This window comes from Arthrobacter sp. 8AJ (assembly GCF_902506025.1).
GTDB lineage: Bacteria > Actinomycetota > Actinomycetes > Actinomycetales > Micrococcaceae > Arthrobacter.
This window is the reverse complement of the sequence record NZ_LR733289.1, coordinates 2,831,611-2,946,953: the sequence shown is the minus strand read 5'-3', so window position 1 is coordinate 2,946,953 and position 115,343 is coordinate 2,831,611. Positions and strand designations below refer to the sequence as shown.

The 115,343-nt window shown below is 67.3% G+C and carries 98 protein-coding genes, 2 tRNA genes and 1 pseudogene (1 of these 101 running past the window's edge); 65 read left to right on the top strand and 36 right to left on the bottom strand.

Features of this window, described 5'->3' with window-relative positions; translation table 11 throughout:
- The 21 genes and pseudogenes from BACI349Y_RS13635 to BACI349Y_RS13535 all read left to right on the top strand — a co-directional run.
- Window positions 1-1,013, top strand: partial view of an ABC transporter permease gene (locus BACI349Y_RS13635; RefSeq protein WP_159632560.1) — the 3' portion only. It extends 382 nt beyond the left edge of the window; only the last 1,013 of its 1,395 coding nucleotides appear in the window; its start codon lies beyond the left edge, outside the window; it ends in the stop codon at window positions 1,011-1,013.
- A complete protein-coding gene (locus tag BACI349Y_RS13630) occupies window positions 1,010-2,530 on the top strand; it encodes an ABC transporter permease (protein ID WP_159632559.1) in 1,521 nt (506 codons plus the stop codon). Before BACI349Y_RS13635 ends, BACI349Y_RS13630 begins: the two co-directional genes overlap by 4 nt.
- Window positions 2,527-2,943: a cytidine deaminase gene (locus tag BACI349Y_RS13625; RefSeq protein WP_159632558.1), complete on the top strand. Its 417-nt coding sequence runs from the start codon at window positions 2,527-2,529 to the stop codon at window positions 2,941-2,943. Before BACI349Y_RS13630 ends, BACI349Y_RS13625 begins: the two co-directional genes overlap by 4 nt.
- Window positions 2,940-4,256 (top strand): thymidine phosphorylase, encoded by a 1,317-nt coding sequence (locus BACI349Y_RS13620; RefSeq protein WP_159632557.1) that lies wholly within the window; start codon window positions 2,940-2,942, stop codon window positions 4,254-4,256. Before BACI349Y_RS13625 ends, BACI349Y_RS13620 begins: the two co-directional genes overlap by 4 nt.
- 6 nt (window positions 4,257-4,262) lie before the next feature.
- Window positions 4,263-4,892, top strand: coding sequence for a DedA family protein (locus BACI349Y_RS13615; RefSeq protein WP_159632556.1), 630 nt, complete (start codon window positions 4,263-4,265; stop codon window positions 4,890-4,892).
- Window positions 4,893-5,025: 133 nt separating this feature from the next.
- Window positions 5,026-5,751: a DedA family protein gene (locus tag BACI349Y_RS13610; protein WP_159632555.1), complete on the top strand. Its 726-nt coding sequence runs from the start codon at window positions 5,026-5,028 to the stop codon at window positions 5,749-5,751.
- 39 nt (window positions 5,752-5,790) lie between these two features.
- Entirely contained in the window at window positions 5,791-6,927 is a 1,137-nt protein-coding gene (locus tag BACI349Y_RS13605; RefSeq protein ID WP_159632554.1) for an adenosine deaminase, read from the top strand.
- A 79-nt stretch (window positions 6,928-7,006) separates the two neighbouring features.
- Entirely contained in the window at window positions 7,007-7,597 is a 591-nt protein-coding gene (locus BACI349Y_RS13600) for a MazG nucleotide pyrophosphohydrolase domain-containing protein (protein WP_159635675.1), read from the top strand.
- A gap of 118 nt (window positions 7,598-7,715) precedes the next feature.
- Window positions 7,716-8,996, top strand: a complete 1,281-nt coding sequence (eno, locus tag BACI349Y_RS13595; RefSeq protein WP_110542781.1) for a phosphopyruvate hydratase — start codon at window positions 7,716-7,718, stop codon at window positions 8,994-8,996.
- Window positions 8,997-9,132: 136 nt separating this feature from the next.
- Window positions 9,133-9,813 (top strand): FtsB family cell division protein, encoded by a 681-nt coding sequence (locus BACI349Y_RS13590; protein ID WP_159632553.1) that lies wholly within the window; start codon window positions 9,133-9,135, stop codon window positions 9,811-9,813.
- A 27-nt stretch (window positions 9,814-9,840) separates the two neighbouring features.
- A complete protein-coding gene (locus BACI349Y_RS13585; protein WP_159632552.1) occupies window positions 9,841-10,512 on the top strand; it encodes a DUF501 domain-containing protein in 672 nt (223 codons plus the stop codon).
- Window positions 10,509-11,456: a Ppx/GppA phosphatase family protein gene (locus BACI349Y_RS13580; protein ID WP_159632551.1), complete on the top strand. Its 948-nt coding sequence runs from the start codon at window positions 10,509-10,511 to the stop codon at window positions 11,454-11,456. Before BACI349Y_RS13585 ends, BACI349Y_RS13580 begins: the two co-directional genes overlap by 4 nt.
- Before the next feature lie 3 nt (window positions 11,457-11,459).
- Window positions 11,460-12,739, top strand: a pseudogene (locus BACI349Y_RS13575) (S8 family peptidase).
- 58 nt (window positions 12,740-12,797) lie between these two features.
- Window positions 12,798-14,261: an NAD(P)/FAD-dependent oxidoreductase gene (locus BACI349Y_RS13570; RefSeq protein WP_159632550.1), complete on the top strand. Its 1,464-nt coding sequence runs from the start codon at window positions 12,798-12,800 to the stop codon at window positions 14,259-14,261.
- Between the two features lie 113 nt (window positions 14,262-14,374).
- Window positions 14,375-14,448: transfer RNA gene (locus tag BACI349Y_RS13565), tRNA-Leu, on the top strand.
- Window positions 14,449-14,695: 247 nt separating this feature from the next.
- Window positions 14,696-15,928: a branched-chain amino acid ABC transporter substrate-binding protein gene (locus BACI349Y_RS13560; RefSeq protein ID WP_159632549.1), complete on the top strand. Its 1,233-nt coding sequence runs from the start codon at window positions 14,696-14,698 to the stop codon at window positions 15,926-15,928.
- Between the two features lie 152 nt (window positions 15,929-16,080).
- Complete coding sequence (locus tag BACI349Y_RS13555) at window positions 16,081-17,088, top strand: branched-chain amino acid ABC transporter permease (RefSeq protein ID WP_159632548.1); 1,008 nt, start codon at window positions 16,081-16,083, stop codon at window positions 17,086-17,088.
- Window positions 17,085-18,332 carry a branched-chain amino acid ABC transporter permease gene (locus BACI349Y_RS13550; RefSeq protein ID WP_159632547.1) on the top strand — a complete coding sequence of 416 codons (1,248 nt, stop codon included), beginning with the start codon at window positions 17,085-17,087 and terminating at the stop codon, window positions 18,330-18,332. Before BACI349Y_RS13555 ends, BACI349Y_RS13550 begins: the two co-directional genes overlap by 4 nt.
- Window positions 18,329-19,309, top strand: coding sequence for an ABC transporter ATP-binding protein (locus BACI349Y_RS13545; RefSeq protein ID WP_159632546.1), 981 nt, complete (start codon window positions 18,329-18,331; stop codon window positions 19,307-19,309). The genes BACI349Y_RS13550 and BACI349Y_RS13545 overlap by 4 nt, the downstream gene beginning before the upstream one ends.
- Window positions 19,296-20,009 (top strand): ABC transporter ATP-binding protein, encoded by a 714-nt coding sequence (locus tag BACI349Y_RS13540; RefSeq protein WP_159632545.1) that lies wholly within the window; start codon window positions 19,296-19,298, stop codon window positions 20,007-20,009. The genes BACI349Y_RS13545 and BACI349Y_RS13540 overlap by 14 nt, the downstream gene beginning before the upstream one ends.
- A gap of 151 nt (window positions 20,010-20,160) precedes the next feature.
- Complete coding sequence (locus BACI349Y_RS13535) at window positions 20,161-21,075, top strand: Bax inhibitor-1/YccA family protein (RefSeq protein ID WP_159632544.1); 915 nt, start codon at window positions 20,161-20,163, stop codon at window positions 21,073-21,075.
- A 102-nt stretch (window positions 21,076-21,177) separates the two neighbouring features.
- Here the strand turns inward: BACI349Y_RS13535 and galK are convergent, their stop codons facing one another.
- Both galK and galT read right to left on the bottom strand, forming a co-directional pair.
- On the bottom strand, window positions 21,178-22,365 hold the full coding sequence (galK, locus tag BACI349Y_RS13530; protein ID WP_159632543.1) for a galactokinase: 1,188 nt from the start codon (window positions 22,363-22,365) through the stop codon (window positions 21,178-21,180).
- Complete coding sequence (gene galT, locus BACI349Y_RS13525; protein ID WP_159632542.1) at window positions 22,362-23,519, bottom strand: galactose-1-phosphate uridylyltransferase; 1,158 nt, start codon at window positions 23,517-23,519, stop codon at window positions 22,362-22,364. The genes galK and galT overlap by 4 nt, the downstream gene beginning before the upstream one ends.
- 101 nt (window positions 23,520-23,620) lie before the next feature.
- Between galT and BACI349Y_RS13520 the strand changes: the two genes are divergently transcribed.
- From BACI349Y_RS13520 to BACI349Y_RS13505, 4 genes are read left to right on the top strand one after another with little or no spacing between them, the layout of a single operon-like run.
- A complete protein-coding gene (locus BACI349Y_RS13520; protein WP_159632541.1) occupies window positions 23,621-24,577 on the top strand; it encodes an aldose 1-epimerase family protein in 957 nt (318 codons plus the stop codon).
- Between the two features lie 35 nt (window positions 24,578-24,612).
- Window positions 24,613-25,959, top strand: coding sequence for an AI-2E family transporter (locus BACI349Y_RS13515; RefSeq protein WP_236560832.1), 1,347 nt, complete (start codon window positions 24,613-24,615; stop codon window positions 25,957-25,959).
- A gap of 3 nt (window positions 25,960-25,962) precedes the next feature.
- Window positions 25,963-27,201, top strand: coding sequence for a threonine ammonia-lyase (ilvA, locus tag BACI349Y_RS13510; RefSeq protein WP_159632540.1), 1,239 nt, complete (start codon window positions 25,963-25,965; stop codon window positions 27,199-27,201).
- An 8-nt stretch (window positions 27,202-27,209) separates the two neighbouring features.
- On the top strand, window positions 27,210-27,839 hold the full coding sequence (locus BACI349Y_RS13505) for a rhomboid family intramembrane serine protease (protein ID WP_159632539.1): 630 nt from the start codon (window positions 27,210-27,212) through the stop codon (window positions 27,837-27,839).
- A 120-nt stretch (window positions 27,840-27,959) separates the two neighbouring features.
- Here BACI349Y_RS13505 and greA read toward each other — a convergent pair whose 3' ends face one another.
- Both greA and BACI349Y_RS13495 read right to left on the bottom strand, forming a co-directional pair.
- Window positions 27,960-28,454, bottom strand: a complete 495-nt coding sequence (greA, locus tag BACI349Y_RS13500; protein WP_159632538.1) for a transcription elongation factor GreA — start codon at window positions 28,452-28,454, stop codon at window positions 27,960-27,962.
- 151 nt (window positions 28,455-28,605) lie between these two features.
- Window positions 28,606-29,064 (bottom strand): DUF4307 domain-containing protein, encoded by a 459-nt coding sequence (locus BACI349Y_RS13495; RefSeq protein WP_159632537.1) that lies wholly within the window; start codon window positions 29,062-29,064, stop codon window positions 28,606-28,608.
- Window positions 29,065-29,196: 132 nt separating this feature from the next.
- Here BACI349Y_RS13495 and mca point away from each other — a divergent pair, with 132 nt between their 5' ends.
- Window positions 29,197-30,102, top strand: coding sequence for a mycothiol conjugate amidase Mca (mca, locus tag BACI349Y_RS13490; RefSeq protein ID WP_159632536.1), 906 nt, complete (start codon window positions 29,197-29,199; stop codon window positions 30,100-30,102).
- Window positions 30,103-30,199: 97 nt separating this feature from the next.
- Window positions 30,200-30,541 (top strand): hypothetical protein, encoded by a 342-nt coding sequence (locus tag BACI349Y_RS13485; RefSeq protein ID WP_159632535.1) that lies wholly within the window; start codon window positions 30,200-30,202, stop codon window positions 30,539-30,541.
- Window positions 30,542-30,565: 24 nt separating this feature from the next.
- Here the strand turns inward: BACI349Y_RS13485 and trhA are convergent, their stop codons facing one another.
- Window positions 30,566-31,309: a PAQR family membrane homeostasis protein TrhA gene (trhA, locus tag BACI349Y_RS13480; RefSeq protein ID WP_414703694.1), complete on the bottom strand. Its 744-nt coding sequence runs from the start codon at window positions 31,307-31,309 to the stop codon at window positions 30,566-30,568.
- Between the two features lie 148 nt (window positions 31,310-31,457).
- Between trhA and BACI349Y_RS13475 the strand changes: the two genes are divergently transcribed.
- Window positions 31,458-32,219, top strand: a complete 762-nt coding sequence (locus BACI349Y_RS13475; protein ID WP_159635666.1) for an isoprenyl transferase — start codon at window positions 31,458-31,460, stop codon at window positions 32,217-32,219.
- Between the two features lie 239 nt (window positions 32,220-32,458).
- The gene (locus tag BACI349Y_RS13470) at window positions 32,459-33,877 is read left to right on the top strand and encodes a PhoH family protein (RefSeq protein WP_159632534.1); all 1,419 of its coding nucleotides are present in this window, start codon (window positions 32,459-32,461) and stop codon (window positions 33,875-33,877) included.
- 200 nt (window positions 33,878-34,077) lie between these two features.
- Here BACI349Y_RS13470 and BACI349Y_RS13465 read toward each other — a convergent pair whose 3' ends face one another.
- A complete protein-coding gene (locus BACI349Y_RS13465; protein ID WP_159632533.1) occupies window positions 34,078-34,725 on the bottom strand; it encodes a GNAT family N-acetyltransferase in 648 nt (215 codons plus the stop codon).
- A 42-nt stretch (window positions 34,726-34,767) separates the two neighbouring features.
- Window positions 34,768-35,562 (bottom strand): hypothetical protein, encoded by a 795-nt coding sequence (locus BACI349Y_RS13460; RefSeq protein ID WP_159632532.1) that lies wholly within the window; start codon window positions 35,560-35,562, stop codon window positions 34,768-34,770.
- Between the two features lie 60 nt (window positions 35,563-35,622).
- Here BACI349Y_RS13460 and BACI349Y_RS13455 point away from each other — a divergent pair, with 60 nt between their 5' ends.
- Window positions 35,623-36,168 carry a prepilin peptidase gene (locus BACI349Y_RS13455; RefSeq protein WP_159632531.1) on the top strand — a complete coding sequence of 182 codons (546 nt, stop codon included), beginning with the start codon at window positions 35,623-35,625 and terminating at the stop codon, window positions 36,166-36,168.
- Window positions 36,169-36,208: 40 nt separating this feature from the next.
- Window positions 36,209-36,679, top strand: coding sequence for an NUDIX hydrolase (locus BACI349Y_RS13450; protein WP_159632530.1), 471 nt, complete (start codon window positions 36,209-36,211; stop codon window positions 36,677-36,679).
- Between the two features lie 18 nt (window positions 36,680-36,697).
- Here BACI349Y_RS13450 and BACI349Y_RS13445 read toward each other — a convergent pair whose 3' ends face one another.
- The 5 genes from BACI349Y_RS13445 to BACI349Y_RS13425 form a co-directional block, all read right to left on the bottom strand.
- Window positions 36,698-38,386 carry an MDR family MFS transporter gene (locus tag BACI349Y_RS13445; protein ID WP_159632529.1) on the bottom strand — a complete coding sequence of 563 codons (1,689 nt, stop codon included), beginning with the start codon at window positions 38,384-38,386 and terminating at the stop codon, window positions 36,698-36,700.
- Window positions 38,383-39,051, bottom strand: a complete 669-nt coding sequence (locus BACI349Y_RS13440) for a TetR/AcrR family transcriptional regulator (RefSeq protein WP_159632528.1) — start codon at window positions 39,049-39,051, stop codon at window positions 38,383-38,385. The genes BACI349Y_RS13445 and BACI349Y_RS13440 overlap by 4 nt, the downstream gene beginning before the upstream one ends.
- A gap of 149 nt (window positions 39,052-39,200) precedes the next feature.
- The gene (locus tag BACI349Y_RS13435; RefSeq protein ID WP_159632527.1) at window positions 39,201-40,628 is read right to left on the bottom strand and encodes a class II fumarate hydratase; all 1,428 of its coding nucleotides are present in this window, start codon (window positions 40,626-40,628) and stop codon (window positions 39,201-39,203) included.
- A gap of 87 nt (window positions 40,629-40,715) precedes the next feature.
- Window positions 40,716-41,330: a carbonic anhydrase gene (locus tag BACI349Y_RS13430; protein WP_159632526.1), complete on the bottom strand. Its 615-nt coding sequence runs from the start codon at window positions 41,328-41,330 to the stop codon at window positions 40,716-40,718.
- A 10-nt stretch (window positions 41,331-41,340) separates the two neighbouring features.
- Window positions 41,341-42,021 carry a DUF4245 domain-containing protein gene (locus tag BACI349Y_RS13425; RefSeq protein WP_236561047.1) on the bottom strand — a complete coding sequence of 227 codons (681 nt, stop codon included), beginning with the start codon at window positions 42,019-42,021 and terminating at the stop codon, window positions 41,341-41,343.
- 224 nt (window positions 42,022-42,245) lie between these two features.
- On the opposite strand from BACI349Y_RS13425, the gene glpX reads away from it, so the two are divergent.
- Both glpX and BACI349Y_RS13415 read left to right on the top strand, forming a co-directional pair.
- Window positions 42,246-43,268 (top strand): class II fructose-bisphosphatase, encoded by a 1,023-nt coding sequence (gene glpX, locus BACI349Y_RS13420; protein WP_200830737.1) that lies wholly within the window; start codon window positions 42,246-42,248, stop codon window positions 43,266-43,268.
- Window positions 43,269-43,357: 89 nt separating this feature from the next.
- The gene (locus BACI349Y_RS13415; RefSeq protein WP_159632524.1) at window positions 43,358-44,413 is read left to right on the top strand and encodes a lipid II:glycine glycyltransferase FemX; all 1,056 of its coding nucleotides are present in this window, start codon (window positions 43,358-43,360) and stop codon (window positions 44,411-44,413) included.
- Between the two features lie 95 nt (window positions 44,414-44,508).
- Here the strand turns inward: BACI349Y_RS13415 and manA are convergent, their stop codons facing one another.
- From manA to BACI349Y_RS13395, 4 genes are read right to left on the bottom strand one after another with little or no spacing between them, the layout of a single operon-like run.
- The gene (gene manA, locus BACI349Y_RS13410; protein WP_159632523.1) at window positions 44,509-45,753 is read right to left on the bottom strand and encodes a mannose-6-phosphate isomerase, class I; all 1,245 of its coding nucleotides are present in this window, start codon (window positions 45,751-45,753) and stop codon (window positions 44,509-44,511) included.
- A 42-nt stretch (window positions 45,754-45,795) separates the two neighbouring features.
- Window positions 45,796-47,442 (bottom strand): LCP family protein, encoded by a 1,647-nt coding sequence (locus tag BACI349Y_RS13405; RefSeq protein ID WP_159632522.1) that lies wholly within the window; start codon window positions 47,440-47,442, stop codon window positions 45,796-45,798.
- A gap of 10 nt (window positions 47,443-47,452) precedes the next feature.
- On the bottom strand, window positions 47,453-48,037 hold the full coding sequence (purE, locus tag BACI349Y_RS13400) for a 5-(carboxyamino)imidazole ribonucleotide mutase (protein ID WP_159632521.1): 585 nt from the start codon (window positions 48,035-48,037) through the stop codon (window positions 47,453-47,455).
- On the bottom strand, window positions 48,034-49,230 hold the full coding sequence (locus tag BACI349Y_RS13395; protein ID WP_159632520.1) for a 5-(carboxyamino)imidazole ribonucleotide synthase: 1,197 nt from the start codon (window positions 49,228-49,230) through the stop codon (window positions 48,034-48,036). The genes purE and BACI349Y_RS13395 overlap by 4 nt, the downstream gene beginning before the upstream one ends.
- A gap of 174 nt (window positions 49,231-49,404) precedes the next feature.
- On the opposite strand from BACI349Y_RS13395, the gene BACI349Y_RS13390 reads away from it, so the two are divergent.
- The gene (locus tag BACI349Y_RS13390; RefSeq protein WP_159632519.1) at window positions 49,405-49,965 is read left to right on the top strand and encodes a GtrA family protein; all 561 of its coding nucleotides are present in this window, start codon (window positions 49,405-49,407) and stop codon (window positions 49,963-49,965) included.
- A gap of 12 nt (window positions 49,966-49,977) precedes the next feature.
- Here BACI349Y_RS13390 and BACI349Y_RS13385 read toward each other — a convergent pair whose 3' ends face one another.
- A complete protein-coding gene (locus BACI349Y_RS13385) occupies window positions 49,978-50,679 on the bottom strand; it encodes a TIGR03089 family protein (RefSeq protein WP_159632518.1) in 702 nt (233 codons plus the stop codon).
- A 389-nt stretch (window positions 50,680-51,068) separates the two neighbouring features.
- Here BACI349Y_RS13385 and BACI349Y_RS13380 point away from each other — a divergent pair, with 389 nt between their 5' ends.
- The 3 genes from BACI349Y_RS13380 to BACI349Y_RS13370 are packed head-to-tail and all read left to right on the top strand — an operon-like array spanning window position 51,069 to window position 56,753.
- Entirely contained in the window at window positions 51,069-51,602 is a 534-nt protein-coding gene (locus tag BACI349Y_RS13380) for a WhiB family transcriptional regulator (RefSeq protein WP_159632517.1), read from the top strand.
- Window positions 51,603-51,631: 29 nt separating this feature from the next.
- Entirely contained in the window at window positions 51,632-54,997 is a 3,366-nt protein-coding gene (locus BACI349Y_RS13375; RefSeq protein ID WP_159632516.1) for a glycosyltransferase family 2 protein, read from the top strand.
- Complete coding sequence (locus tag BACI349Y_RS13370; RefSeq protein WP_159632515.1) at window positions 54,990-56,753, top strand: DUF5719 family protein; 1,764 nt, start codon at window positions 54,990-54,992, stop codon at window positions 56,751-56,753. Before BACI349Y_RS13375 ends, BACI349Y_RS13370 begins: the two co-directional genes overlap by 8 nt.
- A gap of 55 nt (window positions 56,754-56,808) precedes the next feature.
- Here the strand turns inward: BACI349Y_RS13370 and BACI349Y_RS13365 are convergent, their stop codons facing one another.
- Window positions 56,809-57,321, bottom strand: coding sequence for a metallopeptidase family protein (locus BACI349Y_RS13365; RefSeq protein WP_159632514.1), 513 nt, complete (start codon window positions 57,319-57,321; stop codon window positions 56,809-56,811).
- Between the two features lie 118 nt (window positions 57,322-57,439).
- Here BACI349Y_RS13365 and BACI349Y_RS13360 point away from each other — a divergent pair, with 118 nt between their 5' ends.
- The 4 genes from BACI349Y_RS13360 (at window position 57,440) to BACI349Y_RS13345 (ending at window position 60,978) form a co-directional block, all read left to right on the top strand.
- A complete protein-coding gene (locus BACI349Y_RS13360; protein WP_159632513.1) occupies window positions 57,440-57,826 on the top strand; it encodes a DUF3499 domain-containing protein in 387 nt (128 codons plus the stop codon).
- Between the two features lie 79 nt (window positions 57,827-57,905).
- Window positions 57,906-58,133, top strand: coding sequence for a Trm112 family protein (locus BACI349Y_RS13355; RefSeq protein WP_159632512.1), 228 nt, complete (start codon window positions 57,906-57,908; stop codon window positions 58,131-58,133).
- A 75-nt stretch (window positions 58,134-58,208) separates the two neighbouring features.
- Window positions 58,209-59,675 carry an adenosylhomocysteinase gene (ahcY, locus tag BACI349Y_RS13350; protein WP_159632511.1) on the top strand — a complete coding sequence of 489 codons (1,467 nt, stop codon included), beginning with the start codon at window positions 58,209-58,211 and terminating at the stop codon, window positions 59,673-59,675.
- Between the two features lie 64 nt (window positions 59,676-59,739).
- The gene (locus BACI349Y_RS13345; RefSeq protein ID WP_159632510.1) at window positions 59,740-60,978 is read left to right on the top strand and encodes a L,D-transpeptidase; all 1,239 of its coding nucleotides are present in this window, start codon (window positions 59,740-59,742) and stop codon (window positions 60,976-60,978) included.
- 1 nt (window position 60,979) lies between these two features.
- On the opposite strand, the gene BACI349Y_RS13340 is transcribed toward BACI349Y_RS13345, so the two are convergent.
- Window positions 60,980-61,780, bottom strand: a complete 801-nt coding sequence (locus BACI349Y_RS13340; RefSeq protein ID WP_159632509.1) for an RDD family protein — start codon at window positions 61,778-61,780, stop codon at window positions 60,980-60,982.
- Between the two features lie 88 nt (window positions 61,781-61,868).
- Here BACI349Y_RS13340 and BACI349Y_RS13335 point away from each other — a divergent pair, with 88 nt between their 5' ends.
- Both BACI349Y_RS13335 and BACI349Y_RS13330 read left to right on the top strand, forming a co-directional pair.
- On the top strand, window positions 61,869-62,861 hold the full coding sequence (locus BACI349Y_RS13335) for a stage II sporulation protein M (protein ID WP_201302444.1): 993 nt from the start codon (window positions 61,869-61,871) through the stop codon (window positions 62,859-62,861).
- Window positions 62,862-62,985: 124 nt separating this feature from the next.
- Window positions 62,986-64,218, top strand: coding sequence for a TIGR01906 family membrane protein (locus BACI349Y_RS13330; protein ID WP_159632508.1), 1,233 nt, complete (start codon window positions 62,986-62,988; stop codon window positions 64,216-64,218).
- Here BACI349Y_RS13330 and BACI349Y_RS13325 read toward each other — a convergent pair.
- Together BACI349Y_RS13325 and BACI349Y_RS13320 are read right to left on the bottom strand one after the other, a co-directional pair.
- The gene (locus BACI349Y_RS13325) at window positions 64,209-66,038 is read right to left on the bottom strand and encodes an AMP-dependent synthetase/ligase (RefSeq protein ID WP_159632507.1); all 1,830 of its coding nucleotides are present in this window, start codon (window positions 66,036-66,038) and stop codon (window positions 64,209-64,211) included. The two genes, BACI349Y_RS13330 and BACI349Y_RS13325, sit on opposite strands and share 10 nt — an antisense overlap.
- A gap of 67 nt (window positions 66,039-66,105) precedes the next feature.
- On the bottom strand, window positions 66,106-67,833 hold the full coding sequence (locus tag BACI349Y_RS13320; RefSeq protein ID WP_159632506.1) for a dolichyl-phosphate-mannose--protein mannosyltransferase: 1,728 nt from the start codon (window positions 67,831-67,833) through the stop codon (window positions 66,106-66,108).
- 45 nt (window positions 67,834-67,878) lie between these two features.
- On the opposite strand from BACI349Y_RS13320, the gene rsmI reads away from it, so the two are divergent.
- Together rsmI and BACI349Y_RS13310 are read left to right on the top strand one after the other, a co-directional pair.
- Window positions 67,879-68,754: a 16S rRNA (cytidine(1402)-2'-O)-methyltransferase gene (gene rsmI / locus BACI349Y_RS13315; RefSeq protein ID WP_159632505.1), complete on the top strand. Its 876-nt coding sequence runs from the start codon at window positions 67,879-67,881 to the stop codon at window positions 68,752-68,754.
- A 193-nt stretch (window positions 68,755-68,947) separates the two neighbouring features.
- Window positions 68,948-70,447: an NAD-dependent succinate-semialdehyde dehydrogenase gene (locus BACI349Y_RS13310; RefSeq protein WP_159632504.1), complete on the top strand. Its 1,500-nt coding sequence runs from the start codon at window positions 68,948-68,950 to the stop codon at window positions 70,445-70,447.
- A 61-nt stretch (window positions 70,448-70,508) separates the two neighbouring features.
- Here the strand turns inward: BACI349Y_RS13310 and BACI349Y_RS13305 are convergent, their stop codons facing one another.
- Genes BACI349Y_RS13305 through BACI349Y_RS13295 form a run of 3 tightly spaced genes read right to left on the bottom strand, consistent with a single transcriptional unit; the run spans window position 70,509 to window position 75,559 of the window.
- Window positions 70,509-72,986 (bottom strand): transglutaminase TgpA family protein, encoded by a 2,478-nt coding sequence (locus tag BACI349Y_RS13305; protein WP_159632503.1) that lies wholly within the window; start codon window positions 72,984-72,986, stop codon window positions 70,509-70,511.
- On the bottom strand, window positions 72,983-74,449 hold the full coding sequence (locus BACI349Y_RS13300; protein ID WP_159632502.1) for a DUF58 domain-containing protein: 1,467 nt from the start codon (window positions 74,447-74,449) through the stop codon (window positions 72,983-72,985). The genes BACI349Y_RS13305 and BACI349Y_RS13300 overlap by 4 nt, the downstream gene beginning before the upstream one ends.
- Window positions 74,450-74,458: 9 nt before the next feature.
- The gene (locus BACI349Y_RS13295; RefSeq protein WP_159632501.1) at window positions 74,459-75,559 is read right to left on the bottom strand and encodes an AAA family ATPase; all 1,101 of its coding nucleotides are present in this window, start codon (window positions 75,557-75,559) and stop codon (window positions 74,459-74,461) included.
- A 163-nt stretch (window positions 75,560-75,722) separates the two neighbouring features.
- On the opposite strand from BACI349Y_RS13295, the gene BACI349Y_RS13290 reads away from it, so the two are divergent.
- The 5 genes from BACI349Y_RS13290 (at window position 75,723) to BACI349Y_RS13270 (ending at window position 81,899) form a co-directional block, all read left to right on the top strand.
- Window positions 75,723-76,628, top strand: coding sequence for a TatD family hydrolase (locus BACI349Y_RS13290; protein WP_159632500.1), 906 nt, complete (start codon window positions 75,723-75,725; stop codon window positions 76,626-76,628).
- 256 nt (window positions 76,629-76,884) lie between these two features.
- Window positions 76,885-78,075: a resuscitation-promoting factor gene (locus BACI349Y_RS13285; protein ID WP_224025473.1), complete on the top strand. Its 1,191-nt coding sequence runs from the start codon at window positions 76,885-76,887 to the stop codon at window positions 78,073-78,075.
- A 111-nt stretch (window positions 78,076-78,186) separates the two neighbouring features.
- Window positions 78,187-79,059: a 16S rRNA (adenine(1518)-N(6)/adenine(1519)-N(6))-dimethyltransferase RsmA gene (rsmA, locus tag BACI349Y_RS13280; protein WP_159632499.1), complete on the top strand. Its 873-nt coding sequence runs from the start codon at window positions 78,187-78,189 to the stop codon at window positions 79,057-79,059.
- Entirely contained in the window at window positions 79,056-80,033 is a 978-nt protein-coding gene (locus BACI349Y_RS13275) for a 4-(cytidine 5'-diphospho)-2-C-methyl-D-erythritol kinase (protein WP_159632498.1), read from the top strand. The genes rsmA and BACI349Y_RS13275 overlap by 4 nt, the downstream gene beginning before the upstream one ends.
- A gap of 33 nt (window positions 80,034-80,066) precedes the next feature.
- A complete protein-coding gene (locus tag BACI349Y_RS13270; RefSeq protein ID WP_159632497.1) occupies window positions 80,067-81,899 on the top strand; it encodes an ABC-F family ATP-binding cassette domain-containing protein in 1,833 nt (610 codons plus the stop codon).
- A gap of 33 nt (window positions 81,900-81,932) precedes the next feature.
- Here the strand turns inward: BACI349Y_RS13270 and BACI349Y_RS13265 are convergent, their stop codons facing one another.
- Entirely contained in the window at window positions 81,933-82,559 is a 627-nt protein-coding gene (locus BACI349Y_RS13265) for a TetR/AcrR family transcriptional regulator (RefSeq protein ID WP_159632496.1), read from the bottom strand.
- A 134-nt stretch (window positions 82,560-82,693) separates the two neighbouring features.
- On the opposite strand from BACI349Y_RS13265, the gene BACI349Y_RS13260 reads away from it, so the two are divergent.
- The 9 genes from BACI349Y_RS13260 to sufU all read left to right on the top strand — a co-directional run bounded on the left by BACI349Y_RS13260 (window position 82,694) and on the right by sufU (window position 94,780).
- Window positions 82,694-82,765: transfer RNA gene (locus BACI349Y_RS13260), tRNA-Gln, on the top strand.
- A gap of 103 nt (window positions 82,766-82,868) precedes the next feature.
- Entirely contained in the window at window positions 82,869-84,347 is a 1,479-nt protein-coding gene (glmU, locus tag BACI349Y_RS13255) for a bifunctional UDP-N-acetylglucosamine diphosphorylase/glucosamine-1-phosphate N-acetyltransferase GlmU (RefSeq protein WP_159632495.1), read from the top strand.
- A 2-nt stretch (window positions 84,348-84,349) separates the two neighbouring features.
- A complete protein-coding gene (locus tag BACI349Y_RS13250; RefSeq protein ID WP_159632494.1) occupies window positions 84,350-85,330 on the top strand; it encodes a ribose-phosphate diphosphokinase in 981 nt (326 codons plus the stop codon).
- 291 nt (window positions 85,331-85,621) lie between these two features.
- Window positions 85,622-86,245, top strand: coding sequence for a 50S ribosomal protein L25/general stress protein Ctc (locus BACI349Y_RS13245; protein ID WP_159632493.1), 624 nt, complete (start codon window positions 85,622-85,624; stop codon window positions 86,243-86,245).
- 120 nt (window positions 86,246-86,365) lie between these two features.
- Entirely contained in the window at window positions 86,366-86,971 is a 606-nt protein-coding gene (pth, locus tag BACI349Y_RS13240; RefSeq protein ID WP_159632492.1) for an aminoacyl-tRNA hydrolase, read from the top strand.
- A gap of 208 nt (window positions 86,972-87,179) precedes the next feature.
- Window positions 87,180-89,816: a helix-turn-helix transcriptional regulator gene (locus tag BACI349Y_RS13235; protein ID WP_236560831.1), complete on the top strand. Its 2,637-nt coding sequence runs from the start codon at window positions 87,180-87,182 to the stop codon at window positions 89,814-89,816.
- A 70-nt stretch (window positions 89,817-89,886) separates the two neighbouring features.
- A complete protein-coding gene (locus BACI349Y_RS13230; RefSeq protein WP_236560830.1) occupies window positions 89,887-92,457 on the top strand; it encodes a LuxR family transcriptional regulator in 2,571 nt (856 codons plus the stop codon).
- A 524-nt stretch (window positions 92,458-92,981) separates the two neighbouring features.
- Window positions 92,982-94,307: a SufS family cysteine desulfurase gene (locus BACI349Y_RS13225; protein ID WP_159632489.1), complete on the top strand. Its 1,326-nt coding sequence runs from the start codon at window positions 92,982-92,984 to the stop codon at window positions 94,305-94,307.
- Between the two features lie 23 nt (window positions 94,308-94,330).
- Window positions 94,331-94,780 carry a Fe-S cluster assembly sulfur transfer protein SufU gene (sufU, locus tag BACI349Y_RS13220; RefSeq protein ID WP_159632488.1) on the top strand — a complete coding sequence of 150 codons (450 nt, stop codon included), beginning with the start codon at window positions 94,331-94,333 and terminating at the stop codon, window positions 94,778-94,780.
- An 87-nt stretch (window positions 94,781-94,867) separates the two neighbouring features.
- Here sufU and BACI349Y_RS13215 read toward each other — a convergent pair whose 3' ends face one another.
- From BACI349Y_RS13215 to BACI349Y_RS13205, 3 genes are read right to left on the bottom strand one after another with little or no spacing between them, the layout of a single operon-like run.
- Window positions 94,868-95,089, bottom strand: a complete 222-nt coding sequence (locus tag BACI349Y_RS13215; protein ID WP_159632487.1) for an SCO4848 family membrane protein — start codon at window positions 95,087-95,089, stop codon at window positions 94,868-94,870.
- A gap of 4 nt (window positions 95,090-95,093) precedes the next feature.
- Window positions 95,094-95,591: a DUF2505 domain-containing protein gene (locus tag BACI349Y_RS13210; RefSeq protein WP_159632486.1), complete on the bottom strand. Its 498-nt coding sequence runs from the start codon at window positions 95,589-95,591 to the stop codon at window positions 95,094-95,096.
- 44 nt (window positions 95,592-95,635) lie between these two features.
- Entirely contained in the window at window positions 95,636-97,141 is a 1,506-nt protein-coding gene (locus BACI349Y_RS13205; RefSeq protein ID WP_159632485.1) for an SDR family oxidoreductase, read from the bottom strand.
- A 234-nt stretch (window positions 97,142-97,375) separates the two neighbouring features.
- Between BACI349Y_RS13205 and mfd the strand changes: the two genes are divergently transcribed.
- Window positions 97,376-101,062: a transcription-repair coupling factor gene (gene mfd, locus BACI349Y_RS13200; RefSeq protein ID WP_201302443.1), complete on the top strand. Its 3,687-nt coding sequence runs from the start codon at window positions 97,376-97,378 to the stop codon at window positions 101,060-101,062.
- A gap of 6 nt (window positions 101,063-101,068) precedes the next feature.
- Entirely contained in the window at window positions 101,069-101,881 is an 813-nt protein-coding gene (locus BACI349Y_RS13195; RefSeq protein WP_159632484.1) for a metal-dependent hydrolase, read from the top strand.
- An 80-nt stretch (window positions 101,882-101,961) separates the two neighbouring features.
- Here the strand turns inward: BACI349Y_RS13195 and BACI349Y_RS13190 are convergent, their stop codons facing one another.
- From BACI349Y_RS13190 to nirB, 6 genes are all read right to left on the bottom strand, one after another.
- Entirely contained in the window at window positions 101,962-102,225 is a 264-nt protein-coding gene (locus BACI349Y_RS13190; protein ID WP_159632483.1) for a hypothetical protein, read from the bottom strand.
- A 52-nt stretch (window positions 102,226-102,277) separates the two neighbouring features.
- Window positions 102,278-102,997, bottom strand: coding sequence for a deoxyribose-phosphate aldolase (gene deoC / locus BACI349Y_RS13185; RefSeq protein WP_159632482.1), 720 nt, complete (start codon window positions 102,995-102,997; stop codon window positions 102,278-102,280).
- A 148-nt stretch (window positions 102,998-103,145) separates the two neighbouring features.
- A complete protein-coding gene (locus BACI349Y_RS13180; protein ID WP_159632481.1) occupies window positions 103,146-104,015 on the bottom strand; it encodes an FAD-dependent oxidoreductase in 870 nt (289 codons plus the stop codon).
- 224 nt (window positions 104,016-104,239) lie between these two features.
- Window positions 104,240-105,388: a uroporphyrinogen-III synthase gene (locus BACI349Y_RS13175; RefSeq protein ID WP_159632480.1), complete on the bottom strand. Its 1,149-nt coding sequence runs from the start codon at window positions 105,386-105,388 to the stop codon at window positions 104,240-104,242.
- A 14-nt stretch (window positions 105,389-105,402) separates the two neighbouring features.
- The gene (gene cobA, locus BACI349Y_RS13170; RefSeq protein WP_159632479.1) at window positions 105,403-106,434 is read right to left on the bottom strand and encodes a uroporphyrinogen-III C-methyltransferase; all 1,032 of its coding nucleotides are present in this window, start codon (window positions 106,432-106,434) and stop codon (window positions 105,403-105,405) included.
- Between the two features lie 2 nt (window positions 106,435-106,436).
- Complete coding sequence (gene nirB / locus BACI349Y_RS13165) at window positions 106,437-109,076, bottom strand: nitrite reductase large subunit NirB (protein WP_159632478.1); 2,640 nt, start codon at window positions 109,074-109,076, stop codon at window positions 106,437-106,439.
- Window positions 109,077-109,335: 259 nt separating this feature from the next.
- On the opposite strand from nirB, the gene nirD reads away from it, so the two are divergent.
- Window positions 109,336-109,716 (top strand): nitrite reductase small subunit NirD, encoded by a 381-nt coding sequence (gene nirD / locus BACI349Y_RS13160; protein ID WP_159632477.1) that lies wholly within the window; start codon window positions 109,336-109,338, stop codon window positions 109,714-109,716.
- A 49-nt stretch (window positions 109,717-109,765) separates the two neighbouring features.
- On the opposite strand, the gene BACI349Y_RS13155 is transcribed toward nirD, so the two are convergent.
- Both BACI349Y_RS13155 and BACI349Y_RS13150 read right to left on the bottom strand, forming a co-directional pair.
- Complete coding sequence (locus BACI349Y_RS13155; RefSeq protein WP_201302442.1) at window positions 109,766-111,514, bottom strand: phospho-sugar mutase; 1,749 nt, start codon at window positions 111,512-111,514, stop codon at window positions 109,766-109,768.
- A gap of 57 nt (window positions 111,515-111,571) precedes the next feature.
- Complete coding sequence (locus BACI349Y_RS13150) at window positions 111,572-112,390, bottom strand: purine-nucleoside phosphorylase (protein ID WP_159632475.1); 819 nt, start codon at window positions 112,388-112,390, stop codon at window positions 111,572-111,574.
- Window positions 112,391-112,494: 104 nt separating this feature from the next.
- Here BACI349Y_RS13150 and BACI349Y_RS13145 point away from each other — a divergent pair, with 104 nt between their 5' ends.
- The 3 genes from BACI349Y_RS13145 to BACI349Y_RS13135 are packed head-to-tail and all read left to right on the top strand — an operon-like array spanning window position 112,495 to window position 115,065.
- Complete coding sequence (locus tag BACI349Y_RS13145; protein WP_159632474.1) at window positions 112,495-113,910, top strand: NAD(P)H-quinone dehydrogenase; 1,416 nt, start codon at window positions 112,495-112,497, stop codon at window positions 113,908-113,910.
- Between the two features lie 49 nt (window positions 113,911-113,959).
- Complete coding sequence (locus BACI349Y_RS13140; RefSeq protein ID WP_159632473.1) at window positions 113,960-114,718, top strand: prolipoprotein diacylglyceryl transferase; 759 nt, start codon at window positions 113,960-113,962, stop codon at window positions 114,716-114,718.
- Window positions 114,715-115,065, top strand: a complete 351-nt coding sequence (locus tag BACI349Y_RS13135; protein WP_159632472.1) for a hypothetical protein — start codon at window positions 114,715-114,717, stop codon at window positions 115,063-115,065. Before BACI349Y_RS13140 ends, BACI349Y_RS13135 begins: the two co-directional genes overlap by 4 nt.
- The last annotated feature ends 278 nt before the right edge of the window (window positions 115,066-115,343 follow it).

Genomic DNA, 115,343 nt, shown 5'->3' with positions numbered 1-115,343 from the left:
CCCTGGTACAGGGGTCCATCTTCAACTGGGCCGGCGCCGACCTGGCAGCCCAGCTGTACCCGATCACCGAGACCCTCACCGTCGCAACCCCGCTGATCTGCGCGGGGCTCGGCGTCGCGCTGGCGTTCCGCGCCGGCCTGTTCAACATCGGCGCCCAAGGCCAGATCATCTTCGGCGCGCTCTTCGGCGCCTACGTAGGGTTTGCTTGGCACCTGCCCATCGGCCTGCACCTGCTGGTCGTTATCCTGGCCGGCCTCGTCGGCGGCGCGGTCTGGGGCAGCGTCGTGGGCCTGCTGAAGGCACGGACCGGGGCGCACGAGGTGATCGTGACCATCATGCTCAATTACATCGCCAACTTCCTGCTGCTGTTCCTACTCACCACCCCGGCTTTCCAGCGCAAGGGTTCCACGAACCCGATCTCGCCTTTCCTTGATTCCACCGCGTTGTTCCCCGAACTGCTCGGACCGCAATTCCGCCTGCACGCCGGCTTCCTGGCCGCGATAGCGGCCACCGCCTTCGTGTGGTGGCTGCTGAACCGCTCAACGATCGGTTTTGAGTTCCGCGCCGTCGGTGCGAACCCCAGCGCGGCCCGCACCGCTGGCATCAACGTGGCCCGCAGCACCATCCTGGTGATGGCGATCGCCGGTGCTCTGGCCGGCTTGGCCGGCGTGGCCCAGGTGTCCGGGACGGAAAAGTACCTCTCCGGCGGTGTCGCTGCCTCCATCGGTTTTGATGCCATCACGGTGGCGCTGCTGGGACGCTCGACGCCGTGGGGAACCTTCTTCGCCGGCCTGCTGTTCGGCGCCTTCCGCGCCGGCGGCGTGGCAATGCAGGCCCAGACGCAGACGCCGATCGACATTGTGCTCGTCATCCAGTCCCTGATTGTGCTGTTCATCGCAGCACCGCCGCTGGTCCGTGCGATATTCGGACTCAACCCCCGTAAGAAAAAGACCACTACGAGTGGGACCGCAGGTTCGCGTGCCGGCGGCGTCAAGAGCGGAGCGGCAGCATGAGCGCCACCACACAATCTCCCACCGGCAAACAGCCGGGCACCGGTAAGGGAACCAGCAGCACCAGCGGAGCCACCCGCGCCGGAGGCCGGACAGGCACAACCGAACTGGTGAGCTGGAAAGCCGGCGTTGGCCTTGGCCTGCTCGCCATCCTGGGAACCGTGCTGTTCGGTTTCCTGGCCAACCCAAAATCTGCCGGCTTCCGGATTGCCGAGGCCCGCGATCCGAACGCCTCCTCTACGGCGGCGTGGGTCACCCTGGCCGTGGCGCTGGCCGCCGCGGCCTACGTCGGTTACCGCTGGGTCAGCCAGCGGCGGGAGGGCGGGGGAGTAGACCGCTGGATACCCGCCACCACCATCGCTGCCGTCGCCGTCCTGGGCCTGGCCGCCCTCGGCGTCGCCCGGGTTGAAAAGATTACCGTGCCTTCGATGGCGCTGGGCTGGATCTGCTCCGTCGTGCTGCTCGCACTGGCAGGGTCCGCCTGTTTCCTGACCGTGCAGCGGCGGCGCACTCCCGGATGGCTGGGCGGCATTTTCGCAGTGGTCTTCCTCGTCGGCTTCATGATCTGGATCGTCGCCGGCGGCCGTGACCCCGAACCCTCCATCTCCCTCGGCGGCCTCATGGCCGGTGCCGTGACCCTGGCCGTACCGCTGGTGTTTGGCTCACTCTCCGGTGTGCTGTGCGAACGGGCCGGCGTGGTTAATATCGCCATCGAAGGCCAACTGCTGCTCGGGGCGTTCTCCGCCGCCGTCGTTGCCACCGTGACCGGCAACGTCTACGTTGGGCTCATCTCGGCCGCAGTCGCCGGTGCGCTCGTGTCCCTGGTCCTGGCCATCGTGAGCATCAAGTACCTCGTCAACCAGATCATCGTCGGCGTGGTCCTCAATGTCCTGATCAGCGGCCTCACCAGCTTCCTCTTCTCCACCCTGCTCACGGCGGACCCCGAACACCTCAACAAGCCCGGCCGGCTGCAGGCCGTGGATATTCCGTTCCTCGCCGACATCCCGATCATCGGCCCCATTCTGTTCCGCCAGTCCCTGGTGGGCTACCTCATGTACGTCGCCGTGATCGTGGTCTACGTGGGCCTTTTCCACACCAAGTGGGGCCTGCGCGTGCGCGCCGTCGGCGAACACCCCCAGGCGGCCGACACGGTGGGCATCAACGTCAACCGGACCCGCTTCATCAACGTCCTCATGGGCGGGGCCATCGCAGGAATCGGCGGCTCCTTCTTCACCCTGGTGTCGGTGGATGCGTTCAGCAAGGACATGTCCGGCGGCCGCGGCTACATTGCCCTGGCAGCCATGATCTTCGGGCGGTGGAATCCGATCGGCGCGTTCCTGGCGGCGTTGCTGTTTGGCTTCGCCGACAACCTGCAAAGCATCATCACCATCATCGGTTCTCCCGTCCCCAGCCAGTTCATGGCGATGCTCCCCTACGCCCTGACCGTCGTCGCGGTGGCGGGCCTGGTAGGACGGTCCAGGCCGCCCGCGGCCGACGGCATACCGTACGTCAAGGGATGACCGCCGTGGACAACACACAACAGGTGGACTGGGCAGCCCTGGAAGCTGCCGCCGCAGCCGCCATGAAGAATGCGTACGCCCCGTATTCAAAGTTTCCGGTGGGAGCCGCTGCCCTGACGGTGGACGGCCGGATCGTCAGCGGCTGCAACGTGGAAAATGCCAGTTACGGACTGACCCTCTGCGCGGAGTGCGTCCTGGTGGGGGAACTGCAGATGACCGGCGGGGGACTGCTGCGGGCGTTCTACTGCGTGGACGGTGAGGGCACCGTCCTCATGCCCTGCGGCCGCTGCCGGCAGCTGCTGTACGAATTCAGCGCCCCCGGCATGCAGCTCATGACCAACCGCGGCATCAAGACTATGGACCAGGTGCTGCCTGACGCCTTTGGTCCCGAACACCTGGAGGAGACCCGGTGACCGACAGCAAAGCAGAGGCGTTCGACGCCGTAGACATCATCCGCACCAAGCGTGACAAGGGGACGCTGAGCCCCGAACAGATCGACTGGACCATCGACGCGTACACGCGTGGGGCCATCGCGGACGAACAGATGGCTGCCCTGAACATGGCCATCCTACTCAACGGCATGGACCGCGCCGAAATCGCCCGGTGGACCGCCGCCATGATCGCCTCGGGGGAGCGGATGGATTTCTCCAGCCTCCGTCGACCAGACGGCGGCCTGAAATACACCTCCGACAAACATTCCACCGGTGGCGTGGGGGACAAGATCACCCTGCCGCTGGCCCCGCTGGTGGCGGTGTTCGGCGTGGCCGTCCCGCAGCTGTCCGGCCGCGGGCTGGGGCACACCGGGGGCACCCTGGACAAGCTGGAGTCCATTCCGGGATGGCGGGCCAACCTGGCAAACGACGAAATCCTGGCCCAGCTCCAGGACGTCGGGGCGGTCATCTGCGCCGCCGGTGCCGGCCTGGCCCCGGCCGACAAGAAGCTCTATGCGCTGCGCGACGTCACGGGAACGGTTGAGGCCATCCCGCTGATCGCCTCCTCCATCATGAGCAAGAAGATCGCCGAGGGCACCGGCTCCCTGGTCCTGGACGTCAAGGTGGGCAGCGGAGCCTTCATGAAGGATGAAGCCAAAGCCCGCGAACTGGCGGAGACCATGGTGGCGCTCGGCAAGGACGCGGGGGTCAACACCGTTGCGTTGCTGACCAACATGAACACCCCCCTGGGCCTCACCGCCGGCAATGCCATCGAAGTCGAGGAATCGGTGGAGGTGCTGGCGGGCGGCGGCCCGGAGGACGTGGTGGAACTGACCGTCCGGCTCGCCGAGGAGATGCTCGCCTGTGCAGGGGTCCACGACGCCGACCCCGCCGCCGCCCTCAAGGACGGCCGGGCCATGGACGTCTGGAACCGGATGATCACCGCCCAGGGCGGCGACCCCCGCGCGGCGCTCCCGGAGGCCCGGGAATCCGACGTCGTCTATGCCCCTGCCGACGGGGTGCTGGTGGAACTGGACGCGCTCGCTGTCGGTGTGGCTGCATGGCGGCTGGGTGCCGGCCGCGCCCGCAAGGAGGACGCCGTACAGGCGGGGGCCGGGGTGCGCATGCACGCCAAGCCCGGCGCCACCGTGCGGGCAGGGGAGCCCCTGATGACGCTGCTCACCGACACTCCGGAGCGGTTCGCCCGTGCCCGGGAAGCCCTGGAACACGCAGTGGTCATCGCTCCGGAAGGTTCGCGGCCAGCCCAGCAGCTCATCATCGACCGCATAGCATAGGGACCCATGCAGGCCATCAATGACTTCATCCTCGCCGCAGCCGGCCAGCCGTGGGTGCTGGTCCTGGTGCTGGCGTGCTGCATCATTGACGGCTTCTTCCCGCCCGTTCCCAGTGAGTCCGTGGTGGTGGGCCTCGCCGCCGTGGCCTCCACCGCGGATGTTCCCAACCCGCTGCTCCTGGTCCTTGTCGCGGCGGCGGGTGCATTCCTCGGGGACAACATCGCGTACCTGCTGGGCCGCCGGGTGGGCACCAGGCGCTGGGCGTGGATGCGCGGGCCGCGCATGCAAAGTGCGTTCCGCTGGGCGGGCCGGGAGCTGCACAAGCGGCCGGCATCGCTGATCCTGGTGGCCCGCTTCGTCCCGATCGGCCGGGTGGCGGTGAACCTGACCGCCGGGGTCACGCACTACCCGCACCTGCGGTTCGTGGGCCTGACCATCCTTTCGGCCAGCCTGTGGGCCGGCTACTCGGTGGCGATCGGGCTGTTTTTCGGCCAGTGGTTCGAGAACAACCACGTCCTGGGCGCAGCGATTGCCATTGTCTGCGCGGTAGCGCTGGGCATCGTGGTGGACCTGGTCATCAACAAATTCCGGGGCAAACCCAACGTGGTGGAACGGATCCGGGAACCCGGCGCCTGACCAGCGCGTTTAAGGGGTAATTCCGGGCATTGGGGCGTAGCGGACAGGGCCCGGAGCGTGGGACACTTAGGAACGATTTCCGCTTTGGCTGCGGCACTTTGGCTGTGTCATTTTTATACAGGAGCAACACCGCGTGGAGTTTATTAATGAGGCCGTGCTCCATGCAGCGGGCCAGTGGTGGATTTACCCGGTTCTGCTGGCGTTCTTCTTCGTGGACGGCTTCGCCATGGTGGTCCCCAGCGAGACCCTCATCGTGGCGCTCGCAGCCTTCTCGCGGCACAGCGGCGAACCCAATCTCTGGCTCCTGGGGCTCACTGCACTGGTCGGCGCCATTGCCGGTGACAACATGGCCTACATGCTCGGCCGCAAAATCGGCCTGGAGCGGTGGGGATGGATGCGCCGGCCCAAGGTCCGGAAAGTCTTCGCCTGGGCCCGCTATGAACTTGAGAAACGCGGCGCGGTACTGATCTTCACCGCCCGCTACATCCCGTGGGGCCGGGTGGCGGTCAACTACGTGGCCGGAAGCACCGGCTTCTCGCACCGCAGGTTCTTCGTCTTCGACGCCTTTGCCTGTGTGACCTGGGTGGGCTACTCCCTTGGCATCGGCCTGCTGGCCAGCTCGTTCCCGTGGCTGCACCACAACCCGCTGCTGAGCGCCGGCATCGCCGTCGTCTTCGCCATTGTCCTGGGTGTGCTCATCGACCACCTGCTCCGCTGGTGGCACAAACGGCTGGGCCGGCATGACGCCCCCGAGGCGGACGAGTGGGCCGAAGGGTCCTCCGGTTCCGGGCAGGAAGACCGGCCCGGCATGCAGGCCCTTGTGGTGCCCTCGGCAGAGGCCGGACCCGCGGCCAAGTAGCGGCTGGCTTTGAACTGCGGCCCACCCTAAGGTGGGAACGTGACTGAGCCCATTGTTGACGCTGCCCCTGCCATCGATTTTGACCTGAAGAGCCTGCCCAAGGTTTCCCTCCACGACCACCTGGACGGAGGACTCCGTCCGGCCACCATCATCGAACTGGCGGAGGCCGTTGGCCACACGCTTCCCTCAACGGACCCCGTGGCCCTGGGACAGTGGTTCCGCGAATCAGCCGACTCCGGATCCCTGGTCCGCTACCTGGAAACATTCGACCACACGGTCGCCGTCATGCAGACCTACGACGGCCTGTTCCGCGTGGCCAAGGAGTTCGTCGAGGACCTCGCGGACGACGGCGTGGTGTACGGCGAAGTGCGCTGGGCGCCGGAACAGCACCTCCAGAAGGGACTCAGCCTTGACGAAGCCGTGGAGGCAGTCCAGGACGGACTGGAAGCCGGCGTCGAGGCCGTCTCCGAGACCGGACGCGAGATCCAGGTGGGCCAGCTGATCACCGCCATGCGCCACGCCGACCGCGGCCAGGAGATCGCCGAACTCGCCGTCCGACACCGCAACCAGGGTGCAGTGGGCTTCGACATTGCCGGTGCCGAGGACGGATTCCTGCCCAGCCGCTTCAGGGATGCCTTCACGTATCTCGCCCAGCACAATTTCCCCGCCACCGTGCACGCAGGCGAGGCTGCCGGGCTGGAGAGCATCCAGTCCGCGCTGGTGGACGGCCGCGCCCTCCGGCTGGGACACGGCGTCCGCATCGCCGAGGACATCATGGTGGAATTCGACGACGACGAGGAAGCCGGGGACACCGTTGGCCTGGTCACCCTGGGCGACCTCTCCAGCTGGGTCCGCGACCGCGGCATCGCCCTGGAAATCTGCCCTTCCTCCAACCTGCAGACCGGCGCCATCGCGGAGTTCGGCGAAGGCATCGAAAGCCACCCCCTGGACATGCTCTACCAGCTGGGCTTCAACGTCACCATCAACACCGATAACCGCCTGATGAGCGGCGTTACCCTCACCGACGAGTTCAACCTGCTGGTGGAAACCTTCGACTATGACCTCGATGACCTGCTGGAGCTGACCCTCAACGCCGCCGAGGCATCCTTCCTGCCCCTGGAGGAAAAGGAAGCGCTGGTGGAGTACATCAACGACGCCTACGCCAACCTTGGCTGATCCGGAATCCCGGCCCGGCAGTTCTGCAACAGCGGAACTGCTGGGCCTGATCGCCCAGCTGCGCGTGCACTGCCCCTGGATGGGCGCCCTGACGCACGCGTCGCTGGTGGAATACCTCCTGGAAGAGGCCTACGAAGTGGCCGAGACCATCGAGGAAGGCCACCCCGACGCCGAGCTGCAGGGCGAGCTCGGTGACGTGCTGCTCCAAGTGGTACTGCATGCCCGCCTGGCTGAGGAGCGCGGCGCCTTCACGTTCGACGACGTGGCGCGCGGGCTGGGTGCCAAAATGATCCGCCGGAATCCCCACGTCTTCCGGCCTGACGGCTCCCTGCAGGACAGCTTCCCGGCCACCGTGGCGGAGATCGAGCAGAAGTGGGATGCCGTCAAGCGGGCCGAAAAGCCGGAACGGCAGGACCCCTTCGACGGCATACCGCAGGCCCTCCCGGCGCTGGCCAGGGCACAGAAGTCCCTGGCCCGTGCAGCACGTGCGGGCCTTGGGCTCCCCGCGGGCTCTCCCGTCCCCGACAGCGAGGAGGAGCTCGGGAACCTGCTGCTCGCCGTCGTCCGTTCTGCGCGGGACAACGGCATGGACGCAGAGCGCGCCCTGCATGCCGCCGTCCGCCGCTACCAGCGTGACCAGAGTGACCAAAGCGACCAAGCGCCATCATGACGTCCGGGCCTTGACCGGTTTGAGTAACCCGGAGCACTCTCGACTAGGCTGGACCGTGACGAGTACGTCGAGTTTTCTGCCTGATCCCCCCCGTTAATCGCCCATAAGGAGCAAATTCATGGCGCTTATCGATGCCATCCACGCCCGCGAGATCCTCGATTCCCGCGGCAACCCCACCGTTGAAGTTGAAGTCCTGCTGTCGGACGGCCAGATTGGCCGCGCCGCGGTTCCCTCCGGCGCCTCCACCGGTGAGCACGAGGCCGTTGAACTGCGTGACGGCGACAAGGGCCGCTACCTGGGCAAGGGCGTGCAGAAGGCCGTCGACGCCGTGATCGACCAGATCGCCCCCGCCCTGACCGGGTTCGACGCCACCGACCAGCGCAGCATCGACCAGGCCATGCTGGACCTGGACGGCACCCCCAACAAGGGCAAGCTGGGCGCCAACGCCATCCTGGGCGTCTCCCTGGCCGTCGCCAACGCAGCCGCAGCCTCCGCCGACCTGCCGCTCTACAAGTACCTGGGCGGCCCGAACGCCCACGTCCTGCCCGTGCCGCTGATGAACATCCTCAACGGTGGCTCCCACGCCGACTCCGACGTCGACATCCAGGAATTCATGATCGCCCCCATCGGCGCAGAGACCTTCTCCGAAGGCCTGCGCTGGGGCGTTGAGGTCTACCACAACCTCAAGTCCGTGCTGCAGCAGAAGGGCCTCTCCACTGGCCTCGGCGACGAAGGCGGCTTCGCGCCCAACCTGCCGTCCAACCGCGCAGCCCTGGACCTCATCACCGAAGCCATCAAGAACGCCGGCTACACCCCGGGCAAGGACATCGCCCTGGCCCTGGACGTTGCCTCCTCCGAGTTCTACAAGGACGGCGCCTACCAGTTCGAAGGCAAGTCCCTGTCCGCCAGCGACATGAGCGCCTACTACGGCGAACTCGTTGCCGACTACCCGCTGGTCTCCATCGAGGACCCGCTGGACGAGAACGACTGGGACGGCTGGAAGACCCTCACCGACGCCATCGGCGACAAGGTCCAGCTGGTGGGTGACGACCTCTTCGTCACCAACCCCTCCATCCTGCAGCGTGGCATCGACACCAGGACCGCCAACTCCCTGCTGGTCAAGGTCAACCAGATCGGTTCGCTGACTGAGACCCTGGACGCCGTCAGCCTGGCCCAGCGTGCCGGCTACACCACCATCACCTCGCACCGCTCCGGCGAAACCGAGGACACCACCATCGCCGACATCGCCGTGGCCACCAACGCCGGCCAGATCAAGACCGGTGCACCGGCCCGCTCCGAGCGCGTAGCCAAGTACAACCAGCTGCTGCGCATCGAAGAAGAACTGGACGACGCCGCACGCTACGCCGGCCGCAGCGCCTTCCCGCGTTTCAAGGGCTAGTAACCGCCCAAACCCATCCGCGGTGGCTATGGTTGAAAGACCATAGCCACCGCTGTTGTTTCCAGCAGCATTTGTTCAGCAGTGAACGTCCAGCACAGATAGTGGCGGCCCCGGCAGGCTGCGTTTCAGGAGTGTCATGGCTACCCGCCGCCCCAAAGTTCCCAAGGTCGCCCCCGCCCGTCCAGCCAAGGCAACGGACGACGACGGATCCTCCGGCGGTGCCGAGGTCATCCGGGCGGATTTCCGGCCGGCCAAGGGCGGGCCCGCGGCGGGCGCCGCACCTGCGAAGGACAACCACGCGGGCGGAACTGCTCCGGGCCGGCCCGGGAAAGCGGGGGAGGCCAAGGCGGTCAGGCCAACCGCCGGGCGCAAAGGAAGCAGCCCCGTTGACGGCAAGGACGCCCGCAGCCCCGAAGAGGAGCAGCATCCTGTCCCCGCCAAGGCCTTTTCCGGCCGCATGCTCGCGCTGGCCGTGGTGATGATCGCCATCACCGTCATGCTGGCCCCCACGGTCAAGATCTTCTTCGACAAGAAGGCCGAAATAGACGCCCTGAACGCGGATATCGCCGCACGCCAGGCCGAAGGCGACGCCCTCCGCCAGCAGGTGTCGCGCTGGCAGGACCCCAACTACGTCAAGCAGCAGGCCCGCGACCGCATTAACATGGTTATGCCGGGCGAAACCGGCTACTGGGTTTTTGGCAGCGATGAGCCGGCCGGAGAAAGCAGTAGCCCCGCCGGCGCAGCAGCACAAGACCCCGCCGATCTGCCGTGGGTGGATTCCCTGTGGGAGTCCATCAGGCGCGCGGCCACAGACTGAACCGCACAGGAAGGACGGCCCGCGACAGTGGAATACAACACGGCAGCCGCCCGGGACGAATCCCGCCAACCAACAGCACACGACCTTGAAGTACTGAGCAGGCAGCTGGGACGACCCGTCCGCGACGTCGTGGAGATTCCGGCCCGCTGCGTCTGTGGCAACCCCCTCGTGGCCGCCACCGCGCCCCGGCTGAGCAACGGTACCCCGTTTCCCACCACCTTCTACCTGACGCACCCGGTGATCACGTCCGCGGTTTCCAGGCTTGAAGCCGCCGGGGTCATGAACAACATGAACGAGCAGCTGGCCGCGGACGCCCGGCTTGCCGCTGCCTACCGGGCGGCCCACGGGGAGTACCTTGCCGCCCGCGACGCCATCGGCCAGCGTTCCGGAATCGGTCCGGTCCCCGAAATTGACGGCGTGTCCGCGGGCGGGATGCCCACCCGCGTCAAATGCCTGCATGTCCTGGTGGGCCACTCCCTTGCAGCGGGCAGCGGCGTCAACCCCCTGGGTGACCAGGCCCTGGACATGATCAGCGAATGGTGGACTGCTGACAAGTGCTACTGCGACGGCGCCTGGGACACCACCGGTGAGGCACCATCCCGGGACCTCAGCCGGCACGGGCCCCAAGGGCTCCCGGACATTGTGGGCCGCCCCGCCCCGGTCCGGAAATCCGCCGGAACCACAGAGGCGTCCGAATGACCCGCGTCGCCGCCATCGACTGCGGCACCAACTCCATCCGGCTCCTCATCGCCGACATCGACCGCAGTAACGGCGGCACAAAGCTCACCGACGTGGTCCGGGAGATGCGCGTGGTCCGGCTGGGCCAGGGCGTGGACGCCACCGGCGAACTGGCTCCGGAGGCGCTGGAACGCACGCTTGGCGCCACGGCCGATTACGCCCGCCTGATCAAGGAGCATGGCGCGGAGCGGATCCGGTTTGTTGCCACCTCCGCGAGCCGCGATGCACGCAACCGGGACGTCTTCGTGGACGGCGTCAGGGAGCTGCTGGGAGTGGAACCTGAGGTCATCTCCGGGGACGAAGAAGCGGCGTTGTCCTTTGCCGGGGCCAGCAGCGTGCTGCCCGTCCTCGACGGCCAGCAGGTGCTCGTGGTGGACCTCGGCGGGGGAAGCACCGAATTCGTCCTGGGCACCGCGGCCGGCGTGACCGCTGCCAAGTCCGTGGACATCGGCTGCGTCCGGCTGACTGAACGCCACCTGCGCAACGATCCGCCCACTGCCGAACAGATTGCCGCCGCGGAAGCCGACGTGGACGAAGCCATGGCCCGCGCCGGACGCGACGTGCCCCTGGAACGCGCCACCGCCGTCGTCGGTGTTGCCGGGTCCGTCACCACCATCACCGCGCACGCGCTCCACCTGCCCGAATACTCGCCCCACGCCATCCACGGGGCCTCGCTGCCCATCGGGGACATCCGCGACGCCGCCACCGACCTGCTGGGGATGACCCGGGCCGGGCGGGCTGCGCTGCCGTACATGCATCCAGGCCGCGTGGATGTCATCGGCGCCGGGGGACTGGTGTGGCGCCGCATCCTGGAACGGATGGGGGAGCTGACCGGCGGGAAAGTCACCGCGGCCACCGCAAGCGAGCACGACATCCTTGACGGCATCGCGCTGAGCATCGGGTAGCCCATGCATCCCACCCCAGCTTCAACCCCGCTCGTGTCCCGCGCCGCGGCCGCCGCAATGGCCGTCCTGCTGGCCGCGTGCTGCCTGTTCGCCGGCCTGTTCACGGCTCCCGCCGCACACGCCGACGAGTGGCGCGACAAGGAATACTGGCTCGCGGACTCGGGCATCACCAAGGCCTGGGAAGTGTCAAAGGGCGCCGGCGTCAAGGTGGCCGTCATCGACAGCGGCATTGATGCCCAGCACCCGGACCTCAAGGGCGCCGTTGTCGGCGGTTACGATGCCTCCGGCTCAGGCCCCCCAGCCCCGGGCCGGCTGTTCCCCCGGACGGCATCATCGGCGTCGCGCCCGAAGCGCAGCTCCTCTCCGTCTCCACCTGGCTGGGCTCGGCCAATCCGTCGGGCAAAAGCGACCAGGACCAGATTCCCGAGGCGGTCCGCTGGGCGGTGGACAACGGCGCCAAGGTCATCAACATCTCGCTCGGCAGCACCACGCCGCAGTGGCCGCAGAGCTGGGACGCCGCCTTCCTGTACGCCGAACAGAAGGACGTGGTCATCGTCGCCGCCGCCGGGAACCGGGTGGGAGGCAATACCCAGGTGGGCGCCCCTGCCACCATCCCGGGCGTGCTCACCGTCGCCGGCCTGGACCGCAAGAACGTGGCCAGCGTGGACGCTTCCTCGCAGGGCATCAGCATTGGGGTGGCTGCACCGGCCGAGAACCTCCTGGGCGGCCTTCCGGCCGGAGGCTATGCCGAATGGGCCGGAACCTCCGGGTCCACGCCCATCGTCGCAGGCGTTGCTGCCCTGATCCGGTCCAAGTGGCCGGACATGAGCGCCGAACAGGTGATCAACAGGATCGTCTCCACGGCGAAGGACGCAGGAGCCCCGGGCAAGGATCCGCTGTACGGCTACGGCATCCTCAACGCTGAGGCAGCGCTCAAGGCTGACGTCCCGGAGGTTTCAGTCAATCCGCTGGGCACCATCGCCGAGTGGATCCGCGTGCACAGGCGCGGCAATGCCGCCCCGGCAACGCCGCTGCCCACCGCAACCTCAGTGCCAAGTGCGGCACCCACGCTGCCCGAAGCCACCGTTCCTGCCGCGAAGGCGCCGTCCCAGCGCGACAGTGCCATCGGCGCCGCCGTCGTCATCGGTTTTGCCGCCCTGTTCGTGGCCATCATCGCCGCCGCTGCCGTCCAGCTCCGACGGGCTGCCCGCAACCCTTCCCTTGCCGTGGAAGAACCCGACACGGGCGTGATGGAAAGCGTCAAATCCCGCCCGGATTCCTAGGTTACGGGGGCTCCGTACGGCTAGTGAAGATTTTCACAAACTCCTGTATCCTTGAACAATGGCAACCACCCCACAGCTCCAGGACCGTCCCAGGGTACTCGTCGTCGGCGGCGGGTACGTCGGCCTGTACGTAGCACTGAAACTGCAGAAGAAGATCGCGAATGCCGGTGGCATCGTCACCGTCGTCGATCCCCTGCCCTACATGACTTACCAGCCCTTCCTCCCCGAGGTGGCAGGTGGCAACATCGAAGCCCGCCACGCAGTGGTCTCCCACCGCCAGCACCTCAAGCAGACGGAACTCATCCAGGGCCGCGTCACGTCGATCGACCACGTCAACCGGACGGCCGTGGTGGCTCCTGCCGACGGCGGCGAGAACTTTGAGGTTCCCTACTTCGACGTCGTGCTCGCAGCCGGCGCCATCACCCGCACCTTCCCCATCAAGGGGCTGGCGGACAAGGGCATCGGCCTGAAGACCATCGAGGAAGCCGTTGCCCTGCGCAACAAGCTCCTGGAGCGCATTGAGGTTGCCTCCACCATGACGGACCCCGCAGCCCGCGCCAAGGCCCTCACCTTCGTGGTGGTCGGCGGCGGCTTCGCCGGCATCGAGTGCATTACCGAAATGGAAGACCTCGCCCGCGCCGCCGTGCGCAACAACCCCCGCATCAAGCAGGAGGAAGTCCGCTTCGTCCTGGTCGAAGCCATGGGCCGCATCATGCCCGAGGTCACGGCCAAGCAGGCTGACTGGGTGGTTGAGCACCTGCGCAGCCGCGGCATCGAGGTCCTGCTGAACACCTCGCTGGACAGCGCCGAAGGCACCCTGAAGCTCATCAACCTCCCGGACAAGACCCCTGCCCAGGAGTTCGAGGCAGACACCCTGGTGTGGACGGCCGGCGTGCAGGCGAACCCGATGGTCCGCTCCACCGACTTCCCGCTCGAACCCCGTGGCCGCGTCCGCGTCCTGCCGGACCTGCGCATCGCAGGCGACGAAGGCATTGTGGAGAACGCTTGGGCCGCCGGCGACATCGCCGCTGTTCCGGACCTCACCGGCAAGGGCCTACCGGACGGCACCTGCGTCCCCAATGCCCAGCACGCCCTGCGCCAGGCCAAGCGCCTCGCCAAGAACCTGTGGGCTTCCCGCTGGGACAAGCCGCTGGCCGACTACAAGCACAAGAACCTTGGTGCCGTAGCAGGCTTCGGCGAATGGAAGGGCGTTGCCAACATCAACCTCCTGGGCCGCATCGGCCTCAAGGGCGGACTCGCCTGGCTGGCCCACCGCGGCTACCACGGCATGGCCATGCCCACGGTGGAGCGCAAGTTCCGCGTCATCCTGAACTGGATCATCGGCTTCTTCGCCGGACGCGACACCACGCAGCTGATGGACCTGGACAACCCCCGCGGCGCCTTCGTCTCAGCAGCCACCCCGGCACCGAAGCCTGCCGCTGCCCCCGCAGCGGTGCCGGCCGCCGGCTCCAGCGCCACCGCCGCCGCTCCCAAGGAAACGGTAGCGGCCAACGCCAAGTAGCGCGCCTGTTCCACCACGCTTCACAGCGTCCGACGGCGGCTGTCCCCTTTGCGGGGGCGGCCGCCGTCGGCGTTTCCAGCCAACGCGTCCCGGGCAGGTACCATTGACCCGGCGCCCCAGTAGCCCAATTGGCAGAGGCAGCGGACTTAAAATCCGCGTGTTGTGGGTTCGAGTCCCACCTGGGGTACAACTGTCCCTTCCGGCGCCCGCCGGTGCCTGGACACCAGGAAGCCGCCTGCACAGCAGGCGGCTTCCGGCGTTTAATTCCGCATATGCAACGACTGTTATAAGGCTGTGACCTCAGTCACTTAGTTTCGCTGCTGTCTATGCACTAGCTTGAACCTAAATCAGGAATACCTGGTCCCATTCCGGGCGCCGAAGCGCCCCATTGATCCGCACGCGCATCGCATGGCCCTGTTTCGGAAGGCAGACAAATGTACCGAAAGAAAGTCCTCACCTCGTTGGCAGCGGCAGCCACATTCAGCATGCTGCTGTCGGCCTGTGCCAACCAGGCAGGCCCCGGCACCACCGAAAGCTCGGGATCGTCCAGCAAGGTGAACATCCCCGCCATTTCGAAAGTCGACGTCCCTGCCGGCGCGGTAAAGCCCGCCGGCGACGGCAAGGCGACCTGCCCCGCGACCACCACGCTCGCCTACGCAGGCGCGCAGACCGGCCCCAACGCCCAGCTTGGCGTCAACATCTTCAACGGCATCCAGCTGGCCATTGACCAGCACAACAAGTCCAACCCGGGCTGCCAGGTCCAGTTCAAGAAGTTCGACACTGAAGGCGACCCCAACAAGGCCACCGGCCCCGTCACCCAGCTGGTGAGCGAGTCGGACATCGTGGGCGTGATCGGCCTGCCGTTCTCCGGCGAATCCAAGGCCACGGGCAACATCTTCGAGCAGAAGGGCCTGGTCCACATCACCCCGTCGGCCACCAACCCCACGCTGACCGAAAACGGCTGGACCACCTTCTTCCGCGGCCTCGGCAATGACGCCGTCCAGGGCCCCGCAGCCGCCAAGTTCCTCACCGGCAAGCTCGGCGCCAAGAAGGTGTACCTGGTCCAGGATGACTCCGACTACGGCATTGGCCTGGGAACCTCCACCTCCGCGGGCCTGGGCAGTGCCCTGGCCGGAACGGAGAAGGTGACCACAGGGCAGAAGGACTTCTCCGCCGTGATCTCCAAGATCATGAACGCCAAGGCCGACGCCGTGTTCTACGCCGGCTACTACGCCGAAGGCGCACCGTTCGACCAGCAGCTGGTTGGCAAGGGATTCACCGGAACGTTCGTGGCACCTGACGGTGTCAAGGACGACCAGTTCATCAAGCAGGCAGGCGACGCTTCCAACAACGCCTACTTCACGTGCCCCTGCCTGCCGGGCGAGCTCATCCCCGACTTCGCCTCGGCCTACAAGGACGTCTCCAAGGGAGCGGAACCCGGAACGTACTCCATCGAGGGCTACGACGCCGCAACCGTACTCCTCTCCGGCATTGACGCAGGCAAGCAGAGCCGTGCGGACCTGCTGGCCTGGGTCAAGGCCTACGACAAGGACGGCCTGAGCAAGCACTACAAGTGGGATGCCAAGGGCGAGCTCCAGGCCCCGACCGTCTACGGCTACAAGGTGGAAAACGGAAAGATCGTTCCCATCGGCCCCATCGGGGAGTAGCAACCAGCACGAACCGGCTGTGGGGGCCAGCATCAGCGGGCCCCCACAGCCTTTTCTTCGCTTGGCAGCAGCCCAGGACCAAGCAACGTCAATAGACACAAGTCCCACGGCCGGGCCCACAAGGCCGCGTGCAACTGGATCAGGATGTTCCCATGCTTCCCTCTCTTGTCCCACTACTCCCGATGGAAAACGACTGGATCACCTTCGACATACCGTCCCTGGCCCAGAACTTCTGGAGTGCCACGTTTGACGGCCTCACGTTCGGGGCCATCTATGCGCTCGTAGCGCTGGGCTACACCCTGGTTTACGGCGTCCTGAACCTGATCAACTTCGCCCACTCGGAAGTGTTCATCGTTGGCTGCTACGCAGTCTTCTTTACCCTCAGCAGCCTTGGCTTCGGCCCCTCAGCTCCCCGGCTCGACATCTGGGCCATCATCCTGAACCTGCTGCTGGCGCTGGTCCTGGCCATGGTGGCGTCAGCCGTGACAGCGTTCCTGCTGGAGCGGATCGCCTACAAACCCCTGCGGCAACGGAACGCGCCCCGCCTGGTCTTCCTGATCACCGCCATTGGTGCTTCCTTCACCATCCAGTACCTCATTTACCTGTGGCGCGGTCCCAGCCCCGAACTGGCCCTGACCATGTTCCGGCCCACCCCCATTTTCGACGTCTTCGGCACCATCATCGATTCGCAGCAGCTGGTGATCATCATCGCCGCCGTGATCATGATGGTGGGCATCGACAGGTTCATCAGCAAGTCGCGCACCGGCCGCGGCATCCGGGCGGTCGCCCAGGATCCCGACACCGCCACGTTGATGGGCGTCAACAAAGAGCGCATCATTATTACCACCTTCGTCATCGGAGGCCTGCTCGCAGGAGCCGCCGCCTTGTTCTACGTCATGAAAATCCCGTCCGGTGTCCAGTACAGCGGTGGCTTCGTCCTGGGCATCAAGGCGTTCGCTGCCGCGGTGCTTGGCGGCATCGGCAACGTGCGCGGAGCACTGCTGGGCGGACTGCTCCTTGGCCTGATCGGCAACTACGGCCAGATCCTGCTGGGCAATTCGCAGTGGACGGACGTCGTGGCGTTCGTGGTGCTGGTGCTCGTGCTGCTGCTGCGGCCCGAGGGCATCCTGGGAACCTCCCTTGGAAGGAGCAAAGCATGAGTATGACGGACGGCCCCACGCCGCTGCAGACAGCGGCCGCCGAGCAGGCAGCTGAGGAACGCGAAGCTTCCGAGAAAGCCGCGGGAAAGAGCGACCTTCGCCAGCGGGGCAAACGCAAGCCCGGCTACTTCTCCGACCGCTGGCACGCCCTGTCCCGCCAACAGCAGTGGGCCTTCCTGGTCATCGTGGTGGTCCTGGCCTACCTGCTGCCGCTGCTCAACCCGCCGATCATCACCACCGAACCCGGCAACAACTTCGCCCTGGCATGTTTCGACATGGCACGCTTTGCGCTGATCGCCGTTGGCCTCAACATCGTGGTGGGGTACGCCGGCCTGCTGGACCTTGGCTACGTCGCCTTCTTTGCGGTGGGTTCGTACGTTGCCGCCATGCTGACCAGCCCGGATTCGCCCTACCTGCACATCCCTTACCTGTGGACGCTTCCGGTGGCCATGGCAGTCACCATGTTCTTCGGCGTCATGCTGGGCGTGCCCACACTCCGGCTCCGGGGCGACTATCTCGCCATCGTGACGCTCGGCTTCGGCGAGATCATCCGCATCCTGGCCACCATCATTCCTGCCATGAAGGGCCAGGTGGGCTTCCAGAACGTCGGCCACCCGCCGGGTGACGGGGCTGACGGGACGCCGATCTTCTCCAACTCAAACGGTGTGCCCTGGTACTGGCTGACCCTGACCATCATCATCATCGTCACCCTCCTGGTGGGCAACCTGGAACGCAGCCGGGTGGGCCGCGCCTGGATTGCCATCCGCGAAGATGAGGACGCCGCGGAAATCATGGGTGTTCCCACCTTCAAGTACAAGGTGTGGGCCTTCGCCATCGGCGCTGCCGTCGGCGGGCTTTCCGGTGCACTCTTCGCCGGGCAGGTGGGGTTCGTCAACAACCAGAAGTTCGACGTCACCACATCCATCCTGTTCCTCGCCGCAGTGGTGCTGGGAGGTGCCGGCAACAAAGTGGGCGCCATCCTGGGTGGGGCCCTGGTCAGCTACATCCCGTTGAGGTTCACGGCCATCGCCGAATACAAGTACCTGATCTTCGGGATTGCGCTGGTGCTGATCATGATCTTCCGTTCCCAGGGACTCCTTCCCGCACGGCAGCGGCTGCTGGCGTACGGCAGGACGGCACTCAACAAGGTCACCAGCCGCGATGGCACGGAGCCGAAAGACTCGAACAATCCACCAGCCGGCCCCGGGACGCATGCGGCCGGACAGAGAGGAGCGGAGGCATGAGCTCCGAGGAAAGGCACGCGGGCTCCAGCAGTGTGGAGGAGCAGCCGGCCCAGGACAGCACTGCCCAGGACAGCACGGTCCAGGACGGCTCGGCGGCTCCCGTCGCGCCGGAGCTGGACATGGAGGCCCTCGCTGAAGCTGGAGTGGACCAGGAACTGGCCGAGAAGGTGGCCCCGGACCGCGATATTGCGGTCAAGGTGGGCGACAACATTGTCGAGGTGCAAAACCTGACCATTAAGTTCGGCGGCCTGGTGGCACTGGACAACATCAGCTTCAACATCAAGCGCGGCGAGATCCTTGGCCTCATCGGGCCCAACGGCGCCGGGAAGACCACGTGCTTCAATGCGATGACCGGCGTGTACAAGCCCACCAGCGGAAAAGTGGTGCTGGAGGGGCAGGTCCTGAACGGCATCAAGCAGCACAAGATCACCCGGCTGGGCCTGTCCCGCACGTTCCAGAACATCCGCCTGTTCGGTGAGATGACCGCCCTGGAGAACGTGGTGGTGGGCCTGGACGCGCGGCACCGGACCAGCGTCGGCGGGGCGCTGCTGCGCCTGCCCACCCATATCAAGGAGGAAAAGTCGGCCATCGAGCGCGGCATGGCCCTGCTGGACTTCGTGGGGATCGGCAGCCATGCCCATGTCCTGTCCCGGCAGCTGCCGTACGGCTACCAGCGCCGGCTCGAGATAGCGCGCGCCTTGGCCACTGATCCAAAGGTCCTCTGCCTGGACGAACCGGCAGCCGGCTTCAACCCGGCCGAAAAGGAGGAACTGATGGCGCTGATCCGCACCATCAGGGATGAGGGCTACACCGTGCTGCTGATCGAGCACGACATGAAGCTGGTCATGGGTGTGACAGACCGGATTGTCGTACTGGAATTCGGTAAGAAGATCGCGGACGGACTGCCGCGGGAGATCCGCGAAGACCCGCGTGTTATTGCTGCTTACCTAGGGGAGCCTGAAGATGACGTTGCTTGAACTTGAGGGAGTGTCCGTCCACTACGGCCGAATCCAGGCCCTGCGGGACATCTCCTTTACCGTGGACGAAGGCGAAGTGGTGGCGCTGATCGGGGCCAACGGTGCCGGCAAGACCACCACCATGCGGACCATCTCCGGCCTGCTGAACTGCTCCGAGGGCAGGATTACCTTCGAGGGCCAGGACATCACCAAGATGAAGGCCCACATCCGCGTGGTGCACGGAATCTCCCAGGCCCCCGAAGGGCGCGGCATCTTCCCTGGCATGACCGTGATGGAGAACCTCGACATGGGAACGTTCGGGCGCAAGGACAGAAGCGGTGTGGGCAAGGACCTGGACCGCGTCTTTGACTTGTTTCCCCGGTTGAAGGAGCGGGAAAAGCAGTTTGGGGGAACCATGTCTGGCGGTGAGCAGCAGATGCTGGCGATCGGACGTGCGCTGATGTCCAATCCGAGACTGCTGCTGCTCGACGAGCCCTCCATGGGCCTCGCCCCACAGTTCATCCGCCAGATTTTCAAGATCATCAAGGAAATCAACAACCAGGGCACCACGGTCCTGGTGGTGGAGCAGAACGCCAACCAGGCCCTGGCCGGAGCGCACCGCGCCTTCGTTCTGGAGACGGGGGCGATCACCCACAGCGGCACCGGCAAGCAGCTGCTGGAAGATCCCTCGATCAAGGAGGCCTACCTGGGCGTGGGCTAATTCGCCTGATGGGGCCCGGTGCCGGACCGGCGGCAACGGTCACGGTTCGGTTGCAACCGGGCCCCTTGGGAACTTTCGCGGCGGCCCCCACGTGGGAATTGGTAGCGTAACCACAAGCTCATCACCCACACCCACATGGAGGAATCCCGCAATGGCACTTGGCGGCAACCCGATCTTCAACGGAAAGAATTTCCGTGGAGCCACCCAGGCACCGCCTGTCCCGCAGGCTCCCTACGGCGCTCCCTACGGCCAGGCGTCGTACGGTCAGCAGCCTTACGGCCAGCAACCGTACGGTCAGCAGGGCTGGGGCACGCAGCCCCAGAGCATGACCGACGAACAGCTGCGGCAGATGTACAGCCAGCCCTCGGCGGGCCCCGCGGATACTGGCCGGATGACGTTCGACGACGTCATCATGAAGACCGCTGCCTGCCTCGCCGCGGTGATTGCCGGCGCAGCAGTCACCTTGGTGGTGGCGCAGGGCCTGGCTTCCATGCTGATGATCGTCGGCGCCCTGGGCGGCTTTGTCCTGGCATTGGTGAACACCTTCAAGAAGCAGCCGTCGCCGGCGCTGATCCTGGCCTACGCCGCATTGGAAGGTCTCTTCCTCGGCGGCCTGACCCGGATCCTGGATGGCATGTTCCCCGGCGTCGGGCTGCAGGCAGTTGTCGGCACGCTTTCGGTGTTCGCCGTGACCCTGCTGCTGTTCAAGAGCGGGAAGGTCCGCGCCACCCCGAAGGCCATGCGGTTCTTTATGATCGCCATCATCGGCTATGCCGTGTTCTCCCTGGTCAACATGGTGATGATGTGGACAGGCGTCCTGCAGCAACCCTTCGGCATGCGCAGCATTGAGATCTTCGGCATCCCGCTGGGCGTCTTCATCGGACTGCTCGCCATCGGCCTCGCAGCCTTCTCGCTGATCATGGACTTCACCAGCATCGAAGAGGGCGTCCGCAACGGTGCCCCGCAGCGCTTCTCCTGGACGGCGGCCTTCGGCCTGACCGTCACGCTGGTCTGGCTGTACGTGGAGATCATCCGCCTGCTGGCCATCCTGCGCGGCGACGACTAGGCACTCCGGCAACCTCCCGCCGTCGTACGTTAACCAACTGTGGGCCCCACCAAACTGGTGGGGCCCACAGCCGTTAAAGCGCTCCAGACGGACCGCGCCCGCTTAGGCGATCCGCATGGCGCCGGCGGCGGGGGAGACGGTGAAGATGTCCGGCGCCGCGAAGCCGGCGTCTGCGAAAGCCTTGACGACGGCGTCACGCACCTTCTGTTCGGCGTCCAGCGGCGTCAGGGCAATAGCCGCCCCGCCGAAGCCGCCGCCCGTCATGCGTGCGCCGATGGCCCCGTTGGCACGGGAGGTGTCCACGGCAAGGTCCAGCTCCGGGCACGAGATTTCGAAGTCGTCGCGCATGGAGGCGTGGCTGGCGTCCAGCAGGGGGCCGATGGCGTCGGGGCCCGGGCCGTCCAGCAGATCCACGGTCTGGAGCACCCGGTCGTTCTCGGTGACGACGTGCCGGACGCGACGGAACGTGACCTCGTCCAGCAGCCCGCTGGCTTCCTCAAGGTCCGCCACCTCCAGGTCCCGCAAGGCCTTCACCCCCATGACCTCCGCGCCCAGCTCGCAGGATGCGCGCCGCGAGGCGTAGCCCCCGTCGGCGTGGGAGTGCGACACCTTGGTGTCGATCACCAGGAGCACCAGGCCGGCGGGCCCGGTCTCAAACGGGACCAGGCGCGCCGTCTGGTCCCGGCAGTCCAGGAAAACTGCGTGGCCTTGTGAACCGCGCAGGGACGCGGACTGGTCCATGATGCCGGTGGGTGCCCCGACGAAGTCATTTTCGGCCCGCTGGGTGGCCAGCACCATGTCCTCGGCCTCCAGTCCGGCGCCCGTGAGGTCGTTCAGTGCGGTGATGACGGCACATTCAATGGCGTGCGACGATGACAGGCCGGCGCCGAGCGGAACGTTTGAGTCCAGGAGCAGGTCCAGTCCGGGGACGTCGATGCCCTGTTGCCGCAGCGCCCACACGACGCCCAGGGGGTACTTGGTCCAGCCCTTTGCCGTTCCCGGCTGCAGGGTCTCGAGATTGGTGCTGACCACCCCCTGGTCGCCATACGTGGACAGCAGCCGCATGGTGGCGTCCTGGCGCACGGCGACGGCCACCCGCGCGGTGCGGTCGATGGCGAAGGGCAGAACGAAGCCTTCGTTGTAGTCCGTGTGTTCGCCGATGAGGTTGACCCGCCCGGGCGCCTGCCACACGCCGTCGGGAGCGCGGCCGAATTCCTGCTCAAAGCGGGCGCCAAGGTCCTGCGGTGTGGCACCTGCGGCCTGGCTGTTGTCCTGGTTCCGGGTGCTCACGCGGAGGCTCCTTCCGGGTTGGCCGCGAGGGCGGCAGCAGGCGTGGACGACGGTGGGACGGCAACATTGCGGAGCCGTTCCGCCACGCTTTCGGGAGTGGTGTCATTGATGAAAGCGCCCATGGCTGCCTCCGACCCTGCCAGGTACTTCAGCTTGTCGGCTGCCCTGCGCGGGGAGGTCAGCTGCAGGTGGAGGTATCCCGCCGGCCGCAGGACGTCATCCAGCGGGGCCTGGTGCCACGCGGAGATGTAGGGAGTGGGCGTGGGGTACAGGGCGTCAACCCGCTTGAGCAGGTCCAGGTAGACATGCGCCAACTCATCCTTCTCCTCCCCGTCCAAGGCCGCGAGGTCGGCGACCTGGCGGTGCGGCACCAGGTGGATTTCCAGGGGCCACCGGGCTGCGAAGGGCACGTAGGCGCTGAAGTGCGTTCCTTCCAACACCATCCTGCTGCCGTCCTCCCGCTCGGCCCGCAGCAGCGAACCGGTCAGGGTTTCCCTGCCGTCCGTTGCGTCGTAATACTTCCGGGCCGCCGCACCCAGGACGCCGGCGCGGGGCGTGACGTAGGGGTAGGCGTAGATCTGGCCGTGCGGGTGGTGCAGCGTGACGCCGATGTCGGCGCCGCGGTTTTCGAACGGGAAGACCTGCTTGATCCCCGTCATGGCACTGAGGGCAGCCGTGCGGTGCGACCAGGCTTCGATCACGGTCCGGGACCGCTCCTGGCTCAGCCCGCTGAAGGATCCCGTGTGGTCCGGGGTGAACGACACCACCTCGCAGCGGCCGTATGCGGGTCCCTTCGTTCCCCAACCGGCATGCTCGGGAACCGGCCCGAGCGCCGGTCCCAGGGAGGGGAACCGGTTCTCGAAGACCACCACGTCATAGTCCGCGGCAGGAATCTCCGAAGCATTCCCGGGAGTGGTGGGACAGATGGGGCACTGGTCTGCCGGCGGAAGGTGGGTACGGGCCTGGCGGTGCGCGGCAACGGCCACCCATTCATCCGTCAGCGCATCGAAGCGGACCTCGCCCGGTTCGCCCCGCGGCGGCAGGCCCCGATGATCGGTGGTGAGGTGCCCGGCGCGGGAGGTGCTGGTGCCGGCGTCGTCGAAATACATCAGCTCCCGGCCGTCGGAGAGTCTGGTGCTGGTAATCCCTGTCATGCAAAAAGTTTGGCACAACCGATCAGAAAAGAATAGTTAACAACAAAAAGTAACAAGGTTCGGGATGGAGGTGAGGCGCCGCCCGTTGTACGGTAATCCTCATGACTGCCTCTTCCCCACAGGAAACCTCCGTTGCATCCACCCGGACCTGCACCACCGGCCGGCAATACGAACTGCGCCGGGGCGATGCCGTGGCCGTAGTCACCGAGCTCGCCGCGGGGCTGCGCTCGTTCAGCCGTGGCGGGGTCCTGCTGACCGAGACTTATGGGGACGACGAGATCTCCCCGGGCGGCGCCGGCATCACGCTGGCCCCCTGGGCCAACAGGGTGGAGGACGGGCAATGGTTCCTCGACGGCAGGAAACAGCAGCTGGACATCACCGAAGTGTCCCGCAACAACGCCAGCCACGGCCTGCTTCGAAACGCCGGCTATGCCCTGGTGGGGGAGTCCCCGCACGCCGTGGCGCTGGAAGCGGTCGTCTTCCCGCAGCACGGCTATCCCTTTCTGGTGCGGCACCGGGTGGACTACCAGCTTTCCGAGGACCTCGGGCTGCGCGTCCGGCAGACCCTCACCAATGACGGTACGGCGGCAGCGCCTTTCGTCCTCGGCGCGCACCCCTACCTGCGGGTCGGTGACACTCCGGTCGAGGAACTGAAGCTGACCGTTGCCGCCGACACCCGTCTGGTGACCGATGAGCGCTTGATTCCGCGCAGTCCGGCCCCGGTCGACGGGGACGTTGACTTCCGTTCCGGCCGGCACGTCGCGGACCTGGCAGTGGACGTGGCCCTGACGGACCTCCGGTTTGAGGGCGGCGTGGCCCGGCACACCCTTGCAGCCGGTGACGGCAGCGCGGTGTCGCTCTGGCAGGACGAATCCTGCCGGTACGTCCACATCTTCGTGAGCACCGTGTATCCAGGCCGGACCCGGGCCGTGGCGGTGGAGCCAATGACGGGGCCGGCCAATGCGTTCAACTCCGGTGACGGCCTCCGGTGGCTGCCTGCAGGGGAGTCCTTCAGCATGGAATGGGGGATCGACTACGCACCCGGCGCGGCACGGTAGTTTGCATTGGGCCACCGCTGGGGAAGTATGGGGATATGACGCCAAAAGAGGACGACGTTACCCTTGCCCACCCAGCACCGGTCCAACCGGCTCCCGCGCCGGCAGCGGCCGCGGCCGCACCCCTGAGGGTCCTGACGGACCGTGAGCTGGACAAGGACATCCCGTACGGCATCCGCATCGCAGCTTCCTGGTCATGGCGGCTCGGCCTGATCCTCCTGATGGCGGGAACGCTGGTGTGGCTGCTTAGCCACATCACCCTCCTGATCATTCCGATCATGGTGGCCGCGCTCCTCGCCGGACTGCTCAGCCCGGTCACGGCATGGCTGAAGAGGCGGGGGCTTCCCCCGGGACTGGCCGTCGCAGTGACAGTCCTTGGCTTCATCGGCGTCATCGCCGGTGCCCTGGCCCTGGTGGGCAGGCAACTGGTGGTCGGTTTCGGCGAACTGTATTCCCAGGCGCTTGAGGGCGTCCGGCAGGTCCAGGACTGGCTGTCCGCCGGGCCCCTGCACCTGACCGCCACCCAGATTGACCAGTACGTCAAGGAAGCCACCGACGCCCTCCAGAACAACAGCAGCAGCATCCTCAGCGGCGCCCTGTCCTTCGGGAGCACCGCCGGACACTTCGCAGCCGGGATGCTCCTCTCGCTGTTCATCCTCATCTTCTTCCTCCTGGAGGGAGACCGGATCTGGGCTTTCCTGGTCAGGATGCTTCCCCGCAAAGCCCGGGCCGCCACGTTCGGCGCCGGCCACAAAGGCTGGGCATCAATGGTCAGCTACGCGCGCATCCAGATGTTTGTCGCCGCTGTCGATGCGCTGGGCATCGGCGTCGGCGCGGCCATCATTGGGGTACCGCTCGCGCTTCCCCTGGGCGTGCTGGTCTTCCTCGGCTCCTTCATCCCGGTAGTGGGCGCCCTGGTGACCGGCGTCGTTGCCGTCCTGCTGGCACTGGTGGCCAACGGTCCCGTGAACGCCCTGATCATGCTGGGCATCGTCCTGCTGGTCCAGCAGCTCGAGGGCCACATCCTGCAGCCCCTGGTCATGGGCAAGGCAGTCTCGCTCCACCCGGTGGCAGTAATCCTCAGCGTTGCGGCCGGATCCTACCTCGCCGGCATCCCCGGGGCGCTGTTCTCGGTACCCATCCTGGCCGTAGCAAACTCGGCCGTTCGCTACATTGCGGCCAGAACGTGGGAACATGAACAGGTGCCGGTTATTGCCGGAAGGCCCATCACAGCCGGAGCGGGCGGGGACAACACCATCGAGGACGTTGAGCCGCCGTCTGCATCCGACGCCGGGAACGGCCGGGCGGCAGGCACTTCATCCGAACACCGTGATGCCCGCACCGCCTCTCCGGAGGGCGCCGGGGCAGAACCCAAAGGAGAGTAGTCCGTGAAGATCCTTGAAACCCTTCCCGTCACACTGGACGATGTCCTTGAGGCGCAGAAGCTGCTTGACGGGATCATTGCGCGCACGCCCGTGGAATCGTCCCGGGCGCTGGGGGGCATGGTGGGCGGCGACGTCCATTTCAAATGCGAAAACCTGCAGCGCGCCGGCTCGTTCAAGGTCCGCGGTGCCTACGTACGGATGGCCCGGCTCTCGCCGGAAGAGAAAAAGCGGGGCGTGGTGGCGGCGTCGGCCGGCAACCACGCACAGGGCGTTGCCGTTGCCGCCAAAAGTCTTGGCATCAAGGCCCGGATCTACATGCCGCTGGGCGTAGCACTGCCCAAGCTTGCCGCCACCCGCAGCCACGGTGCCGAAGTCATCCTGCACGGGCACAACGTGGACGAGGCGCTCGCTGAAGCCCAGCGCTACAGCGATGAAACCGGCATGGTCTTCGTCCATCCGTTCGACAATGTGGACGTGGTGGCAGGCCAGGGGACCGTAGGCCTGGAAATCCTTGAGCAGGTCCCCAACGTCGACACCGTCCTCATGGGCGTGGGCGGCGGCGGGCTCCTGGCGGGAGTCGCCGTCGCCATCAAGGCCCGCGCACGGGAACTCGGCCGGGAGATCCGCATCATCGGCGTCCAGGCGGAGAACGCCGCCGCGTACCCGCCCTCGCTTGCCGCTGACGCCCTGGTACCGCTGAAGCGGGTCTCCACCATGGCGGACGGCATTGCCGTGGGACGCCCGGGACAGCTGCCTTTCAGCATCATCCGCGAGCTGGTGGATGACGTGGTCACCGTCAGCGAGGACTCGCTGGCCCGCGCGCTGATCTTCCTGCTCGAGCGGGCCAAGATGGTGGTGGAACCCGCCGGCGCAGTGGGCGTGGCCGCCCTCATGGACGGCAAGATCGAGAACCCGGGCTCCACGGTGGTGGTCCTCTCCGGCGGAAACATCGACCCCATGCTGATGCTCAAGGTCATCCAGCGCGGCCTCTCCGCCGCAGGGCGCTACATGACCGTTCGGATGATGCTTGATGACCGCCCCGGCTCCCTGGCAACCATTGCCCGCATCATCGCCGAAAATGATGCCAACGTCACCGGCCTGGACCACACCCGGGTGGGTGGATCCATCAGCATGGGCGATGTCTCGATCACCGTGAACCTGGAGACCAAGGGCCACCAGCACGGTGAACAGGTCCTCAGCGCCCTCCGTGCCGAGGGCTTCCAGCCCATCGTTGTGCACTAGGAGCGGCCATGGCCGGACTGGGCAGCGGACTGACGGGTAACGGAGGCGGCCCGGCGCGGCAAACCATCGCCGCGCGCGCCAAGGGCGGCCTGGTGGTTCTGGGCGGCTTCGTGGCCCTGCTGTTCGCCATCGAGGTGGTCAACACGCTGATGATGGGCGCCCTCACGCGGACCTTCGGCCTGCGGCCCAGGAGCGCCGACGGGCTGCTGGACATCTTCACCTTCCCGCTCCTGCATGCCAACCTGAACCATCTGCTGTCCAACAGCCTGCCCCTGGTCATCTTCGGCTTCCTCGTGTTCCTCTCGGGGCTCCGCGTGTTCCTCACCGCGCTGGCCTTCAGTTGGCTCGGCAGCGGGGTCACCGTCTGGCTTATCGGCAACGGCGTCACGGTGGGCGCGTCCGGCCTGGTCTTCGGGCTCTTCGCGTTCCTTCTGGTGCGTGGCTTCTTCAACCGCAGCTGGCGGCAGATCCTGCTCGCGGTGGTCCTCTTCATGGGGTACGGGAGCATCCTGCTCGGTGCCTTGCCCTTTGTGGCAGGCTACGTGAGCTGGCAGGCGCACCTGGGCGGCGCCGCGGGCGGGGTAGTGGCGGCCCTGCTGCTTCGTCCGCGCCTCCCTGCGCTCCCGCGCCAGTCCTGACCGCCGGTCCTCCCCGGCGGCGCGCCCGGGCAGTTCTTGCGGCGCAGACAGAAAAGCGGCGGCCGTCCCCGTGGGGACGGCCGCCGCTTTTGCCGGACCGGCCTGCTGCTTGTCCTGGCGTTACCCGGCGTAGGGCTTGGCGGAGAGGATCTCCACCTTGATGTCCTTGCCGTTCGGCGCAACGTAGCTGAGGGTCTCGCCCTCCTTGTGCCCCAGGATGGCCGCACCCAGGGGCGACTTCTCGCTGAAGACATCCAGGTCCGAGTCGCCGGCGATTTCGCGCGATCCCAGCAGGAAGGTCTCCTCATCCCCGGCGATCCTGGCAACCACGAGCATGCCGGGCTCAACGATGCCGTCATCGGCAGGCGCTTCACCCACATGGGCGTCCCGGAGCAGGACGGTCAGCTGGCGGATGCGGGCTTCAATCTTGCCCTGCTCCTCCTTGGCCGCGTGGTAGCCCCCGTTTTCTTTGAGGTCCCCCTCTTGCCGCGCTGCTTCAATCTTCTGGACGATCTCCGCCCGGCCTGCGCCGGAAAGGTGGTCCAGCTCTGCCTTCAGGCGGTCAAAAGCTTCCTGGGTAAGCCAGGCTGCAGATGCGCTGTTGGTGGTAGACACGGACTTCTCCTCTAGTGGTCTTACATGCAAAAGACCCCGCCACGGTGGCCACTTGTGGAACAGTAACCAGCTCAGCGGGGTAAAGGTATCTCTCCATTGTAGTCAATCCCTTGGAGATAACCCAACAATCAAGCGTCGCGCATCACATCCCTTAGGACTCCCCGCCGGGAATCCAGCAGCTGTCCACCACTCCGGACACGGACGCCGACTCCGTGCGCAACGTGACGCGCTGGGCAACTGTCCTGCCGCCGTCGGGCGTTGAGTCCGCCGCCGACGGCGGGATGTCCACCACCTTCCAGCCCACCACGGCAAACTTGGCGTCCAGCGCCTTCACGGCGCACTTGACGGGCTTGGCCGGTTCCCGGGTCACCTGGAAATCGACCTCGGCGAGGGTGGCATCGGTGGTGCTGTAACCCACGTCCTTGAACGTCACCCCGGAGAGCGAATTGGACGTGGTCACCCAGGCCAGGAACCCGATCCCCACGGCCAGCGCGACGCCGATGGCCAGCCGGGCGGCCCTGGGGGAGAGCCGGCGCTTTTTAGCACCATACCGATTGGCTAGGCTAGTGTCTGCGGGCGCGGATTGGGCCGGCTGGTCCGGGGAAGTCACCAGACCAGTTTAGTGCCCTTTCCGCCGGCGCTTTCGCGGTGGCACCAGCTGCCGGCAAGGCGCTGCGCCCGCCGCATCACCCGTATGCTGCCCCAGAGCCGCGAAAGACAAAATTAAGGAGCCGTCCCCTCCATGACAGCGCCCAGCAAATCCCAGGTGCCGCTCCGGCTGCTCGCGGTCCACGCCCACCCGGATGACGAATCCAGCAAGGGTGCTGCGACCATGGCCATGTATGCATCCACCGGCGTGGACGTCCTGGTGGCAACCTGCACGGACGGCTCCCGCGGTGACATCCAGAACCCGGCAGTTGAAGGTGAGCCGCATCCCAAGCGGGACATGGCCGGCGCGCGAAGGCTGGAGATGCAGCGGGCCGCCGCCATCCTGGGCATCCGCCAGCGCTGGCTGGGCTTTGTGGACTCCGGCCTCCCCGAGGGTGACCCGCTCCCGCCCCTTCCGGCCGGCTCCTTCGCCACCCTGCCCCTGCAGCAGGCGGCCGCGCCCCTGGTCCGGCTGGTCCGGTCCTTTAAGCCGCATGTCATCCTCAGTTATGACGAGAACGGCGGCTACCCCCACCCGGACCACATCATGGCCCACCGGGTAGCCGTGGAAGCGTTCGAGGCAGCGGGGGATCCGGAACGGTACCCGGACGCGGGGGACGCCTGGGAGCCCAGCAAGCTCTATTACGACCGTGCCTTCAGCCCGGAGAGGTTCCGGGCACTGCACTTTGCGCTCGAAGAGGCGGGTCTGCAGTCCCCGTATGCCGAGCGCCTGGCCGCGTGGCTGGAGTCCGATGCGGAGGGGCACACGCCACCTCCTGCCGCGCACCCCACCACCACCCAGGTGGACTGCGGCGACTTCTTCGAAATGCGCGACGACGCACTGCGCGCCCACCGCACGCAGGTGGACCCGCTGGGGTTCTTCTTCGCGGTTTCCCCGGACATGCAGCGCCGGGTCTGGCCCTGGGAAGACTACTCCCTGATCCACTCCCGGGTGCCGTCCGAGCTCCCCGAGAAGGACCTGTTCGCCGGGCTAAGATAGACAGGCAGGCCATTTCTATCTTGCGTAGAAGACAGGTGCGGTGACGGGCCGTTCCGTCCGCATCCTGCTGCATCCGTTCCACCAGAAGGTATTAACCGTGCATTCTCTGCTCCTCAGCCTCGCCACCACGCCGAGCCCGCTGCCCACTCCGACGCTCCGGGACGGAATATCCGAGGACCAGGTAACACCGGGCCTTCTGGGGTTCATCATGACGGCCTTCTTTGTTGTGGCCACCGCCCTGCTCATTGTGGACATGGTGCGGCGGATCCGCAGGGTCCGCTACCGCGCCCAGGTGGAGGAGGAACGCCTGGCCGCCGCTGCCGCGGCTGACGTGGACGCCGCAGACGCCCAGGACGGGCTCGACGACGGCACCCGCCAGGCAGCGCCGGACGCCAACGGAAACGGCCCGGCAAACGGGCTTCCGCGGCCCCGCGAATAAGAGGGTCCCGCCGCCGGGGCGGCTTTAGGCAAGGACCGCCAGCGCGATCGCCACGAAGTGGGCCGCGAAGGCAAACACGGTGAACGCGTGGAACAGTTCGTGGAAACCGAAGTGGTAGTAGCTGAAGTTCGGCTTCTTGAGGGCGTAGAAGACAGCGCCCGTGATGTAGAGGACGCCGCCCACGCAGATCAGCACTGCTGCTGGAATGCTGGCCTGGAAGAACTGCGGCAGGTAGAACAGCGCGCCGCAGCCCAGCGCGATGTAGATCGGCACGTAGAGCCAGCGTGGCGCATCAGTCCAGAGCAGCCGGAATAGTACTCCGAGGATGGCCCCGGCCCAGATGACCCACAGGAGCACCACTGCCTGCTGGCGTTCCAGCAGGGTCCATGCCAGTGGCGTGTACGTGCCGGCGATCACCAGCATGATGTTGGTATGGTCCAGCCGCTTCAGGATGAGCTTGACCCGCGGGGACCAGTTGCCGCGATGGTAGACGGCGCTGACACCGAACAGCAGAACGCCGGTGGCAGCGTAGATGGCAGAGGTGACCCGGCGGTCAACCGTGGGTGCGAGGACAACCAGGATGATCCCTGCGGCCAGGGCCAGCGGGGCCGTGACTGTGTGGATCCAGCCGCGCCATTTGGGCTTGATCATCAGTAGTTCCGCCAGGCGTACCGCGGCATCATCCACCGCGCTGGGCTCCGGATCCGGGCCGGGGTTCCGGTCCTCGGGCCGGGGTGCCGGGGAGGCCTGCGGGGAGTCGCTGTTCATGGCACCAGAATAACTTACGGGCCGGTAAGTTACCGCTCAGTAACATCCCTTTGGGTCCGGTCCTGAGGTCCTGCCCGTCCCGGGGCGTCCCGGGCGGTAGCCTAGGATGTGGATGTACGTACGGCAGGAAAGTCAGGTGAGTGGACGCGTGGAGTTGCCCGGGTTCCTCTATGGCTATTACGAGCGCCGGCTGCTCAAGGACCTCCCGCGCGACCGCATTCCCCGGCACATAGGTGTCATGGTGGACGGAAACCGGCGCTGGGCCAAGCAGTTCAATGCCCCCACTGCCCAGGGCCACCAGGCGGGAGCGGACAAGATCCACGAATTCCTGGGCTGGTGCCAGGAGCTCGGGGTCAAGGTGGTGACGCTGTACATGCTCTCCACGGACAACATGAACCGCTCCAGCGAGGAACTGGACCTCCTGATGGGGATCATCGCCAACACCCTGGACCGGCTGGATGAAGACGCGAACATCTCCGTGCATGCCATGGGTGCCCCTGAACTGCTTCCGGACTACCTGGCTGAGCGGCTGAACAAACTCACGGCCAGGACTCCTGTGCGGGAAAAAATCCACGTCAATGTGGCGGTGGGGTACGGGGGCCGCAGGGAGATTGTCGACGCCGTCCGTGAACTCCTGCATGACGCCGTCGCCAAGGGCATGGATATTTCCAAGCTTGCCGATGACCTGTGCGTCGACGACATCTCCCGGTACCTGTACACGCGGGGCCAGCCGGATCCGGACCTGGTGATCAGGACGTCGGGGGAGCAGCGCCTCTCCGGCTTCCTGATGTGGCAGAGCGCCTACAGCGAGTTCTACTTTTGCGAGGCCCTGTGGCCCGCCTTCCGGAAGGTCGACTTCCTCCGCGCCCTGCGGGACTACGCCGGGCGGCAGCGGCGCTTCGGCACCTGAAACCCGCGGTTCATCACGAGTTCATACATCCGCCGGAGAAATCGCCGCTAAATAGTTGCGGAAATCACCCGGAGTGGATTTACGTTATATCCATCAGCAGGCAAAACCGCCGGCTGATCGGGGAGGCCAGTACATGGAGCGAAACATCGCACCGGGTGTATGGGAGGCCGGATCCGGCCTCGTGGCCGAGCCGCCTCACCACTAACAATTCCGGGCTGGCGCCCGGGGCTGGAGTCGATGTGGCTACTTCTGAACAACTGCCCGAGGTCCTGGTTGGACAGGGCGGAAAAGCTACCTCTCGCGCCGAGCGAGCCACCTCTGTGACCGGCGCAGCAACTGATGCTGCGGCCGGTTTTGCTGTCTCCGGAAGGGAAGCCGACATCCACACCTTCGTCATCGACACCTCCGTCCTGCTCTCCGACCCGCGGGCACTCCTGCGGTTCGCCGAACATGAGGTGGTAGTCCCCGTCGTGGTCATCACCGAACTCGAAGCCAAACGGCACGATCCGGAACTGGGTTATTTCGCCCGGAATGCCCTGCGGCTCCTGGACGACCTCCGGGTCAAGCACGGCGGCCTGAACCAGCCCCTTCCCATCGGGGACGAGGGCGGCACCCTCATGGTGGAACTGAACCACATCTCCGCAGAGGTGCTCCCGCTGGGCTTCCGCAGCGGGGACAATGACAGCCGCATCCTCGCCGTCGCCAAGAACCTGGCCAACGAGGGGCGCAACGTCACAGTGGTCTCCAAGGACCTGCCCATGCGCGTCAAAGCCTCCGCCATGGGCCTTACCGCCGACGAGTACCGCAACGAACTGGTCAAGGACTCCGGCTGGACCGGCGTTGCCGAAGTCGAGGCGGACGAACAGGACATCGCCACCCTCTACGGCCACGAACCGGTCTTCATCCCCGCCGCCGCGGAACTGCCCGTCAACACCGGGCTGGTGCTGCTCTCCAACCGTGGTTCCGCACTGGGCCGGGTGGGCGCCGACAAGCAGGTCCGCCTGGTCAAGGGCGACCGTGACGTGTTCGGCCTGCACGGCCGTTCCGCCGAACAGCGGCTGGCCATCGACATGCTGATGGACCCGGGCGTGGGCATCGTCTCCATCGGCGGGCGGGCCGGCACCGGCAAGTCGGCACTGGCCCTCTGCGCGGGCCTCGAGGCTGTGCTGGAACGCCGCGAACACCGCAAAGTGATCGTCTTCCGGCCCCTCTTCGCGGTGGGCGGCCAGGAACTCGGCTACCTGCCGGGTTCGGAGTCCGAGAAGATGAACCCGTGGGCGCAGGCAGTCTTTGACACCCTGGGCGCCCTGGTCAGCCAGGAAGTAGTGGAAGAGGTCATGGACCGGGGCATGCTCGAGGTCATGCCCCTCACCCACATCCGCGGACGTTCCCTCCACGATGCCTTCGTGATCGTCGACGAGGCCCAGTCCCTCGAAAAGAACGTCCTCCTCACCGTTATGAGCCGCATGGGCCAGAACTCCAAGATCGTGCTCACCCACGACGTCGCCCAGCGTGACAACCTCCGCGTGGGGCGCCACGACGGAATCGCCGCCGTCGTCGAAACCCTGAAAGGACACCCGCTCTTCGGCCACATCACCCTGACCCGCTCGGAACGTTCACCGATCGCGGCCCTGGTGACGGAACTCCTGGAGGGCTGACCTTACCTACGCAAGGGGCCGTGGCCCGGTTCGCCGGGCCACGGCCCTTCGTGCGTTTCGGTGGCTGGGTACGTCCGCCCCAAGCCCTTCGCCGTCGCTTAGACACCTCCCGGCGCGCTGCTTCGGTCGCTGGGCGACCTGCGCAACGCTCTGGTCGGCGATGCGCTCCTACGCGAAGGACTTGGGCCGGCCTTGTACAGTCAAGCGACCTTAAGTAACTTTGCCACCGCCTCGTGGCCCTCGACCTGCAATGTCCAGTCCGGGCGGTTGAAGGTTTCGGGGGTGAGGCGGACGTGCTGGAGTGTTTCGACCTTGGTGCCCCAGGCTTTGCGGCTGGTGCCGTTCAGTTCGTAGCCCAGGGAACGGGAGACGCCCAGGGAGGCGCTGTTCCACGCGGCGGCCTCCGACTCCGCGACCTCAGCGCCGAGCCAGTCAAAGGCCCACAGGACGACGGCGGCCCGCATCTCCCTGCCCAGTCCCCGGCCCTGAACTGACTTTTTGAGCCAGGAGCCGGTGGTGACAGTCTTCAGCACCGCGAAGTCCTTGGCACCAACGTCCTGGCACCCGATGAACTGCCCTTCATGCCAGATCCCCAGGAGCAGCGTCCAGTGCTCCGGCGTGAACTCCCCGCGGCAGCGCCAGTACCAGCGGGCCATGTTGGGGCCCAGCTCGTCGCCGGGCAGCTCGGTCCACGGCGTGCTGAACGGGTTCCTGGTGGGCTCGTGGATTCCGCTGCGGGCGGCGTCGACAGCCGCCGGGATGTCCTGGTCGGTGATGGGCCGGAGCTCCAGCCGGGGCGTGGTCAGCCTGAGGTCGAACAGGGGCCAGATGGAGCTCATCGTCGTCATCCGCGAAGCCTAGCCGACCGGGACCAGGAGGACCTGTCACTTTCAGGCGGGAATGTCCCAGCTGATGTGCCGGCGGACGTCGGTGAGGTTCATGGACTGGGCCAGGAACAGGTCATCCAGCATGTACTCGTCCACGGCGATGATCCGGATCCAGTGGCCATACCCTTCCGTTTCCGGTTCCAGCGACTGGCTGGACACACAGACGCCGGTCCCCACGTCTACGCGCAGCAGGGACCGGCCGGGCAGGCACAGGGGAGCGGCAGGATCAACGGGGCGGTAGGCGGCGTTGGGGACCACCACGGCTTCAAGGACTGTCCGCCCCTCGTGGTCGGAATACCGCACCTCCCGGATGTCCAGCGCGTTGCTGCCGGGAAACTCGATGGGCACGGGTGCATTGCCCGCGAGCTCCACGGGGTCCAGCGCAGCCGAGAAGCGGCCGTTGCCGAATCCGGGCTCGCCGTAGGCGGCCTCGGGGCGGCGGCGTACCAGTCCGGCGTCGTCATAGACGGGGGTGACCAGGTGCGGGGGGAGGAGCCAGGACTTGCGCGTGGCGCTCACATAGAAGACGTCCCGGGAATCGTTGATCCCCGTAGTGCTGTGCAGGACCAGGCGCTCGGGGCTCTCTAGCCGGAGCGCCCCCGGACGGCGCAGCCAGGCGCGGACGAACGGGGCGCCCGGGGCGGGGGCCGACGCAAAGGCCTGGTCCCAGTACTCAAACCGCATTGACTGCCACTTCCAAGGGGAGGAGCGGCAGAGGTTCCGGAACACGGCGGCCAGGTCCGCCGGGGAGGCAGGTGATTCCGGAACCGGGCTGCGCCGGGAGTCCCAGGTCGACATATCCACATTTTACGCGGGGGCGCTACGGCGGGAATGGGTGGATCCAGTAGCATCCGAGGGGTGATCGGACGACTCGGTGAACTTTGGCAGCACACCCCGCTTGCCTTCTGGCTGGTGCTGGCGGCCTGCCTCTACTTTGCGGTGATGGCGGTGCGGCTGACCATCATCGACGTCCGGCACCACCTTTTACCCAACCGGATCGTCTTTCCGTCCTATGCGGTGGCCGGCGTGCTCCTTCTGGCGGCAGCCGCCGTTGCCTGGGCCAGCCCACTTTCGGCCGCCGGTGACACCACTGGGATCCTGTCGGCCCCTGCCCTCCGCGTGGTGGCCGGAGCCGGGATCCTGTGGCTGTTCTACTTCGTCCTCCGCTTTGTGTACCCGCCGGGCATGGGGTTCGGCGACGTCAAACTCGCAGGAGTGCTGGGCATGTACCTCGGCTATCTCAGCTGGGGACACCTGTTCGCGGGGACCTTCCTGGCCTTCCTGCTGGGCGGCCTGTGGTCCGTAGCCCTTCTTGCAGCCCGGCGGGGGACTTTGAAATCGTCCATCCCGTTCGGGCCGTTCATGCTCGCCGGGGCCGCAGCCGCCATGCTGCTTCCCACCTGAGCGGCGGGGCGTCCGCTTGGTGATTGGATAGGCTGGCGCTATGCCTGCACCCGAATACGTCCTGAAGCTCCGCAAGAAGATCGGCAACGATCCCATCTGGGTTCCCGGTGTGCGGGGCGTGGTGGTGGATGACGCCGGCCGGATCCTGCTGGCTCAGCGGGCTGACAACGGCCAATGGGCGCTGGTCAGCGGAATGCTGGACCCCGGCGAGCAGCCGGCCCGCGGGCTGATCCGTGAGATCTTCGAGGAAACGGCTGTGGTGGCCGAGGCAGAGCGCGTGGTGTCGGTTGGCGCTGTGGGGCCGGTCACGTATCCCAACGGTGACGTCTGCGAATTCCTGGACGTCGTGTTCCTGTGCCGCTACGTCTCCGGCGAAGCCAGGGTCAATGACGACGAATCCCTGGCTGTCGGCTGGTTTACCCTTGATGACCTTCCCGACCTGATGCCCGGGCACCTCACCAGCATCCGCCAGGCGCTGGCACCCTCCGCAGCCGTCCACTTCGAGCCCTAGAGGCTGCCGCGACGGCGGTCAGCGGCCCGGGGAAACCAGCTCGCCGTCGTCGTCCTTAACAAGGTCCCCGTTACGTCCGGCTTCCGCGTCCTCGGCGGCGGCGGCGGCGGGAAGCCCGGCGGCGAGCCGCTCTGCCTCCTCGCCGCCCACGGCCTCACCGCGGGCCACCATACCGGCGGTGTCGGACAACGGGATCTGCTTCAGCGTGAGGGCCAGCAGCAGCGCGACGGCGATGAAGGGGAGCAGGTACCAGAACACGGGCGCCAAGGAGTCGGCGTAGGCGTTCACGATGGCGTCGCGCAGCTGTTCGGGGAGCTGGTTCAGTGCCTGCGGATCCAGGGTCCGCGTGGACTGCCCGGCCTGCTCGGCGGAGGCGCCAGCGCCGGTGAACGCGCTGGTGAGGGCCTCGGACAACCGGGTGGTGAAGATCGAGCCGAACACGGCCACGCCCATGGCGGCCCCCACTTCGCGGAAGTAGTTGTTGGTGCTGGTGGCGGTGCCGATCTGGTCGGCCGGTACGGAGTTCTGGACCACCAGGACCACCACCTGCATGATCAGGCCCAGGCCGGCGCCGAAGACGAACAGCTGCAGGCAGATGACCCAGATGGGGGTGCTGGCGGCAAGGGTGGTCATCCAGAGCATGGCGGCCATGGTGAAGACGGCGCCCAGGATGGGGAACATCCTGTACTTGCCTGTTTTGGAGATCCGGATGCCGGAGTAGATGGAGGTGCCCATGAGGCCGGCCATCATGGGGAGCATGAGGAGCCCGGATTCTGCGGCGGACGTGCCGGAGGACATCTGCAGGAACGTGGGGACGAATGCGATGGCGGAGAACATGCCCAGGCCCAGGGTGAAGCCGATGGCCGTGGCGTTGATGAAGATCCGGTTCCGGAACAGGCTCAGCGGGATGATGGGGTCCTCGGCGCGCCGCTCAACCATGATGAAGGCGGCCGCGGACACGAGCAGGCCCATTCCAAAGGCCCAGGTGAGGGGCGAATCCCAGCCCTGGTCCTTCTTGCCGCCAAAGTCGGTGAAGAAGATCAGGCACGTGGTGGCGGCGGACAGCAGGACAACGCCCAGGACGTCGATCCGCTTTTCCGCCTTCTTGTTGGGCAGGGTCAGGGCGAACCAGGCGATGGCGAAGGCGGCCAGGCCAACCGGGATGTTGATGTAGAAGGCCCATTCCCAGGTGAGGTGGTCCACGAAGAAGCCGCCCAGCAGCGGGCCGGCCACGGCCGAGAGGCCGAAGATGGCACCGAGCGGACCCATGTACTTGCCGCGCTCCTTGGCGGGAACGATGTCGGCGATGATCGCCTGGGAGAGGATCATGAGCCCGCCGCCGCCCAGGCCCTGAACGGCGCGGAAGATGACGAATCCCCAGAAATCGGTGGCCAGGGCGCAGCCCACCGACGCGAGCGTGAAGAGCGCGATGGCCACCAGGAAGAGGTTGCGGCGGCCCAGGATGTCACCGAACTTGCCGTAGATCGGCATCACGATGGTGGTGGCCAGCAGGTAGGCGGTAGTGATCCAGGCCTGGTGCTCCACGCCGCCAAGCTTGCCCACGATGGTGGGCATGGCCGTGGAGACGATGGTCTGGTCCAGGCTTGACAGCAGCATTCCGGCGATCAGCGCGGAGAAGATGATCCAGATGCGTTTTTGCGTCAACAGCAGGGGCCCTGCCGGCGCCTTGGTGGTGGCGGTACTCATGATTGTCCTTCTGCTGCGGTGGTGTCAGGGGTGTTAAACGGTTGTGAAAACAGGACGCTGGCGGCGGAAATGTTCTCCAGCAGCAGGTCCGGGTAGCTGCGGGTGTTGCCGTCGGAGAAGTAGGCCATGCTGCTTTTGCGGGCGATGGTGCTGAGCAGGACCACGGCCATCTGCACCACCGGGTGGTCGGCGGCTACTCCTTCGCGCCGGGCAACGTCCCGGGCGAACTGGGCCTCGCGCTGCTCCGTGACGCCGATGATCCTGAGGATGAGCTGCGGTTCCTTGCGGACCACCCCGATGAGCTGCCGGGTGTCTTCCTCCGAGGCCGACATGTCTTCGGCCAGGCGCAGGGAGAGTGTCACCAGGTCCCGGAAGAGGGTGGGGGAGATCTGTCCTGCCGGTGATCCGGCTCCGCCGGCAACGAACTCCTCGATGACGTCGGACGGGATGTCGTCGTCCGCGTGGCCGATGATGGCGTCTTCCTTGGTGGGGAAGTAGTTGAAGAAGGTCCGGCGGGAGATGCCCGCGGCCTCGCACACTTCCTCCACGGTATATCCGTTGAGTCCGCGTTCAGCCGTCAGGGCCCGGGCAGCCGAGGTGATGGCGCTGCGGGTGGCCGCGCGCTTGCGCTCACGCAGGCCGTCAGAAGGTGCACTATCAGTCACAAAGTAAATTTTTGCACTAAAACATCTGGAGTGCAAACTTCAGTTGCCGACCTGCAGTTGCCTTAAAGTACGACGGCGGCCGGCGCCTTTCGTGCGAAAGGTGCCGGCCGCCGTCGGACGTTTTGGCCTGTTGGGCCTTGTTTGGCTTGTCAGGCCTTGTGGGCCGGGGCCGTCATGGTGGTAACGTCCAGGGCTTTGTCGAGATCGGCTTCGGAGACCTTGCCGTCGCCCTCGCCGACGAAGCCGAGCTTCTCGGTGGCCTGGCGGATGGTCAGGCCTTCCTTGACGGCGGTCTTGGCGATCTTGGCGGCGTTCTCGTAGCCGATGTACTTGTTCAGCGGGGTGACGATGGACGGGGAAGCCTCGGCCAGGAAGCGGGCGCGCTCCACGTTGGCGGTAATGCCGTCGATCATCTTGTCCGCCATGACGCGGCTGGTGTTGGCCAGCAGGCGAATGGACTCCAGCAGGTTGGCGGCCATGACCGGGATGCCCACGTTGAGTTCGAAGGCGCCGTTGGTGCCGGACCAGGCGATGGCGGTGTCGTTGCCGATGACCTGGGCGGCCACCATGATGGAGGCCTCACAGATGACCGGGTTCACCTTGCCGGGCATGATCGAGGAGCCGGGCTGCAGGTCGGGGATGGCGATTTCGCCGAGGCCCGTGTTGGGGCCCGAACCCATCCAGCGAAGGTCGTTGTTGATCTTCATGAACGAGATGGCGATGTTGCGCAGCTGGCTGGACGCTTCAATCAGGCCGTCGCGGTTGGCCTGGGCCTCAAAGTGGTCGCGGGCCTCGGTCAGCGGCAGGCCGGTGTCCGTGGCGAGCAGCTCGATGACGCGCTCGGGGAAGCCGGCGGGGGTGTTGATGCCGGTGCCCACGGCGGTGCCGCCCAGGGGCACCTCAGCCACGCGGGGGAGCGAGGCGTTGATGCGCTCGATGCCGTAGCGGACCTGCGCCGCGTAGCCGCCGAACTCCTGGCCCAGGGTGACCGGGGTGGCGTCCATGAGGTGGGTGCGCCCGGACTTGACGACGTCCTTGAACTCAACGGCCTTGCGCTCCAGCGACTCTGCCAGGTAGCCCAGGGCGGGAATGAGGTCGTTGATCAGCGCGGACGTGGCGGCAACGTGCACGGACGTGGGGAACACGTCGTTGGAGGACTGCGAGGCGTTGACGTGGTCGTTGGGGTGGACCACCTTGTCGCTGCCTGCGGCCTTCAGCGCACGCGTGGCCAGCTCTGCCAGGACCTCGTTGGTGTTCATGTTCGAGGACGTGCCGGAGCCGGTCTGGAAAACGTCGATGGGGAAGTCGCCGTCGTACTTGCCGGCAGCCACCTCATCGGCAGCGTCGGCAATCGCCTTGGCCAGCTCGCCGTCGAGCACGCCCAGTTCTGCGTTGGCCTGGGCGGCAGCCTTCTTGACCCGTGCCAGCGCCTCGATGTGGGTGCGCTCCAGGGTCTTGCCGGAGATGGGGAAATTCTCTACTGCCCGCTGCGTCTGCGCGCGGTACAGTGCGTTCACGGGGACGCGGACTTCGCCCATCGTGTCATGTTCAATGCGGAACTCTTCAGTGGAAGTCATGGGGCTAGCTTATGGCTCCCGGGTGCCCCATCGAAAACCGTTAAGGGAGCATCGCCGGCGGCCCGCTGGGCCGCCGGCGCAGGGTTCCTAGAGCTCGCCGATTCCGGAAACAAGGTCGGCGCGGCCCTCTGCCAGACGGTACGACAGGCCGATGACCGCGGTCCGGCCCTCCTCGATTGCGGTGGAAATCACACGCGAGCTGTCCGCAAGGCGATGGGACATCTGCTTGACGTTCTCCACCACCATGTCGTTGACCTCGGGCTGGTTGTTCCGCAGGGACGTCAGGACGGAAGGCGTAATGCGTTCCACGAGGTCGCGGATGAAGCCTGCGGGCATTTCACCGGTCTCCACGGCATCCCTGGTGGCGGTTACGGCGCCGCAGCTGTCGTGCCCAAGGACCACGATCAGCGGCACCCCCAGCACCGCGACGCTGTATTCAAGGGAGCCCAGGACGGCGTCGTCAATCACCTGTCCGGCGGTGCGGACCACGAAGACGTCGCCCAGGCCGACGTCGAAGATAATTTCGGCAGCGAGCCGGGAGTCGGAGCAGCCGAAGATAACGGCGAAGGGATTTTGCGTCTCGACCAGTTCCGAGCGCCGTGAAGCGTTCTGGTTGGGATGGGAGGATTCGCCGTTTACGAAACGTTCGTTGCCTTCGCGCAGGCGGCGCCAGGCCAGTGCAGGGGTCAGGTTAGTAGCCATGCTTACTACGTTAAGGCGCGGCAGTGGCGGAAGGGGAAACTGTGACGGCGGGGTTGGCGTCAAGAGAAGTGACGACGGCGGCCGCGAGGGTTGAGAATTCGTCCAGCTGAGCTGCCCCGGAGAGGACAACGGTGCTGCCGCGGTAGTTCAGGACCATCGACTTTTCGCCCTTGCCGGTGTCCCGCAGTTCCCAATCCCGGCCACCGGCATTCCGTGAGCCGGTAACGGGAGCGTTCTTGGTCTGCTGGAGCAGCCAGGTGGGGTTGGCCTGCGTGGTCTGCACCAAAGCGATGAAGGATGTCTTGGGAGTCACGTAGCCGACCTCCCAGGTAGGCACCCCGCTGCCCGTCCCCGCTTCCCACCGGGCGTAATTTGCCCGGAAGGCGTTGCCGGTGTCCGGTGCCACGGGTGTGAATCCCGCCACATCTGCGGCGTTCCGGGCCACCGACGCCACATCGATGTCCGGGCGGTACCCCTCGCTCTTGGGCTGCGGATTCATGAGGACAACGGGCAGGAACGCCGCGATGCTGAGCACCAGGGCAATGATCATGCCGATCACCGAAGCATTGGCGCGCTTGGCCGCGGCCGCCGGAATGACGGGCTTCACCGGGGTGCCGGCACTGTTGCCCGCGGCGCCGGGACGGCCATCGGGCTGTGCCGGGCCGGAGCTGGGACTGGTGGCTTCCTGCATGTCATTCACCCCTCTATAGTCGCCCATCCCGGAGCCGGAGTTCCATTCGGGCTGGTCCGCGGGCCCCGGCCGGCGGCCAGGCACATTTCGGGGTTGCGTCACGGGCCACCCCCAGCGCGGCGCCACGACTATGATCGATAACAGAGGAATCACCGTTCTGCTGCACCGGCGGGCGGGTTCAATGATCGCCACTCGAAGAAGAGGTTCACGTGTCACCAGCGTCCATGACCCAGAAGTACTCCACGATTTCGCCGTCCCTTGCGGTGGGCCACGACGAGCCGGACCGCAACCTTGCCCTTGAACTTGTCCGCGTCACCGAAGCCGCGGCCATCGCCGGCGGCCACTGGGTTGGCTTCGGTGACAAGAACACCGCCGACGGCGCCGCCGTCGACGCCATGCGTTCCTTCCTGCAAACCGTCCACTTCAACGGCGTCGTGGTCATCGGCGAGGGCGAGAAGGACGAAGCGCCCATGCTGTTCAACGGTGAGCGCGTTGGCGACGGCACCGGCCCCGAGGTGGACGTCGCCGTCGACCCGATCGACGGAACCCGCCTGACCGCCCTGGGCATCAACAACGCGCTGGCCGTCCTGGCTGTTGCCGAGCGTGGCTCCATGTTCGATCCCTCCGCCGTGTTCTACATGGAAAAGCTCGTCACCGGCCCCGAGGCCGCAGACATGGTGGACCTGCGCCTGCCGGTCAAGCAGAACCTGCACCTGATCGCCAAGGCCAAGGGCGTGAAAGTCAACCAGCTCAACGTCATGATCCTCGACCGCGACCGCCACCGCCCGCTGGTGGAGGAGATCCGCGAAGCCGGTGCCCGCACCAAATTCATCATGGACGGCGACGTCGCCGGCGCCATTGCCGCGGCCCGCTCCGGCACCGGGGTGGACGCGCTCATGGGCATCGGCGGCACCCCTGAGGGCATCGTGGCAGCCTGTGCCATCAAGTCCCTGGGCGGCGTCATCCAGGGCCGCCTGTGGCCCACCAGCGACGAAGAGAAGCAGAAGGCCATCGACGCCGGGCACGATCTCGAACGGGTGCTTTCCACCAACGACCTCGTTTCCAGCGACAACTGCTACTTCGCCGCCACCGGCATCACGGACGGCGACCTGCTCAAGGGCGTGCGCTACTCCAAGGACAAGGTCCTCACCCAGTCCATCGTGATGCGTTCCAAGTCCGGAACCATCCGTTTCGTGGAGGGCGAGCACCAGGCCAGCAAGTGGGAAGGCTACGCCCGCAAGAACTGACCGCCAGGTCCTGCTGACTGCAAAGCCCCCGGTGCGCCACACACGCGCCGGGGGCTTTGGCGTTAAGGCCTTGGTATAGGGTTTAAGCCATGATTCCTGCTGTTGTGCCCTGTACTGACCGCGCCCTCTGGGACGAGCACGTTGACCGGTTCCAGGGGCATCCGCAACAGCTGTGGGGCTGGGGCGAGACCAAGGCCGCCCACGGCTGGGCCGTTGACCGGGTCCTGGTCAAGGCCGGGGACGAAACCATCGGCTGCGCCCAGCTCCTGGTCCGCCGGCTGCCCGTCCCCTTCCGTGCCCTCGTCTACATTCCCCGGGGACCCATGTGCTCAGTGGAGAACGCGCAGGTGGTCCTGAACCGGCTGGCCGAGCACGCCGCCCTCCGCCACCGGGGCGTGGCCCTCAGCATCGAACCGGACTGGGACCGGGATTCCGCATTCACCGGTGCCGTGGCCGCCGCGGGCTTCCGCGAATCGACCAACACCGTCCTCATTCCGCGCACGCTCATCCTGGACCTCAGCCGCTCCGACGACGAGCTGATGGCCGAGATGTCCAAGTCCACGCGGGCAAACATCCGCAAGGCCATGCGCAGCGACGTTGAATTCCGCAAGGTCAAAAACGATTCCGAGGTGGACCAGGTGCTGGCCATCTACCACCAGACAGCCGAGCGGGCAGGCTTCGGCATCCACGAGGACCAGTACTACCGGGACATCTTCCGGAACCTCGGCGACTCCTCGCCCATCATCGCCGCTTTCGATGGCGAGCAGATGCTTGCCTTCACCTGGCTTTCGCGCAGCGGCGCCACCGCCTTCGAGCTCTACGGCGGCGTCTCCGCCGAAGGCCAGAAACAGCGCGTGAACTACGGCGTGAAGTGGGCCGCGCTGCAGGCCATGCGGGAAGACGGTTGCAGCCGCTACGACTTCAACGGCCTCCTGAACGACGGCATTTCCGATTTCAAGAAGCAGTTCGCCAAGCACGAGAACATGCTCATGGGAACGTGGGAAAGGCCGCTGTCGCCGTTCTATCCCGCCTACTCGAAGGCCATGCCGCTCGCCCGCAAGGGCCTCCAGCAGGCGCGCCGGCTGCTGAAAGGCGCCGCCGGGCAGGTCCGCCCGTTGGTCCGGAAACTGCGTCCGGGCAGCTAGCCGCAGGGCTAACCCCGGCAACGCCAAAAAGGGCGGCCGCGGCACTTACGAAAGTGCCGCAGCCGCCCTTTTGCTGTTGCGGGCTGCCGGAAGTGCTAGAGACCAGTGGTCACGGCGAAGGCCAGCGCAGCCCCGGTGCTGCCGGCAACCCGGTGGACGTTGACCGGCGCCTCGGCCGCGGCGATGAACGCGCTGCCGCCCTGTGCGAGTTCCAGGTCGCCCTTGGGGGAGTCGAGGTAGACGGCGCCGGCCACCACAATGACCACTGCCGCGCCTGCCTGCGCCAGCGGGACCGGAGCGGCGTCCTGCCCCAGTTCGATGCGCTGCAGCTGGAACTCCCCGAACGGGGGACGGAACAGTTCCTGGTCCATCACCGTCTTTTCCGCGCCGAGCATCGGAACAGCCACAGGATGGAAATCGATGGTGTTCAGGAGTTCCGGGACGTCCACGAATTTGGGCGTCAGGCCGCCGCGCAGGACGTTGTCGGAGGACGCCATGACCTCCACACCCAGCCCGTGCAGGTAGGCGTGCACGTTTCCGGCGGGAAGGTAGACCGCCTCACCGGGCTTCAGGGAGATCCGGTTCAGCAGCAGTGAGATCAGCACGCCGGGATCGCCGGGATACTTTTCGTTGAGGCTGATGACAGTGCCCAGCTCGGCCTGGTAGGGCTCAAGCGGTGCCCCGGACAGGAGGGCTGCCACCACCAGGGCGGTGTCCTCTGCCACGCCCTGGCCGCCGGCGATCAGCCGTTCAAAGGCCCGGCGCAGTCCTGCGCTTTCATCCGGGGCGGCAAGATCCTCGATCAGGGCCTGGACCAGCTCCGGGGACTGGCCGCCCGCGGGGAAGGCAGCCGCAACGTGCTGCAGGATCTTTCGGGTCTCGGCCGCCGGCCGGAATCCGCACAATGCCTCGAACGGCGTGAGCGCGAAGATCATCTCGGGCTTGTGGTTGTCATCCTTGTAGTTCCGGTTGGGGGCATGGGCATCCAGCCCGGCTGCGTTTTCCCGGGCGAATCCTTCCCGGGCCTGGTCCAGGCTCGGGTGGACCTGGAGGGAGAGCGGCTGCGCGGCCGCAAGGATCTTGGCCAGGAACGGCAGCCGGGGGCCAAAGGCCGCCACGGATTCCGCGCCCAGGAAATGTTCGGGGTCGGAGGAGATCAGGGAATCCAGCGGGCTCCGGGTCCCGTCCTCCGGCAGGTGCGCCACGGACGGCGAGTCAGGGTGCGCGCCGATCCACAGTTCGGCCTCCGGGCGCCCCGACTCGGGACGGCCCAGCAGCGACGCGATCGCCGTCGTCGAACCCCAGGCGTAGTCCCGCAGGACGTTGTCAATCTCGTACAAAACCGTTCCGTTCCTTGATGGGTGGGAGCTGATGGGTGGGCCCTAGAGCGGGGCGCACTGACCGTTGGTGGCTACGAGTTGGCGGATGGCCTCCTCGTTGCCCTCCAGCTTGAGCTGGGTCAGCATCTCTTCGGTGATCGGCTCGCCGTCGGGTGTGGTGGTCACCGGCGTGAAGTCCGACGGCGAGGGCTGCCGGACAGCGCTGCCCGCGGCGGGCAGGGTGGCGGGGACAGCCCCGGCCGCCTGGACGTGTCCGGCGCCTGCCTGCGGAACTGCCGTGCCGTCGTCGGGAATTCCTGCCGACTGTGCACCCTTGGCGGATGCGGATGCCAGCAGCTGGTCCACCCGTTCGTGGATCTGGTCGAAGTCGGGGTTCGTGGAGAACGACGCATCGAAGTCCGGAGGGCCGATGGTCAGCCGTTTGACGTCCTTGCCCCGCGCCTTGATCGCGAGGTCCAGGAAACTGCCCAGCTGGGCGGAAGAGATGTTTGATTCCACCACCTTGGTTCCCGCGCCGGCGATGTCCTCGAACTTGGACAGCAGGGTGGCGGGGTCAAGCTGTTTCAGCATTGCCTGCTGCACGCACTGCTGGCGCTGGATGCGGGAGTAGTCATCCACGTACTCGCGCGAGCGTCCGTACCAGAGGGCCTGGGCGCCGTTGAGCGTCTGGTCCCCGGCCGGAATCCACCCGAGGGGCATCCCGTGGGTCTTGGTGGCCTCGTCGAAGTAGCCGCTCATGGGAACCCAGGCGCCGGCCTTGATCCGGATGCCTCCCATGGCGTCGATCAGGGTGGAGAACCCCTCCATGTCAACGAGCACGTAAGCCTGGATTTTCATGCCCAGCGTTCCGGAAACGGCTTCCATGGTTGCCTGCGCTCCGGGGTCCGCCACACCGGGATAGAGGTCCGCGTGCTCGTTGGTGACCTCGGTGTTGATGGCGTTGATCAGGCACTCGTCGCCGCAGTCGTAGCCGTCGGGATAGAGGGCCCGCATGGGGGAGTTTTCGCTGAACTGGGCGTTCTGGAAGTTCCTGGGGACGGAAATAATGGCGGTCTGGCCCGTTTGGGCGTCCACGCTCAGGATGGACAGGCTGTCCGGCCGGCGGCCCGTGCGGTCGTCGCCGGCGTCGCCGCCCATCATGAGGAAGTTGTAGCGCCCGTCCACCGGTTCGATGGCGGGACCGGACGAAAAGATGTTGCCGATGGCGTTGCGGCCTACGTTCAGCAGGTAGGCGGCATACCCCATGGAGCCACTGCCCAGGACCAGGGCCACCACCAGGGCTATGCCGACGGCGGGTCGGGCCCGCGGTGCCAGCAGGACAGGGCGGATGAGGCGCAGGGTATTCAGGAACAGGAGGGCCCAGCCGAGGGCCAGCGCCGACATCACCACCACCAGCAGCAGCGAGGTGACCGGGTTGGTGGCGATGCTGATGACCAGGCTCCGGTTGACCAGCAAGAGAACCATTGCCAGCAGCAGGAGTGCCCACACGCAGAGCGTTACCCGCAGGGCTGTCCGTCCCAGCTTCCTGTCGCCCGCCACGAGTTGGGCGCTGCCCGGTACCAGGAGGGTCAGCAGGACCAGGACGAAGGCACGCTTGGTCCTGACTGCGGGAGAAGCGCTGACCGGATAGCGGACCGGGTCCGTCAGTGACGGACCGGAGCCGGTATTGAGAACGCTGCTGCTGGCCATGCCCGGCGCCCTAACGGCTGCCCCGAAGGGCGCTGGAGCCGCCGGGGAAGACTTCGCTGACTTTCTGCCGCAGGTTCGCGCCCTTGCGGGTGGCGACGGCGTTCAGGTCCGCGGCGAAGTCGAGGAGATCGGAGCGCAGGGACGCGGCAAGTTCATCGGTGCCGGACGCCAGCATCCGCACGGCCAGGAGCCCTGCGTTGCGGGCACCGGCGATGGAGACCGTGGCCACCGGCACGCCTGCCGGCATCTGGACGATGGAGAGCAGGGAGTCCATCCCGTCGAGGGTCTTCAGGGGAACGGGAACCCCGATCACCGGCAGGGGCGTGACGCTGGCAAGCATGCCCGGCAGGTGGGCCGCGCCGCCGGCACCGGCGATGATGACGCGCAGCCCGCGCTCGTGCGCGGTTTGGCCGTACCGGATCATCTCGGTGGGCATCCGGTGGGCGGAGACGACGTCCGCTTCAAAGGGGATGCCGAATTCGGCCAGGGCGTCCGCCGCAGCCTCCATGACCGGCCAGTCAGAGTCGGAGCCCATGACCAGGCCCACCAGGGGGCCAGCGGCGGAACCGGCGGCGGGGGTGGCTTCGGCGCTCATGCGTTCTCCTCGAAAATTGCGGAAGGTTCTTCGGTGGTAACCCGCCCGTCGCGGATGATGCCCGCCACGGCCGTGGCCCGGCGGCGGACGGAGTCCACTTCCGTCGTCGAACTGCCCATCAGGTTGACGTGGCCGATCTTGCGCCCGGGCCGCACCGACTTGCCGTAGCAGTGCACCTTGGCAGCGGGTTCGGTGGCCAGCGCCATGGGGTAGGCGGAGTACAGATCCTGGTTGTCTCCGCCCAGGAAGTTCTTCATCACGGTTACGGGTGCCAGCGCGTCGGTGGCACCCAACGGCAGGTTCAGGACTGCGCGGAGGTGCTGTTCGAACTGGCTGGTGATGGAACCGTCCTGGGTCCAGTGGCCGGTGTTGTGTGGGCGCATGGCCAGTTCGTTGATCAGGAAGCCGGCCCCCATGCCCGGGGTTTCGAACAGTTCCACGGCAAGGACGCCGGTGACGTCAAGCTCGGCGGCGATGCGCAATGCTGCGTCCTCAGCTGCGGCAGCAACCTCCAGCGGGATGTCCAGCGCGGGTGCGATCACCTCGTCGCAGACGCCGTCCACCTGGATGGTGTGGACCACGGGCCAGGCGCGGGCCTCGCCGTCGGGGGTGCGGGCCACGAGGGCGGAGAGTTCGCGGGTGAACTCGACCTTCGCCTCGGCCAGCAGGGGACACATGGCGGCAAACCAGTCGGCGGCTTCCGCGGCCTCTTCCGCTGAGGCGACGATCCGCACACCCTTGCCGTCGTAGCCGCCCCGGGGGGTTTTCAGCACGACGGGCCAGCCTGTTTCGTCGCCGAAGCGGACCAGCGCGTCAACGTCCGCCACGGACGCCCACGCGGGATTGGGCAGTTCCAGCCGGTCGATGGCGGCCCGCATGACCAGCTTGTCCTGGGCATGGACCAGGGCATCCGGTCCGGGCTGGACGTTGACTCCGGCATCCTGCAGGGCGCGGAGGTGGTCCGTCGGCACGTGCTCGTGGTCGAACGTCATGACATCCAGGCCTTCTGCGAAGTCCAGGAGTGTCTGCAGGTCCTTGTAATCGCCCACCGGTGTGGCGGGGACGGCCGACACTGCCGAAACGTCCTCACCTTCGGCGAGGACACGCAGTTCAAAGCCGAGTGCTGTAGCGGCAGGGGCCATCATTCGCGCGAGCTGGCCGCCGCCAACCACGCCTATCACTGGAAAAGTCACATCTGCCAGCCTACCGAAGACGGGCCCGATCCCGCTTTTACGGCCCGGCGGGTGAACGGTATTTTCCACGGGCGGGACAAAGGTCACCTGCTTCTGCGGGGCGGCTCAAAGCTTTGGGGGCTAAAATGGACCTTTGGCCGAGTGGCCCACAGTTCGTCGCGGCCATGGAGGGTCATGTTTAGTGCACTTGCAGATCGTATCCGGGGGCTCGCCTCACTCTTCTGGCGCGAGGTGGCCAAGTTCGGTGCGGTGGGCGGTGTGGCGTTCGTCATTGACAACGGCCTGACCTATTACCTGATGCACGGCCCCATGTCGGACAGCGAGGCGAAGGCGCGATTCGTGGGCGCGACCGTTGCCACGGTCTTCTCGTGGGTGGCAAACCGCTTCTGGACCTTCCGGCACCGCCGGCAGGCCAACGTGCTCCGCGAGTTCATCATGTTCGTCATCATCAACGGCATTGGCATCGGCATCTCCACCGGATTTACGGCACTGGCCAAGTACTGGATGGGAATCGACGACAAGAACCTGCTGTTCCTGGCGGGCGTGGCCGGCATCCTGGTGGCCACGGTTGTCCGCTTCTTCGCGTACCGGTTCCTGGTCTTCAACCAGGAACTGGACCAGGAGCCGGAATTCTCCCACGACCACGAAATCATCGAAGCCCACCCGCACCGCGAGCCCGCACGCGCGGCGGAGCGTCCGGCGCCCACTTCCGCCGACGGCGGCCCGCAGGCCTAGCGTTCAGCACTGCTAGCTGCCGTGGATGCGTTCGTCCGCGCGCAGTTTGTCAGTGAGGGCCACCTCGGGATGGGTCAGCACCACCGACCCGTCCCGCAGCCAGGCACCCAGCGCACTGGACAACGCTGATTCGAGTCCCCGGTCTGCGGGGATATGAACCCTGGCGCCCTCCTCATGCTGCAGGGCAAAACCGGTCAACAAGTCCCGGTGGGGGATGGCATTCCCGTCGGCGGTCCGGAGGGCGCAGCCTGCCGGATCCGGATCGGTGTGCGGCATGAACACGTCCCCGTGGGAACGCACTTCGGCCGCGTAGTCGATCCAACCCGCGGGAAGACCGCCGGCCCACCGCATGGCGAGGGCGGGGAGCGCCACGGCGATGACAGCGTCATGCTGCCCGGTGGCCGCAGCGGGATCGTCTGTGGCGAGGAAGTCGGCCGGGCCGCCGTCGAATACTGTTTCCAGGCCAAGCTGCCAGCCGGCCAGCGCCCACACCATGGCTTTCCAGTGCGCCGGAAGGGCAAGCCGCAGCCGCATGCCCGGCTCCGCATCCAGTTCGTCCTGCAGCAGGTTGCTGGTCTTTGCCACCCAGTTGTCCAGGACCCGTCCGGACAATTCCACCCGCTCCGAGTCTGGGCCGTACCACGTGAGGCGTGGGGCCGTGGAGTTGCCCGAGCGAAGGGTGCCCATCAGGTCGATTGCGGGGGTTGTCGTCATGGGTTCATCCTGCCACTCCGGTTTGCCCCGGTCATCCGGCGGCAGCTGCCTTTTCTTCGCACGCAGCCTTAAGTGATGTTAATCACCATGGTTGCTAAGCGTGCTTGCTATTTCCGCGAAGACCGGGTATTTTCCCCGCCAGCCTTGTGTTTTTGAGGGGTTTTGGGCCCTGGAGGCCGGGCTGCCGTCCACGCCACGCCGGGGCCGGGAAAAATCCCGGGCGTGGCGTGCGCAAGCTTCTGAAGCGGGACTGTCTATTATCCCGGCAACGGCTTGACTAGCCCTAGTTACACACGTGTAATTAGGTAACTAAAGCAATTGCGTAAATACCGGCACACAACCGAGTGTCCACGTATCCAGGCAGTGGCTGAAACATCAGGAGGGTCGCCGTGGGGCAAGCAGAGCGTATCCAGGAAGATGCCGTCGTGGCCGGTCAGGCAACGGCAAAGTACCGTGCGCGGGGGGTGCCCAGCGATTGGTACGTGGATCCCGCCGATCCTGATGCTGCGGAGCGGTACAACAGGAATTCCACCAGCGTCCTCGAAGACCAGGCTACGGCGTTCCTTGCAGCGCATGAAGCCCTCCTGGACGGCGGCGCGGAGCCGGAAGACGACCTCGATCCGCCCATGGAAATTGCTGCCGCCGGGACGGCCCAGCCGGTCTGGATCGGGCTGCCGCTCCAACAGGACTTCGACGACGAAGGCGAACTGGGCTGGCAGACGGACGCTCTGTGCGCACAGACGGATCCGGAAGCCTTCTTCCCCGAAAAGGGCGGCTCCACCCGCGATGCCAAGAAGGTTTGCGGCGCCTGCAACGTGAGGTCCCAGTGCCTTGAGTACGCGTTGGCCAATGACGAACGGTTCGGTATCTGGGGAGGCCTTTCCGAGCGTGAGCGCCGGCGGCTAAGGAAGCGAGCAATCTAATTCTTCAGGATGTCCATGTCACTGCCGTTGTGGTTGCCCACAACGGCAGTGCCTATCTGCCCAGAACCCTTTCAGCCCTGGCGGCCCAAACCCGCCCGGCTGACCGTGCCGTTGGCGTCGACGCCGGCTCCGGCGACGATTCCTGCAGCCTCCTCAGGGAGGCCCTGGGCGACGCCGCCGTTGTCAGCCAACCCCGGGGCAAAGGCGGCATGGGTGCCGCCGTCTCCGCCGCGCTTTCAGCGCTGGTGCCCTTCGACGGAAACGCTGACGGTGGCCGCACGGAGTGGATCTGGCTGCTGCACGACGACGCCGCGCCCGCGCCCGAAGCCCTCGCGGAACTTCTGGGCGCCGTGGAGCGCGCACCCTCGGTGACTGTTGCCGGCTGCAAGCAACTGGACTGGCATTCCCCGCGGAAACTCATGGACGTGGGCCTTTCCACCAGCAGGTGGGCCGAGCGGCTTACCCTCATCGACGCCGATGAGATGGACCAGGGCCAGTACGACGGACGCACCGACACCTTCGCCGTGAATTCCGCCGGCATGCTGGTCCGCCGCGACGTCTGGGAACACCTGGGCGGTTTCGATCCCGCCCTCCCGGGCAGCGGCGACGACGTCGACTTCTGCTGGCGGAACCGCCTGGCAGGACACCGCGTGGTGGTGGTGCCTGCCGCAAGAATGTTCCATGTGGCGCACCGGCCGCACGCCCTGGGCAACCCGTCCGCAGCCCGCAAGGCGCAGGTCCACCTGCGCCTGAAGCACAGTCCGCTGTGGATGGTTCCCATCCATGGCCTCGGCGCATTGCTCGGCAGCCTCTTCAAGCTGGTCCTGAGCATCGTGGTCAAAGACCCCGGCCACGGCATCTCCCAGCTTCTTGCCACGTCCGCCGCCCTGGGCCGGCCCAGGGCCGTGGCCAAGGCCCGGCGGGCAGCCAAACGTACGCGGCGCATCCGCCGCTCCGTCATCCGCAAACTCCAGACTCCGCGCCGTGAGGTGTGGAGCCACCGCCGGTCCTTGATGGAGGCGCTGGGATCCGACGGGTCGGGCGCCGACCACCTCGTGCAGGATCCGCTCGCGCACCAGCCCACCGGCGACGCCGCGGACGACTTCGCCGCCCTCGCCACCAGCAAGCGCGGCTGGGTGGGCAACGGTGCCCTGGCCGCCGTCATCATCGCATCAGTGGCCTCGCTGCTGGCGCTGGCAGGACTGTTCCGGGCCCGGGCTGTCACCGGCGGCGCCCTGATCCCCGTGTCTGCGGGGCTGGGGGACATCTGGCACAACGCCAACAGCTGGTGGATCAGCCTGGGTGCGGGCCTTCCCGGCCGCGGCGATCCCTTCGACTATGTCCTGTGGGTCATCGGCCTCGCCGGCGGAGGCGATGCCAACGCCGCCATGGCCTGGCTGCTTCTGCTCGGTGCCCCGCTGTCCGGACTCACCGCGTGGTTCGCCGCGGGCGGGGTGACCGAACGCCGCCGGCTCCGTTTCGCGGCCGCGATCTTCTGGGCCGCCGCACCGGCGCTCCAGGCCGCGCTGAACCAGGGCCGGGCAGGGGCGTTGATCGCGCACATCATGCTGCCGCTGGTGGTCCTGGGCCTGCTGCGCGCTACGGGATCGGCCATTGGACACGGACGGTTCAGCGCCACCGCGGCGTCCATCTATCCGGCTGGCGAGCAACTCCCGGCCAAGGCGGGCATCAACGGAGTGCCGTCGTGGACAGCGGCCGCAGCTGCCGGCCTGGCGCTGGCGGTCACCACCGCGTCGGCCCCCTCCCTGCTCATCCCCGCTACCGTGGTCATTGTGCTGTGCGGCCTCCTGCTGGGACGGCGCGGACGGACAGTGTGGTGGGCGCTGCTGCCCAGCGCAGCCCTGGTTGTCCCCTTTGCACTGTCCACACTCGACAGGCCGCGTGCACTCCTGGCCGACCCGGGACTCCCACTGGGATTCGACGCCGCTCCGCTGTGGCAGCAGATCCTGGGCCAGCCCCTGTCATTCGACCCCGCCGGCGGCCTCCAGGGACTGGCGGTCTTCACGGGCGGGACCGTGCCCTGGGCCCTGCTGCTGGCCGTGCTCATTGCAGGGCCGGTGGTGCTCCTTGCCATTGTGGGACTCTTCAGCGCCGGACGCCGCGCCCGGACAGCCAGATGGTTCTGGACCGGCTCCATCGTCGCCCTGGCCGGTGGATGGCTGGCAGGCCACGTTGCCACAGGGCTGAGCGCTGATGTCATGGTGACGCCATTCCCCGGACCCTCAGTGTCCGCCGCATCCTTTGCCCTCCTGGCTGCAGCCCTCCTCGGTGCCGAACAACTGCTGTCCGCGGCCGACCGGGCCTCCGGCGATGGCGCGAAGACCGCGACGGCGGCCCGCACCGTCCTGGCGCTCGGCCTGGTGGTACTGCTGGCCGGGCCGCTGGCAGGCATGGCCGCCTGGTCCGCGCAGAACCTGCTGCGTCCGGCCACCACTGCCGCACCCGCAGCCCAGGCAGGCCCACCCGCTCCATCCGCGGCGGTGTCCGGGAACGGGGGAGCGCTGGGTGCTGCGCGACTGGTGGAGGCCGCGACCGGACGCTCCCTTCCCGCCACCGCCATCGACCGCGGAACCGGTCCGGAACAGACGCGCACCCTCCTGCTCAGCACCGGAGACGACGGCACCTTCAGCGCATCGCTGATGCGCGGGTCCGGCACCACGCTGGACAGCCTCTCCGCCATCGCCTCAGCCCGAAACATCGTCGGTGCCCCCGGTGCTGAAAAAGTGCGCGACGACGACGATGTCACCGCAGCCGTCCGACGCGTTGTCGCCACCATGGTTGCGGGGCAGGGCGTGGATCCCCGTTCCGACCTCGAACAGCTCGGTGTTGGCTTCGTGGTGCTCCGCTCCGCGGATACCGCAGCCCAGTTGACCGCAAGCCGGATGGACGCAGTCCCCGGCCTGGTGGCCGTGGGGCAGACCGACGTCGGCTGGCTGTGGCGGATCAGCCCGCTGAACCAGCGGAACCTCCAGGCTGCCGACGTGGCCCACCGTGTCCGTATTGTTGACGCCGGCGGTTCGGCCACAGCGCTGGTCGCTTCCGGCACCGACGACGTCGATGCAGCTGTCCCCGCGGGCCCCGAAGGCCGCCTGGCAGTGCTTGCCGAGCGGGCGGATCCCGGGTGGAGCGCCTGGCTCGACGGGCGCAAGCTGACCTCCACCACCTCCGGCTGGGCGCAGGCCTTCACCCTTCCCGCAACCGCCGGCCAGTTGACGGTCCGCTACGAGAACCCGTGGTCGTTCTGGGCTGCTGCCGGCCAAATCGTGGTGATAGGGCTCACCGTCATCCTCGCAATCCCCATGCCCGCCCGGCGGCCGCGGACCGGCCTCTCACGGGACGAGGGCTCCCTGCGTAAGGAACACCAACATGCATGAGCACACCCCACCGGCTGCCAAGGCGGGGGCAGGCGCCGGCGCACCGGATGCTGCCGAACCGTCGCTGCCCGCTGAACAGCCGGCACCGGCAGGGAAACCCGCTTCCGCCGTTGAGCCTGCCGTAGCGGAAACCGGAGCCGGGCAGGGCCGGAAACCGTCCGGCCGCGGCTCCACGCGCATGCCGGGCGGGAAGGGCCGTGCCGCTTCCGTCGCCGGAGTGGCGGCAGGCGTCCTGATTCTTGCCGGCGGCGGAGCTGTAGTGGCCGCCGGATCGCTGATGCCGGAGCCCGCCTCCAGCCGGACGGTACCGGCGGCCGAAGCCGCTGTTCCCGCGGGGGCCAGCCTCGGCGTGTGCCCGGGCCCTGCACGGCTGCTGGAGGGCACCGAGGCCGGCACCGATGCCCAGTTCCGGCCCGAGTCGGCCACTGCGGCAACCCGGGTCAGTGCGGCAGTGCTCAGCGCCGGAGGTGTGTTGCCGGGGAGCCGGCTGGCGCACCTGGATGGGACAGCCGCCGTCGACATCGCCAAGGACCCGGGTCCGGCGCCCACCCCCGGAGCCCCCCAGGAGCTCCGTGCCGCAGTGGTGGCGGACCGCACCGTGGACCAGGTGAACGTCCTGAGCGCCAACGCCGTGGCAAACCAGAATGCGTCCGCCGCGGGCGCCATGAAATACACGGCCACCGACGGCGACCTGCAGGGCAGTGCTGCGGCTACCTGCGTGCAACCCTCGAACGACCAATGGCTGGCGGGTGCCAGCACCACGGTTGGCCGCACCTCCATCCTCGCGCTGACCAATGCCTCCAGCACACCAGCCACGGTGAGCCTTGAACTGTTCGGTTCGGGCGGCCAAATCCAGGCGCCCGGCAGCCGGGGCCTGCTGGTGGCACCCGGCACCACACGCAGCGTAGTCCTCGCCGGCCTCGCACCCAACGAGTCCCAGCTCAGCGTGCACGTCCGCAGCGCCGGTGGACCGGTTGCAGCCTCCATCCAGCAAAGCTTCCTGCGCGGCCTTACCCCGGGCGGGGTGGACTACATCAGCCCCGGGACTGCCCCCGCGGTCCGCCAGGTGATGACAGGAGTGGACATCCAGGACCCCGCCGGACTCGCTGCCCTGACGGCACAGCCCGGCTACCGTGACGCCGGGCCGGCCCTCGAACTGACCGTTCCCGGCGCCTCCGATGCTGTGGTGGAAATCAAGCTGTACGGACGGGACGGCCAGCACGCGCTTCCCTCCGGCGGGGTCATCACCGCAAAAGCCGGTTCAACCACCGAGGTGTCGCTGGCCGGGGTTCCCGCCGGGCAGTACACGGTAGCCGCCTCATCCGACGTCTCCTTCCTCGCCGGCGCACGGATGAGCCGCGGGCTCCAGGCGGGACAAGCCTCGGATGTGGCGTGGGCGGCATCGGCAGTGCGGCTCGGCAGCCAGCACGTGGTTCCCGTCCCCAAGGGCGGCCAGCGCCAGCTGGTGTTCGGGGTCCTGGATACCAGGGCCACCATTACCTATGCCCCCATCACGGCTGACGGAAAGGTGCGTGCCGCGGCCTCGGCCGACATAGCGGGCGGCACCACGGCCTCCATCAGCATTCCTGCCCAGGCCGAGGGCGCGGACGTCGTTGGCTATGTGGTCTCTGCCTCCGGTGACGCCGCCTATGGAGCGGTGCTCGTGGGGCAGGATGGCCGCAACGATGTTTCCTCCCTGGCCTTCCTGGCTGCTGCTGCCGGCCAGGAAACGGTGCCGGTCACACTGGGTTACTAAGGCGGCCCCGGCTCCTAAGGCCGGGGCAGAGGTCCGGGTTCTGCGTGGGGCCGGTTCAGTAGCGGCGGCGGTACACGGGATCCAGGGTCTCCGGTGCCACGCCAAGCATTTCCGCCGTGTGTTCCACCACCACGTCGTGGACCAGGTCCTGGAGCTCTTCGACGCTGGAGCACGCCTGTTCCACCACGCGCCGGTACACCGTAATCATGGGTCCGTCCTCGCCTGCGGCGGGGGTGTAGGAGCCCATGGGTGGCGTGGACGCATTCGCCGCCAGCTGCTCGAGGTCCGGCGGGATTTCATCCACGCCAAACCGTACGCCGTCCAGGGTCTTGCCCCAGATGTCGTGCAGCCGCTGGGCTGAGTCCAGCACCATGTCGTCGAAGCGGTCGGCGCGCGTGCGGTATCCGGGATGGGTGGGCAGCATCACCTCGCCGCGGAGGCCGCGGCCGTGCCGGTTCCGGCGCCGTCTGGAGAAGCTCCTGCCGGCGGTTTCCACGCCCGATGCCGCGGGGGCATCCGGGTCAGCCAACCGGACCGAAAAACCTGATTCATGGTTCGATGACTGCATACATCGACTGTAAACCCGGGGGAGCATTTACGCGATACATCCCCTCTGCTCCGGGGGCGCGTCGGGCCCTGCCCGCAATGCACGGGTTTTGGGTGCCGAAGGGGTAGTCTGTGATGTCGTGGGAGCTATCCGTCAATGTTCAAGGTCTGCCTGCCGCCAGTCGGCGGTAGCCACCCTGACGTACGTGTACGCGGACTCCACCGCCGTCCTGGGTCCGCTCGCCACCTATGCCGAACCGCACTGCTACGACCTCTGCGAGCAGCACGCTGATTCTTTGACGGTGCCCCGCGGCTGGGAGGTGCTGCGCCTTGCCATGCCGTCCACCCCGCAGCAGCCTGGACCCGATGACCTGCTGGCGCTGGCCAACGCTGTTCGCGACGCCGCAGCCCTCCCTCCGGAGCCCCAGGCGCCTGCCCAGCGGGCACACCATTCCGCCCTGGAAGCTCCGGCCGGCACCGAAGGCGCACGTCGGGGGCACCTGCGGGTCCTCCGGGAACCTTCCTGAGCCCCATCTGGCGGTAGGCTGGAAGCTGCACATCTTTTCCGCTACCGGCGCGAGCGCGCCCGCCAGGGAGCATGAACAAATGCCAAAGATCAGTCCCGAGCTGTTGTCCGTCCTGCGTTGCCCCGTGACCGGCTCGCCCCTGGTCCAGGAGGGGGAGGAGCTGGTGGCCACCGCCGCCGGGGATACGGGCGTCAGGAACCGGTACGCCATCGAGGACGGGATCCCTTTGCTGCTGCCTCCGGAGCTGCTGGCTGCAGCAGCCTCGGCAGGTTCCGACCAGCACGATCCCGCTGCAGCAGGGCACTAGTTCACCTGCCTCCGCACGCACAGAAACAGCAGCACGGGGACTGGACCAGGACCCGGACCAAGCAAAGGACCACCCATGACTTTTGACTACAAAGTTGCCGACATCTCCCTGGCGGAAGCCGGCCGGCACCAGATCCGCCTGGCCGAGCACGAAATGCCCGGCCTGATGTCCCTCCGCGAGGAGTTCGGCCCCACCCAGCCGCTCAAGGGCGCCCGCATTGCCGGTTCCCTGCACATGACGGTGCAGACCGCCGTGCTGATCGAAACCCTCACGGCACTGGGCGCCGAGGTCCGCTGGGCCTCCTGCAACATCTTCTCCACCCAGGACGAAGCCGCCGCGGCTGTGGTGGTGGGCAAGGGCACCGTTGAGGATCCGCAGGGCGTGCCGGTGTTCGCCTGGAAGGGCGAAACCCTTGAGGAATACTGGTGGACCGCCGAGCAGATCCTCACCTGGCCCGGAGCTGAGACCAACCCCGAGCTCGGTCCCAACATGATCCTGGACGACGGCGGCGACGCCACCATGCTGGTGCACAAGGGTGTTGAGTTCGAAGCCGTTGGCAACGTTCCCTCCGCGGATCCCGAGGATTCGGAGGAATACGGCATCTTCCTCGACGTGCTGCGCCGTTCCCTGGCCGCGGACGCGAAGAAGTGGACCCGGACCGCTGCCACGATCAGGGGCGTCAGCGAGGAAACCACCACCGGCGTCCACCGCCTGTACCAGCTGGCCGACCAGGGCAAGCTGCTCTTCCCCGCCATCAACGTCAACGACTCCGTGACCAAGAGCAAGTTCGACAACAAGTACGGCATCCGCCACTCCCTGCCCGACGGCATCAACCGGGCCACGGATGTGCTCATGGGCGGCAAGGTAGCCGTCGTATGCGGCTATGGCGACGTGGGCAAGGGCGCCGCCGAGGCCCTCCGCGGCCAGGGTTCGCGCGTGATCGTCACCGAGATCGACCCCATCTGCGCGCTGCAGGCAGCCATGGACGGCTACCAGGTGGCCAAGCTGGAATCCGTCCTGGCGCAGGGCGACATCTTCATCACCACCACGGGCAACAAGGACGTCATCCTGGCCGAGCACATGGCCGGCATGAAGAACAAGGCCATCGTGGGCAACATCGGCCACTTCGACAACGAAATCGACATTGCCGGGCTGGGACGCATCCCGGGCGTCAAAAAGGTCGAAATCAAGCCGCAGGTCCACGAGTGGGTCTTCGACGAAGGCACTGCCACCGAACGGTCCATCATTGTCCTGTCCGAAGGCCGCCTGCTCAACCTCGGCAACGCCACGGGCCACCCGTCCTTCGTCATGAGCAACTCCTTCGCCAACCAGACCATTGCCCAGATCGAGCTGTGGACCAAACGGGACCAGCACGAGTATGAGAACAAGGTCTACGTCCTGCCCAAGGTCCTGGATGAAAAGGTGGCGCGGCTGCACCTGGACGCCCTGGGCGTGGAGCTCACCGAGCTGAGCAAGGACCAGGCGGAGTACCTGGACATCGATGTGGCCGGCCCTTACAAGCCGGAGCACTATCGTTACTGAGACGTAAGGGCCCGGGCGCGTTCAAGCGCCCGGGCCGTTATTTTCTGCACGTAGGATCGAAAACATGGAGCCTGATGTAAAGCCCCGCCGCAGGGGGAGCGCCAAGAAAGTCCTTGCCGTGGCCGCCGTGTGTGTCCTGGCTGCCGTTGGCGGGGTTTTCGCAGCCGTCGCTCCAGGCCTTGCGGGCGGACCCCTGGAATCCGAGGCAGGCTCCGCACTGCGGACATCGCCGGGCATTGCATCGCCCGTTGTGCCGCCGGTCAAGCTTGACGCGGCCCCGGCCAACGGTGCCAAGCAGGTCAATCCCGCCGCCCCAGTGTCGCTGAAGGTAGGCAACGGGATCATCCAGCGCGTCACCCTCGCCAGCACCGCCGGGAAGACCATTGACGGCAGCATTGACGCCAGTGGGACGTCGTGGTCCGCCACGGCTCCCTTGGAGTTCAACACCGAGTACAGCTACACGTACGTGGTCAAGGACTCTGCAGGGCGCGAAACCAGCACCACCCAGTCCTTCAATACCGTCTCCAGCTCGCATGAGGCGGACGCCGCCATCTATCCGCTGAACGGCATGAAGGTTGGCGTCGGCCAGCCCCTGCAGATCATCTTCAGTGAGCCCGTGACCAACCGTGCCGCCGTCGAAAAGGCCATCAAGGTCACCACCACGGCAGGACAGGCCGGGGCATTCCACTGGTACAGCGACACCATGGTTCGGTACCGGCCCGAAAACTTCTGGGCGGCGAACTCCACCATCACCATGGACATGCAGCTCTTCGGCGTCGACCTTGGAAACGGGCAGATCGCGAACTTCAATAAGAAGGTGAACGTCAACATTGGGGACAAGAAGGTGGCAATCGCGGACGCCACAGCCCACACGTTCACGCTGAGCGTCAACGACCAGCCCGTCAAGACGCTCCCCGTCAGCATGGGGGACAAGCGCTTCCCGTCCGCCAAGGGATACGCGGTGCTGATGGAGAAGAACCGGTTCGACCACTTCCGGGCTGCGAGCATCGGCCTGAAACCGGATGACCCCGCCTACTACGGTGAGGCCGACGTCGAATACACCATCCGCCTCACGCTGAGCGGCGCCTACATCCACCAGGCACTCGAGTCCGCCTATCCGTATATCGGGAACACCAATGTGTCCCACGGCTGCATCGGGTTCCTTCCGGACGGGGCAGCCTGGGTGTTCGACAACATGGGAACCGGCGACGTCGTCCAGATCATCAACACAGAGGGTGACTACGCGGCGAACACCGACGGGTATGGCGACTGGAACATTCCCTGGAGCGAGTACGACAACTAAGTCACTCGGCGAAGGGCAGGCGCTGCAGCCGCTGGCCGGTCTCCGTGTTCCGCCGGCGTGACTGCGTCAACCTGGTGTACTCCCTGTTCCGGCGTTCAGCGACGACGGCGGCCAGGTAGTCATCGGGACCGGTCCCGGGCGGCGGGGCGGGTGCCACATGGGCCGAGAGTTCTTCGGCGATCGCCTGGGCCATTCCTGCCCTGGAAAACGGAGCCATCCGCCCGGCCTGGCGGATAAACTGGGCGGCCCTGCGCGCCGTGGCGTCGGGGATGCGCCCAATGTCCGCCGCGGCAGCCCAGGACTGCAGGTACGGCGGCACGAAAACCCGGACGGCCGCGTCCGCTGGAACCCGGCTGCGCACAGCGTACGTGCCGGCGAGCAGGTCGCCGAGCCGCCGGGATTTGTCGTTGAAGAGCGCCACGGCGAGGGCAAGGCCGCCAAACGTCAGGTAAATCTCAAGGAATCCGGTCAGCCCGCGGATCACGGCGTGCCGGAACCGGATGGCGCCCCCGTCCTCCCGCACCACCCGCAGGCCGGTGGCCAGTTTGCCGAGCGACCGGCCCCGGCTGAGTGTTTCCACCCCCACCGGCACCACCACCAGGCAAAAAACGACGGCGGCCAGGCCCAGGGCGCGCGCGGCAGCATCGTCCAGGTCAGCGCCGGCGGCGGACAGGCCAATCATGATCAGCACGAGCAGGACCACATGGACGACGACGTCGATGACCAGGCCAAGGGCCCGGGCCGCGAAGCTCGCTGGCCGCAGCTCGAGTACTACTGCCTCGCCGGTGATTATCTGGCTCACACTGCGTCCCCGCCCTTCGCAGCTGCTGGTATGGACCGTCCGATGGTGCGGACGGTCAAAGTCTAATGCCGGGCGCTAGGCTGTAGCCGTGGACATGGATGCCTTCGCCGCCGTTAACGCTGACAAATGGGCGCGGCTGCAGGAGCTCGCGGGAAAAGGCAGGCTCACCGGCGCCGAGTCTGACGAGCTGCTGGCGCTGTACCAGTCGACGTCCGGCCACCTGTCGCTGGTCCGTTCCGTGGCCCCGGAAAGCGGGCTGTCGGCATCCCTCTCAGCCACGCTGGCCCAGGCGAGGACCCGTTTTACCGGTGCACGGTCCAATGCCATGGCTGACCTTGCCAGGTTCTTCGTGGTGGCACTGCCGGCTGCGCTGTACCGACTGACCTGGCTGACGCTGGCGTGTGGAGCAGCCTTCGTCCTCATCGCCGCGGCGTATGCGGCATGGATCGGGACGTCACCGGAGGCACTCCGGGCCGTAGCCTCCGAGACCGATGCCGCCCAGTATGTGGAGCAGGACTTCATCAACTACTACTCGGAGAACCCTGCAGCGTCCTTCGCCGGAGCCGTATGGACCAACAACGCGTGGATCAGTGCTCAGGCCGTGGCCCTGGGGATCACCGGGGTCTGGGTGCCGATGATCCTGTTCGGCAATGCCCAGGGAGTGGGCATTGCCGCCGGAATCTTCGCGTCCGTCGGCAAATCGGATGTTTTCTTCAGCTACATCCTGCCGCATGGGCTGATGGAGCTGACCGCCGTCTTTGTTGCCTCGGCCGCGGGACTGCGGATTTTCTGGGCCATGGTCTCGCCCGGGCCGCGGACCAGGGGGCGGGCGGTCGCGGAAGAAGGCCGGTCGCTGGTCACGGTGGCCCTGGGGCTGGTCCTCGTACTGTTCGTCTCGGGGCTGGTGGAAGGCTTTGTCACGCCCAGCCCGCTGCCTGCCTGGGCCAGGATCGGCATCGGCGCGGCCGTCCTCGCCGCGTACTGGATCTACGTCCTGGTGTGGGGCAGGCGCGCATTCCTCGCCGGGGAACGCGGGGACCTCCGCCGGGAAGACGCGGGCTACACGGAAATCGCTGCCTGAATCGTTGTAATCCTGCCGGGGTGGTTCCTCGCCCAGCGGAAGTCCCTGACGGTAGGCTCGACAGCAGAATCAATCGCACCGGCGGCATGGGGCCGGTGCGGAACCCAACGGAAGTGACGCTGCTGTGAATGACGAAACACCGGTCCGCGCCAAAAGCGCTGCGCCGCAGCCGGAACCTTTGCTGGATACGTCCAGGGATTCCGACGAGCCCGCGTTCTCCTGGCTGACGCCCACTGATGGCGGCACGTCCGACGGCGACAACACCGACGGCGACACGTCCGGCGGAGAGAAGCCCGGCGGCGACACGACCGACGGGGCAGAACCGCTCGGGGACAGGCCTGCCCGGCAGGAGTCCGCGGCAGAAGGCAACTCCGTCCAACCCGAAAGCCGTGCCCACCGCAGGGCTGCGGAAGCCGCCGTCGAATCCTCCGCCACGGGGAATCCCGCTCCCGTCCCGTCCGCTGCCGGCCGGCCCGGCTCCGGCCCGTCGACCGCCACCGCCTCCACGGACGGGCATGCCGGCAGCAGTGCCTCGCCGGTTTTCAAGGAGCCCCTTCCCACCTCGGCCCTGCACGTCCGTCCCCCTGAGGAGGAAGTGGAGCGCCGCAACGCCCAGCGTGAAAGCGCCGCGAACGCCAAGCCTGTGGCACCCCGCGTCATGCAGGTCCTGCTGGCCATCATTTACCCGTTCATCCTCCTGATCCTTGCCGTCCGGGCGGTGACCACCCCGCTCTTCCTCTGGGTGGAGTACAACCGTCCCGGTTTCCCGGGCGATGGCTACGGCTTCAGCACCGACGACAGGATGACCTACGGCTCCTACGCCGTGGACTACCTCCTCAACTGGTCCGGCCCCAGGTACCTGGGCGATCTGGTGCAGCGCGGCGGCGATAAGCTCTTCAAGGACGGCGAAGTCAGCCACATGGCCGACGTCAAAACGGTCATCCTGTCCACCTTCGGCGCCGGTGCGCTGCTGCTCCTCCTGGCGCTGATCGCAATCCTGTACCTGCGCAGGCGCAGCACCGGGGGAGTCCGGCGGGGCCTCTTCGCCGGCTCCATCATCACGCTGGTCCTCATCCTGGGCCTGGGAGCACTGGCGGCACTGGGCTGGCAGCAGTTCTTCACCGAGTTCCACCGGATCTTCTTCGCTGACGGGTCCTGGACGTTCAGCCTGGACGACACCCTGATCAGGCTGTTCCCCAGCCAGTTCTGGATCGACGCGGGCATCGGCATCGGTGCCCTGGTGCTCCTGGCATCCATCGTGACGCTGGTGCTCACGTGGCCCACCCGCCGCCGCCGCGGTGTTGCGCCGCAGGAAAAGCGCGTGGACGGGGAGCAGGAAAAGGTGGATCAGCCGTAGATCTTGGCGATCTCCGCCTGGAACTCCTTGACGACGGCGGCCCGCTTCAGTTTCAGTGACGGCGTCAGGTGCCCGGACTCCACGCTGAATTCGGCGTCCAGGAGCCTGAACGTCCGTACCGACTCGGCTTTGGACACCATCTGGTTGGCAAGGTCCACTGCCTCCTGAAGGGCGGCCAGGACCTGGGGGTCGCCGGCAGCTTCACTGAGGGGGAGCGGAGGCAGGCCACGCTCGGACCGCCAGTCGGCAACGCCTTCCGGGTCCAGCGTCAGCAGGGCCGAGACGAACGGCTTGCCGTCGCCCACCACCACCGCATGGCCCACCAGCTGGTGGGCGCGGATCTTTTCCTCCAGCGGCCCCGGCGCCACGTTCTTGCCGCCCGCAGTGACCAGCAGGTCCTTCTTCCGGCCCGTGACGGTGAGGAAGCCGTCCTTGTCCAGGACGCCAAGGTCACCGGTGCGGAAGAAGCCATCCACGAATGCCTCGGCGTTCGCCGCCGGGTTGCCGTGGTAACCCCTGAAGACGCCGATTCCCTTCACCAGGATTTCGCCGTCTTCAGCAACGCGAATGGTGGTGCCCGGAATGGGGATCCCCACAGTTCCCACCTTGGTGCGGGACGGGGTGTTGGCGGTGCAGGGCGCCGTGGTCTCGGTCAGCCCGTAACCCTCCAGGACGGGAATCCCCACGCCACGGAAAAAGTGTGCATCCTCGGACGCCAGCGGGCTGGCCCCCGAAACGGTATATCCCACCTCTCCGCCCAGCGCCTGGCGCAGCCGCGGATAGACCAGGCGGTCATACACCGCATGCCGGGCCCGGACCAGCAGCCCGGGGCCCGGACCGTCGCCCCGGCTCTGCCGGTCCAGTTCCCGGGAGTACGCGATCGCGGCTGCTGCCGCGGCATCGAACAGCCTCCCCTTGCCTGCCGCGGCGGCCTTGTGCGCTGCCGTTGCCCGGACCTTTTCGAAGATGCGCGGCACCACCAGCAGGAAGGTGGGCCGGAACGTGCCGAGGTCTTCCAGGAGCTGCGCCGCGCCCGGAGTGTGTCCCAGGGTTGCCCCTGCAGCCAGGCAGACCACTTGGACGGCCCGGGCCAGCACGTGGGCCAGCGGCAGGAACATCAAGGTGCGGGCCTGGTCCTTTTGCAGGATTTCGGGCAGGAACGCAACGATGTTCCTGGCCACCAGGGCGAAGTTCCCATGCGTGATCTCGCAGCCCTTGGGCTTTCCCGTGGTGCCCGAGGTGTACACCAGCGAGGCGAGGTCGGCCAGCCCCGCGCGGCTGCGCTGCCGCTCCAGCTCGGCATCGCTGACTCCGGTGCCTGCAGCGGCGAGGCTGGCAAGGTCCGGGGCCTCGCCGTCGTAATCCATCCGAACCACGTTGACCAGGCGGTCGCTGAGCTCGGCGGAACCTGCCACCACGCCGGTGACCAGCTGCACCGTGGCGCGGTCGCCGGCGAAGACGCGGCGGACTCCTGCGTCCTGGATGATCCACTGCACCTGGCTTGCGGAGGACGTCTCGTAGATGGGTACCGTGACGCCGCCGGCGAACCAGATGGCAAAGTCCACCAGCGTCCACTCATAGGAGGTGCGGGACATGACGGCCACGGTGTCGCCGGGCTCCAGGCCGCCGGCGATGAGGCCTTTGGCCAGGGCGCTGACGTCCTGCAGGAACTTCTGCGCGGTGACATCCACCCAGCCGTTGGGGCCCTTCCGCCGGTACAGGGCGTGGGCCGGGTTGGCGGCGTGCTGCTCCAGCAGCAGGTCCGTTACGTTGCTGCCGGCGTCAAGCTCAACCAGCAGTTCGGTACTCGCTTCTCTCACAGCAGGTCTCCGTTTCCGCTGCCACGCCGCGGCAGCGGCTCCATCAGGTCTCTGTTGCCATCCTGCCCTAGATCCAGGATGGCATCCACATCCGGACTTTCCAGTCGACGTACGGGATCACTTCGGCTGTCCAGATCGGGTAGAAGAATGCCGACAGCAGCACTACCGCGGCAAGGAACAGGACCACCAGGTACAGTCCGGAGCGACGGCGCCACGGCGGATCCGAGGACCTTCCCAGCACCAGCCCCAGGCAGTACACCAGGGCCAGGACAAGGAACGGTTCAAAGGAGACCGCGTAGAAGTAGAACATGGTCCGCTCCGGATACATGAACCACGGCAGGTAGCCCGCAGCCACGCCGGCCAGCACGGCCCCGGCGCGCCAGTCCCGGCGTCCCGCCCACCAGAACAGCAGGACCACCAGCGCGATGGCCGCCGGCCACCAGATCAGCGGGTTCCCGACCGACAGGATGGCGGAGGTGCACTTCTCCACGTCACAGCCCGGGGTGCCCTGGGGCGGGGATTCATAGAAGAACGACGTGGGCCGCCCCATCACCAGCCAGCTCCAGGCGCTGGCCTGGTAGGGGTGCTCCGAACTCAGGCCCTGATGGAAGTTGTACGCCTCCAGGTGGTAGTGGACCAGGGACCTGACTGAGTCGGGGAGCCACCCCCATTCCGCCGACGGGTTGCTTTCCGCCCAATGGCGGAAGTAGGCGTTGTCCGACAGGAACCAGCCTGTCCAGGTCGCCGAGTAGACGATCCCTGCCACGGGGACCATGCCGATGAACGCCGGGATGCCGTCCCGGATGGCTCCGCCGCTGATCCAGCCCCGGATGCCCGCCACCCGCCGGGCGTTGAGGTCCCAGAGCAGGGTGAGGAGGCCAAAACCGGCCAGGAAGAACAGGCCCGACCATTTGGTGCCCACCGCCAGGCCCATGCAGACCCCGGCGGCAACCCGCCACCAGCGCACGCCCAGCCATGGGCCGGTCAGCAACGTGCCGGCCGGTGGCTGTCCGCCGTTCGCGGCAGCGGCGCGTGCCAGCCGTGCGGCCAGGCGGCGGCGCCCGTCGTCGCGGTCCATCAGCAGGGCGCCGAAGGCGGCAAGGATCCAGAACGTGAGGAAGATGTCCAGCAGCGATGTCCGGGACATCACCAGGTGGTGGCCGTCGACGGCGAGGAGCAGCCCCGCCGCGCCCGCCAGGGGAAGCGAGCGGAACAGTTTCAGGGCGATCAGGGAGACCAGCAGCACGGTGAGGGTGCCCGTAAGTGCTGCCGCGAAGCGCCAGCCAAAGGGGTTCTCCGGCCCGAACAGCCACATGCCCGCCGCAATCATCCATTTGCCGACCGGCGGATGGACCACATATTCCGGAGTGTTCAGCAGGACATCGGGGTTCCCGGCGTTGAAGGAATCATTGGCTTTGTCCGGCCAGCTGCGTTCGTAGCCGCTGATCAGGTAGGAGTAGGCATCCTTGACGTAGTACGTCTCGTCGAACACCAGCTTGTGCGGCACTTCGAGGCGGATGAACCGGAGGAGGCCGCCGGCCACCGCCGTGAGCACCGGGACCAGGATGTACCAGAGCCGCAGCGACGGCGGATAGTCGCGCCAGGATAGTCCGGTACCGATCAGCCTGGTCGTCAGCGCCTCGGCGGTGAACGCTTCGTCCGGCCGGCTGATCCAGGGCCGGACTGCTTTCCCGCCGGGTTCCCCTGCAGTGGCGCCGGTGCCGGCTGGGGATGCCGCCGGGCTGGGTTTCCCGGCCCCGGCGGGCCGCGTCGAGGTCTGCGTCACGAGCCCCATGCTACCTTTTGCGGCTGGAAGACCCGGCAGCAGTAGGCTTGGTGGGTGGACCCGAACCCCAGCCCCCTTCCCGAGCCCGCCCCTTCGACGGCGGGACGGATCGTCCTTGCCGCCACTCCGATCGGGAACACCGGCGATGCCTCCGCCCGGCTGGTGGAACTGCTGGGCACCGCGGACATCGTGGCGGCAGAGGACACCCGGCGGCTGCACCGCCTGGTCCAAAGCCTGGGTGTCGCCGTTGCGGGCCGCGTCATCAGCTACCACGAGCACAATGAGGCCACCCGGACGGCCGAGCTCCTGGACCAGGTCCGTGCAGGCAGCACTCTTCTCATGGTTACGGACGCCGGGATGCCCGCGGTGTCCGATCCCGGTTTCCGGCTGGTGGAGGGGGCCATCGCCGCGGGGCTTCCCGTGACCGCTGTCCCCGGGCCGTCCGCGGTCCTCACGGCGCTGGCACTGTCCGGCCTGCCTACTGACCGGTTCTGCTTTGAAGGGTTCCTGCCCCGCAAGGCCGGTGAGAGGGCCTCGCGCCTCGCGGACCTTGCAGGGGAGCGGCGCACCATGGTGTTCTTCGAGGCGCCCCACCGGCTTGAAGCCATGCTGCGGGCCCTGCGGGAGAGGTTCGGCCCGGACCGGCCCATCGCAGTGTGCCGGGAACTGACCAAGACGTATGAGGAAGTCATCCGCGGCACCGTGGGCGAGCTCCTGCAGTGGGCTGAGGACAACGAGGTCCGCGGCGAGATTGCCGTGGTGCTTGGCGGCGCCCCCGAACAGGCAGCCGGCACCCCGGAGGACCACGTTGCGGCCGTCAATGAACTGGTGGCCCAGGGCATCCGGCTGAAGGAGGCCGTAGCCGCCGTCGCCGAAGATGCCCGGGTCAGCAAGCGGGAGCTCTACTCGGCGGTCCTGGCCGCACGGTAGCGGGCAGCGAAGCCGTTCGTGACGCGCTGCGCCCGTGCTGTGCAGCTGCACAGCACGGCGGCGATTCCGCAGTGCGCAACGGCGTAGACCATGGGGGTGGCCCGCAGTAGTCTGGCAGTTAATCAGCCCCATGATCCCGGTCACTCCGGCCGCGGCGACGGGCTGCCACAACCCTACCGACGAGGGAGTCATCGTGACTGTCACTGCACAGCCGGCCGTTACCGCCGAGCGCGAAACCCGGCTTTTGGCCTCCGTTCCCACTGGGCTGCTCATCAACGGTGAGTGGCGCGACGCCGCGTCCGGCAAGACGTTCGACGTCGAGGATCCTGCCACCGGGAAGGTGCTGCTGAGCATTGCCGACGCCGGCCCCGAAGATGGTGCGGCGGCCTTGGACGCTGCTGCGGCAGCCCAGGAGTCCTGGGCGAAGGTGCCGCCCCGTGAGCGGGGGGAAATCCTCCGCCGGGCCTTTGACCTGGTGACGGAACGGGCTGAAGACTTCGCCCTCCTGATGACCCTGGAAATGGGCAAGCCGCTGGCCGAAGCCCGCGGCGAAGTGACGTACGGGGCGGAGTTCCTGCGCTGGTTCTCTGAGGAAGCAGTACGTGCCTTTGGGCGTTACTCGGTGTCTCCGGATGGCAAATCCCGTCTCCTGGTGGCCAAGAAGCCGGTGGGCCCCTGCCTGCTGATCACCCCGTGGAACTTCCCGCTGGCCATGGCCACCCGCAAGATCGCGCCCGCCGTCGCTGCCGGCTGCACCATGGTGCTGAAGTCCGCGAACCTCACGCCGCTGACGTCCCAGCTGTTCGCCTCCGTCATGCAGGAGGCCGGCCTGCCCGCCGGTGTCCTCAACGTCATCCCCACCTCCACGGCCGGGGCCACCACGGGACCGCTGATCAAGGATTCCCGCCTCCGCAAGCTGTCCTTCACCGGCTCCACCGAGGTGGGCCGCCGCCTGCTGGCCGACGCCTCCGAAAACGTGCTGCGCACCTCCATGGAGCTGGGCGGCAATGCCCCGTTCCTGGTCTTCGAGGACGCCGACCTGGATGCTGCCGTCACCGGCGCGATGGCCGCAAAGCTCCGCAACATGGGCGAGGCCTGCACCGCTGCCAACCGGTTCATCGTCCATGAGTCGGTGGCGGCCGAATTCGCCGGGAAGTTCGCCGCGAAGATGAAGGAAATGACCACCGCCCGGGGCACCGAACCCGAATCCAAGGTGGGCCCGCTGATCGACGGCAAGAGCCGGGACAAGGTGCACGAGCTGGTCTCCGACGCCCTGGCCTCCGGTGCCAAGGCAGTCCTGGGCGGCGCTCCCGTGGAGGGGCCGGGCTACTTCTACCAGCCCACCATCCTGTCCGGCGTTTCCGAGGGGACCCGGATCCTGTCCGAGGAAATCTTCGGCCCGGTGGCCCCGATCATCACCTTCAGCAGCGAGGACGAGGCCGTCCGGCTGGCCAACAACACCGAATACGGCCTGGTGGCGTACGTCTTCACCAAGGACATCAACCGCGGTATCCGGATGGGCGAGCGGCTGGAAACCGGCATGCTGGGCCTGAACGCCGGCGTCATCTCCAACGCCGCGGCACCTTTCGGTGGCGTGAAGCAGTCGGGCCTGGGCCGCGAAGGCGGCCTGGAAGGCATCGAGGAGTACCTCTACACGCAGTACATCGGCATCGCCGACCCCTACGCCGGCTAGCCCCGGCAGTCCGCAAGACCACACGTGCCGGCCGGGACTTCCCCGGCCGGTACCTGTGTGTTCAGCCCCCGCCTGCCCTGCCGCCGCCGTCGTCCGGCGCTGACCTGAAGCGTGCCCGGGCGTGCGGCACCCGGCGGATGGCACGGCCGGCAGCGCTGAACGGCATCCTGAGCAGCCGGCCCAGCCGCAGGGTGACCGACGGCGGGACCCACGAAGCAGCCCAACGCCTTGGCAGCGGGGCATTGGCGCGCAGTGACGCCTCCACGGCGGCAATGCCGGCTGCAAGGTCCTGGACTGCTGCGTCGGCGGAACTGCCGGCGCCGGGACGTCCATACCTGTGGTGCTCAAAGGCTGAGGTGAGGGAGGCCACCGCCCCGTGGGCGTCCTGGTCCATACCGCCGGGTTCGCCCAGCAGGGTGCTGCGGAACCGGGCCGCGTAGGCCCGCGGCGTCTCGCTGTTCCCCGCGGGCAGCCCGTAGTCGGTGCCGAGGTCCCGGAGTTCGCTCCACGCCAGCGGGACGGCCAGGTCAGGGCGCTTCGGGTGCAGCCGCCGGGACCGGGCGCCGGCGCGTACCAGGTGCGGCGCGGCGGCCAGGAGTACCAGGCCCACCGCTCCGGCCGTCCCAAGGAGCCAAGGCATCAGGGGCACGCCGTCGCCGGAGCCGCTTCCGCCTGCGCTGGGGAGGGCCTGTGCCGTTGCGCTGGGGGAGGGTGCTGGTACCGGGACGGTGTCGGGAATGAGTCCGTCGTTGTTGCCCAGCGATTCCGCCACTGATGGTGCTGAGGTCTCCGTGGCGTAGTCAGGGACCACTCCCCGCGAAGGGGTCGGTTCGAAGGGCACCCAGCCCAGGCCCTGGAAGTACAGTTCCGGCCAGGCGTGGGCGTCGCGCGCGTCGGCCTCGTACTCAGGGAGGGACCCCTGGCCGGCCACCGTTATGGTGGCCCCTGTGAGCCTGCCGGGGGCGTAGCCCACGGCAATCCTGCTCGGAATGCCCTCCAGCCTGGCCATCACGGCCATCGCGGAGGCGTAGTGGATGCAGTAGCCGCTCTTCTGCTGCAGGAAATCTGCCAGGACGGAGAGCCCGTTGCCGTCGTAGCCGCCCTGCACCGGTGACTGCAGCGAGTAGGTGAACTCGGACGAGCGCAGGTACTTCTGGATGGCCATGGCTTTTTGGTACGGCGTCCCGGCGGATCCGGCCACAGTCTGTGCAGTGGTTTTGACGATGTCCGGCACATTGCCCGGAATCCTGGTGAAGACGTCGGGGATGCCGCGCGCCGGGGCCGAGGACTGGGCCAGCAGGGCTGCGGAGAGCTTGGGCACGGCAGAGGTCACCAGGTATTCCTGCCGCCGGGTGGTGGTGTCCGTGCCCTTGATGCTCAGCGTGGCCGGATCCCAGGTCCACTCGCCGCCCAGGCCGCGGACGGTTTCAGGGGCATAGGGGACCGGCAGGTAGGGGCTGGTGAAGGAACCGGCGTCGACGGCGGTGACCAGGCGCACCTGCTCGTCGGTGAGGACTTGATAGCCGGGGTCGATCCGGCCGTCAAGGGGGACCCGGGATGCGTTGCGGTCGTCGGGGCCCCAGGAGTCGCCGTCGAAGTTGTCCACGGTCACCGAGCGCAGGTAGAGGGGCGTGGGTGAATTGGTGGCGTACGTGATCCTGCCGCTTCCGTCGGGGGTGCGAAGGCTGTTGCCCAGCGTGATCATCGGGTTGAGGCCGGTGGAAGCGCCCCACGGATTCAGCCTGGACCCCTGGGGGAAGGTGCCGCGGTCGAAGCCTGGAATAGCCAGTGGCAGCACCAGGGTGGCGGCCAGGGCCACGGCCCCGGTCAGCGCGGCGCGGCGCAGCAGTCCGGGACTGCGTGCCGGTCCGCCCTGCAGCCTGCCGTCCGGGGCGAACCACTGGCTGACGGCAAGGATCAGCAGGTATCCCGCCGCGGTGGCAAGGAAACTCCCGACGCCCACGCTTTGGGGTTTGATCATGGCCGGGACCACCAGCAGGGCCAGCAGGCCGGTGCCGGAAGCGGCCGGCATCCCCAGGGGCACCGCGAGGGCATCGACCAGAATGACCGCCAGGCCGAGCACGGCGCAGACCACCATGACAATTCCGGCGTTGGGCGCCACGGGCGCTGTCTCCGCCAGCACGGTTTCGCTGGCGCGCTGGATCAGCCGGTCCAGCTCAGGCAGCGTGGCACCGGTGGGGACCACCCACAGGAAGCTGGAACTGCGGAAGAAGGTCATGGTCAGGACGCCGCCCAGCGCCACGAACCCTCCGGCGGTGACCAGCAGCGGCTGGGCGCGGACGGAACGGAGCGCGGCAAGCGTGAGGGCCACCGCCAGCACGGTGGTCATGGCGGGCCAGTACCAGTTCCAGCCGCGAAGGACACCGTTCAGGGACAGGGCCGCTCCGCAGACCGCCAAGGAGATTGCTGCCGCCATGGCCCAGGGATAGGCGCCGGCACCGGTGCGCCCCGCAGGAATCCGCGGGTTGTCCCGGGCCTGGTGTCCTGAACCCGTCGTCCGGGCCGGTGCGATGGTCATTTCGCCACCCCCGCTCCCCGGCGGACCTCCGCTGCGGGCGCGACGGGCAGGGCGGGGTCCTGGGCGAACTGGCCCCAGGCAGCAGCAAGCCGGGTCTTCGGCGCCGCGGCTACGGCCCGCCAGCCGCCCTGCCGCAGCACGTCGAGGACATCCTGGAACTCCGCGGGCCGTTCCACGGCGAGGAGTGCGAACGCATCGGTCCCGTACGCGGCAGCCGGTGCCAGGGCTGCTGCCTCCTCCTTGGTAATCCGGCCCAACACTGCGATCAGCGGCCCCCGCATGCGGTGCGCGGACAGCTTGTCCATCAATCGGTCATCAAATGCCGGCGGCCCCTGGTCGCTGCCCACGTGCGTCCGCGCCCCGGCAGCAGCCCGCCGCTCTATGTTCCTGCCGGGCAGCTCCGGGTGCGCTCCGTCCCGCCGCGGGTGGAGCGTGCCGGAGAGATGGATGGCCGCCAGGCTCTCGGCGATCGACTGCAGGCCGGATGCGCCGCTGTACTCCTCCGCCCCAGGCTCCGGAGAGGAGGGCGAGTGAAGGAATGCCGGGTCGCCGCCGGCATCCAGCAGTCGAAGGCTGTAATTGCGTTCAGCCAGGTGGGCGCCGGCGGACATGGCGGCAACCACGGACCACTCGAAGGTGTCGCTGGTGGCGGGCGCATGCCCATCGTGGCCGGGAAGCCCCGGCATGGATGTTCCAAGGCCGCCGGCGAACGTGCTGGAACGATGGTCAAGGATGATGGTCGCTTCCGGCGTGGTGACCGATTCCTCCTGCCGGACCATCAGGGCCCCGTGCCTGGCCGTCGCCGCCCAATGGACCCTCCGCATGGGGTCCCCATGGCGGTATTCGCGGGTCATGACATCGTCGTCGCTGGGATTCGCGCGCACGCGGGTGGCAGTGACGCCGTCGTTGCCCCGCGCTCCGCCCAGCCCGGTGGCAGGCAGAGCGACGGCGGCCGGCGTCACGGTGAGGACGTCGCCGTCGTCAATGGGCCGCCGGTGCAGCGAAAGGCCGAAGGGGTCGGTGAACTCTGCCGTTACCGGCCCAATCCTGAACTGCCCGCGATACCTGGACGTCAGGTGGTATTCGTAACGGCTGGTGCCGCCGGTGGCGGAACGGGACGGGAACCGGAACGCGGGTGCCTGGCCAAACTGTGCCGGCAGCCGCTCCTCCATGACCACCCGCCCGCTGCCCGGGCCGGTCCTGGCCACCGCAAGGTTGACCGTGGCCGGTGCCGACGTTTCCACCGGGGAGGGGTTGAATTCCCGGTAGACCCGGAAGCGGGGTTTCACCAGGCGAACGCCTGCGAGGGAGACGAGCGGAAGCACCAGCAGCAGCAGGGCCAGCGTCAGGAGGTCGCGGCGGCCCATGACCTGGGCTGCAGCCAGCGTGAAGGCACCGGCCGCCAGCATGCCCCATCCGCGCCTGGTGAACAGGTGCTTCGGGAGCTTGTGCAGGAAGGCCATGGTGTGCGCCTAGCGGTTCCTGCTGCCGGCGGCCGCCGCTGCCCGGTTGGGCTGCCCCGGGGCCGCCTGGGGCACGGGCAGCCGGGACAGGATGCTGCGCAGGATGCTGTGCGGGGTCTCGCCTGCGCCGGCAGCTTTCCGGTCAAGGATGATCCGGTGCGCCAGGACGGCTTCGGCCACATCACCGACGTCGTCCGGAAGCACAAAATCGCGCCCGTCCAAGGCGGCGGTGGCCTTGGCGGCGCGCAGCAGCTGCAGCATGGACCGGGGGCTCGCGCCCAGCCGCAGCAGCGGGCTTTCCCTCGTGGCCCTCCCTATCGAGACCGTGTATTCCTTCACGGGATCCGAGACGTAAACCTGCTGGACGGTGGCGATCATGGCGGCAACATCGGAAGCGGTGACCACGGGGGTGACGGTGGCCAGCGGCGAGACTGCCTGGTGCGTCTCCAGCATCTCGATCTCTGCGTCCTTGTCCGGGTAGCCCATGGAAATCCGGGCCATGAACCTGTCCCGCTGCGCCTCCGGCAGCGGATATGTCCCTTCCATTTCGATGGGGTTCTGGGTGGCCACCACCATGAACGGCTCATCGAGTTTGTAGGACGTGCCGTCCACCGTGACCTGGTGCTCCTCCATGCATTCCAGGAGGGCCGACTGGGTCTTGGCGGACGCGCGGTTGATTTCGTCGCCGATGACGATGTTGGCGAACACCGCGCCGGGCCGGAATTCGAAGAGCCTGGAGGCCTGGTTGTAGATGGACACCCCGGTCACGTCGGAGGGGAGGAGATCCGGGGTGAACTGGATGCGGTTGACGGTGCAGTCAATGGTCCGCGCGAGGGTTTTTGCCAGCAGGGTCTTTCCGACGCCGGGCACGTCCTCCACCAACAGGTGGCCCTGGGCGAGGAGGACGGTGAGCGCCAGCTTGGCGGCATCGGACTTGCCGTCGATGACGGTATTGACCGTGGTCAGGATGCGTTGCGCTGCTGCGTGGAAGGCACCGGAATCCATGGCTGCAGGCCGGTGGCCGTTCAGGTGGCTGACGGAATCGGCGACGCCGGCCAGGTTCAGGTTCGGTGCGCCTGCGTTGTTGGCAGTGCGTCGGTGGGGTTCCATCGGCAACCTTTCAGCCCGGGTTTCACCTGGACGTGACAGCAAGCCTGCCTTCGCCCCTCGGTGGGCGTGCGCGTGTCTTCGTTCCAGACTACTAACACAACTGCCGTGCCTGACAGAGAGTTCCGGCAAATATAGGGGAGCCTTGGGCCGTTAGGCTGGTTGGATGTGCAATTCGTCGATTCCCGCCGCCTACCGGGTGCCCGCCGCAGACGCGGAACCGGAAGCGGACGCCGGGCGCCGGAAGGATTTCCCGCCTGCGCCGGAGCCCCTGCCAGTACCGGTCATGGACAACCACACCCACCTGGACTTCCCGGAAGGAAAGGGTCCCGTCGGGATCAAAGCTGCACTGGATGCGGCAGAGGCCGTGGGCGTGCAGGGTGCGGTGCAGGTGGGCTGCGACCTGGAGTCCTCGCGGTTCACGGCGGAGGCGGTGGACCAGGACCAACGGCTCCTGGGAGCTGTGGCACTGCATCCCAACGATGCTCCGCACTACGCCGCCCGGGGCGGACTGGAAGCGGCCCTTGCCGAGATCGAACAGCTGGCCGCGCATCCCCGCATCCGGGCCATCGGCGAAACCGGGCTGGACTTCTACCGCACCGAAGGCGAAGGGCTGCGGCACCAGGAGTACTCCTTCAGGCGGCACATCGACATCGCCAAGCGCCTCGACCTCACCCTGCAGATCCATGACCGGGACGCGCACAGCGACGTGGTCCGTGTGCTCCGGGAGGAGGGTGCACCGGAAAGGGTGGTGTTCCACTGCTTCTCCGGTGACGAGGACCTGGCACGGACGTGTAACGAACAGGGCTGGTGGATGTCTTTTGCCGGCACCCTGACGTTCAGGAATGCCGCCAACCTCCGTGCCGCGCTCGCGGTCGCGGACCGGGAGCTGGTCATGGTGGAAACGGACGCTCCCTTCCTGACGCCGCACCCGCACAGGGGGCGGCCGAACGCGAGCTATATGGTCCCGTACACCGTGCGGGCCATGGCAGAATTGACAGGCTCCGACCTCGCCGCACTATGCACCTCCATCAGCGAAAATACCGTGCGGGCATACGGATCCTGGGCTTAATCCCACCCTTCTGCGACACCCGCGATCGCATACCTGGTATGCAAAAATGTTGGCTGCTTTATAACGCTACGGTTACAGTGGGAAACTATTAGCCGGGGTCGGGGAAGGCCAACGGGTAATTTCACTCCACGTGCAGCCGGGCCCGTCTGTCCAACATCGGGCCTTGCCGCTGCGCGGAGTGTGGTGGCGCACTGGTGCCCGGACTCTCCTTTTTGAGGTTGCTCCGGGCATTTTATTGCGCATTCCCCGTGCCCGGATGGACCGAGAGTTACGGGCAATCGTGATCAAGTTCTTCACATCGGACGGCAAGTTCAGCTTTATAAAGGTTGGCGCCCAGCTGCTGGTGCTTTGCGGCCTGGTCGCAGGCCTCGTAGCCTTCGTGGGCAATAACAAAACAATCACGCTTAACGTGGACGGCCAAGCGTCGTCCGTGCAGTCCTTTGGTGGAACAGTGGAACAGGTGGTCAAGAGCGCCAACCTGGACCTGAAGCCCGGCGACCGCGTTTCCCCCTCCCTTGACGCCACCGTCCAGAACGGCACCGTCATCAACATCAACCAAGCCAAAGAAGTCAAGGTCAGCCTTGACGGGGCCGAAAAGACGGTCAACACCACGGCGCAGGACGTCGAAGACCTGGTGACTGAACTCGGTGTGGCCAGCGCCTCGTCGGTTTCGGCGCCCAAGGATGCCACCCTTTCGCTGGCCGGTTCCTACGTCTCCATCTCCACGCCCAAGACCGTCAGCATCGTGGCCGACGGCAAGGTGAACACCGCCACCACCACCGCCCCCACGGTCGGCAAGGTCCTCGAAGACTCCGGCGTGACCCTCGGCGCCAACGACCGCACCTCCCAGCCGGCCAACGCCAACGTGGTGAACAACATGGTCATCAAGGTTTCCCGGGTTGACACCGGCCAGACCGCCGTCACCAGCGAAGACGTTCCCTTTGACACCGTCACCGCCGAAAGCGCGGACATGCTCAAGGGTGAGAAGGAAGTGACCCAGGCCGGGGCCGCCGGAAAGATCGAGCGCACCTTCAAGCTGGTGCTCGTGGACGGCCGGGAGGCTTCCCGCACCCTGGTTTCGGAAAACGTAGCGGTCCAGCCGGTCACCGAGAAGGTCACCGTGGGCACCAAAGCCAAGCCTGCACCCCAGGCCGCCGCAGCCCCCGCGGCCGCCAACACCGGCGCAGCAGCACCGGCCATGATGAACGAAGCCATGTGGGACAAGATTGCCCAGTGTGAGTCCACCGGAAACTGGAGCATCAACAGCGGCAACGGCTACTACGGCGGCCTGCAGTTCGACATCCAGACCTGGATTGGCGCCGGCGGCGGCGCCTATGCGCCCAACGCCAGCCTGGCCACCAAGGCGCAGCAGATCGACATCGCCAACCGCGTCTACGCACAGCGTGGCCTGTCACCGTGGGGCTGCGGCTGGGCCGCCAGCCGCTGATCGGCCGGCATCAACGCGCAAAAAACGGCTGTGGCCGGCCCCGGGTACTCCGGGGCCGGCCACAGCCGTTAACGGGGGAGGGCCAAGTGCCGCGCGGGATAGGATACCTAGGTGACTGAACCGATCCCCGCCGTTCCCGCACCGTTGTTCGGTGCCTCCGACATACGCCGGATGGCAGAGGAAATTGGGGTCAGGCCCACCAAGACCCTGGGCCAAAACTTTGTCATTGACGGCAATACCATCCGCCGGATTGTGGCCGCGGCAGGCGTGGGGCCGGATGAAACAGTGCTCGAGGTCGGTCCGGGGCTGGGCTCCCTGACGCTGGGGCTGCTCGACGCGGCAGCGGCGGTCGTCGCCGTCGAAATCGATCCGGTCCTTGCCGCAAAGCTCCCCGAAACCGTGAAGGAATGGCGCCCGGCCGCTGCAAACGCGTTTCACCTGGTGCACGCCGATGCCATGAAGGTCACCGAACTGCCGGTGCAACCCACGGCGCTCGTAGCCAACCTGCCCTACAACGTGGCAGTTCCCGTGGTGCTGCACCTCCTGCAGCATTTCCCCAGCCTGCAGCACGGCCTGGTGATGGTGCAGGACGAGGTGGCAGACCGGTTGGCAGCCGGACCCGGATCCAAAACCTACGGTGTTCCCTCCGTCAAGGCCGCCTGGTACAGCCAGATGCGCAAGGCCGGCGTGATCGGCATGAACGTCTTTTGGCCGGCCCCCAAAATCCATTCCGGGCTTGTGGCCTTCACCCGCCGCGAACCCCCCGCCACCACCGCCACCCGCGAACAGGTGTTTGCCGTGGTGGACGCCGCGTTTGCGCAGCGGCGCAAAACGCTCCGGGCCGCCCTGGCAGGCTGGGCCGGGGGAGCGCCGGAAGCTGAGCGTTGCCTGCTGGCAGCCGGCGTCGACCCCACCGCACGCGGCGAGGTCATCGACATCGCCGCATTCGCCAGGATCGCCGAAGCCAGGGAAAACCGCCCGTGAACGCGGGACTTGAGAGGGCGGCCAGGGGGCGGTTCGCGGCCAGGACGGTGCGCGTCAAGGCACCCGGCAAGGTCAACGTGTCCCTGGCCGTTGGGCCGCTGCGGCCTGACGGCTACCACTCGGTGGCCAGCGTCTACCTCGCAGTGTCCCTCTATGAGGAAGTGGCAGCCACCAGCACCGCCGCCCCGGGAATCACCATCAGCCTCAGCCCCGAAAGCACCCTGGACCTCGACGCCGTCGACATTCCCCTGGACAGCAGCAACCTTGCGTACAAGGCGGCCGCCATCATGGCCGACGTCTCCGAACACGCCACCGGCGTGCACCTGGAGATCACCAAGCGGGTCCCGGTGGCCGGCGGCATGGGCGGCGGATCGGCCGATGCCGCTGCCACGCTCCTGGCCTGCGACGCCCTCTGGAACAGCGGTCTGTCCCGTGAGGAACTGGCACACCTTGCAGCGGAACTGGGTGCCGACGTCCCCTTCTCGCTCCTGGGTGGAACCGCCGTCGGACTTGGCCTGGGCGACGAACTCTCTCCGGCCCTGGCCAAGGCGCAGACCCACTGGGTCCTGGTGGTGGCCGACTACGGCCTCTCCACTCCCGAGGTGTACCGGACCCTGGACCGGTTGCGCGACGCCGAGGGAATCGACGCCGGGGAACCCACCGGTGTTGACCCGAAGATCCTGGCGGCGCTGCGGGGCGGCGACGCGGAATCCCTGAGCCGCGTGCTGGTCAACGACCTGCAAAGGGCGTCCATTGAACTCTCGCCTGCGATGCGCGATACGCTGGGAATCGGCGAGTCCCACGGCGCCATGGCGGGCATGGTCTCCGGATCCGGCCCCACCGTGGCTTTGCTGGCCGAGGATTCCGTGGCAGCCGCTGCCCTCGCAGAGGACCTGCAGCGCTACGGCCTGACAGCACTCGCCGTCCACGGCCCGGTCCCGGGCGCGCGCATCATCTCCGACACCCTCCTTTAATACTTCCAGTCCGGCAGCAGAAAGCAGTTCCCTTTGGCACACCTTCTTGGCGGCGAAAACCTCACGGTTTCCTACGCAACCCGCACCGTCCTGGACGGCATCACCCTGGGACTGGAGGAGGGGGACCGGATCGGCATGGTGGGCCGCAACGGTGACGGCAAGTCCACCCTGATGCGACTGCTGTCCCTGCGCTCCACCCCGGACTCCGGCCGTGTCACCAAACGCGGCGACGTCAACGTGGGATACCTGGACCAGAGCGACGTACTCGACGGCGACCTCACGGTGGGTGCTGCGATCGTAGGGGACCAGGCGGACTACGAATGGGCCCGCAACCCCCGCATCCGGGAAATCATGGGCGGCCTGGTGTCCGACGTCGACTGGCACGCCAATGTCCACGCCCTCTCCGGCGGCCAGAAGCGGCGGGTGGCCCTGGCCAAGCTGCTCATCGAGGACCACGACGTCATCATGCTCGACGAACCCACCAACCACCTCGACGTCGAGGGCGTTGCCTGGCTGGCCCGGCACCTGAAGACGCGCTGGCGGCCCAACCAGGGCGCCTTCCTGGTGGTTACCCACGACCGTTGGTTCCTCGACGAAGTCTGCACCAAGACCTGGGAGGTCCACGACGGGATCGTGGACCCCTTTGAAGGCGGTTACGCCGCCTACGTCCTGGCCCGGGCCGAACGGGACCGGATGGCATCCGTGGTGGAGGGCAAGCGCCAGCAACTGGTTAAAAAAGAACTCGCCTGGCTGCGCCGGGGTGCCCCTGCCCGGACCGCCAAGCCGAAGTTCCGGATCGAGGCAGCCAACGCGCTCATCGCCGACGTTCCGGCTCCGCGTGACTCCATGGCGCTGAGCAAGATGGCCACCGCCCGCCAGGGCAAGGATGTCCTGGACCTTGAGAACGTGTCCCTGAACTTCCAGGGCGGCGACGACGGCAGGAAGCTCTTCGACAACATCACCCTCCGGCTGGCCCCGGGGGAGCGGCTGGGCCTGGTGGGCGTCAACGGCGCCGGCAAGACCACCCTCCTGAAACTGCTCAACGGCGAGATCGCGCCCGACGCCGGGAAGCTGAAGCGCGGCAAAACAGTGGTCACCGCGGTCCTCACCCAGGAGGTCAAGGAGCTCGACGACGTCGCTGACCTGCGCGTCATTGAGGTCATTGAGCGGGAAAAGCGTTCCTTCAACGTGGGCGGCAAGGAATTCACGGCCGGCCAGCTGGTGGAGCAGCTCGGGTTCACCAACCAGAAGCAGTGGACGCCGGTGAAGGACCTCTCCGGCGGTGAGCGCCGCCGCCTGCAGCTCCTCCGGCTGCTGGTGGGCGAACCCAACGTGCTGATGCTCGACGAGCCCACCAACGACCTCGACACCGATACCCTCGCCGCCGTCGAGGACGTCCTGGACGGCTGGCCGGGCACCCTGGTGGTGGTCAGCCACGACCGCTACCTGCTCGAAAGGGTGACCGACCACCAGATGGCACTGCTCGGCGACGGCAAGCTGCGCGGCCTGCCCGGGGGCGTGGACCAGTACCTGGAACTGCGCGACTCAGCCTTGGCCGGCTCAACCGTGACCGGCGGCGGAAACCCCGTCACCAGCGCCGGGCAGGCGCAGGCTGCCGGGGGCACCGGTGCAGGCCCCTCCGAGGCCGAGAAGCGCGACGCCCGCAAAGCCCTCAACAGGATCGAGCGCCAGCTCAAGAAGCTCGACCAGGAGGAAAAGAAACTCCATGACGCCATGGTGAAAACCACCGAGGCCGGCGACTTCGACAAGCTCGCCGACCAGAACAAGCAGCTTAAAGACCTCACGGACGAAAAGGACGCCCTGGAACTGGAGTGGCTGGAGTCCTCGGAACTCCTCGGCGACTGACCCCCTTCGCCGCGGACGGAACCACGGCAAGGCTTAGGGTTCAGACTGCAGCTCAGGGTCCTTCTTGAGGCCGGTCAGGCCGTTCCAGGCGAGGTTGACCAGGTGCGCGGCAACGGTCTGCTTGTCGGGCTGGCGGCTGTCCTGCCACCATTGCCCCGTCATCGCCACCATGCCCACGAGCATCTGGGCGTACATGGCGCCGTCTTCGCCGCTGAGGCCGCGGCGGGAGAATTCGTCGGAGAGGATGTGTTCCACCCGGGCGGTGACGTGGGACAGCAGGGTGGAGAAGGCGCCCTCGGGCTGTGAGGGCGGAGCGTCCCGCATCAGGATACGGAAGCCCTCCGTGCGTTCCTCGATGTAGGTAAGCAGGGCCAGGGCGGCGCGTTCCACGAGGACGCGGGGCTTGGCTTCCTCGGTGAGGGCGGCGTTGACCGCGTCCAGCAGGATGTGGAATTCGCAGTCCACTACTTCGGTGTAGAGGCCTTCCTTGGAACCGAAGTGTTCATAGATGACCGGTTTGGACACTCCCGCGCAGGCTGCAATCTCCTCGATGGTGGTCCCGTCCAGCCCCCGGACGGCGAAAAGGCCGCGGCCGACGTCGATCAGCTGGCTCCGGCGCTGCAGGCCAGTCATCCGCATCCGCGGAAGGTTGTTGCTCACCTTCCCATCATGCCCCACCGCCGGCGGCGGTATTCAGCGGGGCGGGCGGGAGCGGAGCGCCCCGTGTCGCGCGGGGCCCTGAACCCGTGGCAAAATAGGGACTTGTGCCCCGGGCCTTGAGTCCTCCGGCACGGTCCGCTCTGGTGTAACGGCAGCACCCCGGCCTTTGGAGCCGTGGAGTATAGGTTCGAATCCTATGGGCGGAACTGCTGCGCGGGGCGCGATCATGAGGATGGCACCCGGTGCCCGGCGGCCTGGCCCGCCGGACGCCGTCAAGCGCCAGCACAACCAAGCAAGGAGAGCCCGTACGTGATCCCCGAGAATGCCGGCCCGGCCGCTGTAATCGTTCTGGCAGCAGGCGCCGGTACCCGGATGAAGTCGCGTACCCCCAAGATCCTGCATGAGATCGGCGGCCTCTCCATGGTGGGCCACGCCCTCCGTGCGGCCCGCGGCATCGCCCCACAAAGGCTTGCGATTGTGGTGCGCCACGAACGCGACCTGGTGGCCGGCCACGTATCGGCCCTCGACCCCGACGCCGTCATTGTGGACCAGGACGACGTGCCCGGCACCGGCCGCGCCGTGGAAGCCGCCCTGCATGCCCTGCACGCGGATGAGGACCTGGCTGGAACCGTGGTGGTCACCTACGGTGACGTGCCCCTGCTGTCCGGCGACCTGCTGAAGGAACTCGTTGCCACCCACGAACGCGAAGGCAACGCCGTCACGGTCCTCACGGCGGTCCTGGACGACGCCTCCGGCTACGGCCGCATCCTTCGCGGTGAGGACGGCTCCGTCACCGGCATCCGCGAACATAAGGACGCCTCTGAGGCCGAAAAGCTGATCCGGGAAGTCAATTCCGGGATCTACGCCTTCGACGCCGGTGTGCTCCGCGAGGCGCTGGCCAAGGTGACCACCGACAACGCCCAGGGCGAGAAATACCTCACCGACGTGCTGGGACTCGCACGCGAGGCAGGCGGCCGCGTTGCCGCCGTCGTCACCGCTGACCGCTGGCAGGTGGAGGGCGCCAATGACCGCGTTCAGCTCGCCGCCCTCGGCGCCGAGCTGAACCGCCGCACGGTGGAAGCCTGGATGCGTGCCGGCGTCACTGTCGTGGACCCCTCCACCACCTGGATCGATTCCTCCGTCACCCTGGACGAGGACGTCCGGCTCCTGCCCAACACCCAGCTGCACGGCACCACCACGGTGGCCAGGGACGCCGTCGTGGGCCCCGACACCACCCTGACCGACGTCGAGGTCGGCGAGGGCGCCACGGTGGTCCGCACCCATGGCTCCGGCTCGGTGATCGGCCCGCGCGCCGCCGTCGGCCCCTTCACCTACCTTCGCCCCGGCACCGTCCTGGGCGAAAAGGGAAAGATCGGCGCCTTTTACGAAACCAAGAACGTCACCATCGGCCGTGGCTCCAAGCTGTCCCACCTGGGGTATGCCGGGGACGCCGAAATCGGCGAGGACACCAACATCGGCTGTGGCAACATCACGGCCAATTACGACGGCGAGAAGAAGCACCGCACGGTGATCGGCTCGGGCGTCCGGACAGGCTCCAACACGGTCTTTGTTGCCCCGGTCACCGTGGGGGACGGCGCCTACAGCGGCGCCGGCGCGGTGATCCGCAAAGACGTACCGGCCGGTGCCCTGGCGCTGAGCATCGCCGCGCAGCGCAACACCGAAGGCTGGGTTCCGGCGCACCGCCCCGGAACCCGCTCCGCCGAACTGGCCCAGGCGGCCACCAACGACTCCTCAAGTACCCCGGCATCTACAGAAGAGGGCAAGTAACAATGAGCGAAATTACGGCGCACGGCGAGAAGAAGCTGGTGCTTGCCTCCGGGCGGGCCCATCCGGAGCTGGCCCGGGAAATCGCCAAGGAGCTCGGCACCGAACTCCTCCCGCTGGATGCCTACGACTTCGCGAACGGCGAGATCTACGTCCGCGCCGGCGAGAGTGTCCGCGGCACCGACGCCTTCGTGATCCAGGCGCACCCCGCCCCGCTGAACAACCACCTGATGGAACAGCTGATCATGATCGATTCGCTGAAGCGGGCCTCCGCCAAGCGGATCACCGTGGTTTCGCCGTTCTATCCGTATGCCCGCCAGGACAAGAAGGGCCGCGGCCGCGAACCCATCTCCGCCCGGCTGGTGGCGGATCTCTACAAGACCGCCGGCGCCGACCGCATCATGAGCGTGGACCTGCACACCTCCCAGATCCAGGGCTTCTTCGACGGCCCGGTTGACCACCTGATGGCCATTCCGCTGCTGGCCGACTACATCCGGACCCGCGTGGGCTCGGACAACATCACCGTTGTGTCCCCGGACACCGGCCGCGTCCGCGTTGCCGAACAGTGGGCCGAACGCCTGGGCGGGGCACCCCTTGCCTTCGTCCACAAGAGCCGCGACCTCACCGTCCCCAACCAGGCCGTCTCCAAGACCGTCGTGGGCCAGATCGAGGGGCGCACCTGCGTCCTGATCGACGACATGATCGATACCGGCGGAACCATCTCCGGCGCCGTCACCGTCCTGAAGAACGCCGGCGCCAAGGATGTCATCATCGCGGCCACCCACGCCGTCTTCTCCGACCCCGCCGCCCGCCGCCTCTCGGAGTCCGGCGCGCGCGAAGTGGTGGTCACCAACACGCTCCCGCTCGGTTCGTCCCAGCGCTTCCCGCAGCTGACGGTCCTTTCGATCGCGCCACTGATCGCCAGGGCCATCCGCGAGGTGTTCGACGACGGTTCGGTCACCAGCCTCTTCGACGGCAAGGCCTAGGACAGTACTTGACGAAACCCCGCCGGCAGGAGCCGGCGGGGTCTGGGCCCACGCCGCCCCCTGAGCTTGCGAGCTCAGGGGGCGGTGCGGATTAAAGGAAATGGTCCCCGCACTGGTAGGCTTTTAGGCGATACCTTGGCGAGGGAGGGCATAACCTCCGTTATCGACTGGGTCTGCGTCCCTCCTGCGGGGACTGCCTTCTTGAAGGGCCGCCTTCCGGCCGCCCGGCGTTGAAGGTCACACCAGACCTCCGCCCTTGCTGAACCCCGTTTAGTCTTCAAGGAGATTTCCATGTCTGAGCAGAAGCTCGCAGCAGAACTGCGCACCGAATTCGGCAAGGGCTACGCCCGCCGCGCCCGGATGGCCAACCTGATCCCCGCCGTCATCTACGGCCACGGCGCAGACCCCATCCACGTGACCCTGCCGGCAAAGGCCACCACCCTGGCCGTCCGCACCCCCAACGCCCTGCTGTCCCTGGACATCAACGGCGAAGGCCACCTGGCCCTGGTCAAGGACGTCCAGCGCGATCCCGTAAAGCAGATCATCGAGCACATCGACCTCCTGACCGTCCGCCAGGGCGAAAAGGTCACGGTTGACGTTCCGGTCCACGTTGAAGGCGAATCGGCCCCCGGCACCGTCCACAACCTGGAACTGACGGTCGTCTCCCTCGAGGCCGAGGCCACCCACCTGCCCACCGCCATCGAGGTCAGCATCGAAGGCCGCGCCGCCGGCGAGCACATCCACGCCTCCGACCTGGTCCTGCCCAAGGGCACCGTCCTCCTGACCGACGCCGAGGCACTCGTGGTGAACATCTCCGAGGCCGTCGAAATCGCCGAGGAAGGCGAAGAAACCGAAGCTGCCGCAGAAGGCGCAGCAGAGGAAGCTCCCGCAGCCGAAGAAGAAGCAGCCGAGTAACCACTCCGCCGTTTCCCGCAGTGGCCGGACCTCCAGGGGTCCGGCCACTGCCATGTCCGCAGGCCGGCGTCCTTCTATGCGCTGCCATCCTGTCCACGCCGTCCCCCTAGGATTGAACCCATGACAGACACCTGGCTGATCGTCGGCCTCGGCAACCCCGGTGCGCAGTACCAAGGCAACAGGCACAACGTAGGCCAGATGGTGCTCGATGAAATTGCGGGCCGCATCGGGGCCGGCTTCAAGACCCATAAGGCCCGGGCCCAGGTCCTTGAAGGCCGGCTGGGCATTGGTGGGCCCAGGGTGGTCCTGGCGAAGCCGATGAGCTACATGAACGTTTCCGGTGGGCCGGTCTCCGCCCTCGCCAACTTCTATGGCATCGCCGCAGACCATGTGGTCGCGGTACACGACGAGATCGACATCCCGTTCAACACGGTCAAACTCAAGCTCGGCGGCGGGGAAGGCGGCCACAACGGTTTGCGGGACATCTCCAAGGCGCTCGGCACCAAGGACTACCTGCGGGTCCGCGTAGGGGTGGGCCGTCCGCCCGGCAGGATGGACACCGCCGACTACGTATTGCGCGACTTTGGCGCCGCGGAGCTCAAGGAACTGCCCTTCCTGCTGGACGACGCGGCCGATGCCGTAGAGTCCCTCCTCCGTGACGGGCTCACCGCCGCCCAGCAGAAATTCCACCCTGCCAAAGCGGCCTCACCACAGACAGAAACGTAAAAGTTCCCTCCGGCCCTGTTTCCGTGTCTGTGGCACAGGGTACTCTTCTTCCTATGCGGGGGAGCAATGGGGCTACATCCCGCTATTGCAGGATGTAGGGGAAAAGTTCATGTCGATCGAGCCACTCAGCTGGGGACGTGGGTCAACGCCGCAAGGTGACGGGCTGCCCACGCCGACCTCCGGGGCCCCGGAGGGCCAGCAATGGTCCATGCCTGCACGAAGCGCCAACCTCGACGCCGTCCGCACCGCCCTGACCAGCGAAAACTCCCTGGGTGTCGTGATCACCGGTGCCAGGGGAGTGGGTAAGTCCTCCTTGGCCCGCGCAGCAGTTGCGGACCTCGGTCCGGACGTCTGGTCATTGCAGCTCCGGAGCGGGCCTTCGGGCTCCACCACCCCGTACGGCTGCCTGTCGTTCCTGCTGGCCCGGCTGCCGCAGGCCTACATGGGGTCGCCCACCGCCATCCTGCGCGGCATCACCTCGCTTATCCGCAGCGACGCCGCCGGAAGGCCCTGCGTCATCACGCTGGACACCTCCACCAGCATCGACGACATGAGCGCCGGCGTGCTGCTGAACGTCCTGCTGACCGGTACGGCGAAAATTGTTGCCGTTGCCCCCAATTCCAGTGACTTGCCGGCGGATTTCCACTGGCTGCTCACGGACCGGAAGCTGACCGAAGTACGGCTCAGCAACCTCAACGAGCTGCAGACCAGGCAGGTCCTGCTGTCCCTGCTGGGCCACCGCGTCGCTTCCTCCCTGGTCAGCACCTACCACCAGATGGTGGGTGGAAATCCCTTGCTGCTCAAAGCCCTGGTCACCGAACAGCAGCTCTCCGGAAACCTTGTCCTGTCTGATTCCGTCTGGACGCTGCGGGACAAGGTGGTCCTCGACGGCGCTGCCAGCCTTGATGACATCGTCCGCTCCCGGTGGTCGCGGGAAACACCCGGAACCCGGGAGGTCATCGAGATGCTCTCCTGCGCCCGGCGGGTGGAGCTCTCCAGCCTTACCGCCATTTACGGCGCGGACGTGGTCGCTGACATGGAAGACGGCGGACTGCTGGAGATTGATGACTCCGAGCACCGCTGGGTGTCGCTGCGGGAGAAATACATCGGGGACGTCGTCAGGACCTGGCTGAGCATTTCCCGGCGGCGGGAGCTTCGCAACGTTTTGCTGGGCGGCCGGGAGCCGGATCCGGCAGCCATGACGGTGGAGGAACTGATGTCCTTTGCCGCCTGGACCCACGAGTGCGAGGCCGAGCTGGCTCCGGCGCTGGCGCTGGCGGCGGCCCAGGCCGCGGTCCAGCTCTTCGATCCCCGTTTTGCTTTGACCTACGCGGAAATGGTGCAGAGGACCGACGCCGGGTGGGCGTCCGCGCAGCGGCAAAAGGCCGCGGCGTACCTTCAGTTGGACCTGCCGGTCCAGGCCCTCTCCGCCCTGGAGGATATTTCCCAGCCAGAACTTGAAGCCCTGGACTTTGAGGAATATGCCCAGGTAGTTGCCGCCAAAGCGCGGGTCATGCGCTCCCTTCCGGAGCAGGCGGCCAAGGTCCCGGAACTGCTCGCCTTCGCCCGGGAACGGCTGGACCGGACGGCCCAGGGGTCTTCCTGGCCCGCGCCGGCAGCAGTGGCGGCGAACCGCATCTCCTTGAGTGAATTCGAATACCAGGCCCATGCCGGTGAGTACGCTGCCATGATCCCCGCGCTCGAACGTGCGGCCGATCCCGCCGTCAACCCGGACACCGAGTTCCGGCTCCAGTCCGCGATCACCCTGATGAGCGCCCTCGCGCTGACCGGTCGCGAGATGGACGCCCTGGGCCTTATGCGGCAGCTCGGCGGCCAGCTCACCGACGCCTCGCACATCGTCGGCCTCCGTGAGCGCTACATCAGGGAGGCCTACTTCGTCCTGCTGGTGGCGGGGCAGTGGCGGCGCTGCATCGATCTCCTCACCCCCTTCAGCGCCGGCCAGCCCCACCGGCTGCCGTACCGCAGCGCCGCCACCGAGCTCGCTGCCGGGGTGGCCTTTGCTTTTTCCGGCCGCGGCGAAGCCGCCCTGGAGCCCCTGATCTCCGCTGCAGCCCAGCTGGAGCTGCAACCGGTCCAGGCGGCGCTGCGAACCGCGTACGCGGCCACGGCCCTGGCTTATGCGCAGACCGGCAACGCTGCGTTCGCCCGCAAGTACCTCACCAAGCTGCAACGGACGTCCGGCAAGGCAGGATTCGCCACGGAGAGCATCATCGAATTCTGTGCGCTGGTCGCCGGCCGGTGGCTGGGAGACTCGGAAGCGGTGGCCGGCCTCAAGCAGGGTGCCCGCCGTAACCTGGAGGCGGGCAGGCACACCATCGCCGGCCTCTACCTGCTGGCAGCAACCGTGAACGGCAGCGATACCGACTTCCGTCTTCTGGAGGACATCGCCGGTCACCGGCAGGGCCCGCTGGCGGAAGTGTCACGGCTGATCGCCGTCGGAAGCAGGACAAAGGATGCCAAGGCCCTGCTCGCCGGCGGCGAACTCGCGGCCACGCTCGAACTCGACGCCGTGGAAGCCCGATGCATGGCACTTGCGGTGGATTTCGCCCGCCAGGAGGGGGACGCCCTCTCTGCACGGACGGCGCAGGCACGGCTGGACATCCTGGCCGCCACAGTCTCCAACCTGCCGATCGTGCCCAGCAGCGGGAGCCCGCTGCTGACCAGCCGGGAACGGCAAATTGCCCGGATGGCCGGCCGCGGCGCCTCAAACCGTGACATCGCCATGGAAATGGGTGTGTCAGTCCGCACCGTTGAAGGCCATCTGTACCAGGTCTTCACTAAGCTGGGCGTGACTTCAAGGGGTGATCTGACTGGACTCGTCTAATGGCCACAAGCCGCCGGCTGCGCACCGGCTCCTGACCGGCCGCCGGGAGCCGGTGGACCGGATCTGCAACATGGTGCGGAACGGCACCCACCAGGCCGTCTTCATCATGGCCGGCGCGGGCATTGGAAAGTCGGCAGTGACTGACGCCGTGACGGAGCGCCTCGCCGGGAGCATGAGCATCCTGCGCATCCACGCCAGCTCGGCCCTGGCAGGGGTGCCGTTCGGGGTCCTGACTCCCTATACGGGGGAGCTCACGGCGGAGGAGTCTGTCTCACCCGTCGCGGTGCTCCGTTCCATGTGGTCTTACTTCGAGAAGCTGAAGGGCGGCAACGGAGCTCCTGTCCTGCTTGCCGTGGACGATGCCCACCACCTGGACGACGCATCGGCAGGCGTGCTGGCCGAGGTGATCTCGGCCGGCTGGGCCACCGTGGTGGCGGCCGCCCGTCCCCGGCCCGGCCTGCCGCAGCCGTTGGACCAGCTGTGGTACGACGGTCTTGCCGAGCGCGTGGACCTCCGTCCCCTCAACCGCGAACAGATTGAAGAGGTCCTGGCCCACGCCCTTGACGGGACAGTCCCTGGAGCGACTGTGGACGCCATTTGGAATGCGTCGGGAGGCAACCCCCGGATACTCGATGCCCTGCTCCATGACTCTGCTGAGGCCGGCGTCCTCGCTAAACGCAACGGAATCTGGATGCTGCTGGGCTCCCTGCCCGCGGACGGGCCACGCCTTGCAGCGGTGGTGGCCAAGGACCACCTCCGGCGCGGGCCCGAGGAACAGGAAGCCCTGAAGCTCATCGCCCTGGCAGGGCCGGTGGGCAGGAAAGTCATCGAAGACATCAGCGGGGCTGCGGTGGTCCGTTCACTGCTGGACCAGCAAATGATCGTTGAAGCGCCCGGAATCCCGGCCGAGCTTGCCCTCTGGAACGGGCTCTTTGCCGGCGCCATCAGGAATACTGTCTCCGTCTCCCGCAGCCTCCAGCTGCTGGAGAAGGTCAAGGCCCACCAGGACCCCACCCTGCTGCAGGGGGAGGGCCGGCTGCGGTCCGTGGAGTGGGCCCTGGAGTGCGGACTCCGGGTCAGTGACGACGAGCTGCTGTCGGCAGCCAAAGAGGCCCTGCTGAGGTTCCGCAACCACAGTGCGCGTTCCATCGCGGCACGCATCCACCATCCTCCGCTGGTTCCGATGGCCCAGGCCATCCAGGCGCGGGCACTGTACAACGAAGGCTCCTATTCGGAGGCCGCGGCCCTCCTGGACGCCTGCTGGCTCCCGCTGGCGGGGGACACCGAGGGTCCGGCGGTCCTGCTGCTCCGGGTTTCGGCACACCAGGCCCTCGGCCACACCCTTGGCGTGGTGGCGGATGACGTCGAAAAGCACGCCGCACCTTCCGGCGGCGAAAAGAGCTGGCAGGAAGAACTCCTGCACCTGCTGCAGCTGGCTGCCGAGGTCAACGTCCAGGCGTTGAACGACTACGTGGACGCCATGCGGAAGCGCCGCGCAGGCTCCGGCGGCGAACCCCTCCGTGCCATGGCCGAGGGGCTGCTGGCCCATGCCCTGGCTTCCGCCGGACGCCCCGTACAGGGCCTGGAGGCTGCCCTGCTGGCAGCCTCGGAGCTTCCCCCGTTGCAGGGCAGCCTTTTTTTCTTCCCGGAGTTCGTGCTGGGGCGGCTGGTCTCCGACTACCTGGCCATGGGTGAATGGGAGTCGGCTGAGCGGGAACTCAACCACTACGCCGCCGGAAATGCGCCCGGGGCCGCCACCTTCAACGGAAGCCTTGAGCTGCTCCAGGGCTACTCGCTGCTGCGGCAGGGGAGAATGGAGCGCGCCTACCAGGTGCTGCTGCCCGCCGTCGAGGCGCTGAGGCTCAACGACCCGCTGCAGCTGTACCGGTTCGGCACCGCACTGGGCTTCTACGCCGCGGCCAGGCTGGGGGACTCGGAACAGGCAAAGCGCCTGGAACAGGATCACAAAGATGCCGGTGCCGGCTGGCCCGCGCATGATCTCCTTGCCGAAGCCTACGTGTCCGCGGCTGCCGAATACCTTGCCCGGGACGGCAAGGGCCTGGCCGCCTTACAGACGCTGATGACCACCACGGAGGCGTCCGCCCGGACCGGAAACCTCCTTGAAGTCTTCGCCATGTGCTGGGACCTCGGTGACCCCTCGGTTGTCCCCATGGTGCAGACGGCCGCCCGCGGCGTGGAAGGCCGCTGGGCGGAAGCCCTGCTGACCCTGGCCACCGCTTGGGAAAACGCCGACGGCGATACCCTCATGGCAACGGCTGCCTCGCTGGAGGAGGCAGGCTTTGTCAACCTGGCCCGGGAAGCGTATGCCCGCGCCAGCACGGTACTGGAACAGGCCGGCGAACGCCGCCGGTCCCGGCAGGCCGTTGCCCAGCGCGAGAAGTGCGACCACGAACTCGGGGAACGGTTCCGGGAAGGCCGCTTCATTGCAGCGGCGCCGGCCGTCCGCCTCACCCGGCGGGAACAGGACATCGTGGAGCTGGCAGTGCAGGGGCTGACCGACCGGGAGATTGCGCAGCGGCTGATGGTCTCCGTACGGACGGTGGAGGGCCACCTGTACCGCACCTACGTCAAGCTTGGGGTCCGAAGCCGCGATGAGCTGGAGTCCGCCCTCCCCAAGTAGGTCCCGGCCGCCGCGCGCGCTGTTTTCCGCCTAGCTGTCCGTTCCCAGGTCCTGTGCGCCCTCGTGCGGGTAGCCGCTGCCCGCCGGACGCAGTTACCCGCTGCCCGCGGGACGTAGGTTCCCGCGGGACGCAGTTACCCGCTGCCCACGGGTCGCCGGCCGCGTAGGAGGGCCGCGCCCCGGTAGTTCTCCCCGGGGGATTCGAGTACTTCCTACTCGTGTACGGGAGGCCGCCGCAGGCTTTACTTAAGGAGGCAAAGCAAAGCGGCCGGCTGGAAGCCGCGGAGCAGGCCGAACAGGACATTGAGGCCCTCTCAACTTCCGGTCCCCACGGGGCCCGGGCATAGACGGGGCCGGCGACGTCAGAGTCTTCTGAGACCGAGACTCTCCCCCCAGCCGTCGCCGGCCCTCTGCTCCCTCGGCTGAAGCCCGGGGCAGCGGTGGCGGCTGCCCCTCCCGGGCGGCCGCCACAGCCGTGTGTGGGACAATTGGGTGTCAGACATTGGCAGCCCAAGGAGTTCGTTTTGGCCGTAGTATCAACGCCAGCCACACTGGAACATGCCGTCCCTGTCATGGACAACGCCGAGGTGCTGCGCATCCGCAATGACTTCCCGGTCCTCAACCAGCTGGTCAACGGGCAGCCGCTGGTCTACCTCGACTCCGGGGCCACGTCGCAGAATCCCTTGAGCGTCATCGAAGCGGAGCAGGAGTTCTACGAGCAGCGCAATGCTGCGGTGCACCGCGGGGCCCACCATCTTGCGGTGGAGGCCACGGAGGTCTTCGAAGACGCCCGGCAGACCATTGCCGACTTCATTGGTGCCGACTACGCCGAAACCATCTGGACGTCCAACGCCACAGAAGGACTGAACCTCCTGTCCTATGCGCTCTCCAATGCCGGGCTGTGGGCTGCCCAGGGGCGCGGCGACCAAGCCCTCAGGGGGCTGGCCCTGAAGCCCGGAGACGAAATCGTGGTGACGGAAATGGAGCACCACGCCAACCTGATTCCGTGGCAGGAGCTGGCATTCCGCACGGGGGCCACGCTCCGCTACATCCCCATTGGGGATGACGGCAGCCTCCGCATGGAGCAGGCGGAAAGCATCATCGGCCCGCGCACCAAAGTCCTGGCTTTCACCCACGCTTCGAACGTCCTGGGAATCATCAACCCCGTACAGGAACTGACGGCCCTGGGACATGCCGTGGGCGCCTTGGTTGTCCTGGATGCCTGCCAGTCCGCGCCGCACCTGCCCTTGGATGTCAAGGAGTTGGACGTGGATTTCGCGGTCTTCTCCGGCCACAAGATGCTTGCCCCCACCGGGATCGGAGTGCTCTACGGGCGCCAGGAGCTCCTGGACATCCTGCCGCCGTTCCTGACGGGCGGATCCATGATCACCACTGTCACCATGGAACGGGCCGAGTACCTTCCGGCGCCGCAGCGTTTCGAGGCCGGGACGCAGCGCATCTCCCAGGCAGTTGCCCTGGCCGCCGCCGCCAACTACCTCACCGAGACGGGGCTGGACCGCATCCACCGGTGGGAGGCAGAGCTGGGCCAGCGCATGGTGGTGGGACTGGAGGGCATTCCCGGTATCAGGGTCTTGGGTCCGGCCGCCGGGCAGGAGCGGATCGGCCTTGCCGCGTTCGACGTCGAAGGTGTCCACGCCCACGACGTCGGCCAGTTCCTGGACTCACGGGGAATTGCCGTCCGCGTGGGGCACCACTGCGCCCAGCCGCTGCACCGAAGGCTTGGCTTGACCGCCACCACCCGCGCCAGCGCCTACCTCTACAACACCACTGACGACGTGGACCGCTTCCTCGAAGCCGTCGCGGGCGTCCGGGCCTACTTCCGCGCCTAGCGGAGAAGACGAAAGGTGACACCATGAGCCTTGACCAGCTGTACCAGCAAATCATCCTGGATCATTCCAAGGCCCGCCACGGCAGCGGGCTGGCCGCCACGGAAGCACCCGAAGGCACTTCCACAGGGCAGTCCCACCAGCTCAACCCCGTGTGCGGAGACGAAGTGACCCTTCGGCTCGCCGTCCAGGAGGGAAAGGTGGCCCAGATTGCGTGGGACGGGGCCGGGTGCTCCATCTCCATGGCCTCCGCATCCGTCCTCACCGACCTCGCCGAGGGCATGACAGTGGCCGAGCTGCATGAAGTCATCGACAGCTTCCGGGAGGTGCTGCGCTCCCGGGGCAAGGTCCACGCCGATCCCGAACTGCTGGGGGACGCCGCTGCGTTCGAAGGAGTGGCCCGCTACGCAGCCCGGGTGAAGTGCGCCATGATTTCCTGGGTGGCGGCCGAGGACGCGCTCAACCAGGCGGCCTGAGCCGGACAGCAAACAGCCCGGGCCTTCTCCAGCAGGAGGAAGGCCCGGGCTGTTTCGCGCAGACGGCGCCTGGCGTGGTCCGGCAGCCTAGCCGAGCAGGCCGAGGACGCCGATTACGGCGGTGGCCAGTCCGAGCACCATGGAGATGCTTACCAGCACCACGTGCACGGTCAGGAACCTGGTTGCCTTGCCGGCGGCATCCCTGGCGCGCGGATCCTTCATGACCCGGCGAAGGAACTGCGGCCAGACCACCAGGGACCAGACGCCGGCGATGATCAGGACCAGCGCGGCGAAGACGGGAAGCTGCATGGGGCTAGTGGCTTTCCAGCCAGGCCTGCGCCTGGGCAGCCTGCAGGTTCAGTGCCTTGGCCACCATGGGCTCGGCGGCGTCGGCGATCTTTCCGCCGAGGAACGGTACCGAAGACTTCACGGCGCCTTCCAGCTCAACGCGGGTTCCGCCGGCGTCGGCCACCAGACGCTGGACAGCGGTGACGTCCACCGGGGCGCCCGCGATCTTCAGCGAGATGTTGCTCTGGCGGGAGCCGTCCGCCGCGGGGGCTTCCCAGTTCTCCACCTGGGTCACCTTGAGGTGCTCACCCACGAATTTACGGGCGATTTCGGGCAGCCGGGTCGTGGGGAGGGTGCGTACGGAGGTGGCGTTGAAGGCCCCTGCGATGTCGCCGTCCACGGTGAATGATTCCAGGGTGCCCCCCACCAGCTGGCTGACGTGGCGCTGGAAATCCTCGTTCACCAGCACAGCGGCAACGCTGTCAACGGAGTGCGGAAGGGTGGTGGTTGCGCTCAGCGCCATGGGTCCTCCTGGGACGTCGGGAAAGGATTTACGCCTCCAACATCCTACGGGGTCAGCTGGGCGCGGTCCGCATCGGCCAGTTTCTGCGCGGCCGTGGTGATGTTCCGTGCCATGGCCGGGAAGATCAGGCTGTGGAAGGGGAGGACGGCGAGCCAGTAGAGCCGTCCGCTCAGGCCCTTGGGAAAGAAAATGGCGCGCTGCCGGTAGCGGCTGCCACCGCCGTCGGGCTCAACGGACAGCTCCAGCCAGGCCCGTCCCGGCGCGCGCATCTCCGCCCGCAGCCGCAGGAGGCTGCCGTGTTCGATCTTCTCCACCCGCCACCAGTCCACTACTTCCCCCGCCACCAGCGTGTGCGGGTGCCGGCGGCCGCGGAGCAGGCCTGCGCCGCCGGTGAGTTTGTCCAGCCAGCCGCGGACCTGCCAGGCCAGGGGCAGCGAGTACCAGCCATTGCGTCCGCCGATGCCTTCGATGATGGTCCAGACATGGGCGGGATCCACGTCGCCGTGGAACGTCCGCTCGTCGATGTACACCTTGTGCCCGGCCCAGTCGGGGTCGCTGGGCAACGGATCGGAGTCGGCGCCGGCATTGGCCCACGTGGTTTCCACCTGGCCGTCCCGCTCCTTGCCCAGTGCCAGCGCCACCGCTGTCCGGTAAGGGGTCAGGCCGCCGTCGGGCTGCGGGATGTACTCGTCGACGTCGTGCTCGTTGGACACCGCGTCATGCTGCAACGACTGGACCAGCGGGACCGCCATGGACCACGGGATGGGCGTGGTCAGCGCCACCCAGATGCCTGCCAGCTTGGGCGCAGGGATGGGCAGCGCCAGCACCACCCGGTAGGGCAGGCCTGCTTCCGCAGAGTATTCCTGCATCATCCTGGCGTAGGTCAGCACCTGCCGGCAGCCGATATCGAACGTCCTGTTGATGGTGCCCTCCAGAGACGCGGCAGCAACCAGGTAGTACAGGACGTCCCGTACGGCGATAGCCTCGATCCGGTTGCGCACCCAGCTGGGCGCCGGCATCAGCGGCAGCGTTTCGGAGAGATGGCGGATCATTTCGAAGGATGCGGAGCCGGAACCGATCACCACGCCTGCCTGGAACACCACGGCGTCCACGGGGCTGTCCAGGAACACCTTGCCCACCGCCTCCCGGGACCGCATGTGGGTGGACAGCTCGACCCCTTGCGGGTGCAGGCCGCCCAGGTACACGATCCTGTGCACTCCCGCGTCGGCGGCAGCGTCCGCGGCGGTCCTGGCCATGGCCTTTTCCTTCGCTTCGAACCCGGCCCCGGCAGCCATGGAATGGACCAGGTAATAGAAGACGTCGACGCCGGCCAGGGCTTCGCGGAGGGCGTCGCCGTCGTCGAGGCTGCTTTGCACGACGTCCACGTTGTCCCGCCACGGGACACCGGCGATTTTCTCGGGGGAGCGGACCAGCACCTTCACGGTGTGGCCTGCCTCGAGCAGCCTGGGCACCAGCCGCCCGCCGATGTAGCCGGTAGCACCGGTCACGAGGACGGTCTTAGGTGTTGGCTGGGCACTCATTGCGGTCATGCTGGCTCCTGTTCGTCCCAAGCAATTCGCAGCGGCCGCCCATGAGGACGGCTGCCCGGCGAAAAGGCTGCGGAAATGGATCGGCATTGCCAGCCTAGATCCATTCCGGCGGTGATAGGCGCCGTGCCGCCATGTCGTTCCTGCGCGGTAGGCTGGGAGAACCCGGGATTCGCAGCGAATTTCGGGTTTTCGCGTTGCCTGCTTGTTTCGATGAACACCACAGGAGCTTCTGCCATGAGTCTTCCCGGCCAGTCCGCCGCCGGCACATCCAGCACGGGCAAGTCCGCCGCGCTCCCGACGCTGGACGGACTCCGCCGCGCCCTTGAACCGGACCAGACGTTCGCCCGGGTCCAGGCCGAGGCCGCCCGTGGCTTTGCCGTCCGCGGCCAGGATTACCAGATCAGTGCGCCCGCGGGCCTGCGCCCCGTGCTGCTGGCGGAGATGGCGGACGGCCTCGCCGCGGCCGCGGCAGAACAGTCCGCGGAGCCGGGCGTCGTGCTTGCCGTCACCGCCACCGGCCGTGAGGCGGAGGACCTGTCCGCAGCCCTGCGGGCCTACCTGCCTGCCGATTCGGTGGCCGAGTTCCCCAGTTGGGAGACCCTCCCGCACGAGCGGCTTTCGCCGCGTTCGGACACGGTGGGCCGCCGGCTGTCCGTGCTGCGCCGCCTGGCGCATCCGGAAAGCTCGACGGCGGCCCGGCTGCGCGTCGTCGTCGCGCCCGTCCGCGCCGTGGTCCAGCCCGTGGTGGCCGGCCTCGGCGACCTGGTCCCCGTCACCCTCAAGGTTGGCCAGGACGTTCCGTTCAGCAGCGTGGTGAAGAGCCTGGCGGACGCCGCCTACGCCAGGGTGGACATGGTGACGCACCGCGGCGAGTTCGCTGTCCGCGGCGGCATCATCGACGTCTTCCCGCCCACGGAGGACCATCCCATCCGCGTGGAGTTCTTCGGCGACGAGGTGGACCAGATGCGCTGGTTCGCGGTGGCTGACCAGCGCTCGCTGTCCGCCCCCGGCATCCACCACCCCACCGAACTGCACGCCCCGCCGTGCCGTGAAATCCTGATCACCCCCTCGGTGATGTCCCGCGCGGCCACGTTGAAATCCCAGCTTCCGGCCGCCGCCGACATGCTGGAGAAGATCGCCGGCGGCATCGCGGTGGAAGGCATGGAATCGCTGGCACCTGTCCTGGTGGATGCGATGGTTCCCTTCGTGGACCAGTTGCCGGCCGATTCCATCGCCGTGGTGATCGAACCCGAGAAGGTGCGCACCCGTGCGCACGACCTCGCTGCCACCAACGAAGAGTTCCTTGAGGCGGCGTGGTCCACCGCGTCCGACGGCGGGGCGGCACCCCTGGACCTCAGCTCACAGGCGTCGGCCGCGCTGCATTCGGCGAGCTTCCGGTCGCTGGCCGAAACCCGCGGCTCAGCCCTGGCGCACGGGGTCTCCTGGTGGTCCATCACCTCGCTGGCCCAGGATGCGGAGCTGCTGCCTGAGATCGACGTCCTGAACCTGCACGCCCGGGAACCCCGCGGCTACCAGGGCGACGTTGCGGAGATGATGGACTTCATCGGCTCCCACGTCCGCGACCAGTGGCGGATCGTGGTGGCTACCGAGGGCCCGGGGCCCGCGCAGCGCCTGGCGGAACTCTTCCACGAAAACGACATCCCCTGCGCCCGGGTGGACAGCCTGGACCACGAGCCCCAGGCCGGCATCATCGAAGTGACCACCGCCGCCGTCGGCCGCGGCTTTGTCCTGGACGGGCTCAAACTTGGCCTGCTCACCGAGGCCGACCTGCTGGGCCGTACCTCTGCCGGGTCCACCAAGGACATGCGGCGGATGCCCTCCAAGCGGCGCAACGCCGTCGACCCCCTGCAGCTGGTGGCGGGGGACCACGTGGTCCACGAACAGCACGGCATCGGCCGGTTCGTGGAACTCATCCAGCGCAAGGTGGCCGGCGGCGGCGACGGCGTCCGGGAATACCTGGTGCTGGAATACGCGCCCGCCAAGCGCGGCGCCCCCGGCGACCGTTTGTTCGTCCCCACGGACCAGCTGGACCAGGTGACCCGCTACGTTGGCGGCGACGCCCCGGTCCTGAGCAAGATGGGCGGCGCGGACTGGGCCAGCACCAAGTCCAAGGCCCGCAAGGCCGTCAAGGAGATCGCCGGTGAACTGATCCGGCTGTACTCGGCCCGCATGGCCTCCCGTGGGCACGCCTTCGCCCCCGACACCCCCTGGCAGCGCGAGCTGGAGGAAGCCTTCCCGTACGTGGAGACGCCGGACCAGCTGACCACCATCAACGAGGTCAAGGCGGACATGGAGCGGGAAATCCCCATGGACCGGCTGGTGTCCGGCGACGTGGGCTACGGAAAGACCGAAATTGCGGTGCGCGCTGCATTCAAGGCCGTGCAGGACGGCAAGCAGGTGGCCGTGCTGGTACCCACCACCCTGCTGGCCCAGCAGCACTACGAGACCTTCACCGAGCGGTTCTCCGGTTTCCCCCTGCGCGTCAAGCCGCTGTCCCGGTTCCAGTCCGCCAAGGAGTCCAAGGAAACCGCCGAGGGCGTCAAGAGCGGCGCCGTGGACGTGGTGATCGGCACCCACCGGCTGCTGTCCAAGGACTTCGAGTTCAAGGACCTGGGCCTGGTGATCGTTGACGAGGAACAGCGGTTCGGCGTGGAACATAAGGAAGCGCTGAAGAAGATGCGCACCAACGTGGACGTCCTGGCCATGAGCGCCACCCCGATTCCCCGCACACTGGAAATGTCCCTCACCGGCATCCGGGAAACCTCCACGCTGGCCACCCCGCCGGAGGAGCGGCACCCGGTGCTGACCTACGTTGGTCCGTACACGGACAAGCAGACCTCTGCCGCCATCCGCCGCGAGCTAATGCGCGAAGGGCAGGTGTTCCTGGTCCACAACCGGGTGTCCACCATCGAGCGGACCGCGGCGAAGATCCGCGAACTGGTCCCGGAAGCACGGGTTGAGGTGGCGCACGGCAAGATGTCCGAAAGCCGCCTGGAACAGATCATCGTGGACTTCTGGGAACGGCGCTTCGACGTCCTGGTGTGCACCACCATCATCGAGACCGGCCTGGACATCTCCAACGCAAACACGCTGATCGTGGACGGGGCGGACAAGTACGGCCTGTCCCAGCTGCACCAGCTCCGCGGCCGTGTGGGCCGTGGCCGGGAACGTGCCTACGCGTACTTCCTGTATCCCTCAGAGAAGCCCCTGGGCGAGGTGGCGCTGGAACGGCTCAAAGCCGTCGCCGCACACAACGAGCTCGGTGCCGGCATGCAGCTGGCCATGAAGGACCTGGAGATCCGCGGTGCCGGCAACCTGCTGGGCGGGGAACAGTCCGGCCACATCCAGGGGGTGGGTTTCGACCTGTACATCCGCCTGGTGGGCGAGGCCGTGGCGGACTTCCGCGGCGAAGCCGAAGAGAAGGCCGCGGAGATGAAGATCGAGCTGCCGGTCAACGCGCACCTGCCGCATGACTACGTTCCCGGCGAACGGCTGCGCCTGGAGGCCTACCGCAAGCTCGCCGCAGCCCTCACGAACGAGGCCATCGACGAGGTCCAGGCCGAGCTGGTGGACCGCTATGGCGAGCTGCCGCTGCCCGCGCAGAACCTGGTGGAGGTGGCGCGGTTCCGTGTCGCCGCCCGTGAGGCCGGCCTGTCCGACGTGGCGCTGCAGGGCAACTTCATCAAGTTCTCCCCGGCATCGCTCCCGGAGTCCAAGACCATGCGGCTGAACCGGATGTACCCCGGGTCACAGTCCAAGCCGGCCCTGGACGCCATCCTCATTCCCAAGCCCAAGACGGCACGGATCGGCGGCCGGGACCTCCAGGACGCCGAGATCCTGGAATGGGCCAACGGCGTCATCCGGAACATCTTTTCCGATGCCCCACTGGCGGTGAGTTAGCACTTGATGGGAGGACACCACGCCGCGTCGGGAGCCGCGGCGTGGGTAGCTGTTGCGTCCACCGGCCCGTACACGCTGGGCTGGTACCCGCTGGATCCCACCGGCATCCTGATCGGCGGCATGGCCACCGCGGGCACCGCACTGGTGTGCGACTGGGACCACCGGTCCAGCACGGTGGCCCATTCGCTGCCGCCGCTGTCCAACGTGATTGCGCGCGGCATTGAGAATGCCAGCGGCGGCCACCGGCAGGGAACGCACTCCATCCTCGGGGCGGCGTTCTTCGTCTTCCTGGCCGGCCTGGCATCGCAGGTCCACATGGACACGGGATGGGGGCGCCTCTCCGTCGGCGCCGGGCTGCTGTGCATGTTCCTGATCAACATCGCGGCGAAGGCACTGAAACTCTTTCCCAAGAGCGGCTTCATCTCCAACTGGATCTTCGCGCTGGTCATGGCCGGCCTGGTCACGGCCTACGCGCCGGAACAGTGGACCTGGCTGCCCACGTCGATGCTGATCGGAGTGGTGGTGCACATCGTCGGAGACCTCATCACCACCGGGGGAGTACCGCTGCTGTGGCCGCTGGTGGTCCGGCCGCCGAAAATGCTCCGCCGGCTGCCCCTGCTGCGGAACATCTGGCGCGCCAACGGCGCCCTGTCCGTGCCCCTGCTGGGCCGGGCCGGTTCCAAGCGGGAATGGCTGGTGCTGATCCCGGTGAGCGCCTACGCCATGGTGGGGATGACCATGGCCGGCTGGGCCATTGCCCAGCACCACTGGGGCCGCGTGGCGGCGGCCGCAGGCGCGTGGATCAGGCTCTGGTTCTAGCCGGGGGCACCAAGGCCACCAAATGAGGAAGGGACCCCGGACAGCGTCCGGGGTCCCTTCTTGTGCTGCTGTTCAGGCCTTTAGTGCTCGCCGGCCGAGTCGGAGCGGCCAAAGATGGTCTGCGGAAGCCAGAACGCCAGGGCGAAGAGGCCCAGGCAGACGGCCATGGGCCACGGGTTGCCCAGGGTGAGGAAGGACAGCGAGTAGATGGCACCCAGGAACAGGGCGAAGCAGATCACGAACAGGACCACGCTGGTGGCGAGGTTGTTTTCGTTCTGCGGGGTCCGGACGGTTTCCTTGTTGGACGCAGTGTCCCTGCTGGACGCGTTGATCTGGCTGGACATGTGTTCCTCCTCGGCCCCGCGGGGCTTGATCTGTGGCGGCTTCCGGCCAGGGTCAGTAAGCGGCTGAACCCTGTTCACCCTTGACGATGGCAATTCCGGAGCTGGCACCAATTCGTGTTGCACCTGCTGCAATCATAGCCTGCGCATCGGCAAGGGACCGTACGCCACCGGAGGCCTTGACCCCCACCTCCGGGCCCACGGTCCTGCGCATCAGGGCCACGTCCTGGACGGTGGCGCCCCCGCCGTTGAACCCCGTGGAAGTCTTCACGAAGTCGGCTCCGGCCTCCACGGCAGCCTGGCACGCCAGCACCTTCTGCTCATCCGTCAGGAGGGCTGTTTCGATGATGACTTTCAGGATGGCGCCGCCCGCGTGCACGGTCTCGGCTACCGCGGCGATGTCCTCGACGAGGGCGCCCTTGTCGTTGGCCCGGGCGGCAGCAATGTTGATCACCATGTCCACCTCCGCCGCGCCGTCCAGGACCGCGCCGCGGGCTTCGAACGACTTCACGTCCGTAGGAGTGGCCCCCAGGGGGAAGCCCACCACGGAGCACGTGAGGACACCCGAGCCCCTGAGGGCGGTGGTGACGGTCTTGACCCAGAGGGGATTGACGCAGACCGACTTGAACCGGTACTCGGCCGCCTCGGCGCAGACCTTCAGCACGTCAGCTTCCGAGGCCTCGGGCTTGAGCAGCGTGTGGTCAATGTAGGAGGCGATGTCCGCGGGGCCGGCCGGGTGGGCGGTGCCTGCGTGAACTGTGGCTTCGTTGCTCATGATGGTCCTCTCGGAGGGCCTTGTGGGCCCGGCGTTGACTCGGTTTCGGGAACCATCTTGTCACAGCGGGCCGCACCGCAGCAGGCCCCACGCGGAGGCACCGGGAGCACCGGGAGCGCCCGGCACGCCCGCAGCGGGGTACGGCCGCTCAGGCCGCCTGCAGGGCCGGCGCTTCCGCTGCCGCCGTCAGCAGCTGGGTGGCGCAGGCGCCTGCCGCCGAAGCCGCTGCCACCAGCAGCCCCAGCCGCACGCCGTCGAACGCTGCCGCGTCCCCGATGGCCCAGATCCCCGGAACAGACGTGCGGTAGTCCCGGCTGATCACGATGCCACCCCCGGCTGCGGTCTGCAGGCCCGCGCTGGCGGCCAGGCCATCGCGGGAGACCCGTTCCTCAGCCAGGACAACCAGGTCACCGGTCATGCTGCTGCCATCCTCGAAGACCACGGCGGACGCGGCAACCCGGGAGGCGGATGCACCGGATACGACCGCAGGGATGACGGCGGCGGGGCGGGCAGTGGTGCGGATGGGCCGCACACCCTTGGCCCGCAGAACCGCTTCGGCCTGTCCCGCCGCTGCTCCGGTGCCCACCAGGATCCCCACCGGGCGCCGCCCCAGCTCCCGAGCCACCTTCTGCACGCCCTTCGCGATGCGCGGTGCGTCATCGATGGTGGCATAGCTCAGGCACTGCGCGGCCCCGTCGACCGGGTTCGCCACGGGTGTGGAGCCGGTGGCGATGACCAGCTGGTCGTAGGCGAACTCCATGCCGTCAGCCGTTGCCACCGTGCGGTTGACCGCGTCGATGTGGCTGGCAGGCTGGCCAAAGCGTACGGAAACCTGGGGGAGCAGGGCCAGCTCCAGCAGTTCGTTGGGGGTGTCATCGCGGTTGCTCAGCACGGTGATGGTGCCGGTGAACCGGGCACGGTCCAGTTGCGCCACCAGGGCCTGCGCAGCGGGGCCGGCGCCGGCAATGACGATGCGGGTTGCGGTGGAGGTGGACGGTGAGGGTGCCGGAGCGGACATGTGCTGGCCCTTTCGCTGGCGGCCGGTAAGCGGCCGGAACTTCGTGATGGAACACAGCGTAGGCGCGCGTCTTTTCCGGGGTGTTTCCCTTCAGTTGCTGTTTAACGGGCCCATGTTCGCCAGTATTTACCGGCCGGTAACAGAACCCGTGACGCACCTCTCATTCGTCCGTCCGCCGACACAAAAGCCGCCGCGCCGGGCGCTGGGCGCCCGGCCGCGACCACTTAGACGCGGATCCGGTACCCGCGCTTGACCACGGTTTCGATCAGCTTGCCGTCCGGCAGCGAGGACCGCAGGCGGCTCACGGTCATGTCCAGCGCGTGGACGGAGCCGCGCAGTTCCAGCAGGTCGGACAGCGATTCGCGGGACAGGACCGCGCCGCCGGCGCCGAGCAGGGCACGCAGGAGCAGCAGGGGAGCCGGTGCCAGTTCCACTTGCTGGCCGTCGATGCGCAGGCTCCGGCCCCGAAGCTCAATGCTCCCGGAGCGGGTCTCCAGCCGCCGGACGTGGTTCAGTGCCAGGTGCTCGCACACCAGCCGGATGAGGGCGCCCATCCGGAACCGCTCCGGGATGAGCGGCGTGATGCCGGCGTCCAGGAGGGGCTGGGCCGTGACGGGACCCACCACGGCCGTGGTGACGTTCAGTTTCAGGCTCTCCACCAGCTGCTTGTAGAGCCCCATCTCATGGGCCGTGCTCCACATGGCGTCCACGGCGGGGGCGCTGGTGAAGGTCAGGACGTCCAGGTTGCCGGTGCAGGCGGCGTCGATCAGCCGCGGAAGCCTGTCCTCGCCGTCGGGCTTGACCCAGCGGTAGGGCGTGACTGTCAGGACCGTGGCGCCGGACATGCGCAGGCGCTCGATTTGCCGCACATCGGTGTAGCCGTGCAGCTGCATGGCAACGGTTTTGCCGCGGACGCCCTCGGTGAGCAGCATATCCACCAGGGTGGAGGTGGTTTCGTCGCTGCTGATGCCGACGTCGGCAAGGCCCGCCGCGCGCACCGCACCGCGGGCTTTCGGTCCCCGGACGAACATGCGGCAGCTGCCCAGCGTCTCCAGCAGCTCGTCGCCGATCCCGAAGGAATCCGCTGCCTCGCACCAGCGGCGCATGCCATACGCGGTGGTGGCGATGCAGAGATCGGGTTTGGCCGCGATGATGGCCCGGGTGTCCTCGATGAGGCGCATGTCCTCCTGGACGGGGGCGATCTTCAGTGCGGGGGCGTGCAGCACTTCGGCGCCGCGCCGTTCCAGGGCCTCGATCAGGTCGCGGGACCGCCGGTCCGAGGTGACGCCGATGCGGAATCCCTCCAGCGGCGACTCCGCGGCGTCTGTGGATTCTTCAGCCTGCGGTGATTCGGCCGGTGCAAGTGCAGTCATGGGGGTCAATCCTTTCATGATCCCAGCAGCGAGGCCGCCAGCCGGTCCAGGTCGGCGACGGCAGCGGCGTGCTGCTGGTTGGCTTCAGCCACCCGCACTACCTCACCGATCACCAGCACGGCAGGGTTGCTGCAGCCGGCCGCGGCAGAGGTGATGGTGCCCAGATCGGCGATGGTGGTGCGCTGGCCCGGCCGGTATCCGCGTTCCACCACTGCCATGGGCATGTCCGGGCGCATCCCGGCACGGCGGAGGCCGGCGGCGAGCTGGTGGAGGGTGCCGATGCCCATGAGCACCACGATGGTGCCGCCCAGGCCGGCCAGGTGGTGGTGCTCTTTTTCGGTCAGCGGGGCATGTCCGGAAACCACCGTGAACATATGGCTGACTTCCCGGTGGGTGACCGGGATGCCAGCAGCGGCGGGCACCGAGATGGCGCTGGTCACGCCGGACACCACCTGGACCTGGACGCCGGCGGCCACGCAGGCGGCTACTTCCTCGCCTCCGCGGCCGAATACGTAGGGGTCCCCGCCCTTGAGGCGGACCACATTGTTCCCGGCCAGTGCACTTTCCACCATCAGCTTTTCGATATCCGACTGGCTGACCTTGTGGTGCCCCGGCTTCTTCCCCACATCCACGAGTTCCGCGGACGTCAGCAGCGGCAGTTCCTGGTACGGAGCGAGGCGGTCATAAAACACCACGTCCGCATCGCGCAGCGCCTTGACGGCGGCCACGGTGAGGAGGTCGCTGGTGCCCGGCCCGCCCCCTACCAGGGTGACGTGCCCGGCGGCACCGGCGGCAGGTTCGGCAGCGACCGGGATGCCTGCGTCCCGGCAGCGGTCCAGGAGGCCGGCCCAGCCGGGCTGCCCGTCCTCGACGGCGGCCACCAGGAACAGTCCTTTCGGCAGCGGGGCGCCCTGGGCGGCATGCGGGCTGGTGAGGCGGTGGACGACGGCGCCCGCGGCTTTGTACCGCCGCACCGCCTGCCGCGCGGCAGCAGGGGTGCCGGTCACCAGGACGTCCCGGCCGGTGAGGTCGATACTGAGCTGCATGGTTATGCCTCGTTTCCAGGGGTGGTCGTGGTGGTGCGGACCGGGATGGAGGACCCGATCAGGACCTTTCCCTTTTCTTCGGGAGTGGCGGGGCGCATCTGGCCGCGCTCGTCCGGGACGAAGGTGATGGAATCGTCCTTTTGGTCGGGGGCGTTGACGAAGGAGCGGAACCGGCGCAGGCGCTCGGGGTCCTTCAGGGTGTCGGCCCATTCGTCGACGTAGGTGTCCACGTGCTTGGCCATGGCAGCCTCGAGCTCTGCGGCGATGCCCAGCGTGTCCTTGACCACCACGTCCTCCACGTGCTTGATGCCGCCGTCGAGCTCTTCCTGCCACCGGGCGGTGCGCTGCAGGCGGTCGGCGGTGCGGATGTAGTACATGAAGTAGCGGTCGATGTACTTGATCAGGGTCTCGTCGTCCAGGTCCTTGGCCAGCAGCTGTGCGTGCGCCGGCGTGGCACCGCCATTGCCGCCCACATAGAGGTTCCAGCCGTCGGCGGTGGCGATCACGCCCACGTCCTTGCCGCGCGCCTCGGCGCATTCGCGGGCGCAGCCGGAGACGCCCATCTTGAGCTTGTGCGGGCTCCGCAGGCCGCGGTACCGCAGCTCCAGCTGGATGGCCATGGCCACGGAGTCCTGGACACCGAACCTGCACCAGGTGGAACCGACGCAGGACTTCACCGTGCGCAGGCTCTTGCCGTACGCCTGGCCGGACTCGAAGCCGGCGTCCACCAGTTCCTTCCAGATCTCCGGGAGCTGTTCGAGCCGGGCGCCGAACATGTCGATCCGCTGGCCGCCGGTGATCTTGGTGTACAGGCCGTACTTTTCGGCGACGGCGGCTATTACTCCGAGCTTCTTCGGGGTGATCTCGCCACCGGCGATGCGGGGGACCACCGAGTAGGTGCCGTCCTTCTGCATGTTCGCCAGGGCACGGTCGTTGGTGTCCTGCAGGGTTCCGCGGCCGGCGTCCAGCACGTAGGCGCTGTTCTGGCTGGCCAGGATGTTGGCAATGGTGGGCTTGCAGATGTCGCAGCCCGCGCCGGTGCCGTACTTGGCCATGATCTCCTCGAAGGAGGTCAGCCCCAGGACACGGATGGCGTCGAAGAGTTCTTGCCGGGACAGTTCGATGTGCTCGCACAGGGCCTTGGAAACCTCGACGCCGGACTTGGTCAGCTCAGTTTCCAGCAGCTTCTTCAACATCGGCACGCAGGAACCGCACTGGGTGCCGGCACGGGTGCAGCCCTTCAGCTCGCCCAGCTCCTGGACGGGGGCGTTGCCCTCGCAGGCGCCGCAGCCGTTGATGGTGTCCCTGATGGTTCCCGCGGTGACGTTGTTGCAGGAGCAGAGGGTGGCGTCGTCCGGCAGTTCGGTTTCCGGAGCGTCCCCGCCGCCGGCCGCGCTGAGGAACGCGCCGGGCTCGGCGGGAAGTTCGCGGCCCAGGAGCGGGCGCAGGCTCATGTACGGGGAGGCGTCGCCCACGAAGATGCCGCCCAGGAGGGTCTTCGCGTCGTCGGTGGTCACGATCTTCTGGTACACGCCGCGGGCGGGGTCGGCGTAGACGATTTCGAGGGCATGTTCGGTGCGGGCGAAGGCATCGCCGAAGCTGGCAACGTCCACGCCTGAGAGCTTGAGCTTGGTGGCCGTGTCGAAACCCGGGAAGGTGGCGTCGCCGCCGTGGAGCCGGTCGGCCACAATCTCGGCCATGGTGTTGGCGGGCGCCACCAGGCCCAGGCACATGCCGCCGAAGTTGGCCACTTCGCCAATGGCCCAGATGCCCGGTACTTCGGTGGCGCAGTAATCGTTGATGACCACCCCGCCGCGGGGGCCCAGGCTGAAGAGCTGGTCTTCGCCCTCGGCGGCGCGGAAGAGTTCGTCGCGGGGTTTGACGCCGACGGCGACAATCACCAGGTCTGCCGGGATGACGCGTTCGTCAGCCATGAGCACTCCGGTGACCTGGCCGTCGTCGTCCGCCAAAATCTCGGAAGGGAACACACCGCCGTGGACCTCGAAGCCTTTCGCCTCGATGAGCCGGCCCAGGGCCTGGCCCGCACCCTCGTCCAGCTGGGTGTTCATCAGCCAGGGAGCCCCGTTGATGACGACGGGGGTGGCGCCGAGCTGCTCGGTGCCGGCGGCCGACTCAAGGCCCAGGAGTCCGCCGCCGATGGTCACCGCGTTGATCTTGCGGCCGAGCTTTGCGGTGAGTTCGGCGATGGCCTTGTTGATGGCCCACACGTCCTCAAGCGTCCGGTACACGTGGGCGTGCTCAGCACCGGGGATGGGCAGGCGTACGGCGTCCGAGCCCGTGGCCACCACCAGCTGGTCGTACTCGTAGCTGTGGCCGGCGGCGGTTTCCACGCTCTTTGTTTCCGGATTGATCTTCACCACGCGCTCGCCGGTCTTCAGGACCAGCGAGCCGTGGTCCCACATGGAGGCGGTGCCCAGGGTGAGGTCCACCCCGGCATCGGTGAGGGCCTTGGAAAGTGCCACCCGGTCGTAGGGGAGGTGGGCTTCCTCGGTGAGGACCGTGACATGCCAGCCGTCGAGGCCGCGGGCATGCATGGCGTCCGCAAAACGGTGGGCCGCTGGGCCGCCGCCGGCGACGACGATGCGGCGCGGAGTCTCTGTGCTTGAAGTCTGTTCGGTCACTGTGGGCCTTTCGCATGGGCCGCAGACGGTGCTCTGCAGCTTGTGCATCCAGCCTAGGAAGGGGCAGTTTCGCCTCAGTTTCCCAATTGTTTCGTCAACTTAACTTCTGCATCACGAACGCATTTCCGCCCGCGTTAGGTCTCTTTTACGCGCCGGACACATTCACCGCACCCCTTTGAAACACCCGGACCCTAGCGTGGGACACGGCCGCAAAAGCTGCCAATGCAAGGGACAACAGGCACAGGGAAAGGAGCCGGACATGACGGCAACACTTGAACTTGGGGCGCTCGCCGCCGAATCAGACACCGCCGGGTTCGGGACCGGCTGGCACCGTGTCTGCATGGTGGATGACCTCGAACCGGCATGGGGCGAGGCCGCCCTGGTGGCAGGCCGCCAGGTGGCACTGTTCCGCACCGGCCCCAGCGAAGTCTTCGCCGTGGCGCATGAGGACCCCGCCACCGGAGCCCACGTCATGGCCCGCGGTATCCTCGGCTCCAAGGGCACCCGCCCCACGATCGCCTCGCCGCTGCACAAGGAGGTCTACGATCTGGAGACCGGTGAATGCTTCACCACTCCGGGCCTGCGGCTGGCAGCGTTCAGCACCCGTGTCAGGGACGGCTTCGTCGAGGTGGAGCTCTAGGATTTTCCGCAGGGTAAGGGCGCGCCGAAGAGGCACGCCCTTTCCCCGGTTAAAGTCCCAGCGCCTCGCTCACGTCGTGGAGGACTTCATCGAGGGAGGCGCGTGCCGCCTGGCGTGCCGCCGGCAGTTCCGCGGCGGAGCCCACCTGGTGGATGACTTCCAGGTAGCACTTGAGTTTGGGCTCGGTGCCGCTGGGCCGGATGATCACGCGGGTCAGGTTCCGGGTGATGTAGAGCAGGCCCTCCGTGGGCGGCAACTGCGCGCTGCCTTCGGCCAGGTCCGTGAACACCTCCACCGCTGACTGCCCGAACGACTCCGGCGGGGAAACCCTGAGGCGGTTCATCATGGCGTCCAGCAGTCCCAGGTCCGCAACCCTGATGCTCAGCTGGTCACTGGCATGCAGGCCGTGCTGGAGGTACAGCTCGTCCAGGGTGTCGAAGACCGTCTTGCCCGCGGCCTTGGCGGTGGCAGCGAGTTCGGCAATCAGGACTGCGGCGGAAATGCCGTCCTTGTCCTTCACCTGCTCCGGCGCCACGCAGTAGCCCAGCGCCTCCTCATACCCGTAGACCAGCCCGGGCACCCGCGAAATCCACTTGAATCCGGTCAGCGTTTCCTCATGGTCGAGTCCGGCGGCGGCGGCGATGCGCGCCAGTAGGCGGGAGGACACAATCGAATTGGCGAACACACGGCGGCCGTCAGCCTCCGCAAGGGAGTCGCCGTCCGCGAGCCGGGCCACCATGTGGGCGCCCAGCAGGGACCCCACTTCGTCCCCGCGGAGCATGCGCCACGCGCCGGTGTCGGGGTCCTTGGCCGCCACGGCAGCCCTGTCGGCGTCGGGGTCATTGGCGATGACCAGGTCGGCGTCCAGCCGCGCCGCTGCCTCCAGGGCAAGGTCCAGTGCGCCGGGTTCCTCCGGGTTGGGGAAACTGACGGTGGGGAAATCGGGGTCCGGATCGGCCTGCTCGGCCACCACAGTGACATCCGTGAAACCTGCCGCCTTGAGCACTTCCAGCGCCGTCCCGCCGCCGACGCCGTGCAGCGGCGTCAGGACAATCCGGAGATCGCGGGCCGGAAAGCGCTCCGGCATGGCGAGTGCCGCCGTCGCCCGCTGGTACTCGGCGGCGATGGAGCCGTCAAGGACGGTCCATCCGTCTCCTGCCAGCGCTATGGACTCCAGCGGCCCCACGGCGCTGATGCGCGCGGCGATTTCGGCATCGTACGGCGCCACGATCTGGGCGCCGTCGCCCTCTGCCGTTACCGCGTGCCGCCCCAGGTACACCTTGTACCCGTTGTCCTGCGGCGGGTTGTGGCTGGCGGTGACCATGACGCCGCCGTCGCACTCCAGGGCGCGGACAGCGTAGGCCAGCAGGGGAGTGGGGAGGGCTGCCGGCAGCAGGAAGGTCTCGATGCCGGCCGCGGTGAAGATCGCCGCCGTTTCCGCGGCGAAAATATCCGAGTTGTACCGGGCGTCATAGCCGACGACGGCACGCGGCCGGGTGCCGGCCGCCGCCTTGGCCACGGCGTCCACCAGGAACGCCGCGAGTCCCGCTGCAGCCCGGCGGACCACCACCCGGTTCATCCGGTTTGGGCCGGGGCCCAGCGCGGCCCGCAGTCCCGCAGTGCCGAACTGCAGTGTGCCGCGGAAGCTGTCTTCCAGTTCCTGCCGGGCCGCGGGATCGCCATCCTCCACGAGGCGGACCAGCTCGAGGAGCGACGCCTTCGTTGCGGGATCCGGGTCTTGGGCAGCCCATTCGCGGGCTTCGGTGAGCAGGCGAAGTTCGGCATCGGAAGACGTCATGGGCATAACGCTATCGTCATTGCCCGCCCACGTGGCGCACCCCGGGCGCCTGACCCGTTAGAGCCGGGCGATGATGTCAGCCAGCAGCCTGGAAATGCGCGGGCCCGCTGCCTGGCCGGACTCGATGACTTCCTGGTGGCTGAGCGGCTGGGGGCTGATGCCTGCCGCAAGGTTGGTGACCAGCGAAATGCCGAACACCTCCATGCCGGCATGACGGCCTGCGATGGCCTCAAGCGCCGTCGACATCCCGATGAGGTCCGCGCCGATCCGCTTGGCATACTGCACCTCCGCCGGGGTCTCATAGTGCGGGCCGGGGAACTGTGCGTACACGCCCTCGTCCAGGGTGGGGTCCACTTCCCGGGCCAGCCCGCGGATTCGCGGCGAATACAGGTCCGTCAGGTCCACGAACGTAGCGCCTTCCAGCGGGGAGGCGGCGGTGAGGTTGATGTGGTCTTTGATCAGCACCGGGGTGCCGGGGGCCCAGTCCTCGTTGAGGCCGCCGCAGCCGTTGGTGAGGACGAGGGTGCTGCATCCGGCAGCCGCAGCGGTCCGGATGCCGTGCACCACGGCGCGGACGCCCCTGCCCTCGTAGTAGTGGGTGCGCGCGCCCAGGACCAGGGCGCGCTTGCCGGACGTGGTCAGCACGGAGCGGATGGTGCCAACGTGGCCTTCCACGGCGGGGGCGTGGAAGCCGGGAACTTCCTCGGCGGACAGCGTGGCGGTGGTCTCGCCGATCAGGTCTGCGGCCTCGCCCCACCCGGAACCGAGAACCAGGGCGGTGTCATGGCGGTCCACTCCGGTTTCTTCCGCAATGTAGTCCGCGGCGGCGCGGGCGGCGGCGAACGGGTCCGTGTTCAGGAAGTCTGTTGTACTCACCAGTACAAGTTATCCTGCCGCCCACGTTGCCCCGGTCACGGCAGGCCCGGAAAGCACCCTGATTTCTTGGTGGTCGGGCCGTAAATGGGAGAGAATGGATGACTGTGACTACGCATCCAGATTTCAGTTCCCCCCGGATCGCAATCCTGGGAGGTGGTCCCGGCGGATACGAAGCTGCCATGGTGGCCGCCTCTTTGGGGGCGACCGTTACCGTCATCGAACGTGCCGGGCTCGGTGGATCCGCGGTGCTGACCGACGTAGTCCCCTCCAAGACCCTCATTGCCACGGCCGACCTCATGACCCGCGTCGCGGAAGCCGGCGAGCTGGGGGTGAAGTTCGACGTCGACGGCGGCGACTTCGTCCCGGTCATGCGCGCCGACCTCAAGCACATCAACGACCGCCTCCTTAACCTGGCCCGCAACCAGTCCCGGGACATCCGCGACGGCCTGGAGAAACAGGGCGTGCGCATCATCGAAGGCTCCGGCCGGCTCCTGGACAGCCACCGGATCGAAGTCCTGACCGTGGACGGCACCGAAACCGTCGAAGCCGACACCATCCTGCTGGCGGTAGGCGCGCACCCCCGCGAGCTGGAAACGGCCCGCCCGGACGGCGAACGGATCCTGAACTGGACGCAGATCTACAACCTCGACGAGCTGCCCGAGGAGCTCATTGTGGTGGGGTCCGGCGTCACCGGCGCCGAATTCGCGTCCGCCTACAACGGCCTGGGTTCCAAGGTCACCCTGGTCTCCAGCCGTGACCGTGTGCTGCCCGGCTCAGACGTTGACGCCGCAGTGGTCCTGGAGGAAGTCTTTGAACGCCGCGGTGTGCGGGTCCTGTCCCGCTCCCGCGCCCAGACCGTGGAACGCACGGACGATGGCGTGGTGGTCACCCTCTCCAACGGCACCAAGGTGACCGGCAGCCACTGCCTCCTGTGCCTTGGCTCCATCCCCAACACTGCCGGGATTGGCCTTGAGGAGGCCGGCGTGGCCGTGAGCGAAAGCGGCCACATCAAGGTCGACGGCGTCTCCCGGACCACGGCCCCGAACATTTACGCCGCCGGTGACTGCACCGGCGTCCTGCCGCTGGCCTCCGTGGCCGCCATGCAGGGCCGGATCGCGGTGGCGCACTTCATGGGCGACGGCGTCACCCCGCTCAAGCTCCACCAGGTGGCCTCCAACATCTTCACCTCACCGGAAATCGCGAACGTGGGCGTCTCCGAAGCCGAGATCGAGTCGGGCAAGTACCAGGCCGACGTCATCAAGCTCTCCCTGCGCAGCAATGCCCGCGCCAAGATGCGCAACGCCAAGGACGGGTTCGTGAAGATCTTCGCCCGGAAGGGCTCCGGCACGGTGATCGGCGGCGTGGTGGTCGGACCCAATGCCTCGGAGCTGATCTTCCCCATTTCCATCGCGGTCAAGCAGAAGCTGCACGTGGACGACGTCGCCAGCACGTTTACGGTGTACCCGTCGCTCACCGGATCCATCTCCGAGGCAGCCCGCCGCCTGCACGTCCACATGTAAGGGCCGAAGGGCCCGCATTCGGCGGGCGTTCGGTTGTTACACTCTGCCCATGATTGGGCTTCCCCTTGCGGGAAACGCGCTGGTGCATGCCGGCATGGTGGGGCTGGGCATCGGTGCAGCCCTCCTGTTCTACGCCTATGAGAAGCGCCGCCGTGGCCTCACCGACCCCCGCTTGTGGCCCATCGCCGGTTTCGCCGTAGCCTTTGGCGGTATCGGTTCCCGCGTGCTCACCTGGGACGTATCCCGGCAGGTGTCCCTGGCGGACTGGTGGGGCAACGGTGACCGGAGCATCCTTGCGGGACTGGTGGGGGCGTGGTTCGGCGTCCACCTTGGCAAACGGCTGACAGGTTACAGGGAGTCCACGGGAGACCTGCTGGCGCCTGCGGTGGCCCTGGCCTTGGTTGTCGGGCGGGTGGGCTGCCTGCTCACCGAGCTCCCGGGCACTCCCACCGGCGGATCCTGGGGCATTATCCTCACCCCTGCCCAGGCTGCGCTGGCCGGTGCCCCGGCGGGAGTGGCACTCCATCCGTCCTTCGCCTACGAGATCGCCTTCCATCTGGCCGCCTTCGCCCTGATGTGGCGTTACCGGGACGCCCTGCCCCATCCCGGTGACCTCTTCATCTGTTTCGTCAGCGCCTACGCCGTCTTCAGGTTCTTCGTCGAGTTCGTCCGGGGAAACGAGGTCCTCTGGCTTGGTTTGAGCCGCCCCCAACTGTTCCTGCTGGCGGTCCTGCCTCTCCTGGCCTGGCGCGTCCGGCGCGTGTTCAGGAAGCCCGTCCGCCCTGCGCTGGAAGGAACCGTGGCATGAGCGACGAAACCCCGGATGGGCCACTGCAGCCACCGCGGCGGGACGACGCCCAGGACAACGAACCACGGGGCGGATCGCTGGGGCTCGGCGCCGTGGTTGGCGCCGTGGCGCTGTACGCGGTCTACGTCCTGGGAACCATGGCCCAGGGGCCCTATGCCTGGGCCGCCAGCGTCCTCGCCGTGCCGGCCCCGTTCATCCCCATCGTCCTGTACCTGGCCGTGGCGATCGTGCTTGCAGTACGGCGCCGGACGGCGCTCTGGGGTGCAGGGCTGCTGATCGGCCTGGGCGCTTTCGTCCTGCTCGGCGGCGGCCTCTGCATCGGCTTCCTTGTCCAGGTCCGGGCCTGACATGGACGATGACCGGCAAGTTCCGCCCCCTCCGAAGGAGCCCCACCGCCCGGGACAGCAGCGGGAACCACGGCGAGGCTACCTGGGCCCGGGGCTCTCATTTGGGGCTTTGGCGTTGTACATCCTCTACCTCTGGGCAACAATCGGCGTCGGTGCGCCGAATTCCTGGGCGACCAGCATCCTGGCCGGCCCCGCAGCCTTCGTCCCCATCGCCGTCTACCTGGGACTGGGCATTGCCCTTGCCGTCCGCCCCGGCACCGCGAGGACCGGGGCGGGGA

What these genes read in the sequence shown, in the direction of transcription:
- trhA (WP_414703694.1), bottom strand. Translation starts at nt 31,309, where the DNA reads ATGAACAGCGACTCCCCGCAGGCCTCCCCGGCACCCCGGCCCGAGGAC.
- mfd (WP_201302443.1), top strand. Translation starts at nt 97,376, where the DNA reads ATGAGTCTTCCCGGCCAGTCCGCCGCCGGCACATCCAGCACGGGCAAG.
- BACI349Y_RS13615 (WP_159632556.1), top strand. Translation starts at nt 4,263, where the DNA reads ATGCAGGCCATCAATGACTTCATCCTCGCCGCAGCCGGCCAGCCGTGG.
- BACI349Y_RS13425 (WP_236561047.1), bottom strand. Translation starts at nt 42,021, where the DNA reads ATGCAGGAAGCCACCAGTCCCAGCTCCGGCCCGGCACAGCCCGATGGC.
- BACI349Y_RS13460 (WP_159632532.1), bottom strand. Translation starts at nt 35,562, where the DNA reads ATGTCGACCTGGGACTCCCGGCGCAGCCCGGTTCCGGAATCACCTGCC.
- BACI349Y_RS13385 (WP_159632518.1), bottom strand. Translation starts at nt 50,679, where the DNA reads ATGACGACAACCCCCGCAATCGACCTGATGGGCACCCTTCGCTCGGGC.
- BACI349Y_RS13355 (WP_159632512.1), top strand. Translation starts at nt 57,906, where the DNA reads ATGCCAAAGATCAGTCCCGAGCTGTTGTCCGTCCTGCGTTGCCCCGTG.
- BACI349Y_RS13290 (WP_159632500.1), top strand. Translation starts at nt 75,723, where the DNA reads ATGTGCAATTCGTCGATTCCCGCCGCCTACCGGGTGCCCGCCGCAGAC.
- BACI349Y_RS13245 (WP_159632493.1), top strand. Translation starts at nt 85,622, where the DNA reads ATGTCTGAGCAGAAGCTCGCAGCAGAACTGCGCACCGAATTCGGCAAG.
- glpX (WP_200830737.1), top strand. Translation starts at nt 42,246, where the DNA reads ATGACCCAGAAGTACTCCACGATTTCGCCGTCCCTTGCGGTGGGCCAC.
- BACI349Y_RS13540 (WP_159632545.1), top strand. Translation starts at nt 19,296, where the DNA reads ATGACGTTGCTTGAACTTGAGGGAGTGTCCGTCCACTACGGCCGAATC.
- BACI349Y_RS13515 (WP_236560832.1), top strand. Translation starts at nt 24,613, where the DNA reads ATGACGCCAAAAGAGGACGACGTTACCCTTGCCCACCCAGCACCGGTC.
- sufU (WP_159632488.1), top strand. Translation starts at nt 94,331, where the DNA reads ATGAGCCTTGACCAGCTGTACCAGCAAATCATCCTGGATCATTCCAAG.
- BACI349Y_RS13205 (WP_159632485.1), bottom strand. Translation starts at nt 97,141, where the DNA reads ATGACCGCAATGAGTGCCCAGCCAACACCTAAGACCGTCCTCGTGACC.
- BACI349Y_RS13180 (WP_159632481.1), bottom strand. Translation starts at nt 104,015, where the DNA reads ATGTCCGCTCCGGCACCCTCACCGTCCACCTCCACCGCAACCCGCATC.
- BACI349Y_RS13235 (WP_236560831.1), top strand. Translation starts at nt 87,180, where the DNA reads ATGCCTGCACGAAGCGCCAACCTCGACGCCGTCCGCACCGCCCTGACC.
- nirD (WP_159632477.1), top strand. Translation starts at nt 109,336, where the DNA reads ATGACGGCAACACTTGAACTTGGGGCGCTCGCCGCCGAATCAGACACC.
- BACI349Y_RS13465 (WP_159632533.1), bottom strand. Translation starts at nt 34,725, where the DNA reads ATGACGACGATGAGCTCCATCTGGCCCCTGTTCGACCTCAGGCTGACC.
- BACI349Y_RS13555 (WP_159632548.1), top strand. Translation starts at nt 16,081, where the DNA reads ATGCTTCCCTCTCTTGTCCCACTACTCCCGATGGAAAACGACTGGATC.
- BACI349Y_RS13590 (WP_159632553.1), top strand. Translation starts at nt 9,133, where the DNA reads ATGGCTACCCGCCGCCCCAAAGTTCCCAAGGTCGCCCCCGCCCGTCCA.
- BACI349Y_RS13600 (WP_159635675.1), top strand. Translation starts at nt 7,007, where the DNA reads ATGGGCGCCCTGACGCACGCGTCGCTGGTGGAATACCTCCTGGAAGAG.
- BACI349Y_RS13175 (WP_159632480.1), bottom strand. Translation starts at nt 105,388, where the DNA reads ATGACTGCACTTGCACCGGCCGAATCACCGCAGGCTGAAGAATCCACA.
- BACI349Y_RS13140 (WP_159632473.1), top strand. Translation starts at nt 113,960, where the DNA reads ATGATTGGGCTTCCCCTTGCGGGAAACGCGCTGGTGCATGCCGGCATG.
- BACI349Y_RS13190 (WP_159632483.1), bottom strand. Translation starts at nt 102,225, where the DNA reads ATGTCCAGCCAGATCAACGCGTCCAGCAGGGACACTGCGTCCAACAAG.
- BACI349Y_RS13215 (WP_159632487.1), bottom strand. Translation starts at nt 95,089, where the DNA reads ATGCAGCTTCCCGTCTTCGCCGCGCTGGTCCTGATCATCGCCGGCGTC.
- eno (WP_110542781.1), top strand. Translation starts at nt 7,716, where the DNA reads ATGGCGCTTATCGATGCCATCCACGCCCGCGAGATCCTCGATTCCCGC.
- BACI349Y_RS13365 (WP_159632514.1), bottom strand. Translation starts at nt 57,321, where the DNA reads ATGCAGTCATCGAACCATGAATCAGGTTTTTCGGTCCGGTTGGCTGAC.
- BACI349Y_RS13345 (WP_159632510.1), top strand. Translation starts at nt 59,740, where the DNA reads ATGGAGCCTGATGTAAAGCCCCGCCGCAGGGGGAGCGCCAAGAAAGTC.
- BACI349Y_RS13520 (WP_159632541.1), top strand. Translation starts at nt 23,621, where the DNA reads ATGACTGCCTCTTCCCCACAGGAAACCTCCGTTGCATCCACCCGGACC.
- BACI349Y_RS13300 (WP_159632502.1), bottom strand. Translation starts at nt 74,449, where the DNA reads ATGGCCTTCCTGCACAAGCTCCCGAAGCACCTGTTCACCAGGCGCGGA.
- BACI349Y_RS13370 (WP_159632515.1), top strand. Translation starts at nt 54,990, where the DNA reads ATGCATGAGCACACCCCACCGGCTGCCAAGGCGGGGGCAGGCGCCGGC.
- BACI349Y_RS13155 (WP_201302442.1), bottom strand. Translation starts at nt 111,514, where the DNA reads ATGACGTCTTCCGATGCCGAACTTCGCCTGCTCACCGAAGCCCGCGAA.
- ahcY (WP_159632511.1), top strand. Translation starts at nt 58,209, where the DNA reads ATGACTTTTGACTACAAAGTTGCCGACATCTCCCTGGCGGAAGCCGGC.
- BACI349Y_RS13230 (WP_236560830.1), top strand. Translation starts at nt 89,887, where the DNA reads ATGGTGCGGAACGGCACCCACCAGGCCGTCTTCATCATGGCCGGCGCG.
- BACI349Y_RS13580 (WP_159632551.1), top strand. Translation starts at nt 10,509, where the DNA reads ATGACCCGCGTCGCCGCCATCGACTGCGGCACCAACTCCATCCGGCTC.
- BACI349Y_RS13560 (WP_159632549.1), top strand. Translation starts at nt 14,696, where the DNA reads ATGTACCGAAAGAAAGTCCTCACCTCGTTGGCAGCGGCAGCCACATTC.
- BACI349Y_RS13415 (WP_159632524.1), top strand. Translation starts at nt 43,358, where the DNA reads ATGATTCCTGCTGTTGTGCCCTGTACTGACCGCGCCCTCTGGGACGAG.
- deoC (WP_159632482.1), bottom strand. Translation starts at nt 102,997, where the DNA reads ATGAGCAACGAAGCCACAGTTCACGCAGGCACCGCCCACCCGGCCGGC.
- BACI349Y_RS13535 (WP_159632544.1), top strand. Translation starts at nt 20,161, where the DNA reads ATGGCACTTGGCGGCAACCCGATCTTCAACGGAAAGAATTTCCGTGGA.
- mca (WP_159632536.1), top strand. Translation starts at nt 29,197, where the DNA reads ATGACAGCGCCCAGCAAATCCCAGGTGCCGCTCCGGCTGCTCGCGGTC.
- BACI349Y_RS13210 (WP_159632486.1), bottom strand. Translation starts at nt 95,591, where the DNA reads ATGGCGCTGAGCGCAACCACCACCCTTCCGCACTCCGTTGACAGCGTT.
- BACI349Y_RS13570 (WP_159632550.1), top strand. Translation starts at nt 12,798, where the DNA reads ATGGCAACCACCCCACAGCTCCAGGACCGTCCCAGGGTACTCGTCGTC.
- galT (WP_159632542.1), bottom strand. Translation starts at nt 23,519, where the DNA reads ATGACAGGGATTACCAGCACCAGACTCTCCGACGGCCGGGAGCTGATG.
- BACI349Y_RS13250 (WP_159632494.1), top strand. Translation starts at nt 84,350, where the DNA reads ATGAGCGAAATTACGGCGCACGGCGAGAAGAAGCTGGTGCTTGCCTCC.
- BACI349Y_RS13545 (WP_159632546.1), top strand. Translation starts at nt 18,329, where the DNA reads ATGAGCTCCGAGGAAAGGCACGCGGGCTCCAGCAGTGTGGAGGAGCAG.
- BACI349Y_RS13430 (WP_159632526.1), bottom strand. Translation starts at nt 41,330, where the DNA reads ATGGCTACTAACCTGACCCCTGCACTGGCCTGGCGCCGCCTGCGCGAA.
- BACI349Y_RS13450 (WP_159632530.1), top strand. Translation starts at nt 36,209, where the DNA reads ATGCCTGCACCCGAATACGTCCTGAAGCTCCGCAAGAAGATCGGCAAC.
- cobA (WP_159632479.1), bottom strand. Translation starts at nt 106,434, where the DNA reads ATGCAGCTCAGTATCGACCTCACCGGCCGGGACGTCCTGGTGACCGGC.
- BACI349Y_RS13135 (WP_159632472.1), top strand. Translation starts at nt 114,715, where the DNA reads ATGAGCGACGAAACCCCGGATGGGCCACTGCAGCCACCGCGGCGGGAC.
- pth (WP_159632492.1), top strand. Translation starts at nt 86,366, where the DNA reads ATGACAGACACCTGGCTGATCGTCGGCCTCGGCAACCCCGGTGCGCAG.
- purE (WP_159632521.1), bottom strand. Translation starts at nt 48,037, where the DNA reads ATGAGCGCCGAAGCCACCCCCGCCGCCGGTTCCGCCGCTGGCCCCCTG.
- BACI349Y_RS13625 (WP_159632558.1), top strand. Translation starts at nt 2,527, where the DNA reads ATGACCGCCGTGGACAACACACAACAGGTGGACTGGGCAGCCCTGGAA.
- BACI349Y_RS13195 (WP_159632484.1), top strand. Translation starts at nt 101,069, where the DNA reads ATGGGAGGACACCACGCCGCGTCGGGAGCCGCGGCGTGGGTAGCTGTT.
- BACI349Y_RS13295 (WP_159632501.1), bottom strand. Translation starts at nt 75,559, where the DNA reads ATGGAACCCCACCGACGCACTGCCAACAACGCAGGCGCACCGAACCTG.
- BACI349Y_RS13630 (WP_159632559.1), top strand. Translation starts at nt 1,010, where the DNA reads ATGAGCGCCACCACACAATCTCCCACCGGCAAACAGCCGGGCACCGGT.
- BACI349Y_RS13435 (WP_159632527.1), bottom strand. Translation starts at nt 40,628, where the DNA reads ATGACTTCCACTGAAGAGTTCCGCATTGAACATGACACGATGGGCGAA.
- BACI349Y_RS13285 (WP_224025473.1), top strand. Translation starts at nt 76,885, where the DNA reads ATGGACCGAGAGTTACGGGCAATCGTGATCAAGTTCTTCACATCGGAC.
- BACI349Y_RS13505 (WP_159632539.1), top strand. Translation starts at nt 27,210, where the DNA reads ATGGCCGGACTGGGCAGCGGACTGACGGGTAACGGAGGCGGCCCGGCG.
- BACI349Y_RS13445 (WP_159632529.1), bottom strand. Translation starts at nt 38,386, where the DNA reads ATGAGTACCGCCACCACCAAGGCGCCGGCAGGGCCCCTGCTGTTGACG.
- BACI349Y_RS13405 (WP_159632522.1), bottom strand. Translation starts at nt 47,442, where the DNA reads ATGGCCAGCAGCAGCGTTCTCAATACCGGCTCCGGTCCGTCACTGACG.
- BACI349Y_RS13550 (WP_159632547.1), top strand. Translation starts at nt 17,085, where the DNA reads ATGAGTATGACGGACGGCCCCACGCCGCTGCAGACAGCGGCCGCCGAG.
- BACI349Y_RS13390 (WP_159632519.1), top strand. Translation starts at nt 49,405, where the DNA reads ATGTTTAGTGCACTTGCAGATCGTATCCGGGGGCTCGCCTCACTCTTC.
- BACI349Y_RS13320 (WP_159632506.1), bottom strand. Translation starts at nt 67,833, where the DNA reads ATGGGGCTCGTGACGCAGACCTCGACGCGGCCCGCCGGGGCCGGGAAA.
- BACI349Y_RS13305 (WP_159632503.1), bottom strand. Translation starts at nt 72,986, where the DNA reads ATGACCATCGCACCGGCCCGGACGACGGGTTCAGGACACCAGGCCCGG.